This window comes from Bradyrhizobium sp. AUGA SZCCT0222 (genome assembly GCF_018130205.1).
In the GTDB taxonomy this organism is placed as follows: Bacteria; Pseudomonadota; Alphaproteobacteria; order Rhizobiales; family Xanthobacteraceae; genus Bradyrhizobium.
In genome coordinates, this window is record NZ_JAFCLX010000009.1 from 57,672 (window position 1) to 173,014 (window position 115,343).

Consider the following 115,343-nt stretch of genomic DNA (forward strand, 5'->3'; position numbering starts at 1 on the left):
TTCAGCGAATTTTCGGCGAATTTACTTCAATGCAAACACTTGCGATTTATCGACGGCTGATAGTCAGGAGTAAACCTGCGGACATAACCGCAACAGGACCAAAAGAAACGACCGGGGTCGCGAGATGTTCTTTCTGCTTCGCATGGTGTTCTGGCTCGGACTGGTGCTCGTGCTGCTGCCCAGAGAAAAGACGCCTGAATCGGACAAGCTGCCGCAGATCGGCGCCTCCGAAGCCGTATCGGCCGCGACCGCGGCCGTCTCCGACATGGGGCAGTTCTGCAAGCGCCAGCCGGCGGCCTGTGAAGTCGGCGGCCAGGCCGCGACCGTGATCGGCCAGCGCGCGCAGGACGGCGCGCGCAAGCTGTATCAGATCATCACCGACAAGCCCGATAAGTCCGATAAGCCCGACAAGAAAGCCCCCGACCACACCGGCTCGATCGACGGCCCGGGCGGCGACGAAGCCACATTGGCGGCCACCGCGCCGCGCGATACGCTCACGCAAGAGGATCTCGCAGCCGAGTGGCGCGGCACGTCTGTGCATTGACGGAATAATGGCTGGAAAATAGGCCCGGAACCGGTTCCATTTTCGTCGCTTTCGCTCGACCCGCATCCTATATAGACGGTGGAGCAGGGTCTGATTGCATCAGACCCGGGCTCCAACCTTTTTAACGCGTTTTCTTGACGCGAACCGTTACCCACTTCGCTCGAAAACGCTATGCGCATGGAACACGGGCCACGATGACGATCGACGAGATCAGGGAAAATTTTGAGCTGCTGGACGAGTGGGACGACCGCTACCGGTACGTCATCGAACTCGGCCGCACGCTGGCGCCGATGCCGGAAGCCGAGCATTCAGCGGCCAACAAGGTCAACGGCTGCGCCAGCCAGGTCTGGCTCGCAAAGCAGCTCGACCGCAGCGGCGACAGCGAACCGCGCCTGAATTACCTCGGCGACAGCGATGCCCACATCGTACGCGGCCTGATCGCGATCCTGCTGACGCTCTATTCCGGGCACACGCCGCAGCAGATCCTGTCGATGGATGCGATTGCCCTGTTCGACGAACTCGGATTTCGCGAGCATCTGACGCCGCAGCGTTCCAACGGCCTGCGCTCGATGGTCGAGCGCATCCGCTCCGATGCGCGCGAGGCGCTTGCCACCGCTTCCTGACGCGTTTTCTTTACGCGAACCGGTATCCACTTCGCTCGAAAACGCTTTGCTATTTCCGCTTCCGCGCCTGCTGGCCGAGGCCCATCTTCTTGGCGAGCTGCGAACGGGCCACCGCATAATTCGGCGCGACCATCGGATAGTCGGGCGGAAGGCCCCATTTGTCGCGATATTGCTCCGGCGTCATGTTGTATTGCGTGCGCAAATGGCGCTTCAGCGACTTGAAGCGCTTGCCGTCCTCGAGACAGATCAGATACTCCGGGGTCATCGATTTCTTGACGGACACGGCCGGCTTTGCCGGTTCGAGCGCCGTCTCGATCCGGCCGGTCGATACCCGCAGCAGCGCGGCGTGAACCTGGCTGATCAGGTTCGGGATTTCAGAAGCCTGCGTCGGATTGTTGCTGAGATAGGCCGATACGATGTTGGCGGTCAGTTCGACGGGCGTCTTGCCGGCGGAATCGGTCATGGCTCAACCTTCCTGGGAATCGCAAACGCGATCCTGGGATCGCGAACGCGCGAGCGCGTAGGGTGCTGAAAGTATCCGGACGCGCCTATACGCAAAGGGAATTTATTACGACTTGGCGAATATGAACGAATTACCGGGAATCTGACAAGAACTACGGCGTTTTATTTTCACGCCGGCTTGCTGGCCAAGTATTGTGCCCTTCAGGGCCGCTGATCGAGGTGCGTACGCAGCTCGTCGATGGAAGCAAAGCGCATCATGCCCTCGGGCATCTGGGCCTCGATCGATCCGTCCGAATAGAGCGAATAGGCCATGCCGTCGACGACGCCCGATTTCAGCACCGTTACGGCCGGCTGTTGGTCATTACGCGGCGGGGCGCCGTTTGGTTCGTCGAATGCCGGGGGTGTCCGGGCCGCGCGACGCGGCGGCGGGGTCTCGCCAGGCCGCGATCGCTCCGGTTTCGGCCAGGCATCGTCGAACGATGGCGGTTGCGTTTCGGCGGGGACTGGCGGCGGCGGCGCGGCTAGCGGATTAGGGCGAAGATCCGGCGACAACAGATCCGGCGGCAGCGGCTCGCTGGTCCTCGCCTGCGCACGCTCGCGCTCCTTTCGCGACGTCGAGGAAAACAACAGATTGCGCTTTGGCTTGGGCGCAGCCTCGGCCGGCTCGGATTCCGTCGGCAGGTCGCCACGCGGGCGCTCGCGTGTGGCGGCCTCACCCTGCCATGGCGGCGGAGACGGCGACGCGGCAGCAGGTGCGGCGGGCTCGCCGCCGGCACTCTCGGCGGTCTCCAGCTTGAATGGAACAGCGCCGTCGCCTGAACCAGCCTCCGGTAACATACCCGGTGGAAGCACCGGCCGTACCACGGCCTCGCCGCGCGGCCGGGATACGCCAGCACCGAGCTGCCACGCGATGTTCTTCAGTTCCCGCACTGCCACCCCGAGCCCGAGCATGATCGTGCCCGTGCAAAACCCGGTCACGCCGGAGAGGATCAGCGTGTTGCCGGTGCTGAACTCGTTGATCGTGATTCCGTAGCCAATCGCCAGCAGGCCCGCCAAAACAAGGCCGGTTCCCGCGACCAACATGCCAACCATCATCGAACTAACCCCCCGGCTGCGCCCGAAATGCTCGCAAACCGCCTATGCCACGATACCGTCATAATGTGCGCATCGCCAACCAGCAATTCTGCACAGGGTTCCTCAAAAAACGGTTCCTCAAAAATCCCCTGAATAATCCCTTGGCAGCGGAAGCCTTCCCTCTGCAAAATTCAGGCGCCGATCGCGGCATTCAGCTGCCATTCAGACGCCTCCCGTATATCTACGGCCTACTAATTACCGCCAATTTGTTGCATTGCATCAGGGAATTAGACCACAATTCTCAATTACTTGAAAATGGAACTGCGCTATATGGATGCCGGGGAAAGAGGCTCAAAAGCGCAAACGCTGGGCCAAAGGGGACACCGGGTTAGCCAATAGCCATGTCAGCCATCACGACATCTGCCGTCGATACGCCCGAGCGGCGCTCGATGGAGCGGACTTGGGACGACCTAGCCATGGTCGTGCTGGCCGCTGTCACCCTGGTCGCAGGTTTGACCTTCCGTGATTACGGACTGGGCTGGGACGATTACACCCACGCCGAATATGCCGAGCTGTTGCTGCGCATGTACGGTTCCGGTTTCAAGGATGTCGGCGCGCTGTCGTTCGCCAATCTCTATATGTACGGCGGCGGCTTCGACATGGCGGCGGCACTGCTGCACAAGGTCATCCCGCTCGAACTGTTCGAAACGCGCCGCCTGCTCGGCGCCGTCGTCGGCGTCATCGGACTTGCCGTGACGTGGCGGCTCGCGCGGCGCGTCGGCGGTCCGCTGGCCGGGCTCGCGACGCTGTTGCTGCTGGCGCTGTGCCCGACCTTCTACGGCCACATGTTCATGAACCCGAAGGACGCGCCATTCGCGGTCTCGATGGTGATCCTGATCCTGGGTCTGGTCCGCCTCGCCGAGGAATATCCCTCGCCCTCGCCGCGAACCATCCTGATCGTCGGATTTGGTGCCGGCCTTGCCATCGGCTGCCGCATTCTCGGCGGGCTGGCGCTGGTCTACGCCATGGTCGGTTTCGTGCCCTTGCTGATCGAGGAATATCGTACGCAAGGCGCGCGCGAGGCCGCGCATCGCTTCGGCCATGTGGTTTACGTGCTGCTGCCGGGCCTCGTGTTCGGCTACCTGCTGATGGGCCTGGTATGGCCATGGGCGATCATGGAGCCGGACCATCCGTTCAAGGCGCTGACCTATTTCTCGCATTTCTTCGAAAAGCCCTGGAAGGAAATGTTCGACGGCGCGCTGGTGTCGGTGCCGGACATGCCGTGGTCGTATCTGCCGACGCTGTTCGCGCTGCAGCTCCCCGAAGTGCTGCTGGCGCTGTTGTTCGCCGGCATCATCGGCACCTTCATGTCGCTGTCGCGCACCGACGTGCCGGCCCGGCGCAAGACCATTATGTTGATGCTCACGATGGCGGCGACGCTGCCGCTGGTGATCGCGATGGTGAAGCGGCCCGCGCTCTACAACGGCATCCGGCATTTCGTGTTCGTGATCCCGCCAATGGCGGTGCTGGCCGGCGTCGCCTTCGGCCGGGGCATGACCTGGCTGAAGGAAAACCGCCGCAGCTGGCAACCCGCAGCCCTTGCGGCGTTTGCGTTCGGGCTGTTGCTGCCGCTCAGCGAAATGATCCGCCTGCATCCTTACGAATACACCCACTTCAACCACATCGCCGGCACGGTCCGCTCCGCCGACAATTTCTTCATGCTGGACTATTGGGGCCTGGCGCTGAAGCAGGCTTCCGACGGCCTGCGCGAGGAACTGGTCGAGCGACAGGAAGTCGCGCCGAGCGGGCGCAAGTGGAAGGTTGCGGTGTGCGGCCCGCAACGTCCGGCGCAAGTCGCGCTCGGTCCGGATTTCACCATCGGCTGGGACAGCAACGCCGCCGACTTCGCGATGACGCTGGGCGAATTCTATTGCAAGGGCCTCACCGCGCCGGTGATGGTGGAAATCAAGCGCGACGACGTCGTGTTCGCGCGCGTCTACGATATTCGCGGCCGCGCCATTTCCTCCCTGCTGGCCATTCCGGCGCCGTAGCCCTTATCACGAGCACAATGGCATAACAGCCAGCTCCTGGCCGCGCCTTGCTGTGGTGCGGGCGCAGGGCTAGGCTCGCCCGCGAAAACCAGCATTGCACGGGAGAAACCGGACATGTCGCCAGCCGAAGCTCGCCTCAAGGAAGTACCGTCCGGCATGACCGATGCCGAGTGGAACCAGCGCGTCGATCTCGCCGCCGCCTATCGGCTGGTCGCGCTCTATGGCTGGGACGATCTCGTCGACACCCACATTTCCGCACGGGTACCCGGACCGGAGCATCACTTCCTGATCAATCCTTACGGCCTGATGTTCGACGAGATCACCGCCTCGAGCCTGGTCAAGGTCGACCTCAACGGCAACCAGCTCACCCAGAGCGACTACAGCATCAACCCGGCCGGCTTCACCATCCATTCGGCGATCCACGAGGTCCGCGAGGACGCCGGCTGCGTGCTGCATCTGCACACGCCCGACGGCACGGCGGTGGCGAGCTGCATGGAAGGCCTGCTGCCGATGAACCAGACCGCGCAACTGGTCACCCATGACCTCGCCTATCACGACTACGAAGGCATCGCGCTGGACCATGACGAGCGTCCGCGGCTGCAAAAGGACCTCGGCAACAAGAACCACATGCTGCTGCGCAATCACGGCACGCTCACGGTCGGCCGCTCGGTCGCCTCCGCCTTCGAGCGCATGTACCATCTGGAGCGGGCCTGCACGATGCAGGTGCGCACCCGCATGCTCGGGCCATCAGCCTATCCGGTCGAACAGGCCGTGGTCTACAAGAACGCGCAACTGTTCAGCAATCCTGATCGTGCCGAAATGCGCTCGACCAACCTGGTGTGGCCACCGCTCCTGCGCAAGCTCGATCGCATCGACCCGAGCTACCGGACCTGACGCCCGCAAGCGGGCGAACAGTGCGAAAGGTTCAGCAACGTGACTATTCTGGTGACCGGCAGTTCCGGCCATCTCGGCGAGGCACTGGTCCGCACCCTGCATGCTGATCGGCGTGAAGTCCTCGGCATCGACGTTCTTCCCGGCGCGTTCACGCAGCTCGTGGGCACGATCACCGACCGCGACTTTGTGCGACAATGCATGAAGGGCGTCACGGCCGTGCTGCACACCGCGACGCTGCACAAGCCGCATGTGGCGACCCACAGCCGCCAGGACTTTGTCGACGTCAACGTCACGGGCACGCTCAATTTGCTCGAGGAAGCCGCCGCGGCCGGCGTCACGGCGTTCGTCTATACCAGCACCACGAGCGTGTTCGGTGACGCGCTGGTGCCGCCACCGGGCGAGCCGGCCGCCTGGGTGACGGAAGAAATCATCCCGGTGCCGAAAAACATCTACGGCGTCACCAAGGCGGCCGCCGAGGACCTGTGCCAGCTGTTTGCGCGCAACCATTCGCTCGGCGCAATCGTTCTGCGCACCTCGCGTTTCTTTCCCGAGGAAGACGACAACCGCGCCGTCCGCGAGGGCCATGCCGACGCCAACGTCAAGGCCAACGAACTTCTCCATCGCCGCGTCGATCTCGAGGACGTGGTCAGCGCGCATCTGCTGGCCATCCGCCACGCACCATCAGCAGGTTTCGCGAAATACATCATCAGTGCCACGACGCCGTTCTCGCGCGATGATGCCGCGGAATTGCGCAGCGATTTGCCGCTTGTGCTGCGCCGTTACGTGCCCGCCTTTGAGGCGGCATATGCACGCCGCGGCTGGACGATGGCTTCCGGCATCGACCGGGTTTACGTCAACGCCAGGGCGCGCGCCGAACTCGGCTGGCAACCGCGCCATGATTTCCGCACCCTGCTGGCGCGGCTGCGAACCGGTGACGACATCCGCAGCCCGCTCGCGCGTGAGGTCGGCAGCAAGGGCTATCACGACCTCGTCTTCCGCGACGGGCCATACCCGCTGGAGTAAGGGCCCGCGCCGGTATTCGCCCGGGTTAGCGGAATTGAAAATTCAGAAAATTGCGTGTACGTTGCCTCCAACGACCTCTGCACTACCGAATCAAAACGCCGCCCAATTCCGGGCGGCGTTTTTATTTTGGGGCGCCCGCCCTACGCGGCTTCCTATTCAAATTTCAAACAGCCAAGCATCGTGGTCGCAGACCTGCGATCTCGCGACGCGTTGCGCCCGAGCTTTGCCAGACATTCCTTGCCCCCAAATGTAGAGGGCGCAGGGAAGACCGGGTGCGCGCTGCACCCGCGGTCTCGCGTGCGGTTTGCACAAAACAAAATGCACACGAGCATACAGGGCAGCGGTGAACACCCGGCCTTCCCTGCGCAATGGCTTTACGGCTTATGCCGCGCTCTCCCCGGAGACGAGTTCTTGGTTGACTCCGTCGCTGCCGTTTCCGCTTGCGCTTCTCCGACAGCTTGACGCCGGCAACGGGCGCCAGGACCACACGGTTTTACCGTACGCCTGCCCACGCCGTCGTCAGACGTGAACCAGCGTCCACCGCAACCCGCCCAACGTCCGTGACGACGGCCGACGCCCTTCTGAGTAGGGCGGGATGGGCAAACATATGCACCTGATTTGCCATTCTGGTAAACAGAAATATTTTTTATTTCGGGGCTTGACATTACTTCCGAAAATCGGAAGGTGATTTGCCCGTCGGGTTGAATTTGCCGACGGGATCAAGGTTACCAAAGATAACGTTCTGTACGTTCGCGCTGGCAACAATCTTGGAAAGCACGACCGACATCAGAACTTCCGCCTCACCGGGCGTATCCGCCATCCATCGCCGATCGTGTTTGCGATCGTGGCGCGGGATCGAACAGCTCGTCAGGCTCATAACCTGAAGGTCATAGATTCAAGCCTGTCCCCGATCGAGGCTACTTCCCCGCCTCCGCGAACGCTGCCAGGATCCGAGCCCAGGAACGGATGCCCTTGTGAAAACTCTTGAGGTCGTACTTCTCGTTTGGCGAATGGATGTTGTCGTCGTCGAGGCCGAAGCCGACCAGCACGGTATCGAGGCCGAGCGTGCGCTTGAAGTCCGCGACGATCGGGATCGAGGCGCCGGAACCGATCAGCAGCGCTTCCTTGCCCCATTCGTCGGTCAGCGCGCGCTTGGCGGCCGCCAGCGGCTTCATGTTCCAGTCGAGCGCGATCGCCGGCGCGTTGGAGTGATCGATGAATTCGGCCGTGCAATCGCCCGGCAGCCGCGCCGTCACATAATCGCGGAAAGCCTTGCGGATCTTGTCCGGGTTCTGTCCCTCCACCAGGCGGAACGAGATCTTTGCGGAGGCCTCGGCTGCGATCACCGTCTTGGAGCCCTCGCCGGTGTAACCACCGACGATGCCGTTGATGTCGCAGGTCGGACGTGAGGACACCTGCTCGATCAGGAGGCGGTCCTTCTCGCCGGCCGGAATCGACAGCCCGATCGGCTTCAGGAATGATTCCGCCGTCAGGTTGAGATTTTTCCATTGCGCCAGGATATCCGGCGGCAGGTCCTTCACGCCGTCATAGAAGCCGGGAATGGTGATGCGGCCATTGTCGTCGAACAGGCCGCCGAGAATTTTGGTCAGCACCCGGATCGGATTCTGCGCACCGCCGCCGAAGATGCCGGAATGCAGGTCGCGGTTGGCGGCCTTGATCTTGACCTCGTCATAAACGAGCCCGCGCAATGACGTCGTGATCGCGGGCGTGTTCTGGTCCCACATGCCGGTGTCGCAGACCAGCGCGAAGTCCGCTTTCAGGTCAGCCTTGTTCTGTTCGAGGAACGGCACGAAGTTTTTCGAGCCGACCTCTTCCTCGCCCTCGATGACGATGGTGACGTCCACCGGCAGCGACCCGGTCACCGATTTCCAGGCGCGGCAGGCTTCGACGAAGGTCATCAGCTGTCCCTTGTCGTCCTCCGCACCACGCGCAACGATGATCTTGCGGCCGTCGGCATGATCGGTCACGACAGGCTCGAACGGGGGACGGTGCCACAGGTTCAAGGGGTCGACCGGCTGCACATCATAATGCCCGTAGAACAGCACGTGCGGCCGCCCGCCCTTGCTGCCATTCATCTTGGCGACGATCGCAGGATGCCCCGCCGTCGGCCGCACCTCCGCCGCAAAGCCGAGCGTCGCGATGTCCCTGGCCAGGTGATCGGCGGCCGCCCTGCAATCGCCGGCAAAGGCGGGATCGGCCGAGATCGACTTGATCCGCAGCAGCGCAAACAGCCGTTCGAGGCTGTTGTCGAAATCGGCATCGATGCGGTCGAGGACCGGCTGAAGCTGTGCGTTGGCCATCACGGTTTTCCCTTGGCTGTGGGCATTGTTGTTGCGTCGATTTGTAGCCCGCTTGTGGACTGGGGCAAAGTGGCGGCAGCGTCCGCATTGGCATTGGGCGAGTGCAGCATGTGCCAGACCAGCCCCGCCACCAGCAGTGCGGTCGAGACCAGGTTGTTCCCGTAAGCCTGCAGGTCGTTCGGAAAGATCGGCAGCGACAAGCACAACAGCAAGCCTGCGACGGCCAGAAGCGCCCAGGTGCCGGCCTTCACCGCAGGCCGCGGGTCATAAGCGGCGCGATGGATCAGCACCGTGATCGGGAAGAACAGCCACATGAAATAATACTGACGGGCGAGCGGTGAGGCGACCGTCATCAGGCAGAACAGGATACCGAGTTCCTCGGCGTCGGACCGTTCCGTCCGGCGCGACGCCGGCGGCATCACCGCGATGTAACCGATCCCGATCGCCAGCGAGACCGCCAGCACCATCCAGTTCGCCGTCTTGAAGTCGAGATTGGCGACATTCATGGTGCGCACCGGCTTGGCCGGATCTTCCTGATTGTAGTTCACCGGCCGCGTCAGGCGGTGCGTCACCGCGATGATGGACTGATTGACCCACGACCAGTTCTGCTCGTCGCGCTGGCCGAACCCCTTTTCCGAGGTCGATCCCACCATGCCCTGATACCAGGTCTTCAATTCGGCGGCGTTGTGCTCGAAGCCGCGGAACGGCGCCGGCAGCATGAACAGAAACACGATCAGGAAGACCAGCATGCTCGCGGCAGCCGCCCACTGCCTGCGCCAGACCAGATAGGGGAACACCGCCACCGGAAATACCTTGATCGCGGTGGCGAGCGCAAACATGCTTCCCGCCATCCAGCCGCGCTGATCGCGCAGCAGCCAGAATCCGTACAGCATCAATGCCAGCAGCACGAGGTTGGGCTGTCCGAGATCGAACATGTCGAACACGAAGGTGACCGTGACGATGCCCGGCAGCGCTTCCAGCCAAGGACCGGGCTTTTGACCCGACCCCGCCATCGCGTGCGAATACTGCGCCGTCATCCACCACGCGACGATGTTGAGGAACGACAGGCACAGATAAAATGGGATCTTGCCGAAATAGCTCGGAATCGCCAGCAGCAACGCCGACAGCGGCGGATAGATGAAGTCGAGGGTCCCTCGCGTCACCCGCAGGTAAAGATCGCCACCGTGAAGCACTTGCTGGCCGGCCCAATACCAGAGCGCATAGTCCTTCGTTTTGCCGTTCCCCCAGATTTCGGGAACCAGAACGTCTGCGGTCAACGCGATGCAGACAACGATAAAGAGGACATCCAGCGGACGTCGCAAAGATGGCCATCTAAGCACGGGGATTACTCACTTTCACGGTGGGTGATGGTGCACGGCGGCTGCAGGCAGAAGCAACCGGGTTCACGTGCGGATCAGTCGATGCGAGGCTTACTTGCACAATCTGGGACGTCAGTTCGGGATAATCATGGCTCTTGCTTACCCCTGATCTCGAAAATCCTGGTAAGCAGACCCTTGTTCAGTGTGGCATGGGCGATGGCCGTGAAATCGGGTTTTTGGGCGATGATCTCAGCGACCTCTGAACCCCTCAGAATCGCAAAGGCGGGCGGCTTCAGGTTGGCTATGTCCGTCAGCCCTACCATGCGAATAGGTGCGGCAACATACGCCAGCGTGTTCAAATCGGCACTGGTGGTGACATAGAGCGTAGCCTGCATCGTCTCCCTGACCGCGGCTATCGTCTGCGCCGACGACTTCGACTGACTAAACGCGATCGGAGCAGCCGGGATAACAATCCAGCCGAGAACGATCAAGGCAGTTGATACCCCGGTTACAACCGTGTTGCTGACGGCAATGAGCCAGGGTCGTGTAGCCCACCACCGGTCGAACAGGACTCCTCCCACTACAGCGAGTGCCAAATTAGCAGGCATCGCATAGCGCGTCGCTACACCCCCGGGCCAGATCAGCAGCAGCATGGACGCGACCGTCGCATAAAGCACGGCAGCTAGCATGAGATCGCGCTCTCGACCGAAAGCGTTCCGTGCGAGGGCGACGATTGCCGGAAACAGCAACACCGAGCCTGGCAACCATTCCACCAGGAAAAGGCTTAAGGCAAAATCCAGGTGATCCCTCACCCATTGCATCAGCGTCATTCCCTCGGACAAACGCGAATGGACGATCCAGCCTTTTACGTCGCTCGGAATCATGACCATCCAATACCAGGCCACAACGGTCAGCCCGGCCATTGCGTTGGCGAGGACAAAACCCGGAAGATCGTTCCAACGCCGCTTCACCAGCAGGTACGCAACGACGCCCAGTGCAAAATAGGCAATGGGCTGGGGACCCTTGGCGAGGCCCGCCGCCGCCAGCAGAACACCGATTGCGACCCACCGGAAAATTGACGTGTATCCGCTGGAGAGGCCCTTCCACCACAAGAAGAAACCTCCGAACAGCAGCACCGACAAGGTCACGTCAGGCTCGGCGGTGACAAACTTCTGACTGACCATCGGACACGCAAACCAGCAGAGCGCGCCAAATACCGCAGGCGCCTTGCGGGTGTGCGGCAACACCAGATGGAAGACCATCAACCCGCCGGCGAGCAGAAACAGCAAATGCGGTATGCGGGCCGACCAAACCGAAACGCCACCCGAGAGCTTTCCGATTGCTGCGGCAATCCACGACAGCAGAACCGGACGCTCGACATACCGAAAGCCATACAGATGCGGAGAAAGCCACTGCCCGTCCTCGACAGCGCCGCGCGCCAGTCCGATGACTGTTCCCTCTTCGAAATGGGTGCCCCGTAGCGAGACCGCAGGAAAGGCCATGAGCGCCCAAAGCAACACGACCCAAACCCAGCCAGGAATATCGGCGCCGCGGACACGCGCGACCTGACGCAAGAACCACGTCCATACGTATTCCGTGACGGCCGTCGAGCCGTCAGCCTGGTGCGCCTTTCGCTCCATCCAGTCCCCTAACCGGCAATCAATCGCGTCGCCGAAGCCATCAAATCCGGCGGCCGTCCAATGCTTCGGCGCTTCGTGAGGCCCCAAAAAAATCTAGCGCCGCAGCAATCCGCCAAGTGCGCCGCGCACGATTGAGCGGCCGATCGAACTGCCGAGCGAACCGCCGACCGATTTGCCGAGATCGGCGACAACACCGCCGATCACCTTGTTGGTGACGGAACGCGTGACATCCCGCGCAATGACCTGGCCGGTCGACAGCCGGCCGCGCTTGTTGTTGGTGCCGAAGATGGTGCCGACGATCCCCCCGATCTGTCCGAGGATGCCGCCGCCACCACCGCCATCATCTGATCCATCCGCCGGCGCAGCCGTTCCCGCCACGCGCTTCAGCAGCATCTCATAGGCGGAGTCCGCATCGACTGCGGTGTCGTATTTGCCCTTCACCGGGCTCTTGTTCATGAGCGCCTTGCGTTCCTCCGGCGTGATCGGCCCGATCCGTCCCGTCGGCGGCCGGATCATCACCCGCTCGACCATCGTCGGCGTGCCACCGCCTTCGAGGAACGACACCAGCGCCTCACCCTTGGCGAGCTCCATGATCACCCGTGCGGTGTCGAGCTTCGGATTGGGCCGGAACGTCTGCGCCGCCGCCGCCACCGCCTTCTGGTCGCGCGGCGTGAACGCGCGCAGCGCATGCTGGACGCGGTTGCCCAACTGGGCGAGCACCTTGTCCGGCACGTCGATCGGATTTTGCGTGACGAAATAAACACCGACGCCCTTGGAGCGGATCAGTCGCACCACTTGCTCGATCTTGTCCATCAGCGCCTTCGGCGCATCGGTGAACAACAGATGCGCCTCGTCGAAGAAGAACACCAGTTTTGGCTTCGGCAGGTCGCCGGCCTCAGGTAATTCCTCGAATAGTTCCGACAGCATCCACAACAGGAAGGTCGAGTAGAGTCGCGGGCTCTGCATCAGCTTGTCCGCGACGAGGATATTGACCATGCCGCGGCCGTCGCTGTCGGTCTTCATGAAATCCTTCAGCGTCAGCGCCGGTTCGCCGAAGAATTTCGCTGCGCCCTGGTTCTCCAGCACCAGCAGCTGGCGCTGAATCGTGCCAACCGTCGCCTTTGAGACATTGCCGAAGCCCTGCGCGGCCTTGCGGATCGGCGCCAGCGGGTCTTCTTCCGCATCGGGACCCTTCTTGCCGCCAGCCGGTACGATGGCATCGAGCAGCGCGCGGAGATCCTTCATATCGATCAGCGTCAGTCCGTTCTCATCCGCGACACGGAACGCAACATTGAGGACGCCCTCCTGGACGTCGTTCAAATCGAGCATCCGGGACAGCAGCAACGGTCCCATTTCCGTGACGGTGGCCCGGACCGGATGGCCCTGCTCGCCAAACACGTCCCAGAATACGGTCGAGAACTGATCGGGCTGGAAGTTGAGCCCCATCTCGCCCGCGCGCTTGAGGATGAGGTCCTTTGCTTCGCCGACTTCGGAGATCCCGGACAGGTCGCCCTTGATATCGGCTGCGAAAACCGGAACACCGGCGCGGGCAAACCCTTCCGCCATCACCTGCAGCGACACGGTCTTGCCGGTTCCGGTCGCGCCGGTGACGAGGCCGTGCCGATTGGCGAGCGCGAGCGTCAGCCACGCTGTCTGCTCGCCCTTGCCGATGAAAATCTTCTCATTGGTATCGGCTGTCTTGTTGTCGGGGGTCGCCATCACATCGCCTCTTCGCGCGCATCGGGAAAGCTTGGTCGCCAAGCAGCGCCATCATATCGCATCCTGCCGGTCGATTGAAACCGTCCATGGACAAGGACATAGCCCGGGCCTTGCACACCCTGTCTCATACTTTTCTCTAACTCCGGTGGAAATACGAGGGCCGCAGTGCGGTAACATGGCGTGAATCCCGCATTCACTCTTGCATTGCTGCAACACTCGACGAGCGATCTAGGATGAAATCGCCTTCGCGTGCGCGGATCGCTTGTATTTCAGGTCGCAGACGCTCAAGATAAATTCACAAGGTACGACCCGGTAACAAACCGGCTGAGGGCGGGGCAATATGGACGAATTGATTGGACAGCTGGCCAGCAAGGCCGGCATCGATAGCGTTGTCGCTGAAAAAACCATCGGCATCGTTCTTGGTTTCCTCCGTAACGAGGGGCCTTCCGACAAGGTTCAGGCTCTGATCGACCAAATTCCAGGCGCCGAGGCTGCGATCGCGGCCTCGAACAGCAACAGCGGCTTCTCCAGGTTGATGGGCGGCGGGCTGATGGCGCTCGGCACCAAGCTGATGGCGCTTGGTCTGGGCATGAACGAGATTCAGAACGTGGCGCGTGAACTTTTCAGGTTCGGCCGCGACAAAATCGGAGCGGACAAAATGGGCGAGATCATTTCGGGGACACCGGGGCTAAGCCAGTTCGCTTGAAACACCCCCCTTCGGCCGCGCACATTCTCTTGCATCGAGTATCATGACATATCCCCTCTCCGAGATCGAAGGCTTGACCGCCTACTCTGCCTCGAAACTCAAATCGCTTGGCATTCGCACGACCGAAGCGCTGCTTGAAGCCGCCCGCACCGTCAAAGGACGCAAGGCGCTCGCCGCGAAGACCGGGATCAGTGAACAGCAGCTGCTCGAATGGGCCAATTTCTCCGACTACATGCGGATTCCCGGGATGGGCAAGGCGAAGGTCGGGCTGGTGCGCGCTGCCGGCGTGCCGACGGTTCGCGAACTCGCGCTGCGTAACCCGGCACGGCTCGCCCAGAACATGAAAGACGTGAATACCAGGCGCAAGCTGGTCCGCGTCATGCCCTCGGAGAAATCGGTCGAGCAACTGATCGCCCAGGCGCGCAAGCTTCAGCCGAAAATCAGCTACTAAAAGTCGGCCAGCCGACATACGCTGGCGGGGTCTCGCGTCTTGACTCACTGGCGCGGACCGCGCAAAGCGACCGCATGATCGTAAGCATGTCCAGACCCGCCACCGCGGCCGGCCCGGCCGGTCATTTTGACCTGCCGGCGCTGTTGTCACGGCCCTGCCCGGCCGTGATGGGCGTGCTGAACGTAACCCCCGACTCATTTTCCGATGGCGGACAGTTCGCTGCCCCCGAAAGCGCGCTTGCGCAGGCCCGCCGGATGGTCGCCGAGGGTGCTGACATCATCGACATCGGTGCGGAATCGACCCGACCCTATGGATCAGAGCCGATCTCGGCAGAAGAAGAGTTGAAGCGGTTGCAACCGGTGCTACCGGAGGTTGTTTCACTTGGGATTCCCGTCTCGATCGACAGCATGAAGTCGGCCGTCGTCGCCTGGGCGCTCGACCATGGCGCCGTCATCGCCAACGATGTCTGGGGGCTGCAGCGCGATGCCGGCATGGCCGGCCTGATCGCGGCACGCCAAGTGCCCGTCATCATCATGCACAACCGCGACAGCGCCGATCCCGCGATCGACATCATGAAGGATATCGCTGCATTCTTCGCGCGATCGCTCGACGTCGCCGCGAAGGCCGGTATTTCGCCCGGCCAGATCGTGCTCGACCCCGGCATCGGCTTTGGCAAGACGCCGGAACAGAGCATGACGGCCCTGGCGCGGCTGCATGAGCTGCAATCCTTCGGCCTGCCGCTGCTGGTCGGGGCCTCGCGCAAGCGCTTCATTAGTGTCGTGACGCCGTCGGAACCGCATCAGCGCCTTGGCGGGTCGATCGCCGCCCATCTGATTGCGGCCAAGGGCGGCGCGCGCATCATCCGCGCCCATGACGTTGTGGAAACCGTTCAAGCGCTGCGCGTCGCAGCCGCCATTGGGGAACTGCAGAGATGACCGATACGATCTTCATCACCGGCGTCGTCATCCATGCCCGCCATGGCGTGATGGAACACGAAACCGAAGTCGGCCAGCGCTTCGTGATCGATCTCGAGCTCTCCGTCGACCTGTCGGAATCCTCGCGCACCGACCGCCTGTCCGACACCGTGTCCTATTCCAACGTGGTCGCGACCGCGACGGCGGCGTTCAAGAACACCAATTACAAACTGCTGGAACGTGCGGCCGGCGCCGTGGCCGATGCCATCCTGGTCGCGTTTCCGCGCATCAACGCGGTCGAGGTCACCGTCCACAAGCCGCACGCGCCGATCGCCGCGATCTTTGACGATGTCGGCGTGGTCTTGATGCGCACAAGGCAGTCGCCCTGACATGGCGGACGTGCTGATCGCGCTCGGCGGCAATGTCGGCGACGTACGCGCGACGTTCCGCAAAGCCATCTCCAACATCTGCGGCATGACGCAGGCGGCATTGCTGGCGCGTTCGTCGGATTACACCACGCCGCCCTGGGGCAATGAAGCGCAGGCGCCCTTCATCAACGCCTGCATCGAAATCGACACCAGCCTCGATCCGCATGCGCTGCTGTTCACGCTGCACAAGATCGAGAAAAAATTCGGCCGCGACCGCGCTACCGAGCAGCATTGGGGCCCGCGCACCCTCGACCTCGACCTGATCGCCTATGACGACGTCAAGATCGACAAGCCGGAGTTGACACTGCCGCATGCCCGGCTGTTCGAGCGCGCCTTCGTGCTGGTGCCGCTCGCCGAGATCGTGCCCGACCGCCTCATTGCGGGACGCAGCGTCAGGGACGCGCTGGCGGCGGTTTCGACCGCCGGTATTTTGCGGCTACCCGACCTCGACCAGCCCTGACCGGGCCCCGGGTGGCCTAAAACAACCGTTTGGCTTGGCGGCCGCCCCGTGGCAATTTCCGGCCAAATCAAGAGGCGACCAAGGAACGACTGTCCGGATGACGACCACCACCAATGAGTTGCGATTAGCCGCGGATTTTGCCCCCGCGAACTACGAAGACTGGCGCAAGCTGGTCGACGGGGTGCTGAAAGGCGCGCCGTTCGAAAAACTGGTCGGCAAGACATCCGATGGATTGAAGATCGATCCGATCTACCCGCGCGCGCAAGGCGCCGCCCCGGTCGCCGGCCGCCCTGCGGCCACGCCCTGGCAGATCATGCAGCGGGCCGATCATCCCGACGCCAAAGCGGCCAACGCGCAGGCGCTGCATGACCTCGAAAATGGCGCGACCGGGCTCACCCTCGTGTTCGCCGGCGCCAATGGCGCCTACGGCTTCGGGCTGGATCCCTCGCCGGAAGCGGTGGCGCAAATCCTCGATGGCATCTATCTCGATGCCGGCATCGGCATCGAACTTCAGATCGGTCCGCAGTCGCGGATGGCGGCCATCCATGTCGCGGAATATATCAAGGGCAAGGGGCTCGATCCTGCGGCCTGCGATATCCGTTTCGGGCTCGACCCGCTCGGGGCCGGCGCGGTGTGGGGATCCAGCCCCTATAGCTGGTCCGAGATCGTGCCCGCGGTCACCAGCGCCGTCAAAGGCCTTGCCGCGCTCGGCTTCAAAGGTCCGCTCGCGGCCGCCGACGGGCGCGTGATCCACGATGCCGGCGGATCGGAAGTCCAGGAGCTGGCGTTTGTGCTCGCCGCAGGCGTCGCCTATCTGCGCGCGATCGAAACGGCCGGCATCTCGCTCGAAGACGCGCAGGGCATGGTCTATGCGCGGCTTTCCGCCGACGCCGACCAGTTCCTGACGCTGGCGAAATTCCGCGCGCTGCGGCTGTTGTGGGCGCGGGTCGAGCAGGCCTGTGGCCTCGTGCCCAAACCGCTGTTTGTCGCGGCCGATACCGCTTGGCGCATGCTGACGCAGCGCGACCCTTACGTGAACATGCTGCGCGCGACGATGGCGACCTTCTCCGCCGGCCTCGGCGGCGCCAACGCCATCACCGTGCTGCCGCATACGCTGGCGCTGGGCTTGCCCGATCCGTTCGCGCGCCGCGCTGCGCGCAACACGCAGTTGGTGCTGCTGGAAGAATCCAACCTCGCCAAAGTGTCCGATCCCGCCGCCGGCTCCGGCGGCATCGAGACGCTGACAAAACAGCTTTGCGAAGCCGCGTGGTCGCTGTTTCAGGAGATCGAAAAGGCCGGCGGCCTGTTCGCCGCGCTCGAACAGAACCTGATCCAGCGCAAGGTCGCTGCAACGCGAGCCGTGCGCGAGACCAACATCGCCAGGCGCCGCGACGTGCTGACCGGCGCCAGCGAATTTCCGAACCTGCACGAGGCCGAGATCGCGGTGCTGGACGCAAAACCGATTGCGCTGGCGCCCTATGGCGAAGCCAGGTTCAAGTTCGACGCGCTGCCGCCGATGCGGCTGGCCGCGCCGTTCGAAGCGTTGCGCGACAAATCGGACGCGAAGCTCAAGAGCGCGGGCGCACGGCCCAAGATATTCCTCGCAAATCTCGGCACCCCGGCCGATTTCACCGCGCGCGCCACCTTCGCAAAAAGCTTCTTCGAGACCGGCGGCATCGAGGCCATCGATACGCAGGGCTTTGCCGATCCGGTGGCGCTTGCCGCCGCATTCAAGGCCTCCGGCGCCGACGTGGCGTGCCTTTGCTCCTCCGACAAGGCCTATGCCGCCCACGCGATAGCGGCCGCGCAGGCCCTTCAAGCCGCTGATGCAAAGCATATCTATCTGGCAGGCCGGCCGGGCGAGCAGGAAGCAGCACTACGGGCCGCCGGCGTCGGTGACTTCATTTTTGCCGGCGGCGATGCGCTCGCCATTTTGCAGAGCGCCTGGAAGCAGACGGAGTGAGCATGACATCGGAGAGAAAGGCGGTTCTGACCGGCGGCTGCCAGTGTGGCGCCGTTCGTTTCGCGGCATATGCGGGCCCGGTGAAGATAGGCTTGTGCCACTGCCGCATGTGCCAGAAAGCGGTCGGCGGCCCCTTCATTTCGCTCGCCGAAGTCAAGCACGAGGATTTTGCGTGGACCCGCGGCAAACCGGCGACCTTTCGCTCGTCGACGATCGCCGAGCGCGACTTCTGCGCCGCGTGTGGGACGCCGCTCAGCTATCGCGTGATCGACGGCACCATCATCGAGCTTACCACCGGCAGTTTCGACCGGCCGGACCTCGTGGTTCCGACCTACGCCTCGGGAACCGAGTCCCATTTGGCCTGGGTCGGCAGGATCGGCGATTTGCCTGGCAGGAGCACGCTTGAGGGTACTGGTAGCGAAAAGCTTAGCCGTATCGTCAGCCACCAGCATCCGGACCATGATTGAGGACAGGCCGCGACCCGAATGGCACAGACACCTTCAGCAGGCGATATGGCTGGTCAGGATGAGCTGCCGCAACTCGAAGCTGAGCGCGATCGACTGCTCTCGATGATCGCTTATCATAACGGACCATTCTATCCGATGCGGTCGGCACGCTGGCTGCGGCCGGCATCGCCGGAGGACCAGGCGCCGGCATGGCTTGCGGTAACCGGGATTGCCATCGTTTGCGGCATCGCAATTTTGATCGTGGCAGGGTTTTTCGCCGGCCAGGTTCCGGCTTCCACCGTCCTTTTCGTGGTAGTGGGTTTACCGCTATTGGCGTACATTTTTTCGCGAAGAGTAACGTTGTTCGGTATTACGTTTCGAGCAGGAGAAGTGCTTGCGCTCAGTTCAGAGCAGATCGCAGGCGAGCCTGAGACTCTGAAGCGTCTCGCGGACTGCGAGGCACGGATAGCGAAATTGAAGGAAGGCCGCTCATCATGAGCAGAATACCCGATTTCACCGCTGTGAAGTTCGAGCCGGTCGACGCGCCGGCACCGACTGCCGGCGCCGAGCCTTGGCTGACGCCCGAGGGCATCCTCGTCAAGCCCGGCTACAGCGAGGCTGATCTCGAAGGCATCGACTTCCTCGAGACCTGGCCCGGCATTGCGCCCTATCTGCGCGGCCCCTACCCGACCATGTATGTCAACCAACCCTGGACGATCAGGCAATATGCCGGCTTCTCCACGGCGGAAGATTCCAACGCGTTCTACCGCCGCAACCTCGCGGCCGGACAAAAGGGCCTTTCGGTCGCATTCGATCTGGCGACGCACCGCGGCTATGACTCCGATCATCCGCGCGTCTCCGGCGACGTCGGCATGGCCGGCGTGGCGATCGATTCCATCTATGACATGCGCACGCTGTTTGCCGGCATCCCGCTCGACCAGATGAGCGTGTCGATGACGATGAACGGCGCGGTGCTGCCGATCCTGGCGCTGTTCGTTGCCGCCGCCGAGGAACAGGGCGTACCGCCGGAGAAACTGTCGGGCACCATTCAGAATGACATTCTGAAAGAGTTCATGGTGCGCAACACCTACATCTATCCGCCTACCCCCTCGATGCGGATCATCTCCGACATCTTTGCCTACACCTCGCAGAAGATGCCGAAGTACAACTCCATTTCGATCTCCGGCTATCACATGCAGGAAGCCGGCGCGACACAGGACCTCGAGCTCGCCTATACGCTGGCCGACGGCGTCGAATATCTGCGCGCCGGATTGGCGGCGGGCCTCGACGTCGACCGCTTTGCGCCGCGGCTGTCGTTCTTCTGGGCCATCGGCATGAATTTTTTCATGGAGGTCGCAAAAATGCGCGCGGCGCGGCTGCTGTGGGCCAAGCTGCTGACGCAGTTCAATCCGAAGGACCCGCGTTCGCTGTCGCTGCGCACCCATTGCCAGACTTCGGGCTGGTCGCTGACCGCGCAGGACGTCTTCAATAATGTGATGCGCACCACCATCGAGGCGATGGCGGCGACGCAAGGCCACACCCAATCGCTGCACACCAACGCGCTCGACGAAGCCTTGGCGCTGCCGACCGATTTCTCGGCGCGCATCGCCCGCAACACGCAATTGTTCCTGCAACAGGAAAGCGGCACCAACCGCATCATCGATCCCTGGGGCGGCTCTTATTACGTCGAGCGGCTGACCCGCGATCTCGCCGCCAAGGCCTGGGGCCATATCCAGGAGGTCGAGGCGCTCGGCGGCATGGCGAAGGCGATCGAGGCGGGTGTGCCGAAGCTAAGAATCGAGGAAGCCTCGGCCAAGACACAGGCACGGATCGATGCCGGACGGCAGGCCGTGATCGGCGTCAACAAGTTCAAGCCGGTCAACGAGGCCGCCATCGACGTGCTGAAGGTGGAGAATTCCACCGTGCGTCGGCTGCAGATCGACAAGCTGTCGCGGCTGCGCTCCGAGCGCAGTCAGAAGGACGTCGACCAGGCGCTGGCGGCGCTGACGCGCAGCGCAGGCGAAGGCAACGGCAACCTTTTGGCGCTCGCCATCGACGCGGCGCGCGCGAAAGCCACGGTCGGCGAAATCTCGGACGCGATGGAGAAGGTGTTCGGACGGCATCGCGCGGAAATCAAATCCATCACCGGCGTCTACAAGCGGGAGGCGTCCACCATGTCCAACCGGGTCGAAAAAGTGCAGGCGCTGATCGATGCGTTCGAGGATGCCGAGGGCCGCCGCCCCCGTATCCTGGTCGCCAAGATCGGCCAGGACGGCCACGACCGCGGCCAGAAGGTCATCGCGTCAGCCTTTGCCGATGTCGGCTTCGACGTCGATATCGGACCGCTGTTCGCCACCGCCGACGAGGCGGCGCGGCAGGCGGTCGAGAACGACGTGCATATCCTCGGCGTCTCGTCGCTGGCGGCCGCCCACCTCACCGCGGTGCCGGAACTGAAGGCCGCGCTGAAGAAGCAGGGCCGCGAGGACATCATGATCATCATCGGCGGCGTGGTGCCGCCGCAGGATTACGAGGCGCTCTACAAAGCCGGTGCGGAAGCGATCTTCCCGCCGGGCACCGTGATTGCCGACGCCGCCGAAGAGCTGATCCACAAGCTCAATGCAAGGCTGGGGCATAGCGAGGCGGCGGAGTAGCCTCACCCAGCGCGGCGCTCCAATGCCCGCTGCAGCGAATGCGTCCAGTCCGGTATCCAGGACTGGAACAGCGTCCGCCAGCGATCGGCATCGTCAGGCGCGGTGTCGAGCGCGACATCCCATTCAATAAAGGTCCGGTCGCCCTCGACGATTCGCATCAGGTGCATGGTGCCCGCATAGCGCGTCGGGCCTGGTGCGTCCGGCAGAAGATCTGGTGGAAACGGCAACGGTTCGATGCCGGCATAGGTCAGGATGTGCTGCGCGTCGGAATGACGAGCCAGGCGCTGCCGGATCCAAGTGCCGAGATAGCAGAAGCGCCTGACGGCGCCGACTTCGTCGCCGCCCTTGTCGTCCTCGATGACGCTTTCGCTTACGCCATCGATATAGGCCGGATAATTGTTGAAATCGCGGATCAGCGACCACACGGTAGCAAGCGGATAATCCAGCACGGTGCTGTAATAGGCTGTCGTCATGTTACCTCCGCAGTCGATCGCGGCTGTCCAGCGACGCCGCGCGTGGATACCTATCCGTGCTGCCCTGATCGCCGCCACCCGATTTCCGGATGTGTCGTGATGTCCCACCGGCGATCATCCCGCATCATCGCGTAACGCCTTGCGAGCGCAGCGCAAAGCCGCCTAGAATGCTGCATCACAAGAGCGCCCGCTGTCAGGGACGCCGCAGGGAGGATTACATGACCAAAATTACGCGCCGCGCATTTGCGGCTTCAACCGCCGCAGCAGCGGCCGTCGCGGGTTTTGGATTCAAACCGGCGTTGGCGCAGGCTTACCCGGCACGGCCGGTGACCGTGATCGTGCCATGGGGCGCCGGCGGCGGCACCGATGCAACCGCGCGTATCGTGGCGGCACTTTTGGAGAAGGACCTCGGCCAGCCCTTCAACGTGGTCAATCGCACCGGCGGCTCCGGCGTGGTCGGCCATTCCGCAATCGCAACCGCGCCGCCCGACGGCTACACCATCGGCATGCTGACGGTGGAAATCTCGATGATGCACTGGCAGGGACTCACCGAACTGGCGCCAAAGAGCTACACGCCGCTGGCCCTGATGAACGAGGACCCGCCCGGCATCCAGGTCCCTTCAGCGTCGCCCTACAAGACCGTGAAGGAGCTCGCCGACGCCATCAAGGCAGCGCCTGTCGGCAAGTTCAAAGCCTCGGGCACCGGCCAGGGCGGCATTTGGCATCTGGCGCTGGTCGGCTGGATGCAGGCGCTCGGACTTCCTGCAAATCAGGTGGCCTGGGTACCGTCGAACGGTGCGGCGCCCGCGATGCAGGATCTCGCGGCGGGCGGTCTCGACCTGACCACCTGCTCGGTGCCGGAAGCCCGCGCGATCATCGAAGCCGGCAAGGCGCGCAGCCTTGCCATCATGGCGCCCAAGCGCAACCCGTCTTTCCCTGACGTACCGACGCTGAAGGAGTCAATGGGGATCGACTATGCGACGGGGGCGTGGCGCGGCATTGCGGGTCCGAAGGGCCTGCCCGCGGACGTCGCGACCAAGCTCACGGCTTCGCTGAAGAAGGTCTACGACTCCAAGGACTTCAAGGACTTCATGAGCAATCGCGGTTTCGGAACGGTGTGGGGCGACGCGACGGAATTCGCGGCATTCATGGACAAGGGCGACGCCCAAATGGGCGAGGCGATGAAGGCTGCCGGCCTCTCCAAGGCCTGATCGGTCCCGCCGGTTCACTTGCTCGGAAATACGTGGGGCTCGTTGATGCGTCTTCCCGATCAAGTCACGGGATTGTTTCTTGTTGGCCTCGGAGCGGCGGCTGCCTATGGCGGCTGGCTGCTGCCGCCCGTGCCCGGTCAGCCGGTGGGCCCCAATATCTTTCCGCTGGTGATCGGATCGGGTCTCGCGCTTTGCGGGCTCGCGATCGCGCTCGGCATCGGCCGCACCTTCGAAGAGGAAGAAGAGATTGTTCCGCTCGAGGCCGGTCAAGCGCGGCCGCCCACCGGCAAGCTTTACGGCCTGCGCGCACTGTTGCCGCCGGCATTGCTGTTGTTCTACGTGGCGGCTGCAGACCGATTGGGTTTCATCATCACGGCCGCGCTGATCGTGTTCGTGACGTCGAGCGCGCTCGGCGCGCGCTGGAAGCTTTCGCTGCCGCTCGCGGTAATGGCACCGATTGTCATCCATCTGATTTTCAGCAAGCTACTGCGCGTGCCGCTCCCGGCCGGGCTGTTGCCGATGCCGTGGTGACCCATGCTTAACACCCTCATTGAAGCGTTCGCGCTCATTTCCACCTGGGAAGTCATCATCGCGATGCTGGCGGCATCGGTCTATGGCCTCGTCATCGGGTCGCTACCCGGCCTGTCCGCGACGATGGCGACCGCCCTGCTGGTCCCGGTTACATTCTATTTGTCGCCGATCGCCGCGATTGCGACCATCGTGGCGGCGTCCACGATGGCGATCTTCTCCGGCGACATCCCTGGCGCGTTGCTTCGCATTCCGGGTACCCCCGCCTCGGCAGCTTACGCGGACGAAGCCTATGCCATGACCCGCAAGGGAGAAGCCGAACTGGCGCTTGGCGCCGGCGTATGGTTCTCCGCTGTTGGCGGTATCGCGGGCACGCTCTCGCTGATGATCCTCGCACCGCCGCTTGCCGAGATCGCGCTGTCGTTCTCGACCTTCGAATACTTCTGGCTCGCGTTCCTGGGCCTGATGTGCGCGACGCTGGTCGCGCGCTCTTCGCCCGTGAAGGCGATCGCGGGCATGTTCATCGGTCTGCTTGTCGCCTGCATCGGGATCGAAAATCCCGGCGGCGTGCCTCGCTTCACGTTTGGAATGACCGATCTGTTCGGCGGCATCGAGCCGATCCCGGCACTGGTTGGCGTATTTGCCGTGGCGCAAGTCATGCGTGCAATGCTGACGCCGGAACCGCCACCAATCCCAAAGCGCAAGTTCGGAAGCATCATGGCGGGCCAGTGGAGGCTTACCAAGAAGTATCGCTGGCAGATGACACGCGGGAACATCATCGGCATCATCATTGGGGTGCTGCCGGGCGCCGGTGCCGACATGGCCGCGTGGGTCAGCTACGCGATGTCCAAGCGCTTCTCGAAGGAACCCGAGAAGTTCGGAACCGGCCACGTTGAGGGCCTGGTCGAAGCCGGCGCCAGCAACAACGCCAGCATCGCGTCGGGTTGGGTGCCGTCGCTGCTGTTCGGCATTCCCGGCGACACCATCGCGGCCATCGCCATCGGCGTGCTCTACATGAAGGGATTGAACCCCGGCCCGACGCTGTTCACTGAGAAGGCGTCGAGCATGTATGCGATTTATCTCATGTTCATCATCGCCAACATCATCATGATTCCGCTGGGCATCGTCATGATCCGTCTGGCGAGTTACGTGTTGCGCGCGCCCCGTTCCTCCGTCATGCCCTTCATCATGCTGTGCTGCGCGGTCGGTTCGTTCGCCATCGGCAACAACATGTTCGGCGTCGTGACCGTCGCGGCATTCGGAATCATTGGTTACGTCATGGAAGCCAACGGTTATCCGGTCGCCGCCATGGTGCTCGGTATCGTGATGGGCACTATGATCGAGCAGAGTTTCGTGACTTCGCTGATCAAGTCCGACGGCAGCGTGTTGCCGTTCTTCGAGCGACCGATTTCCGCGATCCTCGCCGCCCTGGCGATCGGCGCATTGATTTGGCCGGTGCTGGTCTGGGGGTGGCGACGGCTCAAGGCGGCTTCGCCCGCCGCCGCGCCCCGCTGACACGCCACACGATCCCCTCGCCTGCACCGCGCAGCCGTTGTAAACCAAGGCATGAACCGGCCGATTGCTCCCCCCGATATCGACAAGCTCGCCAAGGATCTGCGTTTGGGTCACCGCGCCGCGCTGGCGCGCGCGATCACCCTGATCGAGAGCCGCCGTAGCGACCATCAGGCCGCCGCGCGCGATCTGGTGCAGGCGCTGCTGCCCGACACCGGCAAGGCCGTGCGTGTCGGCATCACCGGCTCGCCCGGGGTTGGCAAGTCAACCACGATCGATGCGCTCGGCATGTTCCTGATCGAGGGCGGCCACAAGGTCGCGGTGCTGGCGGTGGACCCGTCCTCGGCACGCACCGGCGGCTCCATCCTCGGCGACAAGACGCGGATGGCGCGATTGTCAGCCTCCGACAACGCCTTCATCCGGCCCTCGCCTGCATCAGGCACGCTCGGCGGCGTCGCCGCGAAAACCCGCGAGGCGATGTTGTTGTGCGAAGCCGCCGGCTTCGACGTGGTGCTGGTGGAGACGGTCGGCATCGGCCAGTCCGAGACCGCGGTCTGCGACATGACCGATTTCTTCCTGGCCTTGATGCTGCCCGGCGCCGGCGACGAATTGCAGGGCATCAAGAAGGGGTTGGTCGAACTCGCCGACATGATCGCGGTCAACAAGGCCGATGGCGACAATATCAAGCGCGCCAATCTTGCCGCCGCAGAATATCGCGGCGCGCTGCATATTCTAACGCCCCGTTCGGAGCACTGGCATCCGCCGGTGCTGACCTACTCGGCGCTGACCGGCACCGGCATGGACACGCTGTGGCAGAAGATTCTGGATCACCGCACCGCCATGAATGCCTCGGGTGAATTCGCAGGCCGACGGCGCGAGCAGCAGGTGAAATGGATGTGGTCGATGCTGGAGCAGCGGATGATGGCGCGGCTGCGCGCCGACCCCGCGATTCGCGCCCGGGTGAAAAAGACCGAGGCCGAAGTCGCCGACGGGCGCATCACGCCGGCGGTTGCAGCCGAACAGATCGCGGAGATGCTGCGGTGAGCGACAGGCTTCGCATTCTCGTAACCGGCTTCGGTCCGTTTCCGGGCGCGCCGTATAATCCGACGCAGGCGCTGGTCGAGCGGCTGATGCGGCTGCGCCGTCCGGCCTTTGCCGACGTGGATATCTCGAGCCACATCTTTCCCGTGACCTACAAGGCGGTCGACCTCGAATTGCCGCAAGCACTCGCAAAACACCGGCCGCAGGCAATACTGATGTTCGGGCTGGCGGGCCGCACCGCGCATGTCAGGATCGAGACCCGTGCACGCAACGCCGTCACTCTGCTGTGGCCCGATGCGGCGCAAACCCGCGTCCGCAAGGGATCGATCGGGCTCGGCCCGGACGCGATGCGGTTCGGTCCGCATACGCTGCGGCTGCTGCACGCCGCGCTGGCGACAGGCATCGACGCGCGGCCGTCGCGCGATGCCGGGAGTTATCTTTGCAATTATTTGAGCTGGCGCGCGATCGAGGCGGTTCAGGCCAGCGACCAGCTTCAACTGGCTTCGTTTGTCCACATCCCGCCGCTCGCGCGCGGCAATGCGCCACGGCGCATGGGTTATGCGCGCATCACGCTGGAAGACCTCGTCGATGCCGGCGAGGCGATGCTGCTGGAAACGGTGGTGCTGGCGCGGCAGGCCACACGCGCCTCCACCCGCGATTAACCCTACCCCCAACAATCGCTCTGTTCCGCCCTCGCGTTCACCATGCGGTGGACCGTTTTCGCGCTATTTTTGCCGAGCGAATGCGATTGTCCGCATTGCGCGAGGTATCAAATCATGGACGCAAAACGCCGCCAGTTCATGGGCTTTTCCGCCGCCGGCATTGCCGGCGCGTTGGCGATGTCGCCGGACGCTGCGCGCGCGGCGCCGCCGGCCTCGACGTTCGGGCGCGACGCCACGCAATATGGCGTGCGTCCCGGCAGTCCGGACGATCAAACCAAGGCGTTGCAGCGCGCGATCGATGAAGCCGCGCGGGCGCAGGTGCCGCTGTCGCTGCCGCCGGGCGTCTACCGCACCGGGCTGCTCCGCCTGCAAAACGGCTCGCAACTGGTCGGCGTGCGCGGCGCGACCAAATTCGTCTTCAGTGGCGGCGCATCGATGCTGCAGAGCGAGGGGGCCGCCGGCATCGGTCTGTCAGGCATCACGTTCGACGGCGGCGCCATTCCGCTGCCGACACGGCGCGGTCTGGTCCATTGCGCGGGTGGGCGCGACGTCCGCATCACCGACTGCGAAATCACCGCCAGCGGCGGCAACGGCATTTGGCTCGAACAGGTCTCCGGCGACATCAGCGGCAACATCTTCACCAAGATCGCGACCACGGCGGTGGTATCGTTCGATGCAAAGGGCCTGATCGTCTCGCGCAACACCATCATCGACACCAACGACAACGGCATCGAGATCTTGCGGACCGCGATCGGAGATGACGGCACGCTGGTCGTGGACAACCGTATCGAGGACATCAAGGCCGGTCCCGGCGGCTCCGGCCAGTACGGCAACGCCATCAACGCCTTTCGCGCCGGCAACGTAATCGTGCGCGGCAACCGCATCCGCAATTGCGACTATTCGGCGGTGCGCGGCAATTCGGCGTCCAACATCCAGATCTCAGGCAACAGCGTCAGCGACGTCCGCGAAGTCGCGCTGTATTCGGAATTCTCGTTCGAAGGTGCCGTGATCGCCAACAACACCGTCGATGGCGCCGCAGTCGGCGTCTCCGTCTGCAATTTCAACGAGGGCGGCCGCATCGCGGTCGTGCAGGGCAACGTCATCCGCAATTTGTTGCCGAAGCGGCCGGTCGGCACCATTCCGGACGATGACGCCGGCGTCGGCATTTATGTCGAGGCGGACAGTTCCGTGACCGGCAATGTGATCGAGAACGCGCCCTCCTTCGGGATCGTGGCCGGCTGGGGCAAATATCTCCGCGACATCGCCATCACAGGCAATGTGATCCGCAAGGCCTTTGTCGGTGTCGGCGTATCGGTGGTGCCGGGCGCAGGCACGGCGCTGGTCAACAACAACATGATTTCGGAAACCCCGCGCGGCGCCGTGGTCGGCCTCGACCACGCCCGCGCCATCACGACCGACCTGTCCGCCGAAGGCGCCCAGCGTTACGCCCAGGTGGTGATCGGAACCAATGCAGTGCGGCGATAGCGCATGATCCGGAAAAGTGGCGTCCGGTTTTCCCTCGCGACAAACGCGGAACGCGTTTGCGCGGAGATCATGCCAGGATAGGCTGCCCTACAACGCGTTGCGCAGCAGCGGATAACGTTCCTGCATCACGTTGAGATCGGGCGACGGCAAGGCGGGATCGTCCAGCGCCGGCGCGTCGGGCACCGAGGGCGCTTCGGCCGAATCGGCGAGTACGCTTTCCAGCGCGATCAGGACGCCGCCCGGGACATCGCGGGGTGGCAATTCGGCTGCGATTCGCTGCGGCCGCGGCGCTGGCGGAAGCCGATCGCGCAGCAGCCCGTGTTGGCGACGTCCAAGCCAGGATAGATCGACAGCGGTGTTATCGAGCGAGGCCTCGCGCGTCTCCAGCTTGCGCCAGAGTTCGACCGCTTCCTTGGCTTCCCGGATATTTTCGAGAAATGCGTCTTCGGTATGAAAGCGCCGCCAGCGCCCGGTCTCGAACAGTTCGGTGAGGTAATCCAGCCGCTGCTCCGCAAGATTGCACCAGCGCGCAACGATATCGCGGCCACGTGCCACGTCTGCATGATGTGTCATAAAACTGCCCGTAAGGAGAAGAACGGACGCAGACGCAACAGAGGCGAATCAACTGGACGTGGTGGGGACTATTCTGTGGAAAACTTCCTGCTTGTCCAGTACGTGACATTACGGGACGCCTCCCAGTGCAAGAAACCCGCATGAATGCAGGGTTACTCGCGCTATCGACGGTCAAGCCGTTCAACGGCATGGCCGCGTTGCGCGGACCTCGCGGTGATTTCACGGACGGCAACGCGGTTCGATCAGCGCACGCACGCCCGGAAGCCTGAGCCTGCTTGATCCGTCTTGATGGCAGAACGGCGCTCGCCTGCATCCGTGGGGGCGAGGCTCTCGCTCGGAAACGGGGTGCTGAAAAGAAAAGACCCGTCCGGGGGGACAACCGGACGGGTCAAGCCATATGGGCGCTTGGGGTGGATGGGCGCTCGCGCCGAATACAGCCGATGGGGAGGGATAACCGCTCCCACATTCATTAGTCGCAGCAGCTTCGCGGGACGTTCAAAAGGCCGATCGATTTTTTTAACTTTTATTCGGGGCGAGCCGGCCGGAAATCACCGCGTAGCGGGGCGATTGACGTTGTTTGCGGCCGATTTTTCGGACGCCATCGACGGCGCCGAGTCGTTCATCGCTCTGCTCACGGAAGCGTTATCGGCGGGAGCCGGTGGCTTTTGAGATCCCGGAGCTCCCGAAACCGCAGCGAGCGGTACGGCGGGCGCGGCCGTCGAGGCGGTGACGGCTGCGAACGCATCGACCTCGCCGGCCCCGAACATATCGTCACGGCCGGGCGCGCCAAGGTCGCGGGCGGTCTTCGTCAGGATTGCGCGTAGATCGTTCGGCTTCAACGCAGGATTGCGCTCCAGCATCAGGGCGGCAACGCCGCTGACAAAGGCGGCGGAAAACGAGGTACCCGAGGTGATCTGGTATTTATCGTCCGGCGCCGGCAGGAAAATATCCGCGCCGGGCGCTGCGATGGCGATATGGACACCGCGGTTCGATGCCGCAAACAGCTTTGCCTGCGAGTCGGTTCCGCTCACCGCAATGACGTTCGGATTGGCGGCGGGATAAAGCGCCGGCGATTTGGCGCCGGCATTGCCCGCGGCGGCCACCATCAGGATCCCCCTGGAAGCGGTTGCCGCAACACCCCGCTCGATCAAGGGATCCTTCGGTCCTGCAAAACTCATGTTGATGATCTGCGCACCGTGCTCGGCCGCATAGTCCAGCCCCTTGAGGATCACATAGGAGGTGCTTTCCGCGCCATTTGCGCCGCTGCCGAACGCACGGATCGCCAATAGCCGCGCCTCCGGCGCGCTTCCCATCAGCTTGCCATGCGCCACGATCGCGCCGGCAATGCCGGTGCCGTGGACATGCGGGCCTTCCTTGCTGCCGAGCGCATCGAAGCTGTCGGCAACCGAATTGACGAGTTCGGGATGTTTGACGTCAACGCCTGAATCGATCACCGCGATGGTGACGTTCATGCCGCGGACCAACTTGTGCGCCTGTGGCAACCGAAGCTGGGCGACCGCGTATTGCGCGGCGTCGCCCTCGCTCATCGAGCGCTTCTGATCCTGCAGCATATAGCGGAAATTGAGCTGCACCGACTTCACGCCGCCGGCGCTGTCAGCGGCGAACTCACGGCGGACGACGTCCACCGGCCGCTGATCGATGATCCGGAACAGGCCGATGGTGCCGCCGATCAGCGGAAATTCCTGCGAAGAGAGCCGCTCGAGGCCGTGACGCCGGGCCAGTTCATCGGCCTGCGCCGGCGATAACGCGCTGTCGATCTCGGCCACCAATTCGTTCGGGATCGCGCGCGTGTCGATCGCGGCCGCCTGCGGCGGCGCGTTGTTGCGCGGAGCGTTGTTGCCGTTCTTGGCCGAACCGCCGTTGCCGCCGCCATCGACCGAGAGGATCGGGCGGTCGAAACATTCGCCGTCAGGGCCGCGATTGGCGTATTGGCAGACCGGATAGAGGTTGGGCGAGAAACGCAGCGGAAGCGTCGGATCCACACCGACACGGGAGATCTCGGGACGCCCGTTCGGTATCCGCCCCACCAACGTCGTATCGCCGCCTCCACCTCCGCCGTGCGTGGTCGGCGGAACGCGCGCGATGACCCCGGGACCGGGCCGGGTCGTGATGACAGGCCGGTTCGTCGTGATGACGGGCCGGTTCGTGATGACGGGGCGGCCCGTGATGACCGGATTGACCCGCGCCCCGACGGTGGGATTGACCCGCGAGGTCACGGTCGGATTGATTGTCGGCACCCGGGAATTGAGGTTCAGGCTCGGGGTGCGCATGATGGCTTGCGCGTCGGCCACCGAACCGCCGAACAGCACAAGCGGCAACGCCACCGCCGACAATGCCAATGCCGCGCGCTGCGCCTTTATCCGCCAATTCACGCCAATATCGACCATGGGACCTCGGCTTGGTCAGGCGACCGACGCCTTACGGCGTCGGCACCGCAAGATTGACGATCTTCTCACCTTGCAACTTGCTCATCAGGTTCGTGACTTCATCCTTGCCCAGCGCGCGGTTGCCAAACTGCAGCCGGAACATGCCGCCCTTGGCGCCATCGACGATCAAGGCCTGATAATTTTCGAGCAGCGTATTGATGTCGGACATGCGCGCGTCCGGGTTAAACCGCACCAGCGCGCGCGGCGGCACCGCAGCACCGAGTTCGCGGGTAAGGGGCGCCGCCGTCTGGTTGAGGCTCAGCGAAGCGGTCTGGAATGAGGCGGTCTGATTCTTCACCAGCACCGCGCCAATCACTCCGGCCTGCAGCAGCAGCGCAACCGCGCCGAGGCTCGCCGACCAGGCCAGCGTCCGCGGCGAAAGCCGGGTGAAGAATTCCGCGACCCGCGCCGAGAGACTGGTCGACAGCGACGGCTTGCGCTCGGGCTCGCCGTCGATCGCCGCGAACAGCTTCTGCATGGCGCGCGCCGACGGCGCTCCCAGGCTCTCGTTGAGATGAATGGTCTCGGCGTATTCTTCCTGGATGACGGCATATTGCTTGGCCAACGCGGGATCGCCGGCGAGCGCCTCATCGACGCGACGAGCGTCGCGCGCGTTCAGCGTGCCGGCCGCATGGAATGGCAGCAGCATCTCGATTTCGCCGGGCTCTTGGTCCGGCATTTTCTTGCTCATCGCCATCATGGCCAACCTCGCTCAATGCCGGCTGCCTTCAGCAGTTCGGCTAATTTCTTGCGCGCATAAAACAAACGCGTCTTGACGGTGTTTTCGGGAATTCCGACGATTTCGGCCACCTCTTCCACGGACTTCTCGTGGTAGTAGACGAGATCGACGATCTCCCGATGCTCAGGCGAAAGTGATGTCAGGCACTTGCGCAACGCGTCACTGGTATCTTTCTTCTGAACCACCACTTCCGGATCATCGGACGTATCCTCGATCGCGTTCGCGGTCTCATCGTCCAGTCCAACATCCTTCCGGCGCCTAAGTGCCGACAGGGCCTTGAACCGCGTAATCGCCAGCAGCCAGGTGGTAACGGCGGATCGGCCTTCGAACTTGCCAGCCTGACGCCACACATCGAGAAACACCTCACTGATGAGGTCTTCCGCAACCTGTTCGTCCCTTACGAGCCGAAGCCCGAAACGGAACACCCTGACATGGTGCCTTCCGTAAAGCACCTGCATGGCGAGCCGGTCGCCTTGAGCGATCCGAGCGATCAGAATTTCGTCTGAAGCCGCCTGTGTCGCACTCAATTGCCGTCTCGCAAGGTTGGTCGGGGGGAGATGGCGGAGGGTTCGATTGCCGAGGCAAGATTCTTCACATTACGGCAATGAACCCATTGCATGTGTGATCTACCCCACATAGGCGCACCGGCCGCCAAAGGCGCCAGCGAGAACGAACAAAGCCCCAATTTCGGTATCATAATACGGAGTTACTTTCCTAGAGAGCGCGCGATCCGGTGCGACCATACCAAGGGTTAGTCCACAAGGCAGCATCTGCTTACAGCTTGGGCTGCCACGCAACAGTTCCGGCAGTTAAATCGGCCGAATTTCCGTTGCGAAACAGGATACTGGCAGTGTTTTAACGGACCAGATTCGGTTCCAAAAGATACCAAACCTAAAGGCTTTCCCACTTAGATTTTTGCCGAGTTCCACCAACGGCGAGTCCATGGGCACCGCGGCCTCCTCATTCGTGAATCCGGCCGATCTGGACGGCGTCGGTCCTCAGCCGGCGGCGAAGGCGCTTGCCCGGCGCGCCAAGCAGCGCCGCCAGATCCTGATCCTGATCGGGGTCAGCTACATCATCGACGCCGGGGTCCTGCTGCTTTATGCGCAGGCCGGCTCGATACCGCCCATGATCGCCCCGGCCTATGCGGCTTCCGGCCTGACGCTGGTGATTTTCAGCCTCATCCTTTCCGAGTTCGGGTTCAACGAGCGCTTCAGGGATCATTATCTGGTCGCCCCGCAGGCGACCATCTGCATGCTGATTGCGCTGGCGTTCACCTATATCGCGCCGGAAGTCGGCGGGATGTTCCTCTGCACCCTGTTCATCGTGTTCAGCTTCAGTTCGCTGCGCTCGATCCCTGCGCAGACCATGATGATCTGGACGGCGATGACGATCGGCCTGGCCGGGCTGTTCCTGTTGACCGACAGACCGATCTCGCTGCCGCATGGCAGCCACCTCGAGCGCTTTGCCACCCTTTTGGTGTTCGTCCTGACCATCGGACGCTGCATGTTCTTAGGCATCTTCTCCAGCTCGCTGAAGCAATCGCTCTATCAGAGCGGGCAGAAACTCAAGGAAGCCTACAAGCGGATCGAGGAGCTTGCCGAACTCGACGAACTCACGGGATCGTATAACCGCCGCTGCATCATGCGGATGCTGGATGAAGAGATCGTCCGCGCCGGCCGCAATGACGCGCCCTGCTCGATTGCATTGATCGATCTCGACTGGTTCAAGCGCATCAACGACGCCTTTGGTCATCCGACCGGCGACGAGGTGCTGCGGACTTTCGCCATCACCATGTTCGCCAACATCCGCGGCATCGACCGCTTCGGCCGCTACGGCGGCGAGGAATTCCTGCTGGTGCTGCCCGGCATGAGCACGGACCACGCCGTGCGTGCGCTCGACCGGCTGCGCGGGATCATTGCAGAGCTCGACTGGAGCGCATTCTCGCCCGACATGAGCGTGACCATTTCCGGAGGCGTCGCGACGCTGAAGCCGGAGGAAACCCCGGACATATTCCTCGCCCGCGCCGACAGCGCGCTTTACGCAGCCAAGGCACAGGGACGCAACCGCATCGCCAGCGCCTGAACCGACCATTTCAGTGTTCCGGCGACGAGAATCCGTCGTCGGCTTTTGCTCCAGGATAGAGTCACATGAGTTCGAAGTCCGCTATCGCCCCCATGAACCTGCTCGACGAACTGCAGACCACGCTCGCGCACGGGACGGTCGCCCGCCGGGTCGAGACCTTGCGCCGGGTGACCGACCTCTTCATCAACGGCGCGGTGGATTATTCGGATGAACAGGTCGGCCTGTTCGATGATGTCTTCCAATGCCTGATCGTCCACATCGAAACGTCAGCCAAGACATTGCTGGCCAACCGTCTCGCGCCGATCGACACCGCACCGCCGCTGACGATCCGGGCACTGGCATTCGACGACGTGATCGAGGTCGCCGGGCCCGTGCTGTCGCAATCGGCACGGCTCGACGACAAGACCCTGATCGAGAATGCGCGCAGCAAGAGCCAGGCCCATTTGATGGCGATCTCGACGCGAAAAGTGTTGAGCGGCGCGGTCACCGACGTGCTGGTCCAGCGCGGCAACGATGAGGTGATCCAGAGCACCGTCAACAATCCGGGCGCCGAATTCACCGAGCGCGGCTTCACGCGGCTGGTCAACCGCGCCGAGGGAGACGACAACCTCGCGACCTGCACCGGCCTGCGTCCGACGATTCCGCGACATCTGTATTTGAAGCTGCTGGCCAAGGCGTCCGACGCGGTCCGGCAGCGGCTGGAGGCGGCCAACCCGCAGCTGGCGGCGCAGGTGCCGAACGCGGTCAAGGAGGCGACGCGGCGCGCGCGCTCCGCACCGTCGGCGATCACCAGGAACACCGAGATTGCCCACGCGCTGGTCAAATCGCTTCACCAGGACGGCCGGCTCGACGAATTCCAGGTGGCGTCATTTGCCCAGGCCGGCAAATTCGACGAAGCCAACGCCTCCATCGCAGCGCTGGCCAATGTGCCGGTGGCAATCGCCGAGAACATGATGATCGAAAGCCGCGCCGAAGGCGTGATGATCCTGGCGAAAGTGGCGGGCCTGTCATGGTCTACTGTCCGGGCGATCATCGACATGCGCGACGAGTTGACGGGCGGGGAGCCGACCGACATATCGGCGTGCAAGGATACCTATGAGCGGCTGCGGCCATCGACCGCCCAGCAGGTGCTGCGCTTCCATCGCATGCAGCAAAACGCGCCCGCGAAGTGAGCCACAAGGTTCGCGTCGTCCCGGCTCGAGGCCGGGACGACAAAATAATCAGAACCTGAGCAGTTTCGATCCGGCGAGCGCGCCGATCGCCGTGACCAACGCGGTCGAGAGCGTGTACCAGGTCGCCACGAACAGCGGTGAATCATCGGTGCAATGCGACGCGTAGAGCGTCGCCGCCAACCCCGCCGACAACATTCCGGCGATGGCGCCGGCCAGAGCGGGCCGCGCCGGCGCGCCGTGACGCAGGCCGATCAGCGCGCCTGCCAGGATCGGCAATGACAGCAGCGGGATCGCCGTCATGCACATCCGCGAATTGTTGCCCATCAGCCGCGTCATCATTGGCAGCCGCTGCGGCATCATCATCTCGCCGCCAATGCCTGCGGTCAGAAGCCCGGCCGGGATCAACAGCACCCAGCCGAAGCCACGCAGTGACGCTTCCGGCCGCGACAGATGCAGGCTGACGGCAATGGCCGCGATCGCCAGTGCCAGCGTCACAGCGAATTTCAGGTCGAAGAACGGATTGCGCATCGCGGTCATCACGTCGGGCCGGATGCCAAGCTCGGTGAAGAACATCAAAAGCGAGACGGGAGCCGCCGCCATCAGCGCCAGCATCAGCGCAAAGCCGACCGGCCGCGCGCGGTGCGCGTTGTCGGCAGCCAGGGTTTTGATGAGCTGATCGGTATCCATTCTCATTGTTCCGGTAACTTCGCCGTCAGGCTGGTCAAGCCCCGATGCAGCGCGACCCGCACCGCGCCCTCGCTCATCGCCAGTTTGGCCGCGGTATCCTTGATCGAAGCACTCTCGACGGCGATCGACTGCAGGACGTCGCGCTGGCGCGCCGGCAGCGACTGCAACTGAGCGGCGACCTCGCCCGCCGACGCCGTCTCAACCGGGGCCTCGCCCGGGAGCACCTCGGCGAAATCGTCGATGTTGACGAACACCCGCCGGCCCCGGCGCCGCAGCGCATCGATCAGCTTGTTCCGGGCGATCGCAAACAGCCATGGGGCAAACGGGGCGCTGACGTCCCAGGTGTGCCGCTTCAAATGCACCGCCAGCAAAATGTCCTGCACGATGTCCTCGGACTGATCGACCGGTTGCCCTGCACGCGTGAGCCCGCGGCGCGCCGCGGCCCGGAGCACCGGCGTGACGGCCTTGAGCAGGCGATGATACGCCGTACTGTCGCCTGAAATGGCCGACCGCATCAGGCCGGTCCATTCGTCCTCACGTTCGCGCACGCGCGCTCCCACCTTGCAATTCGGTCGCTTTTTCAATTTGTTACGTCAGGGCGCTCTGATCACAAAGTCGTGATCAAGCCCCCCGATGTTTCTCATCGCGCAGCTCGTCCGGGAATCGGGACGGCAGGTTCCTTGCCGGCTGGCTCATACCAGATCAACTGCGTACCGAAGAATACGACGAGCCTATTCGGCTGATGCAACGCAGCTGCCCTGCTTTTGCCCGGTCTTGCCCAAAGATTCCCTTTTTTTGCCCCGCTGTGGACACGGGGCGGGGTCTCATTTCGGTTCGGGGGCGGGCAAATGGGGAGATTGCCACATGATTGTCAAAGCCAGCGGGCGCTCGGCATTGATATTAGCAACGGGGCTCTTCGTATGTTTCGCGGGGCCATCGCCAGGAATGGCAGCCGGTTCTGATCGCGCGGCCGCCACGTCGAAATCGGAAAGCGCGACGTCGGGAAAGTCCGTCCGCCAGAGCACGCGCCACTGGAAGCGCTACACGCGTCGATCGGGCAAAGTCGCGTCGAAACCTGCCGAGACCAGGAAAGCGGTTGAGGTCGCCGACGCCTCGGCCGGCGGCGCGCTCGCGATCCCGGCGTCAGTCGCCAACGCCAATGCGCAACTGGCATCCGCCGATGCCGCCCCTGGCAGCGCCCAGGCGATGACGGTAAAGGCCAATATCCTGCTGGCGTCAGCCGACAAGCCGGGGGAAGCGCAGTCCACCACCGATGCCGTGGTCTCATCTGATCAGCTCAACGATGTCGATCGGGCCCTGCAGCAGAACCCGGCCACGCAGACCGTCGCGATGGCCGCGGCAAAACCCGCCCCCGCGGCGCCGATTCTGGCTTCCAGCCATGACAGTTCGACCTGGGATCAGACCTCGTTGATCGGAAAAATCTTCATCGCCTTTGGCGCGTTGCTGACGATGGCCTCGGCGGCGCGCATGTTCATGGCGTAGGTATCGGGCACCGGACGCGCCGAAATGCGTCCGGGCCGCCTCTTCAGCCCACTTGAAGCCCAGCCTACTTGAAGCCCAGCCTACTTGAAGCCCTGGCCGCCAGCGGGCACATTGCCCGCCAAATCAGGCACCGGGGTGAACCATGGCTACGTTCGAACACATCATTGTCGAAAGCAAAGGCGCGGTTGGCATTATCACGCTGAACCGCCCGAAAATGCTCAACGCGCTGTCGTTCGGCGTGTTTCGCGAGATCGCCGCCGCCGTCGATGACCTCGAAGCCGACGACGCGATCGGATGCATCCTGGTCACCGGCAGCGAAAAGGCCTTTGCGGCCGGCGCCGACATCAAGGAGATGCAACCAAAAACCTTCATCGACATGTTCTCCAGCGATTTCGCCGCCATCGGTGGCGACCGCATCGCCACCTGCCGCAAGCCGACGATCGCCGCCGTCAGCGGCTATGCGCTCGGCGGCGGCTGCGAACTTGCGATGATGTGCGACATCATCATTGCCTCCGACACCGCCAAATTCGGCCAGCCGGAAATCACGCTCGGCACCATCCCCGGCATCGGCGGGACCCAGCGGCTGACGCGCGCGATCGGCAAATCCAAAGCGATGGATCTCTGTCTCACGGGACGGATGATGGACGCCGCGGAAGCCGAGCGTTCGGGCCTGGTCAGCCGCGTCGTGCCGGCTTCCAGCCTGATGGACGAAGCACTGGCCGCGGCGGAAAAGATCGCCTCGATGTCGCGCCCGGCCGCCGCGATGGCCAAGGAAGCCATCAACCGGGCGTTCGAGACGCCGCTGTCGGAAGGCATGAATGTCGAGCGCAATCTGTTCCACTCGACGTTTGCGCTGGAAGACCGCTCCGAGGGCATGGCGGCATTCATCGAGAAGCGCAAGCCGGTGAACAAGAACCGGTAAGAGCGCGAGGTCTCTCCTATGTCGTCCCGGCCTTGAGCCGGGACCCATAACCACCGGCGGCTGTTGTTTTGCGCGCTAGTCGTTATCTTCCTTTTCCAGCAAAGCTGGCCGCGGCGTATGGGTCCCGGCGTTCGCCGGGACGACGCTGAGATTAGTCACCGTGGCTCCTTGCCAGCGCCGCATTCACCAGCGCGCGATAGGCCCGCTCGACAAATGTCGTCGGGCGGTCGAGGCCTAGCCGAGCCAGGCATTCGAGACGCGCGATGTCGGGCGGCTGCGTCATTCCCTGCCACAACAGCCCCGGCAACCGAAGCGGCCTGCGCTGGGCATCTCGCAGCAATTGCAAGGCCGGGATCAGCCGCTGTTCGGTCTCGGTGAAATCGCTGCCGAACGGGAACGACGGCAGCAGGCCCGCCTCGCGCGCGGGCTTTAGCGCTGCCGCGATCGCTTCCGGAAAATTCCGGCGATGCGCGCGCGGAATTTCAAAATCCTTCGGCAGCTTGCCGGCATCCTTGGCGACCTTTGCGAGTTCGCCCTGGAAGCGCGAGTCGGTTATCGAAAGCATCGCCGCGATGGTTTCGGCGTCGGATTTTCCCCTGACATCGGCGACGCCATATTCGGTGACGAAGACGTCGCGCAGATGCCGCGGAATGGTCTGATGGCCGTAGTTCCAAAGGATGTTGGATTGCGCCTTCGCTCCGGCCTGCCGGGTCGACTCCAAAGCCAGGACGGATCGCGCACCCTGCAGCGCGAATGCCTGTGCCACGAAATTATACTGGCCACCGACGCCGCTCACGACCTGACCGTTTTCGAGGCCGTCGGAGATCGCAGCGCCCATCAAGGTCGCCATCATCGCATTGTTGACGAAACGGGCGTCGACGCGCGCGCGGCGTTTTGCATCCTCGTCGCCATAAAGCTGGTTGGTGAACGACACCGGCATCATCTGGATGCGCGCGATCTGTTCCGCCGGCATTTCGCGCAGCGTGCGATAAAACGCTTTCGGACCCAGGAAAAACGCGCCGTGCAGCGTCACGCCATCGACTTCGCGCTTGAGGATGCCGGCGTCGATCAGGCCGAGAAACGCCTCGAACAGCATTTCGCTGACGCCGTACAGCCCCTTCTCGAACGGTCCGGCCTGCGGCACCGCTTGGTCCGGCGCGAGCCGCTTCATGACCGCCTGGAATTGTGCATTGTCGCGGTGACGAACGATCAGGCCCTGCGCCAGCGCGTCGCCGACCTGCCCGATGCCGATCTGTAGCGTGCCGCCATCGGGCACGAGACCCGCGGCATGCAGGCCGATGGCGTATTTGGTGTCGCTGATCGGCTCGGCCGGCGGCGCGAACAGCGGAAAGTCCGTCTCGGGGCTGTCGAGCACCGCGCTGAATTCATTGCCCGCGAGATCGCCGGCGCCGGGCATGAACGGCAGTTCGGAATTGACCTGGCCCACCAGCCTGAACGACGCCCGGCCCTCGGCGCGGGCGCGCAAAATGTCGAGCGTGGTGTCGGTGTTGCAGCTCAGGCTATAGCGCGCGACGCCCCCCTCCACGCGCTTCGCCACCAATTGGGTGACGACATTGAGCCCGCGCGCCAGCAGATAGGACGCGGCATGCGTGTAGTTTGCCGAAATGTAATGCTGCTGCGGATACGGCACGTGCAGCCACTTTCCGGCGAGGAAGAAAAATTCAATCACCTGGATGTTGGGCGGCAGCGCGCCCGCATGCAGCGCGGCGGCGTAGGTCAAATCGGGATAGCCGCCGAACAGCCGGTCGATGACAGGACCGATGAAGCGCTTTTCAAGCAGGCTGCCCGGCTTCGGCTTTTCCAGTGTCAACGCGGAAAACAAGGTCAGGTTGATCGAGCGATCGGTCGCGGCGCGCGCATAGAGCGCATTGATGATGTGGTTGGCCTTGCCGAGCCCAAGCGGCAATCCGACGACGAGGTTGGTTCCGACATCGCGGATGATGTCTTCCGCGATCGCTTCGGGGTCGGAAAACAGTTTCGGCATCAAAATGCGGACCCGGCGTCATGAAACGCCGACCGCCCTGGAATGGACGCCGGCTGCTTCGAGCTATAACGCATTTGTTACCGAACTTCGTCTGTGACGAACCTGCAACAGCCAAGCGCCGAATTCCTGTGATGATGTCGCGCGACCGTTTGCCAGTGGCGGCACCGCCCCCTAAACAGGTAGATGTGACGAGGCCGTCGGCGGGGGCGGATGGACCTTAGGTAGTTGCGGGATCAAATGGTTGGGCGTGCCGCTAGAGTTGGCCACGTTGCAAGGCGCGTGCTTCGATCGGGCATTTGCCTTGGCGTCGTGATTTGCGTGGCGTTTGCCGCGGCAGGAGCCCAGGCCGAAAACCTCCCGGACGCGCTGGCCAAGGCCTATCAGACCAATCCGCAGCTCAACGCCGAACGCGCGCGCCAGCGTGCCACCGACGAAGGCGTGCCGCAGGCGCTGGCGGGGTACCGGCCGCAGATCGTCGCCAGCCTCACCGCCGGCCTGCAGGCGGTCCGCAACCTCCTGCCCGACAACACCGTGCAGTCGGCGAACCTGAAACCCTGGACCATCGGGGTGACGGTGACCCAGACGCTGTTCAACGGCTTCAAGACCGCCAACAGCGTCCGCGTCGCGGAACTGCAGGTATCGTCTGGCCGCGAGGCGCTGCGCAATGTCGGCCAGGGCGTGCTGCTCGATGCCGTCACCGTCTACACCAACGTGCTGGCCAATCAATCGCTGGTGTCAGCGCAGCGTTCCAACGTCGCGTTCCTGCGGGAAACGCTCGGCATCACCCAGAAGCGCCTCAATGCCGGTGACGTGACGCCGACCGACACAGCCCAGGCTGAAGCCCGCCTCAACCGCGGCCTCGCCGACCTCAACGCCGCCGAGGTTGCCTTGGCCATCAGCCAGGCCACCTATACCCAGGTGATCGGCAACGCGCCGACGCAGTTGAACCTCGCCGAAACCGTAGACCGCTATCTGCCCCGCAGCCGCGACGACGCCATCGGTCTCGCCTTCCGGGAGCATCCAGCCGTGATGGCGGCCGCCTTTGACGTCGACGTTGCCTCGACCAGCATTCGCGTCGCCGAAAGCAGCCTGCTGCCGACGATCACGATGCAAGGCAGCGTCAGCCGTAGCAAGCAGTCGGATCCCACGCTCGGCACCTTCGGGACTGACCAGGCTTCGGTGGCCGGCCAATTGACGCAACCGATCTACGATGGCGGCATGGCGGCCTCGCAGACCCGGCAGGCCAAGGAAATCTCAGCCCAGAGCCGGCTGGTGCTCGACCAGGTCCGCAACCAGGCGCGCACCGCAGCGGTCGGCGCCTGGGTTGCCAATGAAGGCGCCAAGGTCGCGGTGTCCGCTTCCGAATCCGAAGTGCGGGCTGCAACGGTCGCCTTGCAGGGCGTGCAGCGCGAGGCCGCGGGCGGTCAGCGCACCACCGTCGACGTGCTGAACTCGCAGCAGGATCTGATCCTGGCGAAGGCGCGCTTGATCGGCGCACAACGCGACCGCGTGATCGCCTCCTACACGCTGCTCAGCGCCATCGGCCGGCTCGACGTCAAGACGCTGGGGCTCAACACGCCGGATTATCTGCCTGAAGTGCATTACCATCAGGTGCGCGACGCCTGGCACGGCCTGCGCACGCCGTCGGGGCAATAATTCGCAACTTTGTCGCAGGTGTTAACTGCCCGCTGATCATGTCCGCGATTTTTCATCGCCGGGAATCTGCACTAGCTTAAAATTCGATCTGATTTGACTGTACCCGATTTTGATCGATCCATTTCTGCGAGGCCTCGTGATCTCAAACATACTGCGCTGGTCGGGCAAGACGCTGCTGGCGCTCCTGATATTGATCGTGATCGCGATAACAGCGTTCCGGATGGCGGCATCGATCCGCGAAACCCACACCCGCGCCGAACTGGCGCCGCCATCGGGCCGTCTGGTGCCGACCAGCTCCGGTGGTGTGTTCGTGCAGGAAAAAGGCCCGGCGGATGGAATTCCTGTCGTGCTGTTTCACGGCACGGCGGCGTGGAGCGAACTCTGGCGGCACACGACCGGCGTGCTCGCCGCCGCCGGCTTTCGCGTCATCGCCCTCGACCTGCCGCCGTTTGGGTTTTCGGATCGTCCGGGCAGCTATACAAGGAAGGATCAGGCTGCACGCATCAACGATGTTCTCGTCAATCTGAAAGCCAAGCCAGCAATTATCGTCGGCCATTCCTTTGGCGCCGGTGCAGCGACCGAACTGGTGATGCGCTATCCGGACCGGGCGCGGGGCCTCGTGCTGGTAGATGCGGCGCTCGGACTGACGGTAGCTCCTTCCGAGGCGCCATGGATCATTCAGCCAAAATGGATTCGCGAAATACTGGTATCACTGACCATCACCAATCCGGTGGCGACGAAGACGCTGCTCGAATCCCTGATCGAGAAAAAGGAACGCGCGCTGCCCGAATTCGTCGCGATCCTGCAGCGGCCGACGACGCAGCGCGACACCACCCCCGACATCGCCGACTGGCTATATTACTTCCTCGGCGCCGACCGCGACGCTATCAGTGCCGACCGCCGCGCCTATGCGCGGGTGAAACTCCCGGTCGCGATCCTGTGGGGAGACAAGGACAACACTACCCCGGTTGAGCAGGCGCTTGATCTGCGAACGCTGTTGCCGCCGGAAACCACCCTCACCTTGCTGCCCGGACTCGGTCACATTCCGCAAATCGAAGATCCCGCTTTGTTCAACGACGCCCTGCTCAAGGCGCTCGGAAAGCTCTAGACTTACGGACAGATTCGAGAAGGCCGGAGGGATCATGGATATCATCAGATTGTGCGCCTGGGGCTACGCCGCCCTGCTCGGCTTCGTGATCCTGACCGGATACATCCCGGCCTTCATCGACCAGAACGACATGATCTTCGGCCTGTTCCGCCGCACCTGGTATGCCGACGGGCTGCATCTGGTTTCCGCGCTGTGGGCACTCGCGGCAGCGTTGACCTCTCGCCGCGCCTCGGAACTGTTCTTCCAATTGTTCGGCGCATTCTACTTTGCCGACGGCTTGCTCGGCCTCTTCACCGGCTCGGGCTATCTCGACTTCGGCATCCTGATCAACGGCATCCGCGACTTGCCGCTGATGACGCGGGTGTTCACCAATGCGCCGCATCTCGCCCTCGGCGGTGTCGCAATCCTGATCGGCTATCTGCTGTCGCCGCGCACGCGGACCGCCGTTCATGCTTAAATGGCTGCGGCGCACTCTTGTCGTCATCGCAATCCTGATCGCGGTGTCGGTGCTTGGGCCGCTCGCCTATATCGAGGGCACGTGCCGCCCCTCTTCATCGGCTTCGGCGACACCTGCGCCGTCGGTGACGCTGCCTGCGATCAATGAGCCGCGTTACCAGCGCAAGCAGAACAATACCTTCTTCACCTTTCCCGAATGGTACATCGTCTATTCGTTCGAGGATTTCGGCCGCTTCCTCGATCGGTCCAGCGAAAGCCATTTCAACTATCTCGGACACATTTTCGGATTCTGGCGAAGCTTCTGCACCATCAATCAGGCGGTGCCGCCGACCGGTGAATCGCTCACCGAAGTCAAAACCATGATCTATGTGATCGGCGTCAGCTACTCGATCGAATACGCGGTCAAGGGATTTTACGAGAACACCATCGGCCGCGTGTTCGAATGGATCCGGGGCGAGGAACGAACCCCGCAAGACCTCTACGCGCGCAAGGTGATGCAGGACTATGCCGCGTTTCTCTACACCGTCCCCTGGTTCAAATTTCCGTTTCGCGAGAAGCTCGATGGCTTGACGGCGATCTCGGCGCGGACCGATAGCCCGCTGCGAACATGGGAACGGTATTTTTCGCTCAGCACCGAATACTATCTCAAGGTCGGTTATGCCGCGCTGATCCAGAAAGCGCTCGATGCCGGTGGCGACGACGAGCCGCGCGACATCATGTTCGCGGTCGCGACACTGCCGCCGGCGGTACTGGCGAAGGAGCCGCGCATAAAACCGATCCGCGCGCTGACGCCGCAATGGCAGCTGGTGCAGACGCCGCGCTACAAGGATTTCACCGAAATCCTGCAGAGCCTGCTGGATCAGGGATACGGCCTCGCCGAGATCGCCGGCAACCGTGAAATCCTGATCACCGTGATCGCGCCCGACGCCGCCAAGCTTGACGTCAAAGGAACCACGGAACTGTTTTCACTGGAGCTTGACGGCAAACCCGGCTTCCGCAGGGCCGGCCTGAAGGCTAGGATCGACCGTCTCGTCGATATCAACCGCGACCTCAAGGCCAGGGGCGTGAGCATCGAGCATTTCTATGATTACTGAAGCGCCACATCATCGCAGGCTGCGGCCACTACGCCGGATCGCGGGCGCTTTCGCGCTCGTGGTGTGCGGCTGGCTTGCGGTTGTGATCGCTTTGACGTTCGGATCGGCGCCGGGCAAGTCGATGGCTATCATCGCCCCGCCGGCGCAGGCGCTGGCCATTATCGCCAAAGCCAACGGACGCGTGCTTGCAGCCAACGACTATGTCACCTTCGCCCGCTCCGACGATGCCGGCTTCGTCGCCCGCCTCTATGCGGCAGGTGCGCTGTTGGTGCTGGACGCGGAGCAAGCCGGAGGCTGCAGCGGTCTGCCGCCCAAGCGCATCGCGGAGCTGTGACCCGCGGGTGTCATGACGCATACTTCTGATAGAACGTATTCGTGAACAATTCCGCCGGATCATACTTGCGCTTCGCCGCGAAGAAGTCGTTGATCTGTGGATAGGACCGCTGCAACTGATCCTTCGAATAATAGAGCTGGTAGGGCAGGAAAAACCGGCCCTTGTGCGCGATCGTGAGATCGATCAGCTCTTCGGTCGCCTTCTTCATCCGCTTGTTGCCTTCATCATCCGTGGTCTGGTTGATGTAGAGCACCAGCGAGAATGCCGGCTCCGGCGAATAGGTCAGGAAGTTGTCTTCCTGATGCACGATGCGCACCGAGGCATTCAGCAAATTGGTCTTGTTGTCGGTCAGCACCTTGCGCATGCCGTCGACAAAGGAGACGAACTGGCTGCGCGGGATGAAATATTCATGCAGGATGTCGGTGTCGTTGGGCAGCGCGTTGCGCAAATACGGCACGGAATCGTGCATCGGGTCGTTGCGGTTGACGAGACAGGCTTCCGCCGATCCGATCGCCTGCGCCCGCGTCACGGTGCAGGTTTCCATCCGGTGCTCGATGTGCTTCTCGGACAGCCACTTCATCTCCTGGAACAGCGGTCCCTGCTTGGACAGGTTGATCGTCAGCCGCCGCAGCTTGGTGCCCGAGACCTCGCCCAGCGGTTCGCGCTTGAAATCTGATCCGTCGACCTTGGTGTAGGTATAGAGCAGCAATTCCTGCAGGAAGCTGCTCGGCGCGGTCGAGAGATGGCCGTACATCAGGCCGATATTGGCATCCTTCTCAATCTCCTTGGCGAACAGCCCCGGAAACTCCTTGTAGTCCATGATGCGGCGTCCGGTCTGGTAGACCAGATTGTCGGCGATATCGAGTTCGGCCTCGACGATCACGCCGAACAGGCCGTAGCCGCCGACCACGAGGTTGAACAACTCCTTGTTCTCGGTTTCCGACACCGTGCGCAGCGTACCGTCCGCCAGCATTACGCGCATCGACTTGATCGATTTGCGGAGCGCGCCGGCCTGATGGTCCATGCCGTGGGCATTGACCGAGATCGAACCGCCGACGCTGAAAATATCGGTCGACTGCATGGCGCGCACCGCAAAGCGCGGGTGCAGCAGGTTCTGGATATCGTGCCAGGTCGCGCCCGGCTGCACGGTGATCGATCGCCGGCTCTCGTTGAGCACGATCTTGTTGAAGCCACGCATGTCCAGCACGATGCCGCCCTTGCGGAACGCCTGCCCGCCCATGCTGTGGCGTACGCCGGCGGTCGTGACCGAGAGCTTGTTATCGCGCGCAAACGTCAGCGTTTTGGTGATGTCGTCAACGCTGCGCACCTCGACCACGCCGTAGATTTCGGTCTTGTTGAGACAGCTGGCATCATTGATGCTGCCGCCGAGCTGCGACCATTTTACGTCTTTCAGCGGTGCAATCGCCTTGATCCGCTCCAGATCGATCTTGGCCTGCTCGCCACCCCCCACCGCCGGCCCGCAATCCTTTTCGCCGCTGGGATCGGCGGCAAGCGCCTGCAGTTTGCGGTAGCCGTAAACGCCAAACAGCACCACGACCACCGCGGCGACGGACGCCCCGGTTTTGAACTTCTGTGAAAATTTTCGCATGCATTGATTCCAGGTGATGTCCGATAGTCCCGGCAGGTGGATAATTAGTCAAATGGCGGGGCTTATGGTTCGATAAGGTGCTGATCTTACCGAACGATAATCCCGGATATTCGGATGAAGAACTGCCGCAATTCATCGAATGGGCCTCCGGCTACGAAGAGGGTACGGCGAGCCGCAATTTGGCGAAGCATCAGGCGTGGCTTGCCGCATTGCCCTGCCCGGTTCTGCGCCTCGACGGATCGCGGCCGTTGCCGGAGAAGTGCGCCACGCGATTGGCGGCCATATCAATCCCACGTAGCAATCGCCCTTCCCGCAACGCGCGCAGCTCTATAGTCTCGCACACGGCCGCGGCGAACAACGCCCGGCGCACTAAGTAGGGAAACGCTATCGAGATCGACCGGCCACGCGCCCCGTCGAGATGCAGACAATCAACAACACGAAACGCACAGGGAGAACGCCAATGCTGACGCGACGCAGTATGATGCTTGCCTCGATCGCCGCCGCAGTCACCATGAACAGCCGAACCGGCCTTGCCAAGGCAGCCCAGCCGGCGACGCCGGTGAATTTCGACATTCCTGCAGGCGCCTGCGATTGCCACACCCATATCCATACGGACCCTGCGAAATTCCCGTTCTTCGCCGGCCGCGTCTACACGCCGGAACTGGCCTCGCCGGAAGAGATGACCGCCTTGCACAAGGCGATCAAGATGGAACGCGTGGTGATCGTGACGCCGAGCATCTACGGACCCGACAACTCCGCCACCCTGTTCGGCATGGCCGCCCGCGGCGCGACCGCGCGCGGCGTCGCCGTGATCGACGACAAGACATCGGAAGCCGATCTCGACGCCATGGGCAAGGCGGGCATCCGCGGCATCCGGCTCAACCTCGCCACCGGCGGCGTCAATGATCCCACCGTCGGCCGGCCGCGGTTCTCCGCCGCCGTCGAGCGCATCAAGGCGCGCGGCTGGCATGTGCAGCTGTTCACGAGCCTGCCCATGATTACCGCGATCAAGGACCTTGTCCTGGCGTCGCCGGTGCCTGTGGTGTTCGACCATTTCGGCGGCGCGCAGGCTGCGCTCGGCGTCGGCCAGCCCGGCTTTGCCGATCTGGTGGAGCTGGTGAAGTCAGGCAAGGCCCATGTGAAGATCTCCGGCGCCTACCGCGCCTCGAAGGTCGGCCCCGACTATGCCGATTGCACCCCGCTGGCGCAGGCGCTGATCGCAGCCAATGCCGACCGCATCGTCTGGGGCACGGACTGGCCGCATCCGGACTCGGTGACGCCGGCCGGCAAACAAGTTACCGACGTGACGCCGCTGTTCCAGATCGACGACGGACGCCTGCTCAACCAGCTTCCGGTGTGGACACCGGATGCCGCCGTGCGCAAGAAGATCCTGGTCGACAATCCGGCCCGGCTGTACGGGTTCTAAGATCAGTTTCCCGGAGATCGCCGCCCGCTCCGTTTGCCGGAGCGGGTCGCGATCATAATTCCATAACCGCTCACTCTCCTCAACGCGCCCGGCGCGAGAATACCGAGATCAGTACCGGCAGCGTGATCAGGATGACGATCGGCGCCAACATCATGCCGGTGACGACCACCACCGCCAGCGGCTTTTGCACTTGTGAGCCGATCCCCGCCGACAGCGCCGCCGGCAGCAGCCCGACGCCGGCCACGACGCAGGTCATCAGCACCGGCCGCAATTGCAGTTCGCCGGTGCGGATCACGGCACGCATTCGCTCATAACCTTCATCGATCAATTGATTGTACTGCGACAGGATGATGATGCCGTCCATCACGGCGATGCCGAACAGCGCGATGAAGCCGATCGCCGCCGATACGCTGAACGGAATTCCCGAGATCAATAGCCCGAGCACGCCGCCGAAGATCGCCATCGGGATCACGCTCATCGCCAATAGCGTGTCGACCATCGAACCGAAATTGAAGAACAGCAGCACCGCGATCAGCGCCAGGCTGATCGGCACCACGATCGACAGCCGCTTGATGGCGTCCTGCAGATTGCCGAATTCGCCGACCCACTCGACCCGCGATCCCGGCGGCAGCTGGACCCGGCTTGCGACCTTGTCCTGCGCTTCCTGGATCGCGCTGCCGAGATCGCGCTCGCGGACCGAGAACTTGATCGGCAGATAGCGCTCCTGCCCTTCGCGGTAGATATAAGCGGCGCCCGAGATCAGGTTGATTGACGCGACCTCGCTGAGCGGGATCTGCGTGATCGCACCGCCCGGCCCGGCGACGCCGATCCGCAAATTATGGATCGCCTCGGCACTCTTGCGGTACTCCGGCGCCAGCCGCACGATGATCGGGAAATGCCGGTCGCTGCCGGGTTCATAGATGTCGCCGGCGCTGTCGCCTCCGACCGCGACCTTGATGGTGGCATTGATATCGCCCGGCGACAGGCCATAGCGCGCCGCCCGCGCGCGATCGACATCGATCTGGACGGTGGGCTGGCCGAGCGAGGTGAATACCGCAAGGTCCGTCACGCCCTGCACGGTGGCGAGGACGGATTTGATCTTGTTGGCGGTGTCGGTCAGCGCCTGCAGATCGTTGCCATACAGCTTGATCGAGTTCTCGCCCTTGACGCCCGAGACCGCCTCCGAGACGTTGTCCTGCAGATATTGCGAGAAGTTGAATTCGACGCCGGGGAATTTTTCCTGCAACTGCGCCAGCAATTGCGCGGTCAGTTCGTCCTTGTCATGGGTGTTGGGCCACTCGCTGGCCGGCTTCAATGGCGCGAAGAATTCGGCATTGAACAGGCCGGCGGCGTCGGTGCCGTCGTCGGGGCGGCCGTGCTGCGACACCACCGATTCCACTTCGGGACGGCTGCGGATCAGCCTGCGCATCTCGTTGACGTAGGTATTGCCTTCCTGCAGCGAGATGGTCGGCGGCAGCGTGGCTCTGATCCACAAATTGCCCTCTTCCAGCTTGGGCAGGAATTCCAGCCCGAGCAGCCGCGCGAACACGATGGTCGTGATCACGAGGACCGCAGCTCCGGCCATCACGATTCTGCGGTTGGCGACCGCCCATCGCAGCACCGGCAGATAGAGCCGGTCGAGCTGCCGCATGATCCAGGTTTCGGTGTGCTCCATATGCGAGGGCAGGATGATGGCACTCAGCGCCGGCGTGACGGTGAAGGTCGCCAGCAAGCCGCCGGCCAGCGCGTAGGCATAGGTCCGCGCCATCGGCCCGAAGATGTTGCCTTCGACGCCACTCAGCGTGAACAGCGGCAGGAAGGCGGCGATGATGATGGCGGCGGCGAAGAAGATCGAGCGCGACACGTCGGCGGAAGCGGACAGGATGGCGTGGCTCTTCATGCCCATCGTGGTGTCGAAGGAGATCTGACTGCGCTCGGCCTCCGACAACGCCGTGGTCTGCGACAGCCGGCGGAAGATCGCTTCCACCATGATCACGGTGGCGTCGACGATCAGTCCGAAATCGATCGCGCCGACCGAGAGCAGATTGGCGGATTCGCCGCGCAGCACCAGGATGATGACGGCGAAGAACAGCGCGAACGGGATCGTCGCACCGACGATCAGGGCGCTTCGGAGGTCGCCGAGGAACAGCCATTGCAGCAGCACGATCAGGATGATCCCGACCACCATGTTGTGCAGCACGGTGTGGGTGGTGATGTCGATCAGGTCCTTGCGGTCGTAGATCCGCTCGATCTTCACGCCGGGCGGCAGGATGCTGGAATTGTTGATGGACGCGACCAGCTGCTCGACGCGGGTGATGGTCGGCGCACTCTGTTCGCCGCGCCGCATCAGCACGATGCCCTGCACGATGTCGTCGTCCTGATCGAGGCCGGCGATGCCGAGCCGCGGCTTCTCGCCGATGGTGACATGCGCGATGTCGCTGACCAGCACCGGATTGCCGCCCGATTGCGACACCATGGTGTTGTTGAGGTCGTCGATCGAGCGGATCAGTCCGACGCCGCGCACCACGGCGGATTGCGCGCCGATATTGACGGTGTTGCCGCCGACATTGATGTTGGCGTTGCTGACGGCCTGCAGCACCTGCGGCAGTGTCAGGCCGTTGGCGACCAGTCTGTTGAAGTCGACCTGCAGCTCATAGGTCTTGGTCTTGCCGCCCCAGCCGGTGACGTCGACCACGCCGGGCACGGCGCGGAAGCGGCGCTGCAACACCCAATCCTGCAGCGTCTTGAGGTCGAGCACGCTGTAGTTCGGCGGCCCTTTCAGCCGGTAGCGATAGATTTCACCGATCGGGCTGAGCGGCGAAATGCCGGGCTGCACGTTGCCCGGCAACGGCGCGAGCTGTGACAGCCGGTTCAATACCTGCTGCAGCGCCTCTTCATAGGTGTAGTCGAAGGAGAACTGCAGTTTGACGTCGGACAGGCCGTACAGCGAGATGGTGCGGATGGTGCGCAGGTTCTTGATGCCGGCGACCTGGGTCTCGATCGGGATCGTGATGTAGCGCTCGATCTCCTCCGACGACAGGCCCGGACTTTGCGTCACGATGTCGACCATCGGCGGGGTCGGATCGGGATAGGCCTCGATGTTGAGCTGCCTGAACGCGATCAGGCCGCCGACCATCACCGCGACGAACATGCCGACCATCAAATAGCGGCGGCTGACGGCAAGGGCGACGAGGCGATCCATCCAGATCGAAGCTTTCAGTGAGTAGAGCGGGAGATCAGCTGCCGGACGCAGCCCGGTCGATGAACAGCGCGCCCTTTGTCACGATCAACTCGCCGGGCTTCAGATTGCCGACCACCTCGACCAGATCGCCATTGGCAAGGCCCGCCTTGATCTGGCGGAGTTCAATCGTGTGGTCGTCATGCACGACCCAGATCCGGACCTGATCCCCCTCGTAGATCAACGCCGTCTTCGGCACCCCGACCGCCGGATGATCGCTGGCCGAGTAGATCGTCACATTGGCGAACATTTCCGGCTTGAGCACGCCATTGGTGTTGTCGACGGTGGCGCGGACCAAGAGCCGGCGCGTCGCCGGATCGATCGCGGTGGAAACGTAATTGACGCGCGCCGACAGCGCCTGGCTCGGCAACGCCAGCACGTTGAACGCGACGTCCTGCCCGACCGCAACATTGGCGGCGTCGGTCTCGCGCACGAAGGCGACCATCCAGACGGTGGAGAGATCGCCGATGACATAGACCGGATCGCTGGCGCCGGAGTTCACATACTGGCCGGGGCCGATCTTGCGCTGGACCACGGTGCCGGCGATCGGCGCAAAGATGGTGGTTTCCGGATTGATGCGGCCCTTTTCCTGGAAGGTCGCGATGTCCTCGTCGGTGAGGCCGAGAATGCGCAGCTTGTTGCGCGCCGCTTCCATCGCCGTCTGCGAGGAGCGCATGTCGTTCTGCGCCTGGATCAGCGTCGCCTGGCTCTGCTGATAGTCCTTGAGCGGAACGGCCTTGCCTTCGAACAGATCCTTGGCGCGCTGGCCCTGCAGTTGCGCCAGGTCGAGCGCGGACTTTGCCTTGTTCATGGCGGTCATGGCGCCGATGAAATCGTTCTGCGCCTGAACGTTGTCGGCAGCCTCGATCACGAACAGCGGCTGACCCTTGACGACATTATCGCCGGGCCGGACCAGAAGCCGGGTGACCCTGCCGGCATAGGGCGAGAACACCGGGGTCGAGCGATCTTCATCGATCGCGATCTTGCCTTCGGTGACGTGCTCGGCACGGAAGCCACGCGTGGCAACAGGCTGGATGGTCAGGCTGGCCCATTCGGCCGGCGACAGCTTGTAGCGCTGCTGTCCTCCCTTGCGGGACTGACTGGACACTTCGGAATGCTTGGGCTGGGTCGCGCTGAACTGCAGGAATCCATAGACGCCCGCGCCTGCAAGCGCGAGCAAGGCTATCACCAGCGCCGGTCGCCGGCGGGTAAGTAGCTGAATTTGCTTAATTAATCCATTACGCATGCGGTCTGTTCAACTCAGCAATGGCGACAATTTGCCTCACCCGCTAATAGTGCCTAATCGGAGTTCCAAACAAGCTAAAAAACGAGCGCGGCCGTTAATTTTTGGAGAGGTCCGCATGAACGCCGGCTGAAAATACCTACTCGCGTGCCGGCCATTGCGGCAGGTGGCTGCCAAGCGGCATCGCCGGGCGGGCCCAGAACGCAGGGGTTTCCGACAACAGCGCCGAGTGCCGGACCGACCGCAGTGCACCAAAGCCGGAAGTCCCCTCCTCGATAAAAGGCATCACGGTTTCTCCCTTCAAATCCCCGGTCTTGAAGCCATCGGCGACGCGACCGAGATTCCACAGCCACCGGCCGGTCTGCGCCAGCGACACCCGAACGTGCCAGCTGCCGCCTTCGCGCGACTGCCGCGTCTTGGCCATCATGGCGCCGAACGCCATGAGGTAACCGGTGGCGTGGTCCAGCATCTGCGCCGGCAGTTCCTTGGGCCCGTCGACGCCGGCCGCCTGCCCTTCGGCATGGTTGAAGCCCGTGGACGTCTGCACCAGCGAGTCGAAACCGCGGCGCTCCGCCCAGGGACCGGCATGACCATAGGCCGACAGCGTCACATAGACGATCCCCGGACTAATACGGGCCGCCTCTTCCGGTGCGAAGCCGAGGCCGGCGATCGCGCGCGGCCGGTAGCCCTGCGAAATAATATCGGCCTGCGCCACCAGATCGCGGAACACCGCGCGGCCTTGTTCGCTCTTGAGTTCGACAAAGCTCGTCAGCTTGCCGCGCCCGGTATCGATCGTAAGCCAGGGAATCGCCGGCAGATTTGGACCTGAGATCAACAGCACGTCGGCGCCGTGGGCAGCGAGCGTGCGACCCGCGACGGGACCCGCGATCACGCGCGACAGATCGAGCACGCGAAGGCCGGCGAGCGGCCGATCGCCCTTCGGCCACGGTTTTGGCGCGGCGTCGCCGATCTTCTCGATTGTGATCAGCGGCAATCCGGCAAGCGCCCTGGCGTGCGGCGTTACCGACCATTCGTCGTATGAACGCATCATCGACACCACGCCGCCAGCGGCATAGGCCGCGGTCTCGAACGCCTCGCCATCCCATTGCATCAGCGCGGCCTGGACCTCGTCGCGCTCCGGCTTGCAGTTCAACACCTTGCAGACGGCGTCGCGGTGATGCGGGAAATTGGTATGCAGCCGCACGAAGCGCGCGTCGCCTGTTTTGTAGACGCCGGCGATCGCGTCCCAGGCCGGCGGCGGCGGCTTGTCGTCGACGCGCAGGTAACGCTCGGAGCGGCATTCGACCACGGCATGGCGCATGTCGACGGTAACGTCCTGCGATTGCCCGCTGCGCAATTTCCAGATTTTGGCGGCGGCGAGCCCCGTCGCGGCGACGCTCGCTTGTGCTGCGGCGGCGACCCGAAACGACGACGGCAGCTGCGGCTCTTCGCCGGTCAGCTTGATGGCGTCGAGCGCGGAAGCCTCGCCGCCGGCCGAGGTCCAGATATCGCCGAGAATTTCTTGCGGGCTTTGCATCGGCATGTCTCTTCCCTAGTCTTTCCTTGGCATCGCAACGTAGCCCGGATGGAGCGTAGCGCAATCCGGGTAGAGCGATCCGCTTGGCGAAATCCTCCCGGATTTCGCTGCGCTCCATCCGGGCTACGCCTTAACTGCACGAAGGAGTTGCAATGGCCGCCGTCGAACCCCTGACCGCCGGTGCGGTCCTGCTCGCAACCGCCGCCACCGATGCGGTCTATGTCATGTTCACCTCGGCCGTGGTGGCGCGCAAGCGCGTGCCGGCGGCGACCTGGAGCAGCATCTGGTATCTGCTCTCGTCGTATGCGGTCATCAGCTACACCGAGAACTGGGTCTATGTGGCGTTTGCCGCGGTCGGCTCCTGGGTCGGCGCCTATGCGACGATCACCTTCCTGCACCGGCCGCCTGGTGGGCCACCGGTCGGTGCGGCGCCGGAGTAACCTCCCCGTCGTCCCGGCTTGGTGCGTAATTGCGCACTCGTTCCGTGCGTCGTCCCGGCGAACTCAGATGCGCAATTGCGCATCGGGGGACCCATACCGCGTGATCTCTCGATAAGGCTCGGTAACAGAGACCGTTCGCAAAACTTCTCCCTGTCGTTATGGGTCCCGGCTCAAGGCCGGGACGACGGCGGTGTTTGTTGCTGCACCAACATCCAAAACACAACTTCGCATTCTCGCGACGCGTTGCGCCCGAGGTTTGCCAGAAACTTCCCGCCCTAAATACAGAGGGCGCAGGGAAGACCGGGTGCGCGCTGCACCCGCGGTCCCGTGTGCGGTTTGCACTAAAAATGCTGCACACGAGCATACAGGGCAGCGGAGAACACCCGGCCTTCCCTGCGCAATGGCTTTACGGCTTATGCCGTGATCTCCCCGGAGACGAGTTCTTGGTTGACTCCGTCACCGCCGGTTCAGCTCACGCTTAGCCGACGGCTTGACGCCAGCAACGGGCGCCAGGACCACACGGTTTTGCCGTACGCTCATCCACGCCCTCGTCGAGGCGTAAACCAGCGTCCATCGCAACCCGCCCAACGTCCGTGACGACGGCCGACGCCCTTCTGAGTAGGACGGGATGGCGATAGATGCGCACTGATTTGGGCCGGCCAGCAACAGAAATATTTTTGATTTGCAGAAATTCTCCACTTGACACGATTTCTGAAACTCAGAACTGATTTGCCCGTCGAGTTGATTTGTCGCACCTAACCGTCATTGCGAGCGCAGCGAAGCAATCCATGGAACGGCTTGGGGCAATATGGATTGCTTCGCTCCGCTCGCAATGACGAGGAGAGAGCGACATCCAAATCAAGCTTCGACGACGCCGAGAAGGGCCTGGACGCTGTGATGTATCGCGTCTTGCGTAAGGATCGCTTTGCCTGCCCTGCGGTTCTGCTACAGTGCCCGCGAGACAACAAAGGAAAAACAAAATGGATCTGGGCTTGAAGGGAAAAAACGCGGTCATACTTGGCGGCACGCGCGGCATTGGGCGGGCGATTGCCGACACGCTGGCCGGCGAAGGCGGCAATGTCGCGGTTTGCGCGCGTAACGCCGATCAGGTCGCAAGCGCCGTTGCAGAACTGAAGGCGCGCGGCGTCAAGGCCACCGGCGCTTCCGTCGATATCACCGACGCGGCGGCACTGAAATCATGGATCGGCGGCGCAGCTTCCGAACTCGGCGGCATCGACATGCTGTTCTCCAATGCCGGCGCCATGGCGCAAGGTGGCGATGTCGCATCCTGGGAGCAGAATTTCCGGCTCGACGTGCTGGGCGCCGTCAATGCGTTCGAAGCCGCGCGGCCGTTCCTCGAAGCGAGCGGCGAGAAGAGCGGCGACGCCGCCTTTGTGATCATTTCGTCGGTTTCGGCGGCACAGGCCGACAACGCCAGCTCCTACGGTCCGATCAAGGCGGCGCTGGTCCACATGGCCAAGGGCCTGGCGCGGCAATACGCCTCGAAGAAAATCCGCGTCAACGTGGTGTCGCCCGGCACGGTCTATTTCAAGGGCGGCGTCTGGAACATGATCGAGCAGAACATGCCGAAGCGCTATCAGGATGCGCTGACGCGCAACCCGACCGGCCGCATGGCGACGCCGCAGGAAATCGCCAACGCTGCCGTGTTCCTCGCAAGCCCGGTATCGTCATTCACGACGGGGTCTAACCTCATCGTCGACGGCGCGATCTCGAACCGGGTGAATTTCTGATACGTTACCCGCCGCCAGTTGCCGGGTGACTTGACGATTGACTCGGCGAGACTTGCTCTCCTGTGCGGAGCGCGTTATTTTGACGTCACTCAATCCTGAAAGGAGGGCCGCGCGATGATGACGTTCTTCCGGCACTATCGCCAGCGTGGCCCGGTCAACGCCCTGCAAATGCGTTTGCAGGGCTGACCAGAGACTTCTGAACTTCTTCCTGGTCTGCCCTTCGTGGCCATGCGGCGTTGCGCGCTATTGCGCTCCCGCCGCATTCTCATTCATCGCCGCGCTTCGACACCGACATCCGACGATGGCTGCGTGCCCCGGATATCGTGATCGCCGGCAAGACCAGAGAACGATCATGACGCTTATTACGATCCGCAATCTCGGCGTGACGCTGAGCGCGCCGCTGTTTTCCCGGCTGAACCTCGTCGTCAATCCCGGCGACCGGATCGGGCTGGTCGCCGCCAACGGTCGCGGAAAATCCACCCTGCTGCGCTGCATGGCCGGCACCATGGAAGCGAGCGAGGGCGAAATCACAAGGTCGCGCGGGCTGACGGTGGGCTGTGTCGAGCAGAACGTGCCGGAAGCTCTGATGGAGACCCCCCTCTATGAAGCCGTGCTCGAGGCGCTCTCGGCCGAACAACGCCACAGCGAACGCTGGCGGGTCGATGTTGCCCTGGAATCGCTTTGGGTGCCCGAGGCGTTGCGGCAGAGGCCGCTGAAACAGTTGAGCGGCGGCTGGCAGCGGCTTGCCATGCTTGCGCGCGTGCTGATGACGGAGGCCGACGTGCTGCTGCTCGACGAGCCGACCAACCATCTCGACCTCACCAGGATCAGCCAGCTTGAAAACTGGCTGAACGCACTGCCGCGCGAGATGCCCGTCGTCATATCCAGCCACGACCGCGCCTTTCTCGATGCGACCACGAACCGGACGCTGTTCCTGCGGCCGGAGCAGTCGCAGCTGTTTTCATTGCCCTATACGCGGGCACGCGCCGCACTCCGCGAAGTGGACGCTTCCGACGAGCGGCGCTACCAGCATGACCTCAAGACGGCCCAACAGCTGCGCCAGCAGGCTGCGAAGCTCAATAACATCGGCATCAATTCCGGCAGCGACCTGCTGTTGTCAAAGACCAGGCAGTTGAAGCAGCGGGCCGAAAAACTGGAAGATGCGGCAAAGCCCGGGCATCTCGAACGATCCGCAGGCACAATCAGGCTTGCCAATCGCGGAACCCACGCCAAGGTGATGGTGACGCTGGACGACGCCACGGTCGAGACGCCGGATGGCAGGCTGCTGTTTCGGACCGGCAAGCAGTTCATCTGCAAGGGAGACCGGATCGTGTTGCTGGGATTGAACGGGGCAGGCAAGACCCGCTTCGTCGCCATGCTGCGCGCGGCAATCGAAAATCGAGACGCGGTGCACGCCGGCATCAAGGCCACGCAGTCGCTCGTTCTCGGCTATTGCGATCAGGCTCTTGCCGGTCTTGCCGATGCCGACACTCCGACACACACGATCATCCGCCGCTTCGATGTCGGCGATCAGCGTGCGCGCACGTTGCTCGCAGGCGCCGGCCTCTCGATCGAGATGCAGGGACGTCCGATCGGCCTGCTTTCCGGCGGACAGAAGGCGCGTCTGGGCATGCTGTTGCTGCGGCTTGCCCAGCCAAACTTTTATCTGCTCGATGAACCCACCAATCATCTGGATATCGAGGGGCAGGAAGCACTGGAGGCTGAACTGATGGTTCATCAGGCAAGCTGCCTGTTGGTGTCACATGACCGCAACTTCGTGCGGACCGTGGGCAATCGTTTCTGGCTGATCGAAAAGAAGAAGCTGGTCGAACTGGAGGAACCGGAAGGGCTGTTTGCAGCGGTACGTGCAGGGAGTTAGCGCCGCGGCATAGCCCCGCGTGCTGTGTGACATGCGTCACGGTGGCGCCCCGGCACGCGTCGTATCCCTGTCATCAGGGATGGCGGGAATGGTCTCGCTGCAGGGAAAACGGGAGACGGCAATGACCAAGTCCAGGAATTCAGATCGCAACGACCAGTCGGCCCTGATCGACGACGCGCAGCTCGATATCGTGGTGGGCGGCGCGATGGACTCCAGGCTTGCGAAGATGCTTGCGGAGCGCGCCGTTGGCGGATGGATCATGCAGGACATCTGGACCCGGCCGACGCTCGGCACCTACCACTAACACTTCTCGATTTGCGCAAGATTTTGGTCTCGGCGGCGACGGGCCGCCATGTTCCACCGGTCACGAATGAGGCCGCCTCGCCTGGCGGCCTTTTTCACTAAAGCACGATGATTTTGAACCGAATCGGGACACGTCATCCTGAGGCGCGAGCGGAGCGAGCCTCGAAGGATGGGCCACGGGCGCTTCTCATCCTTCGAGGCGCGCAAGAGCGCGCACCTCAGGATGACGCGATAGGATGCGAGTGGGCCGCTTCAACCTAAACTGATCATGGTCTAGCGCTTCCGACTCAGGCCCTCGAACTTGTCCGCCTTGTCGCCGAGTTCGCGAAGCGGGACCTGCTGGCGCGAAGGCCCCACCACCATCACCAGCGACTTCGCCTGCCGCAGCGCCGGGAACAGCAGATCGCTGCCCGGAAGCGAGCCATCGAAGCTCGGCGTGCCGGCTTCCTCGTTCACAAGCGTCCGTCCCTGCAGTTTCGCGGTGACGCTCCCGGCGATCAGCGACGCCGACATCGCCTGGCGCGGCTTCACGCCGTTGCCGGTCTCGTTGATGAAGACCTTCACGACGCCCTGGCCCGGTTTGCAACGGAACGTGATCGGCGTGTCTTCGGCGTTGTCTGTGCCGTAGGACAGCATGGATTGGCCATCCACGGTCCGGAGCCGCCATGTTCGCTTGTCAGCGGGCTGGGCATACGCGGCCAAGGTGGTGGCGATCAGAACCAGCATGGCCGGCGCGGCCAATCGAGCCATCATGAAACCCCCATTCGGCCTTTTCGCAGGCGGCGTGTGGTCAACGCCTTATCGCAGGCGGCTGACCAGCGCAATCAGCTCGCCTTGCCGGTGGGTCTCGGTCTTGCGGAAGATTGCCTTCAGATGCGACCGCGCGGTTTCATGCGCTATTGCCATTTCCTGCGCGACTTCTTCCAGCGACTTGCCGCCGGCCAGACACAGGGTAATGCGCGCCTCCGATGGCGTCAGGTGGAAGGCCTGGCGCAGCATCGCCAACTGTTCGGCCTCGCCTTCATCGAAGCCGGAGAGGATGAGAATGGCGCGGGCCCCGAGAAACGGACTGCGCGCCGCGCCGTCGACCGGCAGCACACGGACGACGATCGGCGGCTTGCCGGCGCGGCGGACCACGATGGGCGCGACGCCGAGCGCATCGACGTCGGAGGCGGTTCTCAGCCGATCGAGGAAATTATTGAAGGTCGCTTGGGCCCGCCTGTCTGATATGACGAGGCGCTGCCCGATGATCCTTATATCGCCGCCAAGGGCGGCTTCCGCAGACGGATTGATGTCGATGACCGATCCGAACCGGTCGAGCGCGATCGCGGCGCGCTTGATGAAGGCCAGTGCATTGGTGATGCCGGACAGCACGCCCCTACCTACCGCGGTGGAAAGCGTGGCGGTCTCGGTCAATCGCTGGGACAGGGCGGCAAGCGCCGCCTTTTCGGATTCTTCAAAAGCTCCCTCACCGATCGTGCGTTGGATGGAAAAACCCCACAACGCGGAGCCTGCAAAAAATCCCACGGCCGCGAACCAGCGCAGCCCGAAATTGTTCGCATGCGCGTAAAGCGGATCACGAAGCATTTCGGTTTCGGAGCTGAAGATGTCCTGGTCGCTGACGATCTGACGGCCCGCGAGCAACAGCGGCACGGCGCGCGCCGCGCGGATGTCGTTTTCGTGGAAGCGATTGTCGAAATAGGATTTGAAAAATTCCCGCCCGGACTCCGTCATCGGCACGTCGGGCGTCCGGACGTCGCTTTGCAGCAGGCATGCCGACGCTGAGTTGCTGGCGCTGCAAATGTCCTGCATCAAGGCAGGCCACATCGCAGGATCGATCACTGCATCGCCCAGCCGGTTGCTGATCGACTGCAACCGGCCAACGTCCACCTTCGTCCCCATTGGTCAGCCTATGCCACTTCCGCCACGTGCTTCGAAACCGGCGTGCAAGACGAGTTCCACCGACCCGATTCTGCGCTGCTGCAGGTTCCGACAAGGACCCCTCCAACGCCACCCCCATTTGGGTGAGACCGGCAGGTAACGTTACCAGCGCTTCTGCAGCAGGTCGGCCAATTTTGACTCGAAGCATCGCATCGCGTCGGCTAAAATTAAGGTCACCGGGGGCTAGAGGATTCTTAAACAATCAATTTTGTTCTTCCCGGGCGGCCGCTGGATTCATCTCCAGCGGCCATTTTATTTTTGCGGCATGCCGTTTTAAGGCGTGCCTTTTTAAGGCGTGCCTTTTTAAGGGTGTCATGGCTCCGCACCTCAATGAAAATCCCGCGACGGTGGCAGGATGCGGACGTTGCGCGGATGGCGGATCTTTTGCGCCGATGTCTCGGGGTGGTCGCGGCGGTCGTCGTTGAGCGGCTCGATCAGCGCAGGGCCCGCCGGCACCGGATGCTTGCGGCTGAGTGCATCGTTGGCCAGACCGATCAGATCGTGCGAGCGGTCGAACAGCCGCTGCGCGACCAGATGCGTCACGTGTTCCGGACTGCTCTGGATGTAGCCCTCGACCAGGATCAGGCGCGCGCCCATCACTTCCTTGCGGTACTTTTCCATCACCGCCGGCCACACCACGATGTTGGCGATCCCGGTTTCATCCTCCAGCGTCATGAAGACGACGCCCTTGGCGCTGCCCGGACGCTGCCGCACCAGCACCACGCCGGCGCAGCGGACATGACGCCGGTCGTTGCGATGCGCGATATGTTCGCAAGGCACGATGCGCTCCTTTGAAAACTTCGCGCGCAAAAATTCCATCGGATGGCCCTTCAGCGACAGCCGGATGGTCTGGTAGTCGGCGACCACCTGCTCCGGCAGCGGCATGTCAGGCAGCGGTTTGGCGTTTTCGTCGGGCTGCTCGCGCGCCACCGCTATCTCGAACAGCGGCAGCGGCACATCGTCCGGCAGCCGGCGCACCGCCCACAGCGCGGCGCGGCGATCGAGCCCGATGGAGCGGAACGCATCGGCATCCGCCAGCAGGATCAGCGCGCGTTTTGGCAGTGCCGTGTCGCGGGCGAACTCCTCCAGCGAGGTGAAAGGGCGGCGCGCGCGGGCGGCGATGATGCGGTCGGCCCAGTCGTCGGTCCCACCGTCATTCCGGGGCGCTGCGATAGCAGCGAACCCGGAATCTCGAGGTTCCGGGTTCACGCTTCGCGTGCCCCGGAACGACAGCTGAGAGGCCTTCAACCCCTCCTCATCCGGATCGGCCCATTTGAAACCATCGATCTGCCTGAACCCGAGCCGCACGGCGCAATATTTTCCTTCGCCCTCTTCCAGCGTGTTCTGCGCAAAGCTGTGCGACACGTCGATCCCGCGCACCTCGACGCCGTTCTTGCGGGCGTCGCCGACGATCTGCGCAGGCGCGTAAAAGCCCATCGGCTGCGAGTTCAAGAGCCCGCAGCAGAACGCGTCGGGATGGTAATGCTTGAGCCATGACGAGACATAGACGAGCTGCGCAAAACTCGCGGCATGGCTTTCCGGAAAACCGTAAGAGCCAAAACCCTTGATCTGGTTGAAGCAATTATTGGCGAATTCGGGATCGTAGCCGCGGCGGATCATGTTGCCGACCATCTTGGCTTCGAACTTGCCGATGGTTCCGAGATTGCGGAACGTTGCCATGGCGCGGCGCAATCCGTTGGCTTCCTCGGAGGTAAATTCCGCCGCCTCGATCGCGATACGCATCGCCTGTTCCTGGAACAAGGGTACGCCCAATGTTTTATGCAGGACGTTGCGCAACTCATCCTTGTTGCCGCCCTTCGGATAGGGATATTCGATATCCTCAGGCCGCATTTTGCGGCGCTTGAGATAGGGATGCACCATGTCGCCCTGGATCGGGCCGGGCCGCACGATCGCGACCTCGATGACGAGATCGTAGAAGGTCCGCGGCTTCAGGCGCGGCAGCATGTTCATCTGCGCGCGGCTTTCGACCTGGAACACGCCGAGCGATTCACCCCTCTGCAGCATTTGATAAACTTCGTCGTCGTCCTCCGATTTGATATCGGCCAGCTCGTATCGCTCACCCTTGTGATCCGCGATGAGATCAAAGCATTTGCGGATGCAGGTCAGCATGCCCAGCGCCAGCACGTCGACCTTCATCATGTGCAGCGCGTCGACGTCGTCCTTGTCCCATTCGATGAAGGTGCGGTCGTCCATCGCAGCGTTGCCGATCGGCACGTAAGTATCGAGCCGATCCTGCGTCAGCACATAGCCGCCGACATGCTGCGACAAATGCCGGGGGAATTCGATCAGTTCGGCAGCAAGCGCCACCGCGAGCTCGATCATCGTATTTTTGGGGTCGAGCCCGGCCTGCCGGACCTGCATCTCGTTGAGGCCCTTGCCCCAGCTGCCCCACACCGTATCGGCCAGAGCCGCGGTGACGTCCTCCGTCAGCCCCAGCGCCTTGCCGACATCGCGGATCGCGCTGCGCGGCCGGTAATGGATGACGGTGGCAATGATCGCGGCGCGGTGGCGGCCGTAGCGCCGGTAGACATATTGCATCACCTCTTCGCGCCGCGAGTGCTCGAAGTCGACGTCGATGTCGGGCGGCTCCAGCCGTTCCTTGGAAATGAACCGCTCGAACAGCAAATCGACCTTGGTCGGATCGACCGAGGTGATCCCAAGCACATAGCAGACCGCCGAATTCGCCGCCGATCCCCGGCCCTGACAAAGGATGTTCTGGCTGCGCGCATAATGGACGATGTCGTGCACGGTGAGGAAATAATGCGCGTAGTTGAGCTCGGCGATCAGCGCCAGCTCCTTGCGCAAGGTGGCGCGAAGCGTGTCATCGATCTCTTCACCAAAATAACGGTCGACACCCTGCCATGTCAGGTCTTCCAGATGCTGCTGCGCGGTCTTGCCCGGCGGCACCGGCTCGTCCGGATATTGGTATTTGAGCTGGTCGAGCGAGAAATTGATGCGGCCGGCAAAGCGCATGGTTTCCGCGATCGCGTCCGGCAGATCGCGAAACAGCCGCGCCATTTCATGCGGCGGCTTGAGATAGCGTTCCGCATTGGCCTCGAGCCGCTTGCCGACGGCATCAATGGTCGTCTTCTCGCGGATGCAGGTCAGCACGTCCTGCAGCGGGCGGCGGGCGGCATCGTGGTACAGCACCTCGTTGGTCGCCAGCAGCGGCACCTTTGATGTCAGCGATACCAGATGCAGCCGCGCCAGCCGGCGGCGGTCGTCGCCACGGTACAGGAGGCTTGCGGCCAGCCACACGCCATCGGCGCGGCTATCCTTCAGGCGGTCCAGGATTTTCAAGGTGCCGGCCGAATCGAAACGATGCGGCAGCGTCAGCACCAAGAGCTGGCCCTCGGAAAATTCCAGGAGGTCATCCAGTTTCAGATGACACTCGCCCTTGGCGATCCGCTCGGCATCGCCGCCGCGTTTGCCGCGGGTAAGCAGTTGGCATAGCCGGCCATAGGCAGCACGGTCGCACGGATAAACAAAAATATTCGGCGTGCCGTCCATGAAGACGAGGCGCGAACCGATCAGAAGCTTTGGCTTGTGTAGAAGTTCCGGGTTGTCGAGCTCCTTCCAGGCGCGCACCACGCCGGCCAGCGTGTTGTGATCGGCGATCCCGATCACGGGAATACCAAGCCGGCTCGCCTCCTGCACATAGGCGCGCGGATCGGATCCGCCGCGCAGGAAGGAGAAGTTCGTGGTGATGCCGATCTCGGCATAGGCAGGTGCTGGCGCACCGGGGTTATTCATGCGAACAGCCCGTGCACGAACCATTTCGGCAGCACAGGCTCGCCCTCCGCATCGCTTTTGAGTTCGCCCTCATAAAGCCCATCGCGAAAAATCCAGAACCGCAGCCCTTCCGCGTCCTCGATGCGGAAATAATCCCGCGTCAGCGCCTCGCCATTCTGCTTCCACCATTCCATCGCGATGCGTTCGGGGCCTTCCACCCGCACCACCGCATGGGTGACGCGCCGCCAGGTAAATTGATGCGGCGGCCCGTCGGGCACGGATGCAAACGGCACGTTGATGGGCTCAGGTCTTTCGAACAGCCGCAGCGGCCGCAATGGCGGCTCGCTTTCGATCCGCTCCGGCCAGGCGGCTTGCGTCGCGGCCGCCAGATGATGCTGCGCTGATACCGACAGCACCGCGCGTTCCGGGATATGGGTGTCCTGCGGCAGATGCACGACGACCCGCTTTCCCCCGATCCGCGCCGCGATGCGGTCGATCAGGGCGGCCAGTTCGTCATTGTCATGGACATTGGCGTCGAGATCGCGCTGCTGCTGCACCACGATTTCGGTGCGGCTGGCGGACAGGCGTATCAGGTCAAAGCCGAAGCCGGGATCGAGCGGATCGCTCAAGGCATCGAGCCGCTCGCGAAACAGCCGGTCGATCACCTCAGGCCTGGTCACCGGACGGCCGGTATCGACCGTAATGTTGCGCACCGCGCCGTCGGTGCGGAAGAAACTCGCCTCCAACCGCCGCGCGCCCTTGCCTTGCTTGTCCATCGCGGTGACCAGCATGCCTGCGAGCGAGGACAGGTTGATCGCGATCACGGTGTCGGTCGCGACAGGTTCGGGAAAGCGTTTTTCGACGATGTAATCCGGCAAGGGTTTTCGCGGGCTGATCGGCGCATCGCCCTGCCCCAGCGCATGTTCGAGCAAAGTCGTGAAGCCGGCGCCAAATCGCGCCGTGATCTCGTGGCGCCCGCGCGCGGCGACGTCGCCAATGGTTTTCAGCCCGGCGCGGCGCAGGCCGCTGGTGATGGCGGCATCGGCGCCGAGCGCCGAGACCGGCAGCGGAGCGACGGCGTCGGCCTCCCCCCCATCGGCAATGATTTTCCCTGACGCATGGCGCGTCATCGTACGGGCGCAGATCGAGGTGCCGGCGATATCAGCGCTGACGACAAAACCCCTGCGGGTCAGCGCGCCGCACAGGGTCTGCAGCAGCACGCGCTCGCCGCCGAACAGATGGGCGCAGCCGGTGATGTCGAGATACAGCCCGTGCGGGGGATCAAGCGCCACCAGCGGCGTGAAGCGATCGCACCAGTCGGCGATATCGCCAAGCGTCTTGGCGTCCGAAACCGGATCGGCATCGAACACCGTCAATTCCGGACAGATCGCCCGGGCATTGGCGAGCGGCAGGCCGATCTCGAGGCCGGAGCGCGCCGCGAGATCGTCGAGCGCATAGATCTGCAGCGCGTTGTTTTGCTTGGCGACGACGACGGTGGGGGCTGGCACCTCTCCCGCTCGCGGGGACACACGAACAGCATGACTCGCGGAGACACCCCCGCCCCGACCCTCCCCCGCAAGCGGGAGAGGGGGCGGCGCAGCATCCGCGTGGTGAAAATTATTTTCAACTCGCGCGACGCTGCCCTGCGTAAGCTGGCGCTTGATGCGGTCGATGGGCAGGCGTGGCAGCCACAGGCTGAGGATTCGCCGCCGGTTCGCTGAAAAGGCACTCATCACATTTCCATTCCATGATCCACCGCCCAACCGGGCCATGACGGTTACGAACGAGCTCGGCGTCGAACACCGGCGCGCCCCACGCATGCCAGGGTGCTGATGGCGGCGAATGCGCCGCGCGCACGATCCATCTTGTCTCCGCGGTCGAGGGCTGCGGCGTCGCCGCGAGCCGCAGCAGCAATGCGGTGACGCCGGAGGCCTGCGCTGCCAAAGTCAGTTTGCGGCTGGCGACGAGATCGAGCTGGCGCGGCTCGCCCCAGACTTCCAGCACCACGGCGCCCAGCGCATCGCAGGCCAGCGCGTCGGCGGCGGTCCGCAACGCGGCGTCGGCATCGGCGGCGCGCACGGTTACCAGCAGCCGCGGATCGAGGCCGAGTTCGGCGAGCCCGCTCATCGACAGCGCGCCGGATTCGATTTCCGAAAAATCCTGCCGAACCCAGACCAGCGGCCGGCGCGATGTCACCCGTCCCGCAAGGCCCGCGATGAATCCCGTCGCCGCCGCACCCTGATGTCCTTCGGCAAAGACTTCATGCACCGCGGCGCGGGCAAGGCCGCCGCACAGCGTCGCATCGGCCTCGGCATGGCCGAGCGCCACTTTGTGAAGCGCGTGCGTATCCGCGCCCGCCTCGATGCGCTCGATGCGGCCGCGCAAACGCGCAAGCGTGCTCATGCGCGCGCCGGTCATGCGCCGCTCCTTGGAAATTGTGGGCCATTGCTGGTTTTGAAATGAACCCGCTGCTGGCTCATTTGTTCATGATATGTTCTAATATAAAGCTAACAGGCCCGGCAGAGTCAATCGGGATTACTACTGGGGCGATTCATAAGCGGAATCAAAGGGATTCAAGGATGGACGTGCAACGCAAGCTGGAAATCCTGGCCGATGCCGCCAAATACGACGCTTCCTGCGCCTCCAGCGGCACCGAGAAGCGGGATTCCCGCGACGGCAAGGGCCTCGGCTCGACCGCGCCCGGCATGGGCATCTGCCATTCCTACGCGCCGGACGGCCGCTGCATCTCGCTACTCAAAGTCCTGCTCACCAATGCCTGCAATTACGATTGCCTTTATTGCGTCAACCGCACTTCTTCGAACGTTCCGCGGGCACGCTTCACCGTCGACGAGGTCGTGAAGCTGACGATCGACTTCTATCGCCGCAATTACATCGAAGGCCTGTTTCTCTCCTCCGGCATCATCCGCAGTGCCGACTACACCATGGAGCAAGTGGTGTCGGTCGCGCGAAAACTGCGCGAGGAGCATCACTTCCGCGGCTACATCCATCTGAAAACCATTCCGGAAGCCGATGATGCGCTGATCACCGAGGCCGGCAGATATGCCGACCGGCTCAGCATCAACATCGAAGTGCCTGAGGAAGCCAGCCTCGCTAAACTCGCGCCGGAAAAGGACGTGCGCGCGATCCGCCGCACCATGGGCCGATTGCGGCTCAAGCTCGATGAAGCGCAGGACAACAATAACAACAACAAGACCGTAACAAAGGCAAAGCCGCCGCGCTTCGCTCCGGCCGGCCAGAGCACGCAGATGATCATCGGTGCGGATGCGGCCGACGACAAAACCATTCTCCATACCAGCGCCAATCTCTATGGCTCCTACAAACTCAAGCGCGTCTATTATTCCGCCTTCAGCCCGATCCCGGATGCCAGCCGCGCGTTGCCGCTATCGGCTCCTCCGCTGGTCCGCGAGCACCGGCTTTATCAGGCCGACTGGCTGATGCGGTTTTATGGCTTCGACGTCGGCGAGATCGTCGACGAGAGCGCCGGCATGCTGTCGCTCGATATTGATCCGAAACTTGCCTGGGCACTGCGGCACCGCGACCGGTTTCCGCTCGATGTGAACCGGGCCAGCCGCGAGGACCTGCTGCGCGTGCCGGGCTTCGGCCGCAAGGCCGTCGATCGCATCATCGCCTCGCGCCGCGTCACATCGATCCGTGCGGCCGATCTCGCCCGGCTGCACATCCCGAGGAATAAGGCGCTGCCGTTCATCGTTCTCAGCGATCACCGCCCCTCACCGCATCTGCTCGACGGAGCGAAGCTGGCGGAACGATTCAGGCCGAAGGCGACGCAATTGGGGTTTGGGTTTTAGCCACAACCGTCATTGCGAGGAGCGAACGCGACGAAGCAATCCATATCTCGGCAAGCGGAGACGTGGATTGCTTCGCTTCGCTCGCAATGACGAGGAGGAGAGATATGCACACCATCACCCTCGACAGCGAAACCGATTTTGACGGCTGGCGCAAAGCGGCACGGACGCTGGTGCTGAATGACGTGAGCCCGGCCGACGTGACATGGCGGGTGCAAGGCGACGCGCCTGAATTGTTTGAATCGACCACCCCACTGCCCGACCCGCCAAATGCGACTTTCAACGTCCCGGCCAAATTCGTCGAGCTGGTGAAAGCCGCGATCCTGCATCGCAATAGCGAACGCTTTGCTATCCTCTATCGCCTGCTGTGGCGGCTACGCGGCAACCACGACCTGCTTGTCGTTGCGACCGATCCTGACGTGGCTGAGGTCGCGGCGATGGCAAAGGCCGTGCACCGCGACGAGCACAAGATGCACGCTTTTGTGCGCTTCCGTGAAATCGGGCGCGAGCAGAAATCGCATTTCGTCGCCTGGTTCGAGCCGGAGCATCATATCGTGGAGCTGGCCGCGCCGTTCTTCGCCCGGCGCTTTGCCGACATGCCCTGGTCGATCCTGACGCCTGACGTCTGCGCGCATTGGGATGGCCATGCCGTTTCGATCACGCCGGGGGTAGCCAAGGCCGAGGCGCCGACCGAGGATCGGCTGGAGGAAACCTGGCGGCGTTACTACGCCAGCATCTTCAATCCCGCCCGGCTGAAGGTGAAGGCCATGCAGACCGAAATGCCGAAGCGATATTGGCGGAACCTGCCGGAGGCCTCGTTGATTAAGCCTCTGATCGAGAGTGCCGAACGCACTGCCTGCGCGATGATCGCGCATGCGGCAACCGAACCGCATAAATCGCAGAAGCGGCAGAAACCGCCGATGAAACGCAAACAGGCAGCCGACGACATCGAAACCCTGCGGGAAGAAGCCGCGGATTGCCGCGCCTGCCCGCTCTGGAAGGACGCCACCCAGACCGTGTTCGGCGAAGGCCCACAGAATGCCCAGGTCATGCTGGTCGGCGAACAGCCCGGCGACAAGGAAGACCTCGCGGGCAAGCCGTTCGTCGGACCGGCCGGCCAAATGCTGGATCGTGCACTGGATGAGGCCGGCATCGACCGTTCAAAAGTCTACGTCACCAATGCCGTGAAGCATTTCAAGTTTGTGCCGCGCGGGAAAATCCGCCTGCACCAGAAGCCGAACACAGCTGAGATCAAGGCTTGCCGGCAATGGTACGAACGCGAACGCGCCGCCATCAAGCCTGTCTTGGTTGTGGCGATGGGTGCTACCGCAGCGCAGAGCGTGTTCGGCAAAACCACGCCTGTTAACAAAAGCCGCGGACGCCTGATTGATCTCGAGGACGGCGCGACGGCTCTTGTCACCGTGCATCCGTCCTATTTGCTGCGGCTGCCGGACGCCGACGCCAAGGCGCGGGAATATCAGCGCTTCGTGGCCGATCTCAAAATCGCGGCAGCCTTGCTGCGAAAATCGGCGCACGCTGCCTGAGTTTTCGCGCATCCCAAAGCGAAGTGGATACCGGTTCGCGTCAAGAAAACGCGTCAAACCAAGATCTATAGCCAGTTCCGATTCAATCGGAACTGGCTATAGGGGAACCGTAAATTCCCGTTACCGTCCCCTCGAAAACTGACAAATAGATGTACAACCTTCAATTGATTGATGATACTATCTCATTCTCTTGGGGAGGGGTTGGGACGTCCTGTTCACGCCATGACGTTCCCATGGGGTCGGCGCGCTGTGCGGTTTCCTCTAGCCCCGGTGCCGTGCAGCGCGCGACCTGTCTTTGCCATCATCTTGGCCATCATCCCTTACGGCGATCGACCCTTGCTTGCGGCTTCTCGTCTTGAGCATTGCCCGGCAGGCACGGCAACGCCAAACTGGCGTCGTGCAGATTCAAGCCGCGAATAAATCTGACATCCCCGCCATCATACGCATCGAACGCGTGGAAGGTTATATGCGTCTGGTCGGCCGATGGGACGCCGAACAACACGCCGCTGAAATCGAAAACCCGTCTTCCCGATACCTGATCGCGTGCGGTGGAACGGAGATTGCCGGATTTGCCATTTTACAAGGCATCGGAAGCGCCAACCAATGCGTTCGGCTCAGGCGCATCGCGGTTGGAACCCCCGGCTGCGGCGTCGGATCGGGCCTGCTGCGATCGCGGTCCTGCAGATCTGCTTCGAAGATCTGGCGGCGCATCGCGTCGAACTCTTTGTATTCGTTGAGAATGAACGGGCCTACCGGACTTACCTCAAAACCGGGTTCGTCGAGGAAGGCGTGGTTCGCGATCTGCACCGGGACCCCGACGGAGCCTTCCGGTCGATGCGCCTGATGTCCATGCTCCGGGGGGAATGGGTGGCGCGCCCCTGACATACCGGCACGCACGCGTGGACGCCGCCCCTGTCATCTAACCTTCAACTCCATCGGTCAAAAGATTAACCGCCGTTAGTATTTCAGGGGGTTTGCCATGACTGATATGACACTCAATTCATCGATGGGAGCACCGATCCAGCCGGCTTCCAGGCCCAATCTCGACAAGGGGTTCAACCCGCTCACGATGATCCTGTTCTTCGGCATTCTCGCGGCCGGGTTCCTGTTCGTGATGTACAGCATCTATGTCGACGTCGAAGCCACCGGCGCCAAGGTGACGACCTACCTGCCCTATATCCTGCTGCTGGTCGCGCTCGTGATCGCGCTCGGTTTTGAGTTCGTCAACGGCTTCCACGACACCGCCAATGCGGTCGCGACCGTGATCTACACCCACTCGCTGCCGGCCGAATTCGCCGTGATGTGGTCGGGCTTCTTCAACTTCCTCGGCGTGCTGCTGTCCTCGGGCGCGGTGGCGTTCGGCATCGTTTCGCTGCTGCCGGTCGAGCTGATCCTCCAGGTCGGGAGCGGCGCCGGCTTTGCGATGGTTTTCGCGCTGCTGATCGCCGCGATCGTTTGGAACCTCGGCACCTGGTGGCTGGGCCTGCCGGCTTCCTCTTCGCACACCCTGATCGGCTCGATCATCGGCGTCGGCATCGCCAACGCTGTCATGCGCGGCCGCGACGGCACCTCGGGCGTCGACTGGACCAAGGCGACCGAAATCGGCTACGCGTTGCTGCTGTCGCCGCTGTTCGGCTTCTGCATGGCGGCCATCCTGCTGCTGGTCCTGAAGTTTGTCGTGCGCAACCCGGCGCTGTACGCAGCGCCGGAAGCCAACAAGCCGCCGCCGCTGTGGATCCGCAGCATCCTGATCGCCACCTGCACCGGCGTCAGCTTCGCGCATGGTTCGAACGACGGCCAGAAGGGCATGGGCCTGATCATGCTGATCCTGATCGGCACCGTGCCGACCGCCTACGCGCTGAACCGCGCGCTGCCGGAATCGCAGATCGCCCAGTTCCAGAAGACCTCCGAGGCGGCCTCCAAGGTGGTCGCCGCCAAGGGCGCCGGCCACAGCATCATCGGCGACCCCCGCCCGGCGGTGACGCAGTATGTCGCCGCGCGCAAGATCAGCGAAGGCACCTATCCGTCGCTGGCCGTGCTGGTGAAGGACGTCGGCGACCAAGTGCAGAAATACGGCTCGCTGAACAAGGTACCGGCCGAAGCCGTCGGCAACACCCGTAACGACATGTACCTGACCTCGGAAGCGATCCGCTTCCTGATGAAGGACAAGGAAAACGAACTGAACAAGGAAGAGGTCGAGACCCTCAAGGCCTACAAGGGCTCGCTCGACAGCGCCACCAAGTTCATCCCGACCTGGGTGAAGATCGCGGTGGCGATAGCGCTCGGCCTCGGCACCATGATCGGCTGGAAGCGCATCGTCATCACCGTCGGCGAGAAGATCGGCAAGACGCACCTGACCTACGCGCAGGGCGCCTCCGCCGAGCTCGTTGCCGCCGGCACCATCGGCGCCGCCGACATCTTCGGCCTGCCGGTCTCGACCACCCACGTGTTGTCATCTGGTGTCGCCGGAACGATGGCGGCCAACGGCTCCGGCCTGCAGCTAGCCACCATCCGCAACCTGCTGATGGCCTGGGTGCTGACGCTGCCCTGCGCGATCATGCTGTCGGCCAGCCTCTACGTGATGTTCTCGTACGTGTTCTGACGAGAGACCGCGGCGATCTCTTCCGCTGCAACGCAACAGAATGGCCCGCGCCACCGCGCGGGCCTTTTCACGTATGAGCCAAGCGCCGACTGAATCGCCCTGCGACTAAACCAACACGAAAGGAAATTCGGGCATGATCGGCTCTTGAAGTAGAACCGAAGCTCGCGATTCATACGCATCATTTGTTACGCGAACCGGTATCCGCTTCGTCCCAAACGCCCTCGATCATTTCGTAAAAACAAAACGCCTGCATGGACATGCAGGCGTTCTCTCAAGTTGCCGTGGAGGTTCAAGTGGATGCGCTCCGCCGTCACGCCGGCAGCCCGGTGCGGCCATCAAGACCGCAAGTGTCGGTCCAGAAAGTTGCAGGCGGCGTTACGCATCTCCTGGCTGAAGACGTGGCCTCCGGGCCAAACCTCCAGCTCAAGCGCGCCTTCAGGAAACGAATGGCGGACGGAGTCAAAAAGCTCCTGGGCACCTGCCGACCATTTGTCGGCGTCAGTCGCCTGAATACGGAGTGCGCGGGGAGCAACCAAACGGGCCACGTCCTCGACGTCGCCATGTTGCAGGATTCCGGGAACACAAAACTCCATCTGCACGCCAGCTTCTCGGACCAGTGACCGCTCGTAGTTCACACACCCGCAATTGGAGACGGACGCGCGGATGCGGCTGTCGATCGCCGGGGCCCAGATCGCCATCCGGCCGCCGTAGGAATGACCGACAAATCCGATCCGTTTCGGATCGACCTCCGGCAGGCATTCCAGCACATCAATGGCCGCGCTGGCATCGTGGAGCACTTTTGCGAGCAGCGTTTCCCCGCGAACCAGGCGGCTTGCGAGTTCAAAATATTCCGCTTGTCCAGTCGGATAGCTCCAGTTTCGATCCTCAAATGCGAGGGCATCGGGCGCAATGACCACATATCCACGCGCCGCCAACTCGGGCGCGATGGCTTGTTGAGGGTCACCCGCGAGACCCACGACCTCGCTCTTGCCGAGGTCAAACTGACCCGCGTGCTGATGATGGCAAATCACGGCAGGGGCCGGAGCGTTCAGGGTCTTCGGCATCAACAGGAACGCCGAGACGCGTTCGTGCGGCTCCACGAAATAGTCTACGGCGCTCCGAACGTAGGTACCGCAGTCCACCGCATCCCGCAGCACCGGTTCCGGCGGGATGCTCGTGGGGAACGGTCCGAGCAGCGTCATGAGAACATGTCTGTCCATGACGGTCTCGCACCCTCACGCCGGCAGCGCGTTCTCCACCAGCTTGATCCAGTACGACGTGCCGTGGACGATCGCCTCGTCGTTGAAATTATATTCGGGGTGATGCAGGCCCGCGGTGTCGCCATTGCCGCAGAAGATGAACGCGCCCGGCCGCGCTTCCAGCATGTAGGAAAAGTCCTCCGCGCCCATCAACGGCGGGGTCTCGTGCACATTGGCCTCGCCGGCGATCTCCCTGGCGATCCGCGTGGCGAACTCGGTTTGCGAAGCATGGTTCACCGTGACGGGATAACCGCGCTTGTAGGTGAGGTCGATCTTGGCGCCGGTGATCTGCGCCACACCGGCAACCACCTCGGTCACCCGCTTTTCGACCAATGCACGAACTTCGGGAGTCAACGTCCTGATCGTGCCGCGTAATTCGGCCGTTTGCGGGATCACGTTGCGGGCGTTGCCGGCCTGGAATTCGCAGACGGAAATCACCGCCGACTCCAGCGGATCGATGCTGCGCGACACGATCGACTGCAGCGCGGTGACCACCTGTGCGCCAACCAGCACGGAATCGATGCAGATGTGCGGGCGCGCCGCGTGGCCGCCGAGCCCGGTGATCTTGATGTCGAGTTCATCGGTCGCCGCCATGATCGGACCGGTGCGAATGGCGAAGCTGCCGACCGGAATGCCCGGACCATTGTGCATGCCAAAGACCTGCTCGATGCCGAAACGGTCCATCAGGCCGTCCTTGATCATCGCGTCGGCGCCCGCGCCCCCCTCTTCGGCGGGCTGGAAGATCACGACCGCATCGCCGGCGAAATTGCGGGTCTCGGCGAGATAGCGGGCGGCCCCTAACAGCATCGCGGTGTGGCCGTCATGGCCGCAGGCATGCATCTTGCCGGGATTCCTGGAGGCATAAGGCAGGTTGGTCGCCTCCTCGATCGGCAGCGCGTCCATGTCGGCGCGCAGCCCGATCACCTTGATGTCGCCCTTGCCGGCCGGCTTCTTGCCCTTGATGACACCGACCACGCCGGTACGGCCAAGGCCGGTCGTGACCTCGTCGCAGCCGAATTCGCGCAAGCGATCCGCCACGAATGCCGCAGTGCGGTGCACATCATAGAGCAGTTCGGGGTGTTGATGGATATCGCGGCGCCAGGCCTGAATATCGGGTTGGAGGTCGGCGACACGGTTGACGATGGGCATTGCAAATTCTCTGCTTCCGGGTTGAACGCCTGCCCTGTCTAGCATGCAAGACGCACTCCACCCAGCACCCTGCCGCAGAGGCCCTATCCATCCGGGGCGCTTGCCAAGGGGGTCCCCCGGGCGGGCTTGCCCGCCTTAACGCTTTGCGCGTCGGCGGCCCTCAGGCCGGGCCGCCGTTCCTGCGGTGCAGGTTCGGAAACAGGAACACCAGAGGGAGTGCCAGCGGCCCAATGAACGCAGCAATCCACGCCCAAACCTTGAAGCTGCGTCCGCGGCGCTCGGCGAGCCGGCCGGCAAGATAGATCGAAACGACCGTTCCGATCATCAGCAATACGAAGGTCGAGTTGGCGCTCATTTGCAGGCCCCGATGCTGCCTTGCGGAAGGCATAGCACAAAGCTGGTCGCGCGGCGGCCAGCCGTCAAGCCGATCTCGTTGAAATGCCCGTGAACGGCCTCACGCCGCCAGCGTGTTCTCGACCAGCTTGATCCAGTATGAGGTGCCGAACACGAGCGCCTCGTCGTTGAAATTGTATTCGGGGTGATGCAGCCCCGCGCTGTCGCCGTTGCCGCAGAAGATCAGCGCACCCGGCCGCTGTTCCAGCATGAAGGCGAAATCCTCGCCGGCCATCAGCGGCGGCATCTCGTTCACATTGGCCTCGCCGGCAATTTCCCGGGCGGCCCGGACAGCGACGTCGGTCTGCGGGACATGGTTGACCGTCACCGGGTAGCCGCGGTTGTAGGTCAGGTCGATCTTCGCGCCGGTGATCTGCGCCACCCCGGCGACGACCTCGCGCACGCGCTTTTCCACCAGTTTCCGCACTTCGGCGTCCAGGGTCCGGACGGTACCTGCCAGTTCAGCGGTTTGCGGGATCACGTTGCGGGCATTGCCGGCGTGAAACTCGCAGATCGAAATGACCGCCGATTCCAGGGGATCGACGCTGCGCGACACGATCGACTGCAGCGCATTGATCAGCTGCGCGCCGACCAGCACGGAGTCGATGCATTTGTGCGGACGCGCGGCATGCCCGCCGCGCCCCTCGATCCGGATGGCGACGGCATCACCTCCGGCCATGATCGGACCGGGGCGAATGGCGAAGCTGCCGACCGGAATGCCCGGACCATTGTGCATGCCGTAAACCTGCTCGATGCCGAAACGGTCCATCAGCCCGTCCTCGATCATGGCAACAGCCCCCGCGCCGCCCTCTTCGGCCGGCTGGAAGATCACCACCGCATCGCCTGCGAAATTGCGCGTCTCGGCAAGATAGCGCGCCGCCCCGAGCAGCATGGCGGTGTGGCCATCATGGCCGCAGGCGTGCATCAGGCCCGGGTTCTTCGAAGCATAAGGCAGGTTGGTCGCTTCCTCGATCGGCAGCGCATCCATGTCGGCGCGCAGCCCGATCACCTTCACCTCGCCCGTGCCGGCGGGCCTGTTGCCCTTGATGACGCCGACCACGCCGGTGCGGCCAAGACCGGTGACCACCTCGTCGCAGCCGAATTCCCGCAGCCGGTCCGCCACCAGCGCCGCCGTGCGGTGCACCTCGTACAACAACTCGGGGTGTTGATGGATATCGCGGCGCCAAGCCTGGATATCGGGTTGCAGATCGGCGACGCGGTTGACAATGGGCATGGAACTGATCGTTTTCTGGTTGAACGTTTGTGCCTCTGTAGCATGCAAGACGCGAACCACCCAAACATCCGCCGGGCAAACTGCCGTTGCCAGCCCGACCTGAACTCGCTAAGCTGCCGACGACGGCATGATTGGCCGTAGTAACGGCAGGTTTGGCCGTACCTCATGAGCAGGGTAGCTCTCGACCGGCAACGGGCGGGAGCTTTTTGTTTTTTGGACGGATGCAATGGACGCAGGCAGCTGGCGAGTAGGCGTTTTGTTTTCCGAAACCGGCGTTACCGCTGCGATCGAGAGAACGCAGCGCGCGGCGACCCTGCTGGCGATCCAGCAGATCAATGCCGCCGGCGGCGTGCGCGGCAAGCCGATCGAACCGATTTGCTACGACCCCGGCTCGGTCCCGCATCAATACCGCGAGCTGGCCGTCAGGCTGTGCGATGAAGATCACGTCCGTATGATCTTCGGCTGCCACATGTCCAGTACGCGCAAAGCGGCGCTTCCCATCATTGAAGCGCGCGGCGCCCTGCTGTTCTATCCCACGCTGTATGAAGGCTTCGAATATTCGCGCAATTGCATTTACACCGGCGCCTCTCCCAACCAGAACTCGGTCCAGCTCGTCGACTATCTCACCAACAATTACGGCCGCCGGGTCTTCCTGGTAGGCTCGAACTACGTTTACCCTTACGAATCAAATCGCATTATCGCCGATCTGTTTCTTCAGGCCGGCGGCGAGGTCCTCGACGAGCTTTACGTGCCGCTGGAATTGACTCCGCTTCATATCGAAAAGATCATCCAGCGCGTCAAAGCCAGCAAGCCGGATGTCATCTATTCGACCATCGTCGGCGCCGGCATCATTCCGTGCTTCAACGCACTGGTTCAGTCCGGCCTCGACATGTCCAAGACGCCGGTCGCAAGCCTGTCCACCAGCGAGGCCGATCTCGTCCAAATGGCGCCGGAGGTGATCCGCGGGCATATCACCGCCGCGCCGTTCTTCTCGACGCTCGGCAATGCGCAGGCGCAGGCATTCGTCCGGGCCTACCGCGAGGCTTGCGGACCGGATACGCCGGTGACCGCGCCGGCGGAAGCCGCGTATTTTCAGGTCTTCCTCTATGCCGCCGCGCTGGAACGAGCGGGCAGCGATCGCTACAGCGAACTGCTGCCGGCGCTCTATGAGGTGGAATTCGAGGCGCCGCAGGGAAATGTGAAGATCGAACGGCGCAACAACCATACGCATTTGTGGCCCCGCGTCGCCAAGGTCAATGCGCGAGGCGAATATGAAATCGTGCACGAACCCACGGCCCGGGTTCAGCCTGATCCCTTCATGCTGGAGCATCGGCTGGGTTCATCCGAGCCCGTGCCGCAGCCCGTGCGAATGTAGCGGAGAGCCGTTCAAGTGTCCGTCGCGCTATTGAAAGACCTGCGGGACCTCAACGTTCTCGTCATCCACCCTTTGGACGCTGAGGGAGAGTTTCTGGTCGATCATCTGCGGCGGATCGGATGCACGGTGAATTGCCGCTGGCCCGTCCCCACCGAACTGCCTGCGCATACGGATGTGCTGTTTCTTTCGATCGACGACGAGACGCGTCCCGAAACCGAACGGCTGCTCAAATCCATCGCCCAGCCGGCGCCGACCATCCTGGCGATCGTCTCTTACGAAAATCCGTCGACATTGCAGATCGTTCTCGAAAGCGGGGCGCTGGCCGTCATCGAGCGGCCGCTGAAACCGTTCGGGCTGCTGACGAACCTGGCGATCGCGCGAAATCTCTGGCTGCAGCAACAGGCGCTCAGCAAGCAAGCGCGCAAGTACAAGCGCCGGCTGCTTGGCGATCAAAGAATGGCGAAGGCAAAAGCGATCCTGATGTCGAGCAGCAGGCTCAGCGAGGCTGAAGCCTATCACGAGATACGAAATCGAGCGATGGCGAGCCGCGTTCCGGTGGACGAGGTTGCCAATCTGATCATCAGGTCGGAAGATATGTTACGCAGCAGAGCGCAAGCAGATTAGGCTTGCAAATGAACGCGAGAGCAGATTAGCATATTGACGTTGATAGTGCCCCTCATGGGCGCCGTCAGGACGTCCCCTCACAACGAGGCCACGTCTTGACGTAGCGGCGGAATGTTCTCCGAACCGCAGGTGGCAGAGTTGCCCGCAGACCGTTGACCCGGTCCTGCGGGTTTTTTGTTGCCGGCTGACAGAGACGTCAGCGTCTTTCCAAACCAGTCATCACGCTGAGTCATTTCAGCAGTGCCCGAAGCTTCGCACAAACCAGGGGAACAAGATGTCCTTCAACAGACGTGACTTTTTAAAGACGGCGGCGATCACCTCGGCCGCGGTCGCATCGCCTTCTGTGATCAGCCAGGCCTTTGCAGCCGACCCGATCAAGGTGGGCGCGCTCTACTCGCAGACCGGCGGCCTGTCGATCGTTGAAAAGCTGCTGGCGAGCGCGGTGCAGATGGCCGTATCCGAGATCAATGCGGCAGGCGGCGTCCTCGGCCGGAAGGTCGAAGTCATCGTCGAGGACGGCGCGTCCGATCCAAAAACCTTCAACGAAAAAGCTTCCAAGCTCGTCATTCAGGATCGCGTGGCAACCGTGTTCGGATGCCACACCTCGGCCAGCCGCAAGGCGGTGCTGCCGATCTTCGAACGGCGAAACGCCATGCTGTTCTACCAGACCCACTACGAGGGGTTCGAGTGTTCACGCAACGTCGTCTATTCCGGCGCGGTACCGAACCAGCAGCTCGGCAAGTATATTCCGTGGATCGCCAAGACGCTCGGCAAGAAGAAGTTCTTCATCGTCGGATCGGACTACGTCTATCCGCGCGAGATGGCCAAAGTCAGCAAGAAGCTGATCGAGGCCGCCGGCGCGCAATGGACCGGCGACGAATATCTCGAACTCGGCCATTCCGAATGGGCGAGCATGGTCAAGAAGATCAAGGATTCGGGCGCCGACGTCGTTCTTTCCAACGTGGTCGGCGATTCCATCATCGCCTTCTACCGGGAGTTCAAGAATCAAGGTCTCTCGCAGGCGACGATCCCGATCTGCGCGACCGTCACTTCCGAAATCGAGATCGCGGCGATGGGCCCCGAATACGCCGCCGGCAGCTACACGTCGTTCCCCTATTTCATGTCGATCGACACGCCGGCCAACAAGAAGTTCATCGAAGACTTCAGGAAGTTCACCAAGGATCCGAAAGCGGTGACCTACCACTCGCTGGAGGCGGCCTATTTCCAGGTCTTCCTCTGGAAGCAGGCGATCGAGAAGTCGGGACAGGTTACCGCGGACGGCATTCGCGATGGCATCCGCGGCCAGACCTACGACGCGCCGGGCGGCAAGGTCAAAATCGACGCCGACAATCTGCATTGCTGGCTGACGCCGCGGGTCGGCCAGTGGCAGCCGGACGGCCAAAGCAAGGTGGTCGACGCCTGGCCGGAGCCGATCAAGCCGCTCGCCTATTCGGCCTATGGTGAAACGGAAAGCGATCTGTTCTGCACGGCGAAGGGGCTGGAAACCGCCAAGCTGAAATAAGAAGCTGGAAGCCCGGCCACATCGAAAAGACATTCCAGCCGGGGCGCACCTCGCACCCCAACGCGCCCTGGCTGGAAGATGTTCGGTGCACGGTCCGGCTCCTTCGAAAGTAGACACGACATGATCGACACGATGTTTATCGGCCTGAGCCTGAGCTCGATCCTGCTGCTGGTGGCGCTCGGACTTGCGATCACCTATGGCGCGATGGGGGTCATCAACATGGCCCATGGCGAGATGGTGATGCTCGGCGCCTACACCGCCGTGCTGTCGCGCATCTGGCTGGACGCCAACATCGTGATGGCAATTCCGATCGCCTTCGTCGTCACCGCGATCGTCGGCCTGGTCATCGAGCGCGTCATCGTCCGCCGGCTCTATGGCAGGCTGCTGGATACGTTGCTGGCCACATGGGGCGTCGCCATCCTGATACAGCAGGCGATCAGGCTTGAATTCGGCCTGTCGTTCTTCGGCATTCACGTCGAGGGCCTGGGGCCCGGTCTTCAGAACGTGCCGGTGCCGGCCGTCCTGCAGGGCACGTTTCATCTGGCTGGTGTGGAAATCAACACCTATCGCGCCTTCATCATTGTCGTCACCGCCGCCCTTGCGGCCGTGACCTGGTTTTTGTTGCAGCGGACCTCGATCGGAATGCAGGTCCGCGCCATCATCCGGAACCCGAAAATGGCGGCGGCCTGCGGCGTCGACGTCGCGCGCGTCAACGCCCTCACCTTCGCCTTTGGCTCGGGCCTCGCCGGAATAGCCGGCGTCATGATGTCGGGTTTCAAGACGGTATTCCCCGACATGGGCACGCCCATGGTGGTCGATGGATTCCTGGTCGTCGTGGTCGGCGGTGTCGGAAGCCTGCTGGGATCGGTGCTGTCAGCCGGACTGCTCGGCGAGATCAACAGCGTGGTGGCCGCGCTCAAGAACGACACGATCGCCCGTGCCGTCATATTCGGCGTCGTCATTCTCATCATTGTCGTGAAGCCCAAGGGCCTTTTCTCGTTCAGGGGCCGCTAGAGTCATGGCATCGAGGCAAAGATACGATTTTCTGCTCTACGGGCTCTTCGTCGCCGCCATTCTGCTGGCGCCGCTGATGCTGGACGAGTTCTGGCTGAACAGGATCGCAAAATACCTGGTGTTCGGCATGCTCGGCGTCGCCGTCGCGCTGTCCTGGGGATACGCCGGCATCCTCAATCTGGGTCAGGGACTGTTTTTTGGCGCCGGCGCCTACATGCTGGCAATGTCACTGAAGCTTGCTAGTCCGACCAGTCTGCAACAGGGATCCGACACGCCGGTCCCCGACTTCATGCTGTGGAACGCCGAGCCCGGCGCGCTGACGCAACTATGCTGCATCAACAAGGGCTCTTTCATATGGCTTCCGTTTCAAAGCCAATGGTTTGGCGTGGCCATGGGCATCGTGTTGCCGGTGGCGATTGCCACCATCACCGGAATGATCGTGTTCCGTAACCGGATTTCCGGCGTCTTCGTTTCGATCATCACCCTGGCGCTGGTGTTGCTGGTGCGCCTGCTCGTCATCGATGCGCAGCCGCTGACCAACGGCTTCAACGGGCTCACCGACCTCGCCTGGCTGACGATCGGGGCGTTTCAGTTCGACCCCTACAGCCGTGCGACGTACTACCTGGTCGCCATCGCGCTGTCGCTGGTTCTCGTCGGTGCGCGACTTCTGGTCAGCACGCGGGCCGGCCTCATCCTTCAGGCGACGCGGGATGACGAGACCCGCGCGCGCTATCTCGGGCTGGACGTTCCGAGCTACCAGATTTTCTTTTTCGTGGTGTCGGCGGCGATCTGTGGCTTCGCGGGAATGCTCTACGTGATGGTCTCGGAGTTCGCCTCCCCCACATTCATGGACCTGTCGTTTTCGATCACGATGGTGGTGTGGGCTGCGGTGGGCGGACGATCCTCGATCCTCGGGGCCTGCGTTGGCGCCATCCTCATCAACATGATCGAGGCCAAGGTCAGCGAGACCAAGGCTTTGGTGGAGGTCTGGAAAGCCGTGGTCGGGCTGATCTTCGTCCTCGTGGTGCTGTATCTGCCGCGGGGCCTTGGCGGATTTGCACACGATCTTCTCGACCGCTGGCGGGCGCCTGCCACGGAGGCGGCCTCCGATGAAGGGCTGGTGGCGGAAAGCCGCGACGCCCTTGCAGAGCGCGGGTGAGCGCCATGACAGCCACCGCGCTCACGATCGACGGGCTTGAAGTCAGCTTCGGCAGCGTCAAAGCCGTCAACAACGTCACCATGACGATTGCCGAGGGAGAACTGCGCGTACTGCTCGGCGCCAACGGCGCCGGCAAGACAACGCTGATGGATCTGATTTCCGGCCGCACGCACAGCACCAGCGGACACATCCACCTTTACGACACCGAAATCACCAACTGGCAGGAGCACCGGATTGCCCGGGCCGGGATCGGCAGGAAATTCCAGATTCCCAGCGTATTCCGCGAACTCACCGTCCGCCAGAATTTCGAGGTCGCCTCTTGCCGCAATCCCTCGGTGTTCGCAAACCTCGGATTCGGCTTTTCCAGGCAAGCTCTCGCACGAATCGAAGAGGTGCTCGCCATTGTCGATCTCCGGGACAAGGCCGACGTGACGGCCGCTTATCTGAGCCACGGCCAAACCCAATGGCTCGAGCTCGGCCTGCTGATGCTTCAGGACCCGAAAGTCATCCTGCTCGATGAACCGACTGCGGGCATGACGGCGGCCGAAACCAAAAAGACCGCAACCATCATCAACAGCATGCGCGGGCGGCACACCCTGCTCGTCGTCGAACACGACATGGCGTTCGTGCGCGAGATCGCCGAACGCATCACCGTGCTGCATCTCGGCGAGGTGCTGGCAGAAGGCGACATTGCATCGATTGAAACCAATGAGGCCGTCAGGCGGGCGTATTTGGGATCGCGGAGTATCTCCTGATGCTGAGCCTGTCGAACATTCACAGCTTCTACGGACGCAGCCACGTTCTGCATGACGTCACGCTCAGCTTCGACAAGGGGCGGATCACCACGGTGCTCGGCCGCAACGGCGTTGGCAAAACGACGCTGCTGAAAACCCTGATGGGCATGACCGACAAGACCGCGGGAAAGATCGAACTCGACGGAACGAACATCACCCATGAGCCGACCTTCCGCCGCGCCCGCGCCGGCCTCGCCTATGTGCCGCAGGGCCGGGAAATCATTCCGGACTTCACCATTCGCGAAAACATCCTGCTCGGAACGTTCGCCAGGACCGACGGCAAACGCGTCATTCCCCCGCTGGTCGGCGAGCTGTTTCCGTATCTGCTGCAGAACATGGACCGGCTGGGCGGCGTGCTGTCCGGCGGACAGCAGCAGCAACTGGCCATCGCCCGGGCGCTGGCCTCGGAACCGGATGTGCTGCTGCTTGACGAGCCCAATGAGGGAATCCAGCCGTCGATCGTCGAGGAAATCGAGCAGACGATTATTCGCCTCAATCGCGAGATCGGCCTCACCATCGTGCTGGTCGAACAAAACATCGAATTCGTCCGCCGCGCCTCGCACCAGTTCGCGATGATGGAAAAGGGACGTGTGGTGGCGGAGGGGCCGGTATCGCAGCTCACGGAAGAGCTTGTGCACCTGAGAATGGCGATTTGAATCTTAGAACTTTCGGTATCCGCCGTGGCGGCGTGACAGAGGTAAGGCAATGGCATCAGAGCGTTTCAAGGCGGCATCCATCCAGTTCGAGCCGACGATGTTTGAAAAGGAGCGCAACATCCAGCGCTTGCTGGAGATGACGAGCGAAGCCGCGGCGGCAGGCGCGCGCCTGATCGTCACCCCCGAAATGGGCACCACCGGCTATTGCTGGTATGACAGGGCGGAAGTGAAGCCTTTCGTGGAAACCGTACCCGGTCCGACCACCGACGTATTTCATTCGCTTGCAAAGCAATTCGGCTGCTACATCGTCGTTGGCATGCCCGAGGTCGACGCCTCCACGGACCTTTACTACAACACGGCAGTCCTGATCGGGCCGTCCGGCGTTGTCGGCAAGCACCGCAAGTCCCATCCCTATATTTCCGAACCGAAATGGGCCGCGTCGGGAGACATCGCCCATATCGTGTTCGAGACCGAGATCGGACGCATTGCGCTACTGGTCTGCATGGACCTGCATTTCTTCGAGACCGCGCGGCTGGAAGCACTGGCTGGGGCAGATGTGATCTGCCACATCAGCAACTGGTTGCAGGAACGGGCGCCGGCGCCGTACTGGATCAACCGCGCGTTCGAAAATGGCTGCTACGTCATCGAGAGCAACCGCTGGGGCCTCGAGCGCACGGTGCAGTTCAGCGGTGGAAGCTGCATCATCGAACCGGACGGCAATGTTCAGGCGGTGCTGGATAGCGGTGACGGTATCGTGCATGGCGAGATCGATCTCGCCAGGGCGCGCCGGCGGGAGGTGTTGTCGGAGCCGATCTTCGAGGACCGTCGTCCCGAGCTTTATGCCAACCTGATGACGAACAGCTTCACCTGGAATCCGCGCGACTTCTTCAAGCTCTATGGCTACCAGCCGCTGCCTCCCGGGCAATTGTCGCGCGCCGCCGTCGTGCAATTTACGCCAACTGACGATGTCGAACAGAATCTCGCGCGCATTGAGGTCTTGGCCAAGGAGGCCGTTGCTCAGGAAAAGCCTGACCTCATTGTATTCCCCGAACTATCGATGACCGGGATCGGCGCACCCGGTGGCCGCGCGCTTGACATCAAGGATCAGGCGGTCACGCGTCTTGTCCGCCTGGCGGCACGGTTGCGGGTACACATTATCGCCGGTTTCGCGGAGCGGGCCGCTGAAGGGCTATTCAACACCGCCGTTCTGGCCGGCCCCGAAGGGCTGGTCGGCAGCTACCGCAAGATTCATCTGAACGCGCGCGACAAGGTCTGGGCCAGCGCCGGTTCGGACTGGAAAGTGTTCGACCTTCCAATCGGAAGGGTCGGCCTGCTGATCGGGCACGACGCCCTCTTCCCCGAGGCGGTGCGTTCGCTCTCGCTGCTCGGCTGCGACCTCGTCGCTTGCCCGGCCGCCATTGCCGGACAATTTACCGGAGCGCACGAGGGGACCAGCATACGCCACAACTACCCGATCCCGACCGGCGCCGATCCCCACCATTGGCACGCCTTTCGCGTGCGCGGCGGCGAAAGCAACGTCTATTTTGCATTTGCGAACGTCTACGATCCTGATCGCGGCTACCTGGGAAAAAGCGCGGTATTCGGCCCGGATGCGTTTGCATTTCCACGCCAGGAGTCTGCCATCCTCGACGATGAGGGATTTGCAGCGGCAAGCGTCGATACGACGAACCTCGATACGCCCTACCCGACGAACATCGTTCGCCGAAAGGATCTCGTGATGATGCGCCTGCCGCACCATTATCCCGCTCTGGTGAAATGGCATCAATAGAGCGGCGGAAATTGCCCGCTGCCGAAACGAAAGGGTTCGCTTTTGCCCGGATTCGTTTATTGATCGTCCGCGACGGTACCGCCGTTCACTGGACGTGACGCGCGGCCAATCCTGCAGATCGAATTCGACCCCGGCATCGTATGCCTCAGGGGTCGCGCGGTAACAATGATGAAGCGGCTTGAAGGTGATTTCGACTATATCGTCGTCGGCGCAGGCACGGCCGGCTGCATCATGGCCAACCGGCTGTCGGCCAATCCCAGCAATCGCGTGCTGATCCTGGAGGCCGGCGGCAACGACAACTGGATCTGGTTTCACATCCCGGTCGGCTACCTCTTCGCGATCGGCAATCCCCGCTCCGACTGGATGTTCAAGACCGAGCCGGAGCCCGGCCTCAACGGCCGCGCGCTGGCCTATCCCCGCGGCAAGGTGATCGGCGGCTCGTCGGCGATCAACGCCATGATCTCGATGCGGGGCCAGGCCGCCGATTACGATCACTGGCGCCAGCTCGGCCTCACCGGCTGGGGCTATGACGACGTGCTGCCGCACTTCCTGGCGCTCGAAGATCATTTCCTCGGCAAGAGCGAACATCATGGCGCGGGCGGCGGCTGGCGCATCGAAGCGCCCCGGCTGTCCTGGGCAGTGCTGGATGCCGTCGGCGACGCCGCCGCGCAGATGGGCATCCGCCGCATCGCCGATTTCAACACCGGCGATAATGAAGGCATCAGCTATTTCCACGTCAACCAGAAGCGCGGCCGCCGCTGGTCGTCCGCGCGGGGCTTCCTCAAGCCGGTGCTGAACCGCCAGAATCTGCGGCTGGAAAAGAACGTGCTGGTGGACCGGCTGATTGTCGAGAACGGCCGCGCCGTCGGCGTACGTTTCATGCAGGGCAACGAGATCGTCGAGGCCCGCACCAAGGGCGAAGTCATTCTCTGCGCAGGCTCGATCGGATCGACGCAGGTGCTGCACCGTTCCGGCATTGGTCCGGCCGACTGGCTGTCGCCGCTTGGCATCGATGTCACGCTCGATCGCCAGGGCGTGGGCCGCAACCTTCAGGACCATCTGCAGCAGCGCGCGATCTACAAGGTCGAGGGCGTGCGCACCCTGAACGAGACCTATTACAATCTGTTCCGGCGCGGCCTGATGGGGTTCGACTACGCGTTCCGCCGCCGCGGTCCGCTGACCATGGCGCCGTCGCAACTCGGCATCTTCACGCGCTCCGATCCGCATCGCGAGCGCGCCAACATCCAGTTCCACGTGCAGCCGCTGTCGCTCGATAAATTCGGCGATCCCCTGCACCGTTTCCCCGCCATCACGGTCAGCGCCTGCAATCTGCGGCCGACCTCGCGCGGCACCGTGCGCATCCGAACCGCAGAGGCCGACAAGGCGCCCGCGATCGCGCCGAACTATCTATCGACCGATGAGGATCGTCAGGTCGCCGCCGACGCCATCCGCACCACGCGGCGGCTGATGAAGCAACAGGCGCTGGCGCGGTTTCGTCCCGAAGAATATCTGCCCGGCCCCAGCGTCGGCGACGACGATGCGGCGTTGGCGAAAGCCGCCGGCGATATCGGCACCACGATCTTTCACCCCGTCGGCACCGCGAAGATGGGATCGGCTTCCGATGCCACTTCCGTCGTCGACGAGCGCCTGCGCTTTCACGGCATTGCCGCCTTGCGCATCGCCGACGCCTCGGTGATGCCGACGATCACGTCAGGCAACACGAATACGCCGACGGCGATGATTGCGGAAAAGGGTGCGACAATGATTTTGGAGGATGCGCGCGCTTGACGGGCCCGGCTCGGATTTCGATCGGCGATATTGAGTCGCGCATCGCGCTGGCGCGATGGGGTGCGGAGGATCGAGGCAGGCCGCCTGCCCTGCTGCTGCACGGCACCGGCTTTGTCGCCGAGGTCTGGGACGACGTCGCCCGCGAACTCGCACAGGATTATACGGTCTATGCGCTCGACCGCCGCGGTCATGGCGACAGCCACAAGCCTGAGGCCAACCGCTATCACTTCCAGGATTTTGCTGAGGATGTGTGCCGGGTGATCGAGGCGCTCGATCTGACCGATATCTACGGCATCGGACACAGTGCGGGCGCGACCGATCTGTTATTGGCGGCGAAACTGATGCCTGCGCGCTTCGCACGATTGTTTGTGATGGAGCCGACGGTGATGGATCCGCGGGCGGCTCGACCTGATGGCTTGAGCGATTTCGGCAAAAGCGCGGTGCAGGGCGCGCTGCGCCGACAGGCTGAGTTCGAAAGTGCCGACGCCGCATTCGCGCGCTATCGCGCCGCGCCGGCCTTTGCAAAATGGACGGAGAATTCGCTGCGGGCTTACATCCGGCACGGCTTCGCGCAGCAAGACGATGGCCGGGTGCGGCTGCTTTGCACACCCGAGATTGAGTCAGCCGTGCTGCTTCCGATCCTGGAGGCGATGGAGCAGGTTTACGCGGGCGACGCGCGCGGCAATCCGTTCGGGTGGCTGTCCGAGATCGAATGTCCGGTGCGGGTGGCCGTCACCGAGCAATCCTGGTCCATCTACAGGGAGATGGCGTCACGCGCGCTCGCCCTGCTCCCCGCCGCGAGCCAATGGACGTTCGAAAACGCCGGTCACAGCGTCGCGCAGGAAGCGCCCCAACTCGTGCTCCGAGCGCTGAAGGCGTTCGAAGCACAAGCCGGGTAACGGATAGTCGCAACCTGTCGCTTGCCCGCTTCTATGTCTGCGGAGGGTAGCGGTCGAATAACGGCAATTCGTGCGCGCGCTCCATCCAGCTGACCCGCTCGGCGACCTGGACTTGCACCATGACCGGAACGGCATCGGGATCGTCATAGGTGCCGCTTTGCACGTCGATGATTCCGGGCAGCATGTTCGCATTGGTGTAGAACAGGCCGGTTCCGCAATTGGCGCAAAACTGCCGCCTTCCGTGTTCGGAAGACGCGTAGACCTTCGGCTCGCCCTGCGTCACCTTGACCGCGTCTTCGGCGTACATCGCCCAGCTTACCATCGGCGCGCCGGCGTGCCGCCGGCAATCCGCACAATGACACAACGCATGAAACATCAGGTCGCCTTCCACCTGGTAACGGATCGCGCCGCAATGACAGCCGCCGGTAATGCGCATCAGTCTTCTCCACGTGATTTGTCGGGATGAGAATACTATGGCGCGGATCAGCAGAAAACTGCGGCATAAACGCATGTACGCCGCGCGGAATTCAGAAGCGATCTTCCGCTTGCCCGATGGCGATTGCGTGCTGCGCTTTGGTGTTCCGTATTGGCGTTACGCCGACTTCCGCACGGCGTTGTCGACCAGCGTCTTGCCGAGCGACCAGATCGCGCCGGGCACCTTGTGGCTGGAGGCGATGACGCTGTCGAACGCCTTTTCGATCCAGCGGCAGTCTTCTTCAGTAATGACAAGAGGTGGCAGCAGCTTGATGGTGTGGCTACCATGACCGGAGACCTGGGTCAGGATCTTGTGATCCTTGAACAGCGGCACCGTGATGAGCTGGCAGAACAGGCCCTTGTTGGCGGTCTCGAGCACGTTCCAGGAAGCTTTCAACCGCAGCGATTTCGGCGGACCGAACTCGATGCCGATCATCAGCCCCTTGCCGCGCACTTCCTTCAGCAATTCGTAGCCGGGCACCATGCGCGTCAGCGCCAGCCGAAGTTCGGCGCCGCGCTTGGCGGCCTGCTCGACCAGCTTTTCCGCCTTCATCACTTCGAGCGTGGCGATACCGGCCGCCATCGCCAGATCGTTCTTTGCAAAGGTCGAGCCGTGCACGACCGCGCGGTCCATTTGATTGAAGATCTTGTCGAAGATGCTCTTGCGCGTCAGCAGCGCGCCGACCGGCACATGTCCGCCGGACAGCGCTTTTGCCAGCAGCACCATGTCGGGTTCGACGTTCCAGTGCTCGACCGCCAAGAACTTGCCTGTGCGGCCGATCCCGGTCTGGATTTCATCGGCAATGAACAGCGTGCCGTATTTGCGGCATAGCGCAAGAGCGCCCGGCAGAAACTCGTCGGTGGGCAGGTTGACGCCCTTGCCCTGGATCGGCTCGACGATGAAAGCGGCGACCTGACGCGACGACAGCGCCTGTTCGAGGGCGGCGAGATCGTTGAACGGGATCTGGGTGCATCCCGGCAACAGCGGCTCGAAGCCACTGCGGAAGTTCGAATCATCCATTAGCGACAAGGCGCCGTAGGACAATCCATGAAAGGAGTGCGAACAGGAGACGATGCCGGGCCGCCCGGTGGCGCCACGGGCGAATTTGATCGCGGCTTCGACGGTTTCGGCGCCGGAATTGGCGAAAAACACCTTGTCCAGATATGGCACATGTTCGAGCAGACGTTCCGCCAGCACCCCGGCCAGCGTCGAGACGTCGAGCTGCACCAGATTCGGAAAATCGGCGTCGAGCACGCTTTTCAACGCATGGCGCAACGCCGGATGGTTGCGGCCAATCGCAAAAACGCCAAATCCGCTCAGTAGGTCGAGATAACGGGCCCCGTCACGATCGAACAGGTATTGACCTTGACCCTTCTGAAAGCCGACATCATAGCCAATCGTCTTGAGCACGCGGACGAGCTGCTCGTTCAGATGGCGCGAATGCATGGAACTGCGCTGCGCCTGGCGCTCCACAAACATCTCGGAAACGTCTAGATTTGAACTTAGCATTCGCTACATACGTCGCTTGATGGCCATTTCGTCAACTGAAAACGCCCAATGCGGCGTTTTGACCCCTCTCGGATAATCTACATAAGCAGGTTTGAACCATGTTGCACTGCCCAAGAACTGTCGCGCGCAGAATAGTTTTTTCCGGATTCTTTTTTGCCACAGGTGTTACTTCCGCACTGGCCGCCGACCCCACAGGCGATTGGAAAGTGGCCGATGGCGTCGCCAACATTCGCGTAGCACAATGTAACGGCAACATGTGGGGTGCCGTCGCCTGGGAGAAGACGCCGGGTGGCCGCGATACGAATAATCCGGATGCCTCAAAGCAGAGCAGACCTACGCTGGGCATGCCGATCCTGATCAACATGAAGAAGAAACCCGGCGTCGATGCCTGGGAAGGCCAAGTCTACAACGCCAAGGACGGACAGTCTTACAGCTCGACCATCAAGCCGGTCGGAACCGACCAGTTGGAGATTCAAGGCTGCGTGCTCGGCTTCCTGTGCGGCGGCGAGACCTGGACCCGCGTCGGGCCGCCGATTCCCTCAAGCCCCAGCAACAGCATGGCCAAGGGCGCCGCGCCGAAAAATCCGGCAGGCGCACCGAAGGCTGGCGCCTCGGCGACGGCGCCGGGTCTGACGCCCGCGCCCGGCTCGCCGGCGGCAACCGCCGCGCCGAAGACCACCGGTGCGGTGAGCCAGGCGCCGGGTCAAAAGCCCGTCGCCGGCCAGAAACAGGCGGCCGCCGATCCCGTCGGCGATATCTGCCTACTCCCCGATATCGCGCGGTTTGCCCATTAGCGCAGGCTGAAACAGCAGCACCGCCGCCAGCGTGGTGATGAGCGACAGCGCCAGCAATTTACCCATGCTGGCGGTGCCGGGATGACTGGATAGCCACAGGCTTCCGAAAGCCGTGGCGGTCGTCAGCGCGCTGAAAAAGATGGCGCGCGTCAGGCTGGTCTGCAGCAGGTTCGTTCTGCCCGAGCGCCATGCCGTCACATAATAGATCTTGAAGGCGACGCCGATGCCGAGCATCAGCGGCCACGCGACGATGTTGGCGAAGTTGAGCGGCAGCCCGATCAGCACGCATATCTCCATCGTCACGGCGCCGGCCACCAGCAGCGGCACCAGCGTCAGCAACACGTCGGTGACCCGCCGCAACGCCAGCCAGAGCAGCAGGCTGATCACGATCAGCGCCCAGATGCCGGCGTGGATGAATGCCTTGACGACGGTATCGCCGGATTTGAGAATCGAGACCGGTCCGCCGATCGCAGTCGGCTCGGCGGCGAGAACCGCATCGGCAAACTTGCGCAGAACTTCATTGTCGTTCGGATCGCCCTTCGGCAGCGCCTCGACGCGCATCAGGCCTTCCTTGGTCTTCCAGCTGCTCACGAGTTCGGGCGGCAAGGTCTTCAACGTGACCGGCTGGGCCTGCATCGTGTTCTTGAGCTGGTCGAAGGTTATCTTGAGGGGGATGACGAAAACACTCTGCGCCTTGTCGCGGACCGCCTGGGTTGATTCGGCCAGCTTCGCCAGCGCATCCGCCAACCGCCGTGCCGCGACCGCGCCCGGGCCTTTGCCGTCGCCGGCGGTCTTGCGCAGGTTGTCGACCGAGCTCTTGAGCGCCTCGACGTTCTCGGCATCGGTCGGCGCCGCATCGACGGAATCCGGATTGAGCGCCGGGCTCACCACCTTGGCGGCCTGCGCGATCAGCTTCAGCTTGGCCGGCTGATCCTCCGGCACGAAGCTGTCGAGCGACATCACGCGAAGCACTTCCGGCACCTTCTCCAGCTTCGCCTCGATCTTCTTGGCGTCGGCGTCCGAATTGGTCATCACGTTGATGGCGTTGGCGCCGGTGTTCGGATCCTTGCGCAGATCGAGGAAGGTCGCGATCGACTCCACCTGCGAGTTGCGCAGATTGATCGGATTGAAGTCGAACTTCATGAAATAGAGCAGCGGCAGACCGGCCAGCGCGACCAATATCGTGCCGGTGATGATGATGACGCGATGCCGCTCGAGAAAGTCATCGACCGGCGCCAGGAAGGCATAGCCGACCGGCTCGCTTTCGCCGGGCGGGTTGAGCAGCGTCAGCATCGCCGGCAACGTCGTGATGCTGGTGATGAACGCCACCAGCATGCCGGCACCGGCGATCTTGCCGAGTTCGGAAATGCCCTTGTAATCGGTCGGCAGGAAGCACAGGAAACCGGCGGCGGTCGCCATCGCCGCGAGCGACAGCGGGACCGCCGAGCGGCGGGCCGCGCTCTCCAGCGCGAGCACCAGGTCATCATTCTTGAAGCGCTCCGAACGGTAGCGGACACTGAACTGGATGCCGAAATCCACGCCGAGGCCGACGAACAGCACTGCGAACGCGACCGACAGCAGGTTGAGCGAACCCACCATCATCAGGCCGACCGCCGTGGTGATCGCAAGGCCGACGAACAGGTTCACGAACACGGCGAAGATGATCTTGCCTGAATGCAGCGCCATCCAGAGAATCACGAGCACGATCACGACGGTGCCGATGCCGTTGACGATCGCGCCGTCCTGGACGGTGGCGTATTCCTCATTGGCGATCGGAATCGGTCCGGTCAGCCGCACGCGCGCGCCATACTCGCCCGCGAAATTCAGCTCCTTGGCCGCTTGCCGGATCGCGTCGGTGGCTTCCTTGCCGGGCTCGAGCGCGTTGTAGTCGACCTTCGGCTTGAATTCGATGAAGGCGCGCTTGTCGGAATCGCCGAGCGGCTTGTCGCTGACAAGTTCGCGCCACGAGAACGTTGCCGTTCCCTTGCTCAGGATGTTCTCGACGGTCTGCGAGATCTGGTTGAAGGGCCGTTCCGTATTGTCGAGCTTGACCTGGCCGCGCTTGATGCCGGCAAGGCCGGTTTCCAGCGCGCCGGTCAGACCGCGGATCGACGGATCGCCGGCCATGATTTCGATCAGCGGGGCGGCGGCTTCGAGCTGGCCGGCGACCTTGCCGACCTCCTCCACGGGCAGGAACAACAGCCCGTTCTTCTCGAAGAACTCGCCGGAACCGAGCGGCTGCACCGATTCGAAATTCTTGGTGTCGCCCGCAAGCTTGTCGGCGAGCGCCTTGCCGGCGGCACTGGTGAGCTCGGGGGTCGGGCCCTCGACGACGGCCAATATCAGCTTTTCGCGATCGAACGCCTTCTCAAACTGGTTGTCGCGCTTGCGCCAGTCCAGGTCGGGCGAAATCAGCGTGTTGATGTCGGTATTGATGACGAAGTTGCGGGCCGCATAAAAGCCCGCGCCAATCGCGAGGAGCAGCGAAAAGACGACGATGAGGGTGGCAAACCGCGTGCACGTTCTAACAATTGAGACAACCAGGCTGGTCAGCACATCATTTCTTTCTAAGTCTTAATAGGGAGCTTGCCGAAAACGTGCGCTGTCTAGCGGAGTTCCCGGGGGCGATCTACATCGGGCGATCTATTGTTGTGGTTACTGTCAGATAGGCCCCGCGTAGAGAAGGCAAAACGGCCGAAATGGCATTGAGAAACCCCATATAGACGCCCAGTGCGGGCGAGAAAGTGACGAAACGGTGAGGAATCGGACGGAATTCAGGTATTAAGATACCTCAGTCGACCCCAAGCCGAACACGGCCTTTTGCGTACCGGCTTTTCTAGACGCTAATTTTTTGACACAAAGCCCTGTGCTTCCATGTGCTTGGGTGGATTACCCCCGGAACGGTGGTGCGGTTATTGCAGATTGTTCGGCCGGGCCCGGCAGGACTGACTGCACGAAGGCATTTCAATGAATTTGGTGCAACTTGCGTAATGAGCGTCCCATGGAAGTATATCTTGCGCAGCCCCGCGGATTTTGCGCGGGCGTCGTGCGTGCCATCGAGATCGTCGAGCGTGCACTACAGAAATACGGCCCGCCGGTCTATGTCCGTCACGAGATCGTGCATAACAAGTACGTGGTCGAAAGCCTGAAGAACAAGGGCGCGATCTTCGTCGAGGACCTGTCGGAAGTTCCCCCGCTCGCCGTTACCGTGTTCAGCGCCCATGGCGTGGCCCGCAGCGTCGAGGAAGAGGCTGCGGCCCGCGGCCTGCCCGTCCTCAATGCCACCTGCCCCCTCGTCACCAAGGTCCACAATCAGGGCAAACGGTATATGTCGAAGGGCCGGGCCCTGATTCTGATCGGCCATGCCGGCCACCCCGAGGTCGAGGGAACCATGGGTCAGGTTCCCGGAACGGTCCTTTTGGTCCAGAACGTCGATGACGTGGCCTCCCTGACCCTCCCAATCGACACCCCGGTGGCCTATATTACCCAGACCACCCTCAGCGTTGACGACACAAAGGACATAATTGCGGCCCTTCAGGCCCGTTTTACAGATATTCAAGGCCCCGACATCCGGGATATCTGCTATGCGACACAGAACCGCCAATCTGCGGTAAGGGACCTGAGCAAACTGGTTGACGTCATTTTGGTGGTGGGGGCCGCCAATAGTTCCAACTCAAACAGGCTTCGCGAAATCGGCACCGAGGTCGGGGTCGCGAGTTATCTCATTGCCGATGGCAGCGAGTTGAACCCTGATTGGCTTAAGGATGCGAAGGCCGTCGGCATCACGGCGGGCGCCTCGGCGCCCGAAGTTTTGGTCGACGACGTGATCGAGGCTTTGAGACGTATCGGACCCGTCAAGGTGTCGGTGCTTCCTGGGAGGGAAGAAAATATCGAATTCCGGCTTCCAGCCGAACTGACTGCGGGCTGATCCATTCACGAGTTACGACGACTAAGGTCCAGAAAGAAATCCTGTAATGGCAATACCGTTCTTCAAGGAGTTGCGTATCGGCGGCTATCTGGTCAAGCAGAAGCTGCTTGGCCGGAAGCGCTATCCGCTGGTGCTGATGCTCGAACCGTTGTTTCGCTGCAACCTCGCCTGCGTCGGCTGCGGCAAGATCGACTATCCCGATGCGATCCTCAATCGCCGCATGTCGGCGCAGGAGTGCTGGGACGCGGCCGATGAATGCGGCGCACCGATGGTGGCGATCCCGGGCGGCGAGCCCCTGATCCACAAAGAGATCGGCGAAATCGTGCGCGGCCTCGTGGCGCGCAAGAAGTTCGTCTCGCTCTGCACCAACGCGCTGCTGCTGGAAAAGAAGCTCGATCTGTTCGAGCCCTCGCCCTATTTGTTCTTCTCGGTGCATCTGGACGGCCTGAAGGATCACCACGACAAGGCGGTGTCGCAGAAGGGCGTGTTCGACCGCGCGGTTTCGGCGATCAAGGCTGCGAAGGCGCGCGGCTTTACCGTCAACGTCAACGCCACGATCTTCGACGGGCACGCGGCGGAAGAGATCGCCAAGTTCCTCGACTTCACCACCGAACTCGGTGTCGGTGTTTCGATGTCGCCGGGCTACGCCTATGAGCGTGCGCCGGACCAGGAGCACTTCCTCAACCGCACCAAGACCAAGAAGCTGTTCCGCGACGTCTTTGCCCTCGGCAAGGGCAAGAAGTGGAACTTCATGCATTCCGGCCTGTTCCTCGACTTCCTGGCGGGCAACCAGAGCTACGAATGCACCCCGTGGGGCATGCCGGCGCGCAACATTTTCGGCTGGCAGAAGCCCTGCTACCTGCTCGGCGAGGGCTACACCAAGACCTTCAAGGAATTGATGGAGACCACCGACTGGGAGACCTACGGCACCGGCAAGTACGAGAAGTGCGCCGACTGCATGGCGCATTGCGGCTATGAGCCAACCGCCGCCAATGCCGCGCTGGTCAATCCGCTGAAGGCGATGTGGGTGGCGCTGCGCGGTGTCCGGACATCAGGTCCGATGGCGCCGGAGATCAACCTCGATAACCAGCGCCCGGCGCAGTACATCTTCTCCTCGGAAGTGCAGAAGCGCCTGTCGGAGATCCGCAAGGACGAGGCGGCTGCCGCAGCCGCCAAGCAGCAGCAGAAAGCCTCCACGGCCGCCTGAAGCCTGCGAGACCGCAACGCGGCTTGCCCGCGTTGCTTGAAGGCGAGACTGAAAACAAAGAAGCACAAACAAAAATGCCGTCGCACATGCGACGGCATTTTTCGTTGCAGCGGACCAGAGCATTATCGGTTCTGATTTAATCAGAACCGAAGCTCTGGACTCTTGTTTTGACGCGTTTTCTTCACGCGAACCGGTATCCACTTCGCTCGAAAACGCTCTATTTCAGCGATCGTCAGGCGTTGGCCGCGGCCAGCCCCTCGCCGCCGGAGATGAAGCCGCGGCAGCCGCGCAGCGAACGCAGCGCACGATTGAAATCGATGCCCGTGGACACCAGCGCGCGCAACGTTCTCGGATTGCGCGCGACACCGCGCAGCACCTTGCGCAGGTCGATATCGCCGTTCGGCTTGATCGCGCTCTTGGCCAAAGCCGGCAGCGCACGGCTGGCGGGATCGGAGATGACGCGGAGTGCCGCGAACGGAATGCCCGCCTTGGCCGCATAGGCCGCCGCGATATGGCTTTCCATGTCGACCGCCGCAGCCCCCGTCTCCGAATGCAGCGCGGCCTTGCAGGCGGTCGCCGCAATTACCTGCTCCACTCCGGCCAGACCGCCGCGAATCACGCGCCGCCGCCGCAGCGCGGCGCTGGCAATCACTTCCTCGTTGAGCGCCAGACCGGCCAGAAAGCGGGTATCGCCGGCCAGAACCTCGGTCGCGACCACGACATCGCCCGCCTTCAGCGACGGATCGAGCCCGCCGGCGACGCCGAAAGAGATGACGCCCCTGAATGTCGATGAATCCAGTGTCGCGAGCAGCGCGCGCAATTGCTGTGGATCGCTACTGCTGCAGATCACGATCATGCCTGGACCGGCCGCGATGCGGGCCTCTTGTACCAAGCCTGTAACGATCAAAACCGGTCGCGGATCAATTTGATTGAGATCACCCGAATTGAGATCACTCGAATTGTCCACGATCGCGGCGGCCCCCGCCCCCAAAGTCACATCCCGACCCCTACCACCCTGCTGTTGGTGCTTCTCAAATTCCGATACCGCGCCATCGCCCAGAGCGGAAAGAACTTCGAGTAGCCATGATAACGCAAATAAAACACCCGCGGAAACCCCGTAGCCGTGTAGCGCGGCTCATCCCACAGCCCTTTTTCGGTCTGTGTGGTTTTTAGGTACTCCACACCGCGCGCAACTGCCGGGTTCCCGACCTCGCCCGCTGCCATCAGTCCAAGCAAGGCCCATGCCGTTTGCGAGGAGGTCGATGGTGCGGCCTCGAATCCCCTGTAGTCCAGCCGGTAGCTGACCGCATCCTCGCCCCAGCCGCCGTCCTGATTCTGAATCGATAGCAGCCAATCGACCGCCTTGCGAATCATTGGGTCCTGATGGTCGATACCTGCGACATTTAGCGCACAGAGCACCGACCAGGTGCCGTAGACGTAATTCAGCCCCCAGCGGCCGTACCACGAGCCTTCGGCAAGCTGGGTGCGGCGCAGATAGTCGACGCCGTCGGCAACAGCCTTGCTGGTTGCGGCGGTTTCGCCGAGTTGCGCCAGCATCGAGACGCAGCGCGCGGTGACGTCCTCGGTCGGCGGATCGAGCAGCGCGCCGTGGTCGGAGAACGGGATGTTGTTGAGATAATATTCGAGGTTGTTGACGTCGAAGGCGGCCCAGCCGCCGTCGCGGCTCTGCATGCCCTCGATCCACTCGCGGCCGCGCGCGATCGCGGTATCGTACTCGTTGCTTCCGGACTGCCTGCGCGCGCGGTCCATCGCCATGACAACGACGGCGGTGTCGTCGAGATCCGGATAGTAGGCGTTGTTGTACTGGAACGCCCAACCGCCCGGCCGCACGTCGGGACGCTTCACCGCCCAGTCGCCCTTGATGTCGAGAACCTGCTTCGGGACCAGCCAGTCCAGCGCCTGCTTGGTCTGCGGCAGCACTTCCGTGCCGCCCGCTTCGATCATTGCGTGGCAGGTCAGCCCGGTGTCCCACACCGGTGACACACATGGCTGGCAATAGGCTTCGTGTTCGCCGATCACGAGCAATCTATCGATACCCCGGCGCGTGACGGCGCGCGGCGGGTAATCCACCGGCTTGCCGAACGCCTCATACATCATCACGGTGTTGGCCATCGGCGGATAGATCGCGCCAAGACCATCCTCGCCGTTCAGCCGCTCTTCGATGAAGGCCACGGCCTCGTCGATCGCGCGGGCACGAAGCTTTTTGGGAAACAGCGGTTCGATCGTGCGCAGGACGACATCGAGCGAGCGGAACAGCATGAACCAGCCCCAGCTCTGATGCGGCGCCTTCGCCGTCATGCCCACCGACTTCGGATCCTGCAGGAACAATTCGTCGATGCCGACGCCTTTGGGATTCTTTGCCAGCGGCTTCAGCGCCGCCAGCACCATCAGCGGCACGATCGTGGTGCGCGCCCAGTAGGAGATCTTGTTGATATGGAACGGCGACCACATCGGCAGCAGCATGATCTCGATCGGCAGCACCGGTACCGCGCGCCAGGTCAGCACGCCGTAGAAAGCCAGCAGGAAGCGGGTGAACACGTTGACTTTGGCGGCCCCGCCGCGCGAACGGATCGCCTCGCGCGCCCGCACCATGTGCGGCGCATCGACGGAATCGCCGATCATCTTCAGCGCGAAGTAGGACTTCACGCTGGCGCTCATGTCGAACTGACCGTCATGCACCAGCGGCCAGCCGCCATAATTGCCTTGCGTGCGCCTGATATAGTTGGCGATCTTGGCTTCGAGTTCGCTATCGACGGGCTCGGCGAGATAGTGGCGCAGCAGCACATATTCCGACGGGATCGTGCTGTCGGCTTCCAGCTCGAATACCCAGTGCCCGTCGGATTGCCGATAGCCGAGCAGCGCCTGCGTCGCCGAGGAGATCGATTTCTCCAGGGCGACGGGATCGACTGCCGCGATGGGATCGGCGACAACGCTGTGATCGACGGAAGACATTTCGTCAGACATCCCTCTGTTCGCGATCGCGCACCGTAAAGCCGGTCACGCTCTCTTCCAGTCAGGCCATCATGCTCTGGCCAGAACCAGATCGGCCGCGCGGTCACCCGACCGCACCGATCCCTCGATGGTTGCCGGCAACCCCGTATCAGTCCAGTCCCCGGCGAGAAACAGGTTTTTGTAAGCGGTGACCGGGCCCGGCCGCAGCGCGTTCTGCTCCGGCGTCGCCTCGAATGTAGCACGGCGTTCGCGCACGATCTGCCAGGGCGGTAATTCGCCCTGCACGCCACCTGCTTTGCAGACGTCGCGCCAGATCGCCTGCGCGAGTTCTTCACGCGGCATATCGACCAAACGGTCGCCATTGCTGATGGTGACCGACAGGCGCTGCGGGAACGCAAACAGCCATTCCACCAATCCACCGACGACGCCAAGGATCGGCGCCGCATCCCTTGGCGGATCGAAGCGGAAATGCGCATTGACGATGGCACGAAATTTCGTCGGCGTTTTGAGACCCGGCAGCAACGACGCGGCGGGACGCGGCGGAACGGCGAGCACCACGACATCATCGGGCGCCAGCGAAATCGCGTCGTCGCCGAACTTCAGTTCGCCGACATGGCTAGCGTTCATCCCGAATTCACGCAGCTCATGCCCGAGCTGAACGCTGGCGCCCTTGTCCTGCAGCAGCTTGATCGCAGGTTCGATCAGCACCGAACTCAGCCCGTCGCGGGCGATCAGCGGCCGGCAGGCCTGGCCGCCGGCCAACAGCGTTTCACGGACGATCGCGCCGGCCAGCCCCGCCGAGCCCTCCGGCGGATCGACGTTGAGCGCGGCCAGCAGCAACGGCTGCACCAGCCGCTGGTACAGCGTGCCCTCGCAGGGGATCGCCTTGCCGACCAGTTTGTCCGTCCCTGCCCAGATCAGCGGCATCAGTGCGAGATAATCGCGCAAGGACGTGTCCGGCACCCGGCGCGCCTCGTCGAACACCCACAGCGGCAGCCGGCCATCGCCGAGATCGAGCTGCCAGCGCTGGCCGGTCGAGACGTCGCAGAAGGGAAACTGCGCGCGCTTCGGTCCGACCAGTCCCGCCTCGGTGCCGATCGAGCGCGCATAGGCCAGCGCATGGCTGTTGCCCGACAGCAGCAGGTGATTGCCATTGTCGATCATCAAATTGGTGGCGGCGTCGAAATAGGAGCGGCAACGACCGCCGGTCGTTTGCGTGGCCTCGTGGACGCACACCCTGTAATTGGCGTTCGCGAGCCGGACGGCGGCGGAGAGGCCGGAAATGCCGGCGCCGATGATGTGAGCGGTTTTTTGCATCAGATGATCGCGTAACGGAGAAGGATGCCGATCTTGGCCATCTTGGTGACGCGGACCGGCGCGCGCGGCGCGGCAAAGCCCCGTTCCAGCAACAGGTCGAGGATCGCGCTGTAATATTTCGACATGATCCGGGGCGCACGCACCTTGCGCCGCGAATTGCGCTTCATGATCTCGTCGGCTTTCTCGAAATACGCCTTGGCCCGTTCCGCCAGCGGCTGGCAAACTTTCGGCAAAGCGCGTTCGACGATCACCTTCTGCGGGTCGTTGCTCGTGATCCCGGCATGCAGCAGGGCTTCACGCGGCAGATACAGACGGCCGAGGGTGGCGTCTTCATCGATGTCGCGCAGTATGTTGGTCAGTTGCAGCGCGCGGCCAAGATGGTGCGCGAGTTCAACGCCGTCATTCTCCGGAAGGCCGAACACCCGTACCGACAAACGCCCGACGGCGCTCGCGACGCGGTCGCAATAAAGGTCGAGCGTTGCGAAATCCGGCGCACGGATGTCCTGCGGCACGTCCATTTCCATGCCGTCGACGACGGCCAGAAAATCCTCGCGCTTGAGGCCGAAGGTCCGCACCGGGGCGACGTAATCCTGCAGGCGTGCCGGCGGACGGCCCTGATAGAGCGCGTCGATATCGTCACGCCATTGCTGGAGGCCGGCGAGCCGCTCGGGCCGCGGTTCGTGGGAATCGGCGATGTCGTCGACCTGCCGGCAGAAACTGTAGATCAGGAACATCGCCTCGCGCTGGTCACGCGGCAGGATGCGCATCGCGGCATAGAACGAACTGCCCGACGCGGTGGTGCCGTAATTTGCGTCGGCCGCCGCCGTCTCTGATGTCATGCGCCGGCCGCCGGGTTCGACACGGGCCGCCGGCCCACCGTGCGGCGCGCGATCTCGCCGGCGACACCGCCGAGGCTTTGCGCCAGCAATTCGAGCGGACTGAGATGCACGCGCTCAGCGAGCGGATCGCGCACCTTCAGCATGCCTACGATCTTGTCGGCAAAGGCCTGGATCACCGAGATCTCGAGGCCGAGGCGGAAATCCTTCACTTCGGCCGCCAGCGATTTGCTTTCGTTGAGCACGGTCTCGGTCCGCACCGCGAGCGCCTGCAGGCACTTCAGCAAAGCGGGCGGTGACTTCGCCTCGCCCAGCATCTCGACCGTAGCACCGGCGGCTGCGAGCGCGTCGCGCGGCAGGTAGACACGGTTCAGGTCGCGAAAATCCTTGGCGCAATCCTGCAGGTGGTTATTGATCTGCAGGCCGGCGCACAGCGCATCGGAGGCGGCCCAGGTCGAGGTGCTCTCGCCGTGGACGTCGAGCATGAAGCGGCCGACCGGCATCGCCGAGTAGCGGCAATAATGGATCACGTCGTCCCAGTTCTCGTAACGCAGCTTGGTGACGTCCATCCGGAACGCAATCAGCACGTCGAGCGCGTGGCGCGGCGGCATCTCGCGCGCGGCGAGCGCACGGCGCAGGCTGACCGCCTCCTTCTGGGTGTCGCCCTTGCCGAGCAGCTCCGCTTCAAAGAGGTCGAGAAGCCTCAGCTTTTCGTCTGGCGGCAACGTCGCGTGATCGGCAATGTCGTCGGCCGTCCTGACAAAATTGTAGAAGCTGAGAATCAGCGCCCGGTGACGCGGATGAATGATCCACGACGCGACCGGAAAATTCTCGTCACGGTGGGTTTTTCCGGATCGCAGTTCGCTCGCACTGGTCATCAAAAGCTGGCTACATTGGTCCAAATGGCGGCACGCGCCGACATCAGGCGCGTGCGACGGATCGCGAGCCCCATATAGGGGAATACGCCGCCAAAACCAATGCTATCTGGGGCATCAAGCCCATGCCGCCGCTCCCGGCAAATACGCCGGAAACGGGCCTTGTACGACGGTTAACCGATGCGGACGGGGGTTATTGTCCGTGGCTTTTCAGCACCTGGTCGCAGGCCGCCGTGATCTTCGGACGATTTTGCTGCAGGCAGGCCAGGATGGTGAAATCGCCCTGATCGATCACCGCACGGCAAAAGCGCTGCACGTCACGGGAGCACGCCTTTTGCTCTTCCGGCGTTCCACTGCGCTGCTGGGCGAAGGCATCCGATGACACCGCGATCGACAATAAAGAGAGAGCCAGGAAAAGTTTACGCATCGTATTCCTTCATTTCGGCAGCAAGAAATCCTGTTCCCGAATCGTGTTTCAGCATCGCCGGGACGGATTTGTTTGAAGACGCCGCGTAGCGCAGCAATGAGCAAACGACAAGCACTGGTAAATGCGGCCAAATTTGCGACGGCGCCGCCAATCCATCAACCAATTGATATATAACGCCTATTTTCAACACATTTTTCTTCGCACTTGGCTGTTGCGGACAGGCCCCCGCAAAGCTAGATGCTGCCGACGAAGCTCGACGGATATTTCTTGATTCCAGTGCGTGAAAATGCCGCCTGTCGGGGCGCTATCGCTGCAGCTGGCATTTTGTCATTTGAACCTAACATATCGCGGGAACACTAAATCTTCGATGTGGGCGAGACGTGTCTTTGAAAGAACGTCTATTTTGATGGGAAAATCACAATGAAAATGTTTGGTTCCAGCCTGTTCGGTCAGGCTCTCACGGCCGTCGGCGTTGGCGCCGCGCTGATGTTGTCGGTCTCCGCAGGCTACACGCAGGCGGGAGGCCCGTTTGCCGGTTTTGACGGAAATTGGGCGGGCGCAGGCACGGTCGCGCTGTCCAACGGCACCACGGAAAACATCCGCTGCAAGGCCGACTACAAGGTCAACGCCAACGGGCTCGGCCTGAAGCAGAACCTGAACTGCGCCAGCGACAGCTACAAATTCGTTCTCTCCAGCGACGTCACCAGCCAGGGTGACCGTATCTCCGGCAACTGGAGCGAGAAGAGCCGCAACATCTTCGGCAATCTGCAGGGCACCGCGGGCGGCGGACAGATCGACGTGTTCGTCGAGGCGTCCGGATTTGCGGCCAATTTGAACTTGCGGACCAACGGCACCAAGCAGATCGTCCAGATCAGCTCCAAGGGCGAAATCCGCGGCGTCAACATCACGCTGACGAAGACCTGATCGAGCGGTTCTCTTTAGTATCAGAGCCAGGTTCTGTTGATTCAGAACCTGGCTCTTTTCGTGTCGACGGCTTCTTGAATTTGACGGCTTGACCCGCTGCTCTGCCGATCTGCTATTTTGCCGGCTTGGCGTGAGCGCCGGTGCCACGGATCTTTTCCGACAGGTTGATCAGGAACATCGACGTCGGCCGCAGGATGAAGAGATCCGCGACCAATGCTGCGACCATCGAGAACGCGCTGAGCCAGCCAAACAGGCGCAGCGACGGCAGGTCCGAAAACACCGTCACGACGAGGCCGCAGGCCAGCACCACCGTGGTCAGGATCAACGCCGGGCCGACCAGCACGGTGGCGCGTTCCACCGCCAGTTCCGGACTGATGCCGGGCTTCGACTCCAGCCGCAAGCGGTTCAGGAAGTGGATCGTCGCGCTGAGGCCGAGGCCGAACGACACCGTCAGCGCCACCACGCTGGCGAATTGCAGCCCCTCGTCCATCAGCCACAGCACCATGCCCGACGCCACCACCGGGAAGATGCCCGGCAGGATGCAGGAGAGCATCACCACGATCGAGCGGAACGCGAGGCCGATGAAGATCGCGACCAGCAGGAATTCGATCGTGAGGCCGTGGTTGAGCTTCTGGATCATGTTGGCGCTGTTGCGCGCGGCGATCGCCGACAGGCCCGTCACCGCGATCTCATAGCCGGGATGCTCGGCGCGCACCTTGTTGAGCGCCGCGTCGAGCTTGTCGACCACCGGCAGGATCTCGCTTGAATCGAGATCAGGCACGCGGCCCGACACCACCACGGCGTCCTGATCGGCCGAGATGAAGCGCCGCACCAGATGTTCGGGGATGACGCTGACATATTCCTTCAGCGTCCCGACATCGCTGCTGCCGGCCTTCTCGGAAAGCCAGCGGCGCAGCGTTTCCAGCGACCAGACATTGCCGACGCCGGCCGCGGTTTCCACCATCGAATGGACGTCGGCGATCGTCTTCAGGGTGTCCGGCGAGTAGAGCGAGGCGCCCTTGGGGAATTCGATCAGCACGTCGATCGGATTGGCGCCGGTGAGCTTGGCATCGAGCCGGCTCGACGCCGCCACCGCCTGGCGCTTGTCAGGCACCTGGTCGGCGAGCCGGTAGCGCGGCTCCAGCGTGGCGTAGATATAGCCGAGACCGGCAACCAGGATCACCGCCAGCAGGCTGAACAGCCCGGGGCGGCTCACCATGCGCACGGCGATCCAGTAACAGAAATTGCGCAGCGCCTGAACGCCGGCGTCGGCGCCCTGGAATTTCACCGCCATGATCTTTTCGTTGCGCACCAGAAGCACGCCGAAGGCGGGCACCAGCGACAGCACCGCGATCAGCGCGATGATGGTGGCGGCAAGGCCCGCCTCGCCGAACTTGCGGATCAATTCGGAGTCGGAGAATTGCAGCGCGATGAACGAGATGCCCGCGGTGCCGTGGGTGAGCACGCAGGCCGGCCCCACCACCAGCACGGCGTTCTTGAAGGCCGTGTATTTGTCCTGTCCCGCGATCAGCCGGTCGCGCGCCGCGAAGGTCAGCTGCATCGAATCGGAGAAGCTGATCACCATGATGAGCGGCGTCATCACGTTCAGGAACATGTTGAGATTGAATCCGGCCCAGCCGAGACCGCCGAGCGCGAGCAGGATCGCGATGATCGGCGGGAAGGCCGCGATGATCATGAACGATATCTTGCGGAAGAAGATGATCGCGATGATACAGCCGGCCAGGATGCCGAGGATATTGTAGGTCAACCCGTCGCGCTTGACCGCGTTGCGGATCTCGAGCTGCATGACCGGAACGCCGGACAGCTGCGCATTGAGCCCGCTGCCGGCGAGATCGTCGGCCATGATCTTGCGGATATCGGCGATCACCCTGGAGAGGTCTTTGCTGGCCACGATCGATGGTTCGAGCGACAGCACCATCAGCGCCAGCGTGCCGTCCTCGGACAACAATTTGCCGCGAATGATCTCGTTGGTCTTCACGGTCTCGACGAATTTGTCGTAGGCCGCGCCTTCCGGCAACTCGGAGGGGAACAGCGCCGCCGGCAGCTTGCCGCGCTCCGGCGCCTGACGCGCCGAAAACAGCGAGACCAGACCGCGTACGCCATCGACCAGTTGCAGGTCCGTGACCATGTCACGGATCTTTTCGAGATTGGGGCGCGCCAGCAGCGTCTTGCCTTCGACCACAACCAGCACGTCGAATTCGGTCGCCGGAAAGCGCTTTGTGACGGCTTCGTACTGCTTGTAGTCCTTGGAATCGGAGCGGAACAGCTGGCTCAGCGAATCATCGATTTTGATGCGCTGGATGCCGAAGATCGCCGCGATCATCAGGGCGGCCAGGATGAGGCAGGACAGGATGGGCGCCTTCATCGCGATGAGCCCCATGCGCTCCAGCCCGAAGGCGATGCTCTGCCCGGGCGGCGGCGGCTCCTCGATCTCCTCGACGTGGACCCGACTTTCGGTGTTCTTTTCGAGCATACCCTGTCCAGTTCTCACGTCGGCTTGAATTGTAGCTTGGGTTGCGGGCGCGGATGCGGCTCAGTCAGCCCCATATCTGATTGGCGCTGATTGGCGCTAGCCCTTGAAATCACGCGGTAAATTAACCGCCGCCGTTTTACAGGCCCGGACCGCATACGGCAAGCGCGCGGCGGGGGTCAAATCGCCGTGCAGATCACGAAAATCAGCGCTAAGTCTCTGATTTGTCACACTTGAACTAACCAGCCCCGATCCGCGCCGGCGCCGCGCCGCCGCTTTCATCTTTTAGTGCGACGCCCGTGACCTGCCGGGCCAGCCCCTCGCGCACCAGCCAGGCGATCTTGAAGGCGGCTTCATCGTAGCTCAGCCCCGCGCCGTGGATGTTGGAGACGCAGTTGCGCATCGCGTCGGTGAGGCCGATGCGCGGCGCAAAGGTCAGATAGGCCCCGAGGCTGTCCGGCGCCGACAGGCCCGGCCGCTCGCCGATCAGCATCAGGACCATCCGCGCACCGAGCATGGCGCCGATCTCGTCACCCAGCGCCACGCGCGCGCCGGAGGCGACCGCGGTACCGCCGGGCTGGATCCCGGCTTCCTTCAATCGCGGAACCAGATGGCGAACCAGTTCGACCGCATGGACATTGACCGCCGCCGGCGAGAGGCCGTCGCCGACCACGATGGCCAGCTGGCACGGGCCACCGCTTCGATCGGCCAGCGCGCGTTGCGAGGCCGGATCGAGCATGCGTCCGAGATCGGGTCGGCGCAGATAATCGCGCCGGTTGCGCGCCTGACTGGAAAGGAGAACCGGCGCCAGTCCAAGTAGACCGTTAAGACTGGCCAATCCCTCGACGAGACGCGACGTGTCGAAGGCGCCATGAACCGCATCGCGGGCCCGTGCGTGGTCGAGGGTGAAGGCGAGCAGCGCCTCGGTCGGCATGCTGGCGCCGGCCCGGCCAAGCCCGACGCGCGCCGGCGTCAACTCCCGCAGATCGCTCCGCGAACGGGACGGCGGCACCGGTGTTTTCATATCGGCGCCTGTTTTGTTTGACGCGTCTTCTACCGCGGATGAGTCTACGCAATCTGCGTAAACTTGATGGCTATGCGAACCGGTACCCACTTCGCTCGAAAACGCACTGGTTACTCGGCGGGGACCGAGGCTTCGCGCAGCCGGATCGAATAGTTCGATGCGCTCTGCTGGCCGCCGGAGGCTGCACGCGCGAACAAGATCAGATGATGCGCGATCATCGCCGAACCGATCAGGCCCTCGATGTCGCCCTGCCGCAGCCGCCGCAGCGCGAATTTCCAGAACGCCTTCCGGTAGTCGCCGAGCACCCCGACCTTCCAGAAGATATTGCGCAGCATGATCAGGCCGCGCCGGATATTGGCCCAGCTGCGCATCTCCGGGCTGACAGGCCTTTTGATACGGTTGGCGTAGGTGTATTCGCACTGGTACTGATAGCGCGCGAACAGCCGCGCGGGTTCATAGGCGAATTCCATGCATTTGCGCCATGAACTGACCACCTGGTCATAGGGCAGCAGGAAAGCGACATTGGAGTCGCGGCTTTCGTCTTCTTCAAGCAGCCGGCCTTCCTTTTGCAGGCGATCCCACAGCGGCGTCTTCGGCAGCGCCTGCAGCAGGTTGATCGTCAGCAGCGGAATCCGGGATTCATCGACAAAGGCCAGCAACGCGTCGGCGGTCTCGGGCTTGTCGGTATCGAGACCCATGATGATGCCGGAGACGACCTCCATGCCATAGGAATTGATGGTGTGGATGCCTTCCAGGATCGGGACCATCATGTTGTGGTCCTTGTGCATCGCCTTCAGCGCGTCGGGATCGGGAGTCTCGATGCCGCAGAACACGGTGACGAAGAAAGCCTCCTGCATCAGCTGGAGAATCTCCGGCCGCTTGGCGATGTTCAGCGTCGCCTCGCACGCGAGCCGCGTGATGTAGCCGGTTCGCTTCTGCCATTCGACAAGATGCGGCAGCAGGTCGAGCGCCGCCTTGCGGTTGCCGATGAAATTGTCATCGACGAAATAAACCGTGTCGGTCATTCCGCATTCGCGCAGCTTGTCGAGTTCGGCGATGATCTGCTGCGGTGATTTCAGGCGCGGATTGCGGCCATAGAGGCCGGGGATGTCGCAGAATTCGCACTGATAGGGACAGCCGCTCGAATACTGGATGCTGCCGAGGAGATATTTTCTGGTCTCGGCGAGTTCATAGGCCGGGATCGGAAATTCCGTCATCGCGAGGCGATCGGCGGTCTTCAGCACCACCTGCTGCTCAGGCCGTGACGGGTCGCGCGCCAGCCGCGCGATCAAATCATTGGTCGCGTCGCCGAGTTCGCCAACATGGAGATAATCGAACGAGGGATAGTAATCCGGGCAGGCGCTGACCGACGGCCCGCCGATCGCGACCGCAAGGTCGAACGCATGGGCACGGCGGCAGATGTCGTTCATCTGCTGGCGCTGGATGTGCATGCCGCTGACGAATACCGCTTCCGCCCATTCGAAATCTTCCCTTGTGGCGGGGCGGAGGTTTTCGTCGACGAAGCGGACCGGCCAGTTGGCCGGCAAATAGGCCGCGATCAGCAGCAACCCCTGCGGCGGCATGAAAGCCTGGACGCCGTCGGTTAAAGGATAGGCGTACTCGAACGTGCCAAAAGAAGACGTGTATCGCGGGAAGACACACAGGATGCGCCGTGCCGTCTCAATGCCTTCAGCTCTCATCAAATTTCCTCAGCCAAAGCCCTATCACAAATCTAAGCACGTCATTGAAGGGTGGGCCAGAAATTCTTCAAGATTGTGGCGGCCCCTTACAACCCGCTGGCGGCCCGATGGTTGCGTGACAGATTAGTCACCGGGCGCGCCCGGACGGTTCAAGCGATCAGACGTGACGCAAATTCGGGTAGCAGGCCCGCGTCGCCCGCAAGGCGGAAATCGGCGCCGGCAAGCCCGCTGCGCAGCAACCAGTCGTCGAATTCGGGCGCCCGCTTCAGTCCGAACAGGTCCCGTACGTAGAGGGCGTCGTGAAATGAGGTGGACTGATAGTTCAGCATCACGTCATCCGCGCCCGGGACCCCCATGATGAAAGTAACGCCGGCGGCCGCCAGCAGCGTCAGCAGATTGTCCATGTCGTCCTGATCGGCCTCGGCATGGTTGGTGTAGCAGACGTCGACGCCAAGCGGCAGGCCGAGCAGCTTGCCGCAGAAATGGTCCTCCAGCCCGGCGCGGATGATCTCCTTGCCGTCATACAGGTATTCCGGGCCGATAAAGCCGACCACGCTGTTGACCAGCAAGGGATCGAAGGCACGCGCCACCGCATAGGCCCGCGCTTCCAGCGTCTGCTGATCGACATTGTGATGGGCGCCAGCCGACAGCGCCGAGCCCTGCCCGGTCTCGAAATACATCACATTGTCACCGACGGTACCGCGGCGGAGCGATAACCCGGCCTGCCACGCTTCCCGCAACAGCGCCAGATCGACGCCAAAGCTGCGGTTGGCGGCCTCAGTCCCTGCAATCGACTGGAATACGAGATCGACGGGCGCGCCCTGCCCGATCAGCCCGAGCGTGGTGGTGACATGGGTGAGCACGCAGCCCTGGGTCGGGATCTGCAGCCGCGCGATGACGCCGTCGAGCAGGCGCACGAGTTCGCCGATCACAGCCGGATCGTCGCTCGCCGGGTTGATGCCGATACAGGCATCGCCCGATCCGAGCAGGATGCCGTCGAGGATCGAGGCGGTAATGCCCCTGGCGTCGTCAAAGGGATGGTTGGGCTGCAGGCGGACGCTCATCCGGCCCTTCAGGCCGATGGTGTTGCGAAACGCCGTCGTGACGGCGCATTTCTTCGCAACCAGGATCAGATCCTGGTTGCGCATCAATTTGGACACCGCGGCGGCCATTTCCGGCGTGATCCCGCGCGATATCTGCTTCAGCACCGCGCCGGTCGCCGCGTCCGAGAGCAGCCAGTCGCGAAACCCGCCCACCGTCAGCGACGAGATGGCGGCAAAGCCTGCCGCATCGTGGCTATCGACGATCAGCCGGGTGACCTCGTCGTCCTCGTAAGGCACCACCGTCTCGCTCAGGAACTGCTTGAGCGGGACATTCGCGAGCGCCATCCGCGCCGCAATCATCTGCTGGGCGCTGTCGGCTGCGACGCCGGCCAGGCGATCGCCGGAACGCGGCGGCGTCGCCTTGGCAAGCAGGTCGCGCAAATCGTCGAAGACGTAAGAGGTGGCATCGATGGCTTGGCGATAGACCATGCTGATTTCCAGGCCCCTGCTCTCGCTCCACGATCGTGGCCGCCGCCCGCCTGGAGCGTTTTCCAGCGAAGTGGACACCGGTTCGCGTCAAGAAAACGCGTCAAATCAAAAATCTAGAGCCATTTCCGCTCCGATTCCATCGGGCCGGAAAAGGCTCCTAGTACAGTGTACCGTAATAGCGGCCGAAAAAGCTAATCTCATAGGCGATCGCGGCGAACACAAACAGCTTATGGAATCTCGGATTGCGCGTTATCGCGGCTATCGCGCACAGCAGCACGAATACGCCGATCCGCGGCAGATATTCAGGTCCCAGGAAACGCAGATGTTGCTCGCCCTTTATCAAGGTATCGACCACATCGAGCAATTCTGTCAGGGCAATAAAGCCAAAGAACCAGCGGCGGCGGTCGAGAAAATAGTCCTGATAGCCCTCATAATCATCGAGATCCTGAGGGAAAAGCAGCGCGCTCAGGAAATAGTACATCGACGCGTATACGCAAACGAAGGCATACAGGCCAAACGTCCATTGCTGCACGAGGCTCAGCCGAAACTCCCACCACCAGAACGTGACCACGTTCAGGAGTGCCCAGGCGACCCAACCCAGATGAACAGACCAGATCGGGGTGCGGCCGGGATGCTGGATCAATGTCGCGACGCCGCTGATCAAGCGGGTGACGCTGAGCCCGAGAATGATGGCGACCAGCACGCGAACGTGAAGATAGAGATCGACATTGCCCGTCAGGGCAGCAGTTTGAGCCATAGGCCCTCGTCCTCTCTCACAATCGAACCCGCACGTGCAGCAGGCGTCCTGCGCACATGGTGATTCCAGACGATGGCCTCAGGGATTGCGCGTTCGCCCGCCCGGGCAAGACGTGCCGACCGTTCCGTCGCCGCGCTCGCTGTCTAGCTTGATTCGCGTTCGCCGTGTTTGCGGGTCACCCTGCGTGAGAATATTTCTGCTCGCTTGCGGCTGGTTGGAGCGCCCTCACTTCGGTTTGGCGGCTTGCCGCTACAGATGAGCGAGAGCCGCGAGCGGACTGGCGGCGACACGGCATTGCACGTTGAAACTGCATCTTCCCAAAAGATAACGCTCTGGTAAGAAATGTGCCTTCCGGTCGCAGTATAACACCTGAGTTCCCTGCGGCCACAGTCCAACCATTTGATTTCCTTATAAAATTATTCCAAAAGTTGCAGCCATGCAAAGCTCGCGTGTTAAGACAATCTCCATGAAAATTCTGCACAATTTGTAGCCGGCCGACGGTGCTCACCGGCCATTCTGGAGTGCCGCTATGGCTGACATCATGAAATCCACTGGCTCCACCTCTGTCCGCGGCATCGCGTCCAGACTTTCGCTCGCGACCAAGCTGTATTCGATCTTTGCGTTGTTTGCGGTCCTCATCGCCGCCATTACCGCGTTATCCGCCTACAACACCCGCCAGAACGCCGCCCTCACCGAGGCCGTGGCAACAGCGAGCCGCGCCGCGCAGAATGTCGAGCGGGTCAACTCGCTGGTCTATGCGGTGGTGATGGAATCGCGCGGCGTCTACATGTCGACGGAGCCCGCCGTCGTGAAGAGGTACGGCGACGGGCTGCTCAAATTCAACGAAAGCATTCTCGAAGTCGTGAGGAACTGGCAGGCGCTGGTACAGGCCGACGACGCCGAGCAATTCGCCACCTTCAAGAAGCGCATCGAACAATTCATCGACTTCCGCAAGGAACTGGTTCGGCGCGGCGTCGAAATCGGCGCCGCCGCTGGCCGCGAATGGGGCGACAATGACGCCAACCGCCAGGTGCGCTCGGCCCTGAACAAGGATCTCGAAGCGCTTTCCAAGGTCTATGCCGAGCGCAGCAAGAAGCTGGCGCAGCAGGCCGACGCCAACCATACGCTGGCCTTTGTGCTGACCGGTCTCGGCGTGCTGGCGATCATCGTGGTCGTGATCGGCGTGCTGATCATTTCCCGTTCGGTCGCGCGTCCGCTGTCCGTCATCACCGACACCATCAAGCGCGTCGCCGAGGGCGCCGAAGGCGTCGAGGTGCCGCACGCCAATCGCGGCGACGAGATCGGTGCGCTGGCGCGCGCCATCAAGATTTTCCAGGAGGCGATGGATCGCAACCGCAATTTGAACTCGCAGGTGGTGGAGGATTCCAGGGCCCGCGAACAACGCGCCAGGCAGATCGAAGCCTCGGTAGACGCCTTCCGCGAAGCGATCGGCGGCGTATTGCGCGCCGTCACCGACAACGCGACGTCGATGCGCGGCACCGCCGAAACCATCGCCAGCGTGGCGTCGGATGCCAGCGGACGCGCGGTTGCGGCGTCAGGCGCCACCGAGCAGGCTTCCAGCAACGTTTCCGCGGTCGCCAGCGCCGCCGAAGAACTGTCCGCTTCCGTCGAGGAGATCGGCCGCCAGGTTCGCCAGTCCGCCAGCGCGGTCGAACAGGCCGGCCTGCGCACGGAAAAATCCGTCACCGAGATCGAAGGGCTTGCCGCCGCAACGCAGCGCATCGACGGCGTGCTCAACCTGATCCAGGCGATCGCCGAGCAGACCAATCTGCTGGCGCTGAACGCGACGATCGAGGCCGCGCGCGCCGGTGACGCCGGCCGCGGCTTCGCCGTCGTCGCCCATGAGGTCAAGGCGCTGGCCGAGCAGACCGCCAAGGCGACCGCCGAGATCGGCCAGAACGTCGGCCTGATCCAGACCTCGACCAGGAACTCGGTCGATGCCGTCCGCGAAATCGGCAACGCGGTGCGCGAGATCAACGATGTGACGTCGGCGATTGCCGGCGCCATCGAGCAGCAGGATTTGGCGACCCGCGAAATCTCGCAGAACGCGCAACTGGCCGCGCAAGGCAACGGCACGCTGGTGGTCAATATCGGCTCGCTCAGCGACGCCATGGGCAAGACCAGCACAGCCGCGGCGTCGGTCCTTACTGCCTCCAGCGACCTGACGGCGACGGCAGAAACGCTGTCGCGCGAAGTCGAAACATTCTTCCGCAATCTGCGCACCGACCCGGTCGAGGATTTCAGGCGCACCGGCACCTAGTGCGGATGAAGTTATTCTGAAGCGATATCGGATTCCCAAATCGGCGGATATCTGATCCGCCGGGCCGGCAACGCCAAGGGGTATCAACCCCTCAACCATCCTTTTCGCGTGTGCGCATTAACCATTTGTTAACCATAATCTTGCGATTGTCCCGGCACGGCCCCAGCGCATTGGAGGAGAACAACCATGGCCCGGGAGAGCAGAGGCACCAACAGGCAGCCACACGCAATCCGTCGCCCTCACGTCTACAGCCTCGTCGTACCGCGGACGGACGGCGATGGCGACTCGGACTTCAGCTTCGAACTCGAAGAGGTCCTGTCAGTCCCGTCACCCACGGCCCTGCCGAAAGACGCCGATTCTCCAGACCATCTTCAAGCCCTTGAGCTGATCAGTGGCGCCGCCCAGGCCATGCAGATGGTGGAAAGCCACTCGCACAAGATCCAGGCCAAGGCGTTCGAACTGTTGCAGCACTCACGTTCGAAACGAATTGAGGCTTCACACCAGATTGCCAGCCTCCAGGAACGACTGATTGCAAGTGAGGCGAACGTAGAACAACTCACCAAACGACTGGCCGAAGCCGAAGCGCGCGCCAATACGGCCGAGCACTGGCTGCGTCGCTTCCACGACGCCATCAACACGGCCTTCGCCGACAAGCGCGCTTGCCAGCCCGACAAGGTCTCATCGGCTGCCTAGAACATTATCAGTTCTGATAGAATCAGCACCGAGCTCCAGTTTTTTGTTTTGACGCTTTTTCCACGCAGATGAGTCTACGCAATCTGCGTAAACTTGATTGCTGTGCGAACCGACACCGAGCAAGCGCCCGCGCGCGGACTGCCTTGTCCCTCAGCGAGATATGACCCCGGCCGCCAGGGGCTTGAAGCGATATATCAGGTACGGAGACTTGTTCTCGGCCTTGCCGCCGTGGAACATCGCGGCAGCGGAAACCTGCGACGCCGATACGTACATATGGCCGTCCGGCGAATATGAAATACCGTCGGGCCAGACCATCTCGGCGTCGCTGATGAGCGTGCGATATTTGCGATCCGGCGTGATGACACCGACAGATTTGGTCTCGACCGCCGTCAGATAGATGTTTCCCGCGAAGTCGATGGACAGCCCTCCGTTGTTCGGCTTGTCCGAGTAACGCTCCACCTTTGCGCCCAGTTGGGCATTCGAAAGGCTTTCATCGTTCAAATCGGCCACGCGGATCCGATACAGGCTGCGGCCGTTCAGCGGCGCGTAGTAGAGCCATTCGGCTTTGGCATCCATGGTGATGCCGTCGCAGCCGACCTTGATGATCACGGGCTTTCCGTCCTTGCCGGGAACGGTCAGGTCATTGCCGTCGACGGTGATCGGAATGTTCTCCGGGATCGTCGACTTGTCACCTTCAAGAACGCGCCGGGCGCGCCCGCTGTCTATGTCGATGACGATGATCGCTGCTTTCGAACCGTCACCGCCTGGCCCGATATCTTCGTCGGCAATGTAGAACTTGCGATTCTTGTGGTCGATGACGATGTCCTGCGGCTGCGACCCGGACCGCGTCACAGGCTCAGGCATGTAGTAGATGCGTTCAAGCCGGTTCGCATTTGTATTCCAGCCGACGAGTTTTGGCGTGATCTTGGTGCGGAAGCCCATATCGATCATCCAGACGATACCATTCTCGTCGGACCGCAACCCCAGGACATTGTCCAGATACTGATCGCTGCCTTTTCGCGGCGTATTCCATTCCGCGCTTGGGAACGGCTCGAAGGTCGTCGCCGATGTGAGCTTCGCCACGCGCACGTCAGGACTGTAAAAGGGATGATGACTGAAGATCACCTGGTTGTCGGGCGTGAATGCGATGTTGCCGACGGATTGCGGTAGCCTGGCAACTATCTCGGCGGTCACCGTGTTGGATGGTTGTTGCGAAAAAGCGGGCGTCGCCGCCGCCAGCGCGACAATGAGTGCGGGCACGTTGATGCGCATTTCAGTTTTCCTCGTTGAAGGGTTTCCAAATTTCGACGAATTTATTCCGTGCCCGTCGCGGTCGTCGCTCCACCGCGGGCTTTGGTCGCAATAAAACTGAACACGTGTCGTCCCAAGGCACTCATCGTGAGATGTCGCACATCGTCGATCGTGCGCGCGTCATGCCGATCGATCGAGTCCGCAAACAACGAGTGCCGAACT

97 protein-coding genes are annotated in these 115,343 nt (G+C 62.7%); 54 read left to right on the top strand and 43 right to left on the bottom strand.

Annotated elements, in window-relative coordinates; all coding sequences use genetic code 11:
- Nucleotides 1-124: 124 nt before the first annotated feature.
- Nucleotides 125-544, top strand: coding sequence for a DUF5330 domain-containing protein (locus tag JQ629_RS10290; RefSeq protein ID WP_212412553.1), 420 nt, complete (start codon nucleotides 125-127; stop codon nucleotides 542-544).
- Between the two features lie 194 nt (nucleotides 545-738).
- The gene (locus JQ629_RS10295) at nucleotides 739-1,167 is read left to right on the top strand and encodes a SufE family protein (protein ID WP_212033280.1); all 429 of its coding nucleotides are present in this window, start codon (nucleotides 739-741) and stop codon (nucleotides 1,165-1,167) included.
- Nucleotides 1,168-1,216: 49 nt separating this feature from the next.
- Here JQ629_RS10295 and JQ629_RS10300 read toward each other — a convergent pair whose 3' ends face one another.
- Together JQ629_RS10300 and JQ629_RS10305 are read right to left on the bottom strand one after the other, a co-directional pair.
- Nucleotides 1,217-1,630 carry a Ros/MucR family transcriptional regulator gene (locus JQ629_RS10300; RefSeq protein WP_212033281.1) on the bottom strand — a complete coding sequence of 138 codons (414 nt, stop codon included), beginning with the start codon at nucleotides 1,628-1,630 and terminating at the stop codon, nucleotides 1,217-1,219.
- Nucleotides 1,631-1,830: 200 nt separating this feature from the next.
- On the bottom strand, nucleotides 1,831-2,712 hold the full coding sequence (locus JQ629_RS10305; RefSeq protein ID WP_349631245.1) for a DUF308 domain-containing protein: 882 nt from the start codon (nucleotides 2,710-2,712) through the stop codon (nucleotides 1,831-1,833).
- Between the two features lie 392 nt (nucleotides 2,713-3,104).
- Between JQ629_RS10305 and JQ629_RS10310 the strand changes: the two genes are divergently transcribed.
- From JQ629_RS10310 to JQ629_RS10320, 3 genes are all read left to right on the top strand, one after another.
- Entirely contained in the window at nucleotides 3,105-4,754 is a 1,650-nt protein-coding gene (locus JQ629_RS10310) for a glycosyltransferase family 39 protein (RefSeq protein ID WP_212265409.1), read from the top strand.
- 114 nt (nucleotides 4,755-4,868) lie between these two features.
- A complete protein-coding gene (locus JQ629_RS10315; protein ID WP_212412556.1) occupies nucleotides 4,869-5,648 on the top strand; it encodes a class II aldolase/adducin family protein in 780 nt (259 codons plus the stop codon).
- Between the two features lie 39 nt (nucleotides 5,649-5,687).
- The gene (locus JQ629_RS10320) at nucleotides 5,688-6,671 is read left to right on the top strand and encodes an NAD-dependent epimerase/dehydratase family protein (RefSeq protein WP_212412557.1); all 984 of its coding nucleotides are present in this window, start codon (nucleotides 5,688-5,690) and stop codon (nucleotides 6,669-6,671) included.
- A 664-nt stretch (nucleotides 6,672-7,335) separates the two neighbouring features.
- Here the strand turns inward: JQ629_RS10320 and JQ629_RS10325 are convergent.
- The 5 genes from JQ629_RS10325 to JQ629_RS10345 form a co-directional block, all read right to left on the bottom strand.
- The gene (locus JQ629_RS10325; RefSeq protein WP_212412558.1) at nucleotides 7,336-7,548 is read right to left on the bottom strand and encodes a hypothetical protein; all 213 of its coding nucleotides are present in this window, start codon (nucleotides 7,546-7,548) and stop codon (nucleotides 7,336-7,338) included.
- 40 nt (nucleotides 7,549-7,588) lie between these two features.
- A complete protein-coding gene (locus JQ629_RS10330; protein WP_212412560.1) occupies nucleotides 7,589-8,992 on the bottom strand; it encodes a M20/M25/M40 family metallo-hydrolase in 1,404 nt (467 codons plus the stop codon).
- Entirely contained in the window at nucleotides 8,992-10,338 is a 1,347-nt protein-coding gene (locus JQ629_RS10335; RefSeq protein WP_212412659.1) for a glycosyltransferase family 87 protein, read from the bottom strand. Before JQ629_RS10335 ends, JQ629_RS10330 begins: the two co-directional genes overlap by 1 nt.
- A gap of 119 nt (nucleotides 10,339-10,457) precedes the next feature.
- Nucleotides 10,458-11,951, bottom strand: a complete 1,494-nt coding sequence (locus tag JQ629_RS10340) for an ArnT family glycosyltransferase (protein WP_212412561.1) — start codon at nucleotides 11,949-11,951, stop codon at nucleotides 10,458-10,460.
- A gap of 93 nt (nucleotides 11,952-12,044) precedes the next feature.
- Nucleotides 12,045-13,670, bottom strand: a complete 1,626-nt coding sequence (locus JQ629_RS10345) for a helicase HerA-like domain-containing protein (RefSeq protein WP_212412562.1) — start codon at nucleotides 13,668-13,670, stop codon at nucleotides 12,045-12,047.
- 340 nt (nucleotides 13,671-14,010) lie between these two features.
- Between JQ629_RS10345 and JQ629_RS10350 the strand changes: the two genes are divergently transcribed.
- The 9 genes from JQ629_RS10350 (at nucleotide 14,011) to scpA (ending at nucleotide 21,689) form a co-directional block, all read left to right on the top strand.
- A complete protein-coding gene (locus JQ629_RS10350) occupies nucleotides 14,011-14,376 on the top strand; it encodes a DUF2267 domain-containing protein (RefSeq protein ID WP_212265414.1) in 366 nt (121 codons plus the stop codon).
- 43 nt (nucleotides 14,377-14,419) lie between these two features.
- Nucleotides 14,420-14,827, top strand: a complete 408-nt coding sequence (locus JQ629_RS10355; protein ID WP_212385620.1) for a DUF4332 domain-containing protein — start codon at nucleotides 14,420-14,422, stop codon at nucleotides 14,825-14,827.
- A gap of 74 nt (nucleotides 14,828-14,901) precedes the next feature.
- The gene (gene folP, locus JQ629_RS10360; RefSeq protein WP_212412563.1) at nucleotides 14,902-15,762 is read left to right on the top strand and encodes a dihydropteroate synthase; all 861 of its coding nucleotides are present in this window, start codon (nucleotides 14,902-14,904) and stop codon (nucleotides 15,760-15,762) included.
- On the top strand, nucleotides 15,759-16,130 hold the full coding sequence (gene folB / locus JQ629_RS10365; protein WP_212265417.1) for a dihydroneopterin aldolase: 372 nt from the start codon (nucleotides 15,759-15,761) through the stop codon (nucleotides 16,128-16,130). Before folP ends, folB begins: the two co-directional genes overlap by 4 nt.
- A 1-nt stretch (nucleotide 16,131) precedes the next feature.
- Nucleotides 16,132-16,629: a 2-amino-4-hydroxy-6-hydroxymethyldihydropteridine diphosphokinase gene (gene folK, locus JQ629_RS10370; RefSeq protein ID WP_212412564.1), complete on the top strand. Its 498-nt coding sequence runs from the start codon at nucleotides 16,132-16,134 to the stop codon at nucleotides 16,627-16,629.
- Nucleotides 16,630-16,726: 97 nt separating this feature from the next.
- Complete coding sequence (locus JQ629_RS10375) at nucleotides 16,727-18,592, top strand: methylmalonyl-CoA mutase family protein (RefSeq protein WP_212412565.1); 1,866 nt, start codon at nucleotides 16,727-16,729, stop codon at nucleotides 18,590-18,592.
- Nucleotides 18,593-18,594: 2 nt separating this feature from the next.
- Nucleotides 18,595-19,059, top strand: a complete 465-nt coding sequence (locus JQ629_RS10380; RefSeq protein WP_212412566.1) for a GFA family protein — start codon at nucleotides 18,595-18,597, stop codon at nucleotides 19,057-19,059.
- A gap of 18 nt (nucleotides 19,060-19,077) precedes the next feature.
- Nucleotides 19,078-19,536: a hypothetical protein gene (locus tag JQ629_RS10385; protein WP_212412567.1), complete on the top strand. Its 459-nt coding sequence runs from the start codon at nucleotides 19,078-19,080 to the stop codon at nucleotides 19,534-19,536.
- Nucleotides 19,533-21,689 (top strand): methylmalonyl-CoA mutase, encoded by a 2,157-nt coding sequence (scpA, locus tag JQ629_RS10390; protein ID WP_212385630.1) that lies wholly within the window; start codon nucleotides 19,533-19,535, stop codon nucleotides 21,687-21,689. Before JQ629_RS10385 ends, scpA begins: the two co-directional genes overlap by 4 nt.
- Nucleotides 21,690-21,691: 2 nt before the next feature.
- Here the strand turns inward: scpA and JQ629_RS10395 are convergent, their stop codons facing one another.
- On the bottom strand, nucleotides 21,692-22,162 hold the full coding sequence (locus JQ629_RS10395) for an SRPBCC family protein (protein ID WP_212412568.1): 471 nt from the start codon (nucleotides 22,160-22,162) through the stop codon (nucleotides 21,692-21,694).
- A 218-nt stretch (nucleotides 22,163-22,380) separates the two neighbouring features.
- Here JQ629_RS10395 and JQ629_RS10400 point away from each other — a divergent pair, with 218 nt between their 5' ends.
- The 6 genes from JQ629_RS10400 to JQ629_RS10425 all read left to right on the top strand — a co-directional run bounded on the left by JQ629_RS10400 (nucleotide 22,381) and on the right by JQ629_RS10425 (nucleotide 28,601).
- A complete protein-coding gene (locus tag JQ629_RS10400; RefSeq protein ID WP_211995653.1) occupies nucleotides 22,381-23,373 on the top strand; it encodes a tripartite tricarboxylate transporter substrate binding protein in 993 nt (330 codons plus the stop codon).
- 45 nt (nucleotides 23,374-23,418) lie between these two features.
- The gene (locus JQ629_RS10405; protein WP_212412569.1) at nucleotides 23,419-23,904 is read left to right on the top strand and encodes a tripartite tricarboxylate transporter TctB family protein; all 486 of its coding nucleotides are present in this window, start codon (nucleotides 23,419-23,421) and stop codon (nucleotides 23,902-23,904) included.
- Between the two features lie 3 nt (nucleotides 23,905-23,907).
- Nucleotides 23,908-25,416, top strand: a complete 1,509-nt coding sequence (locus JQ629_RS10410; protein WP_212412570.1) for a tripartite tricarboxylate transporter permease — start codon at nucleotides 23,908-23,910, stop codon at nucleotides 25,414-25,416.
- A 51-nt stretch (nucleotides 25,417-25,467) separates the two neighbouring features.
- A complete protein-coding gene (meaB, locus tag JQ629_RS10415; protein ID WP_212412571.1) occupies nucleotides 25,468-26,457 on the top strand; it encodes a methylmalonyl Co-A mutase-associated GTPase MeaB in 990 nt (329 codons plus the stop codon).
- Nucleotides 26,454-27,116: a pyroglutamyl-peptidase I gene (locus tag JQ629_RS10420; protein WP_212412572.1), complete on the top strand. Its 663-nt coding sequence runs from the start codon at nucleotides 26,454-26,456 to the stop codon at nucleotides 27,114-27,116. Before meaB ends, JQ629_RS10420 begins: the two co-directional genes overlap by 4 nt.
- Before the next feature lie 114 nt (nucleotides 27,117-27,230).
- Nucleotides 27,231-28,601, top strand: a complete 1,371-nt coding sequence (locus JQ629_RS10425; protein WP_212412573.1) for a TIGR03808 family TAT-translocated repetitive protein — start codon at nucleotides 27,231-27,233, stop codon at nucleotides 28,599-28,601.
- Nucleotides 28,602-28,688: 87 nt separating this feature from the next.
- Here the strand turns inward: JQ629_RS10425 and JQ629_RS10430 are convergent, their stop codons facing one another.
- The 4 genes from JQ629_RS10430 to JQ629_RS10445 form a co-directional block, all read right to left on the bottom strand.
- Nucleotides 28,689-29,174: a TIGR03809 family protein gene (locus tag JQ629_RS10430; protein ID WP_212412574.1), complete on the bottom strand. Its 486-nt coding sequence runs from the start codon at nucleotides 29,172-29,174 to the stop codon at nucleotides 28,689-28,691.
- 548 nt (nucleotides 29,175-29,722) lie between these two features.
- Nucleotides 29,723-31,582 carry a S8 family serine peptidase gene (locus tag JQ629_RS10435; RefSeq protein ID WP_249134950.1) on the bottom strand — a complete coding sequence of 620 codons (1,860 nt, stop codon included), beginning with the start codon at nucleotides 31,580-31,582 and terminating at the stop codon, nucleotides 29,723-29,725.
- Nucleotides 31,583-31,613: 31 nt separating this feature from the next.
- On the bottom strand, nucleotides 31,614-32,321 hold the full coding sequence (locus JQ629_RS10440; RefSeq protein ID WP_212412575.1) for a hypothetical protein: 708 nt from the start codon (nucleotides 32,319-32,321) through the stop codon (nucleotides 31,614-31,616).
- Nucleotides 32,318-32,887, bottom strand: coding sequence for a sigma-70 family RNA polymerase sigma factor (locus JQ629_RS10445; protein WP_192737403.1), 570 nt, complete (start codon nucleotides 32,885-32,887; stop codon nucleotides 32,318-32,320). The genes JQ629_RS10440 and JQ629_RS10445 overlap by 4 nt, the downstream gene beginning before the upstream one ends.
- Before the next feature lie 415 nt (nucleotides 32,888-33,302).
- Here JQ629_RS10445 and JQ629_RS10450 point away from each other — a divergent pair, with 415 nt between their 5' ends.
- Both JQ629_RS10450 and JQ629_RS10455 read left to right on the top strand, forming a co-directional pair.
- Nucleotides 33,303-34,445 carry a GGDEF domain-containing protein gene (locus tag JQ629_RS10450; protein ID WP_212412576.1) on the top strand — a complete coding sequence of 381 codons (1,143 nt, stop codon included), beginning with the start codon at nucleotides 33,303-33,305 and terminating at the stop codon, nucleotides 34,443-34,445.
- Nucleotides 34,446-34,510: 65 nt separating this feature from the next.
- Complete coding sequence (locus tag JQ629_RS10455; RefSeq protein WP_212412577.1) at nucleotides 34,511-35,617, top strand: DUF2336 domain-containing protein; 1,107 nt, start codon at nucleotides 34,511-34,513, stop codon at nucleotides 35,615-35,617.
- Nucleotides 35,618-35,665: 48 nt separating this feature from the next.
- Here the strand turns inward: JQ629_RS10455 and JQ629_RS10460 are convergent, their stop codons facing one another.
- Together JQ629_RS10460 and JQ629_RS10465 are read right to left on the bottom strand one after the other, a co-directional pair.
- Nucleotides 35,666-36,304 (bottom strand): NrsF family protein, encoded by a 639-nt coding sequence (locus tag JQ629_RS10460; RefSeq protein ID WP_212412578.1) that lies wholly within the window; start codon nucleotides 36,302-36,304, stop codon nucleotides 35,666-35,668.
- 2 nt (nucleotides 36,305-36,306) lie between these two features.
- Complete coding sequence (locus tag JQ629_RS10465; RefSeq protein WP_212412579.1) at nucleotides 36,307-36,852, bottom strand: sigma-70 family RNA polymerase sigma factor; 546 nt, start codon at nucleotides 36,850-36,852, stop codon at nucleotides 36,307-36,309.
- Nucleotides 36,853-37,249: 397 nt separating this feature from the next.
- On the opposite strand from JQ629_RS10465, the gene JQ629_RS10470 reads away from it, so the two are divergent.
- Both JQ629_RS10470 and JQ629_RS10475 read left to right on the top strand, forming a co-directional pair.
- Nucleotides 37,250-37,807: a hypothetical protein gene (locus tag JQ629_RS10470; RefSeq protein ID WP_249134951.1), complete on the top strand. Its 558-nt coding sequence runs from the start codon at nucleotides 37,250-37,252 to the stop codon at nucleotides 37,805-37,807.
- Nucleotides 37,808-37,949: 142 nt separating this feature from the next.
- A complete protein-coding gene (locus JQ629_RS10475; RefSeq protein ID WP_192737398.1) occupies nucleotides 37,950-38,729 on the top strand; it encodes an enoyl-CoA hydratase in 780 nt (259 codons plus the stop codon).
- A 151-nt stretch (nucleotides 38,730-38,880) separates the two neighbouring features.
- Here JQ629_RS10475 and JQ629_RS10480 read toward each other — a convergent pair whose 3' ends face one another.
- The gene (locus JQ629_RS10480) at nucleotides 38,881-40,734 is read right to left on the bottom strand and encodes an acetyl-CoA hydrolase/transferase C-terminal domain-containing protein (protein WP_212412580.1); all 1,854 of its coding nucleotides are present in this window, start codon (nucleotides 40,732-40,734) and stop codon (nucleotides 38,881-38,883) included.
- Nucleotides 40,735-40,971: 237 nt separating this feature from the next.
- Here JQ629_RS10480 and JQ629_RS10485 point away from each other — a divergent pair, with 237 nt between their 5' ends.
- From JQ629_RS10485 to JQ629_RS10505, 5 genes are all read left to right on the top strand, one after another.
- Nucleotides 40,972-42,390 carry a TolC family outer membrane protein gene (locus tag JQ629_RS10485; RefSeq protein WP_212412581.1) on the top strand — a complete coding sequence of 473 codons (1,419 nt, stop codon included), beginning with the start codon at nucleotides 40,972-40,974 and terminating at the stop codon, nucleotides 42,388-42,390.
- Nucleotides 42,391-42,526: 136 nt separating this feature from the next.
- A complete protein-coding gene (locus JQ629_RS10490) occupies nucleotides 42,527-43,498 on the top strand; it encodes an alpha/beta fold hydrolase (protein WP_212385652.1) in 972 nt (323 codons plus the stop codon).
- Nucleotides 43,499-43,532: 34 nt separating this feature from the next.
- Nucleotides 43,533-43,955, top strand: a complete 423-nt coding sequence (locus JQ629_RS10495) for a hypothetical protein (RefSeq protein ID WP_249134952.1) — start codon at nucleotides 43,533-43,535, stop codon at nucleotides 43,953-43,955.
- The gene (locus tag JQ629_RS10500; protein ID WP_212412582.1) at nucleotides 43,948-45,048 is read left to right on the top strand and encodes a hypothetical protein; all 1,101 of its coding nucleotides are present in this window, start codon (nucleotides 43,948-43,950) and stop codon (nucleotides 45,046-45,048) included. The genes JQ629_RS10495 and JQ629_RS10500 overlap by 8 nt, the downstream gene beginning before the upstream one ends.
- Nucleotides 45,038-45,382: a hypothetical protein gene (locus JQ629_RS10505; RefSeq protein ID WP_212412583.1), complete on the top strand. Its 345-nt coding sequence runs from the start codon at nucleotides 45,038-45,040 to the stop codon at nucleotides 45,380-45,382. Before JQ629_RS10500 ends, JQ629_RS10505 begins: the two co-directional genes overlap by 11 nt.
- 10 nt (nucleotides 45,383-45,392) lie before the next feature.
- Here JQ629_RS10505 and JQ629_RS10510 read toward each other — a convergent pair whose 3' ends face one another.
- Nucleotides 45,393-46,991, bottom strand: a complete 1,599-nt coding sequence (locus JQ629_RS10510; RefSeq protein ID WP_212412584.1) for an FAD-binding oxidoreductase — start codon at nucleotides 46,989-46,991, stop codon at nucleotides 45,393-45,395.
- Nucleotides 46,992-47,451: 460 nt separating this feature from the next.
- Here JQ629_RS10510 and JQ629_RS10515 point away from each other — a divergent pair, with 460 nt between their 5' ends.
- Nucleotides 47,452-48,417 (top strand): amidohydrolase family protein, encoded by a 966-nt coding sequence (locus tag JQ629_RS10515; RefSeq protein WP_212412585.1) that lies wholly within the window; start codon nucleotides 47,452-47,454, stop codon nucleotides 48,415-48,417.
- A 79-nt stretch (nucleotides 48,418-48,496) separates the two neighbouring features.
- Here JQ629_RS10515 and JQ629_RS10520 read toward each other — a convergent pair whose 3' ends face one another.
- The 3 genes from JQ629_RS10520 to JQ629_RS10530 form a co-directional block, all read right to left on the bottom strand.
- Nucleotides 48,497-51,619, bottom strand: a complete 3,123-nt coding sequence (locus JQ629_RS10520) for an efflux RND transporter permease subunit (protein WP_212412586.1) — start codon at nucleotides 51,617-51,619, stop codon at nucleotides 48,497-48,499.
- 34 nt (nucleotides 51,620-51,653) lie between these two features.
- Nucleotides 51,654-52,901, bottom strand: coding sequence for an efflux RND transporter periplasmic adaptor subunit (locus JQ629_RS10525; protein WP_212412587.1), 1,248 nt, complete (start codon nucleotides 52,899-52,901; stop codon nucleotides 51,654-51,656).
- 136 nt (nucleotides 52,902-53,037) lie between these two features.
- Nucleotides 53,038-54,435 (bottom strand): CoA transferase, encoded by a 1,398-nt coding sequence (locus JQ629_RS10530; protein WP_212412663.1) that lies wholly within the window; start codon nucleotides 54,433-54,435, stop codon nucleotides 53,038-53,040.
- 152 nt (nucleotides 54,436-54,587) lie between these two features.
- Here JQ629_RS10530 and JQ629_RS10535 point away from each other — a divergent pair, with 152 nt between their 5' ends.
- From JQ629_RS10535 to JQ629_RS10550, 4 genes are all read left to right on the top strand, one after another.
- Entirely contained in the window at nucleotides 54,588-54,875 is a 288-nt protein-coding gene (locus JQ629_RS10535) for a hypothetical protein (RefSeq protein WP_192737386.1), read from the top strand.
- 980 nt (nucleotides 54,876-55,855) lie between these two features.
- Nucleotides 55,856-56,626 carry an SDR family NAD(P)-dependent oxidoreductase gene (locus JQ629_RS10540; protein WP_212412588.1) on the top strand — a complete coding sequence of 257 codons (771 nt, stop codon included), beginning with the start codon at nucleotides 55,856-55,858 and terminating at the stop codon, nucleotides 56,624-56,626.
- Nucleotides 56,627-56,978: 352 nt separating this feature from the next.
- On the top strand, nucleotides 56,979-58,505 hold the full coding sequence (locus JQ629_RS10545) for an ABC-F family ATP-binding cassette domain-containing protein (RefSeq protein WP_212412589.1): 1,527 nt from the start codon (nucleotides 56,979-56,981) through the stop codon (nucleotides 58,503-58,505).
- Between the two features lie 121 nt (nucleotides 58,506-58,626).
- Nucleotides 58,627-58,809, top strand: a complete 183-nt coding sequence (locus JQ629_RS10550) for a hypothetical protein (protein ID WP_212412590.1) — start codon at nucleotides 58,627-58,629, stop codon at nucleotides 58,807-58,809.
- 272 nt (nucleotides 58,810-59,081) lie between these two features.
- Here JQ629_RS10550 and JQ629_RS10555 read toward each other — a convergent pair whose 3' ends face one another.
- From JQ629_RS10555 to JQ629_RS10575, 5 genes are all read right to left on the bottom strand, one after another.
- Nucleotides 59,082-59,534 (bottom strand): hypothetical protein, encoded by a 453-nt coding sequence (locus JQ629_RS10555; protein ID WP_212412591.1) that lies wholly within the window; start codon nucleotides 59,532-59,534, stop codon nucleotides 59,082-59,084.
- 72 nt (nucleotides 59,535-59,606) lie between these two features.
- On the bottom strand, nucleotides 59,607-60,710 hold the full coding sequence (locus tag JQ629_RS10560) for a helix-turn-helix transcriptional regulator (RefSeq protein ID WP_212412592.1): 1,104 nt from the start codon (nucleotides 60,708-60,710) through the stop codon (nucleotides 59,607-59,609).
- Nucleotides 60,711-61,076: 366 nt separating this feature from the next.
- Nucleotides 61,077-64,523: an error-prone DNA polymerase gene (locus JQ629_RS10565; protein WP_212412593.1), complete on the bottom strand. Its 3,447-nt coding sequence runs from the start codon at nucleotides 64,521-64,523 to the stop codon at nucleotides 61,077-61,079.
- Nucleotides 64,520-66,235 carry a Y-family DNA polymerase gene (locus JQ629_RS10570; protein ID WP_502752748.1) on the bottom strand — a complete coding sequence of 572 codons (1,716 nt, stop codon included), beginning with the start codon at nucleotides 66,233-66,235 and terminating at the stop codon, nucleotides 64,520-64,522. The genes JQ629_RS10565 and JQ629_RS10570 overlap by 4 nt, the downstream gene beginning before the upstream one ends.
- The gene (locus JQ629_RS10575; protein ID WP_212412594.1) at nucleotides 66,126-66,920 is read right to left on the bottom strand and encodes an ImuA family protein; all 795 of its coding nucleotides are present in this window, start codon (nucleotides 66,918-66,920) and stop codon (nucleotides 66,126-66,128) included. Before JQ629_RS10575 ends, JQ629_RS10570 begins: the two co-directional genes overlap by 110 nt.
- A 161-nt stretch (nucleotides 66,921-67,081) precedes the next feature.
- Here JQ629_RS10575 and JQ629_RS10580 point away from each other — a divergent pair, with 161 nt between their 5' ends.
- From JQ629_RS10580 to JQ629_RS10595, 4 genes are all read left to right on the top strand, one after another.
- On the top strand, nucleotides 67,082-68,329 hold the full coding sequence (locus JQ629_RS10580) for a putative DNA modification/repair radical SAM protein (protein ID WP_212412595.1): 1,248 nt from the start codon (nucleotides 67,082-67,084) through the stop codon (nucleotides 68,327-68,329).
- Nucleotides 68,330-68,433: 104 nt separating this feature from the next.
- On the top strand, nucleotides 68,434-69,870 hold the full coding sequence (locus JQ629_RS10585; RefSeq protein ID WP_212412596.1) for a UdgX family uracil-DNA binding protein: 1,437 nt from the start codon (nucleotides 68,434-68,436) through the stop codon (nucleotides 69,868-69,870).
- A 603-nt stretch (nucleotides 69,871-70,473) separates the two neighbouring features.
- Entirely contained in the window at nucleotides 70,474-70,752 is a 279-nt protein-coding gene (locus JQ629_RS10590) for a GNAT family N-acetyltransferase (protein WP_212412597.1), read from the top strand.
- Nucleotides 70,753-70,849: 97 nt separating this feature from the next.
- Nucleotides 70,850-72,472 (top strand): inorganic phosphate transporter, encoded by a 1,623-nt coding sequence (locus JQ629_RS10595; RefSeq protein WP_212412598.1) that lies wholly within the window; start codon nucleotides 70,850-70,852, stop codon nucleotides 72,470-72,472.
- A gap of 335 nt (nucleotides 72,473-72,807) precedes the next feature.
- Here JQ629_RS10595 and JQ629_RS10600 read toward each other — a convergent pair whose 3' ends face one another.
- The 4 genes from JQ629_RS10600 to JQ629_RS10615 form a co-directional block, all read right to left on the bottom strand.
- Nucleotides 72,808-73,692 (bottom strand): dienelactone hydrolase family protein, encoded by an 885-nt coding sequence (locus JQ629_RS10600; RefSeq protein WP_212412599.1) that lies wholly within the window; start codon nucleotides 73,690-73,692, stop codon nucleotides 72,808-72,810.
- 15 nt (nucleotides 73,693-73,707) lie between these two features.
- Nucleotides 73,708-74,880, bottom strand: a complete 1,173-nt coding sequence (locus JQ629_RS10605) for a M20 aminoacylase family protein (RefSeq protein ID WP_212412600.1) — start codon at nucleotides 74,878-74,880, stop codon at nucleotides 73,708-73,710.
- A gap of 160 nt (nucleotides 74,881-75,040) precedes the next feature.
- Nucleotides 75,041-75,235: a hypothetical protein gene (locus tag JQ629_RS10610; RefSeq protein WP_212412601.1), complete on the bottom strand. Its 195-nt coding sequence runs from the start codon at nucleotides 75,233-75,235 to the stop codon at nucleotides 75,041-75,043.
- A 99-nt stretch (nucleotides 75,236-75,334) separates the two neighbouring features.
- The gene (locus tag JQ629_RS10615; protein ID WP_212412602.1) at nucleotides 75,335-76,507 is read right to left on the bottom strand and encodes a M20 aminoacylase family protein; all 1,173 of its coding nucleotides are present in this window, start codon (nucleotides 76,505-76,507) and stop codon (nucleotides 75,335-75,337) included.
- Between the two features lie 226 nt (nucleotides 76,508-76,733).
- On the opposite strand from JQ629_RS10615, the gene JQ629_RS10620 reads away from it, so the two are divergent.
- From JQ629_RS10620 to JQ629_RS10665, 10 genes are all read left to right on the top strand, one after another.
- Nucleotides 76,734-77,882, top strand: a complete 1,149-nt coding sequence (locus JQ629_RS10620; protein ID WP_212412603.1) for a transporter substrate-binding domain-containing protein — start codon at nucleotides 76,734-76,736, stop codon at nucleotides 77,880-77,882.
- A gap of 15 nt (nucleotides 77,883-77,897) precedes the next feature.
- The gene (locus JQ629_RS10625; RefSeq protein WP_212412604.1) at nucleotides 77,898-78,506 is read left to right on the top strand and encodes an ANTAR domain-containing response regulator; all 609 of its coding nucleotides are present in this window, start codon (nucleotides 77,898-77,900) and stop codon (nucleotides 78,504-78,506) included.
- A 274-nt stretch (nucleotides 78,507-78,780) separates the two neighbouring features.
- Entirely contained in the window at nucleotides 78,781-80,028 is a 1,248-nt protein-coding gene (locus tag JQ629_RS10630) for a transporter substrate-binding domain-containing protein (protein WP_212412605.1), read from the top strand.
- Nucleotides 80,029-80,148: 120 nt separating this feature from the next.
- Complete coding sequence (urtB, locus tag JQ629_RS10635; RefSeq protein ID WP_212412606.1) at nucleotides 80,149-81,042, top strand: urea ABC transporter permease subunit UrtB; 894 nt, start codon at nucleotides 80,149-80,151, stop codon at nucleotides 81,040-81,042.
- Between the two features lie 4 nt (nucleotides 81,043-81,046).
- Complete coding sequence (gene urtC, locus JQ629_RS10640; RefSeq protein ID WP_212412607.1) at nucleotides 81,047-82,201, top strand: urea ABC transporter permease subunit UrtC; 1,155 nt, start codon at nucleotides 81,047-81,049, stop codon at nucleotides 82,199-82,201.
- 5 nt (nucleotides 82,202-82,206) lie between these two features.
- A complete protein-coding gene (gene urtD / locus JQ629_RS10645; protein ID WP_212412608.1) occupies nucleotides 82,207-82,956 on the top strand; it encodes an urea ABC transporter ATP-binding protein UrtD in 750 nt (249 codons plus the stop codon).
- Nucleotides 82,956-83,651 carry an urea ABC transporter ATP-binding subunit UrtE gene (urtE, locus tag JQ629_RS10650; RefSeq protein ID WP_212412609.1) on the top strand — a complete coding sequence of 232 codons (696 nt, stop codon included), beginning with the start codon at nucleotides 82,956-82,958 and terminating at the stop codon, nucleotides 83,649-83,651. Before urtD ends, urtE begins: the two co-directional genes overlap by 1 nt.
- A 49-nt stretch (nucleotides 83,652-83,700) precedes the next feature.
- Nucleotides 83,701-85,440, top strand: coding sequence for a nitrilase-related carbon-nitrogen hydrolase (locus JQ629_RS10655; protein ID WP_212412610.1), 1,740 nt, complete (start codon nucleotides 83,701-83,703; stop codon nucleotides 85,438-85,440).
- Nucleotides 85,441-85,605: 165 nt separating this feature from the next.
- Nucleotides 85,606-87,228 (top strand): GMC family oxidoreductase, encoded by a 1,623-nt coding sequence (locus tag JQ629_RS10660; protein ID WP_212412611.1) that lies wholly within the window; start codon nucleotides 85,606-85,608, stop codon nucleotides 87,226-87,228.
- Nucleotides 87,225-88,127 carry an alpha/beta fold hydrolase gene (locus JQ629_RS10665; RefSeq protein WP_212412612.1) on the top strand — a complete coding sequence of 301 codons (903 nt, stop codon included), beginning with the start codon at nucleotides 87,225-87,227 and terminating at the stop codon, nucleotides 88,125-88,127. The genes JQ629_RS10660 and JQ629_RS10665 overlap by 4 nt, the downstream gene beginning before the upstream one ends.
- A gap of 31 nt (nucleotides 88,128-88,158) precedes the next feature.
- Here JQ629_RS10665 and JQ629_RS10670 read toward each other — a convergent pair whose 3' ends face one another.
- Nucleotides 88,159-88,563 (bottom strand): GFA family protein, encoded by a 405-nt coding sequence (locus JQ629_RS10670; protein WP_212412613.1) that lies wholly within the window; start codon nucleotides 88,561-88,563, stop codon nucleotides 88,159-88,161.
- A gap of 156 nt (nucleotides 88,564-88,719) precedes the next feature.
- Entirely contained in the window at nucleotides 88,720-90,111 is a 1,392-nt protein-coding gene (hpnO, locus tag JQ629_RS10675) for an aminobacteriohopanetriol synthase HpnO (RefSeq protein ID WP_212412614.1), read from the bottom strand.
- A 98-nt stretch (nucleotides 90,112-90,209) separates the two neighbouring features.
- Here hpnO and JQ629_RS10680 point away from each other — a divergent pair, with 98 nt between their 5' ends.
- Nucleotides 90,210-90,905, top strand: a complete 696-nt coding sequence (locus JQ629_RS10680; RefSeq protein WP_212412615.1) for a DUF2147 domain-containing protein — start codon at nucleotides 90,210-90,212, stop codon at nucleotides 90,903-90,905.
- On the opposite strand, the gene hpnN is transcribed toward JQ629_RS10680, so the two are convergent.
- Entirely contained in the window at nucleotides 90,873-93,461 is a 2,589-nt protein-coding gene (gene hpnN / locus JQ629_RS10685; RefSeq protein ID WP_212412616.1) for a hopanoid transporter HpnN, read from the bottom strand. The genes JQ629_RS10680 and hpnN overlap by 33 nt on opposite strands.
- A gap of 445 nt (nucleotides 93,462-93,906) precedes the next feature.
- On the opposite strand from hpnN, the gene ispH reads away from it, so the two are divergent.
- Both ispH and hpnH read left to right on the top strand, forming a co-directional pair.
- Complete coding sequence (gene ispH / locus JQ629_RS10690; protein WP_212265474.1) at nucleotides 93,907-94,833, top strand: 4-hydroxy-3-methylbut-2-enyl diphosphate reductase; 927 nt, start codon at nucleotides 93,907-93,909, stop codon at nucleotides 94,831-94,833.
- A 46-nt stretch (nucleotides 94,834-94,879) separates the two neighbouring features.
- Nucleotides 94,880-96,040, top strand: coding sequence for an adenosyl-hopene transferase HpnH (gene hpnH, locus JQ629_RS10695; protein WP_212412617.1), 1,161 nt, complete (start codon nucleotides 94,880-94,882; stop codon nucleotides 96,038-96,040).
- A gap of 232 nt (nucleotides 96,041-96,272) precedes the next feature.
- Here hpnH and JQ629_RS10700 read toward each other — a convergent pair whose 3' ends face one another.
- The 6 genes from JQ629_RS10700 to JQ629_RS10725 all read right to left on the bottom strand — a co-directional run bounded on the left by JQ629_RS10700 (nucleotide 96,273) and on the right by JQ629_RS10725 (nucleotide 102,468).
- On the bottom strand, nucleotides 96,273-97,007 hold the full coding sequence (locus JQ629_RS10700) for a phosphorylase (protein WP_349631247.1): 735 nt from the start codon (nucleotides 97,005-97,007) through the stop codon (nucleotides 96,273-96,275).
- Nucleotides 97,008-97,033: 26 nt separating this feature from the next.
- Nucleotides 97,034-99,013, bottom strand: a complete 1,980-nt coding sequence (gene shc, locus JQ629_RS10705; protein ID WP_212412618.1) for a squalene--hopene cyclase — start codon at nucleotides 99,011-99,013, stop codon at nucleotides 97,034-97,036.
- Between the two features lie 69 nt (nucleotides 99,014-99,082).
- A complete protein-coding gene (gene hpnE, locus JQ629_RS10710; RefSeq protein ID WP_212265477.1) occupies nucleotides 99,083-100,330 on the bottom strand; it encodes a hydroxysqualene dehydroxylase HpnE in 1,248 nt (415 codons plus the stop codon).
- A complete protein-coding gene (hpnD, locus tag JQ629_RS10715) occupies nucleotides 100,330-101,169 on the bottom strand; it encodes a presqualene diphosphate synthase HpnD (RefSeq protein WP_212412619.1) in 840 nt (279 codons plus the stop codon). The genes hpnE and hpnD overlap by 1 nt, the downstream gene beginning before the upstream one ends.
- A complete protein-coding gene (gene hpnC / locus JQ629_RS10720; protein ID WP_212412620.1) occupies nucleotides 101,166-102,044 on the bottom strand; it encodes a squalene synthase HpnC in 879 nt (292 codons plus the stop codon). Before hpnC ends, hpnD begins: the two co-directional genes overlap by 4 nt.
- Before the next feature lie 190 nt (nucleotides 102,045-102,234).
- Nucleotides 102,235-102,468 (bottom strand): hypothetical protein, encoded by a 234-nt coding sequence (locus JQ629_RS10725; RefSeq protein ID WP_212265480.1) that lies wholly within the window; start codon nucleotides 102,466-102,468, stop codon nucleotides 102,235-102,237.
- Between the two features lie 420 nt (nucleotides 102,469-102,888).
- Between JQ629_RS10725 and JQ629_RS10730 the strand changes: the two genes are divergently transcribed.
- Nucleotides 102,889-103,392, top strand: coding sequence for a hypothetical protein (locus tag JQ629_RS10730; protein WP_192737358.1), 504 nt, complete (start codon nucleotides 102,889-102,891; stop codon nucleotides 103,390-103,392).
- A gap of 112 nt (nucleotides 103,393-103,504) precedes the next feature.
- On the opposite strand, the gene JQ629_RS10735 is transcribed toward JQ629_RS10730, so the two are convergent.
- From JQ629_RS10735 to JQ629_RS10755, 5 genes are all read right to left on the bottom strand, one after another.
- Nucleotides 103,505-105,886: an efflux RND transporter permease subunit gene (locus tag JQ629_RS10735; protein WP_212412621.1), complete on the bottom strand. Its 2,382-nt coding sequence runs from the start codon at nucleotides 105,884-105,886 to the stop codon at nucleotides 103,505-103,507.
- 235 nt (nucleotides 105,887-106,121) lie between these two features.
- Nucleotides 106,122-106,907: an ethanolamine ammonia-lyase subunit EutC gene (eutC, locus tag JQ629_RS10740; RefSeq protein ID WP_212412622.1), complete on the bottom strand. Its 786-nt coding sequence runs from the start codon at nucleotides 106,905-106,907 to the stop codon at nucleotides 106,122-106,124.
- 110 nt (nucleotides 106,908-107,017) lie between these two features.
- Nucleotides 107,018-108,607, bottom strand: a complete 1,590-nt coding sequence (locus JQ629_RS10745) for a B12-binding domain-containing radical SAM protein (protein WP_212412623.1) — start codon at nucleotides 108,605-108,607, stop codon at nucleotides 107,018-107,020.
- A gap of 149 nt (nucleotides 108,608-108,756) precedes the next feature.
- Complete coding sequence (locus JQ629_RS10750) at nucleotides 108,757-110,139, bottom strand: ethanolamine ammonia-lyase subunit EutB (RefSeq protein WP_212412624.1); 1,383 nt, start codon at nucleotides 110,137-110,139, stop codon at nucleotides 108,757-108,759.
- Between the two features lie 157 nt (nucleotides 110,140-110,296).
- Complete coding sequence (locus tag JQ629_RS10755) at nucleotides 110,297-110,896, bottom strand: hypothetical protein (RefSeq protein WP_212412625.1); 600 nt, start codon at nucleotides 110,894-110,896, stop codon at nucleotides 110,297-110,299.
- A 529-nt stretch (nucleotides 110,897-111,425) separates the two neighbouring features.
- Between JQ629_RS10755 and JQ629_RS10760 the strand changes: the two genes are divergently transcribed.
- A complete protein-coding gene (locus tag JQ629_RS10760) occupies nucleotides 111,426-113,177 on the top strand; it encodes a methyl-accepting chemotaxis protein (protein WP_502752759.1) in 1,752 nt (583 codons plus the stop codon).
- A gap of 186 nt (nucleotides 113,178-113,363) precedes the next feature.
- Nucleotides 113,364-113,870: an ATP synthase subunit B family protein gene (locus tag JQ629_RS10765; RefSeq protein ID WP_212412626.1), complete on the top strand. Its 507-nt coding sequence runs from the start codon at nucleotides 113,364-113,366 to the stop codon at nucleotides 113,868-113,870.
- 150 nt (nucleotides 113,871-114,020) lie between these two features.
- On the opposite strand, the gene JQ629_RS10770 is transcribed toward JQ629_RS10765, so the two are convergent.
- Entirely contained in the window at nucleotides 114,021-115,142 is a 1,122-nt protein-coding gene (locus JQ629_RS10770) for an L-dopachrome tautomerase-related protein (protein ID WP_212412627.1), read from the bottom strand.
- Between the last annotated feature and the right edge of the window lie 201 nt (nucleotides 115,143-115,343).

Coding starts and splice junctions, on each gene's coding strand:
- JQ629_RS10290 (WP_212412553.1), top strand. CDS start 125: ATGTTCTTTCTGCTTCGCATGGTGTTCTGGCTCGGACTGGTGCTCGTG.
- JQ629_RS10295 (WP_212033280.1), top strand. CDS start 739: ATGACGATCGACGAGATCAGGGAAAATTTTGAGCTGCTGGACGAGTGG.
- JQ629_RS10300 (WP_212033281.1), bottom strand. CDS start 1,630: ATGACCGATTCCGCCGGCAAGACGCCCGTCGAACTGACCGCCAACATC.
- JQ629_RS10305 (WP_349631245.1), bottom strand. CDS start 2,712: ATGTTGGTCGCGGGAACCGGCCTTGTTTTGGCGGGCCTGCTGGCGATT.
- JQ629_RS10310 (WP_212265409.1), top strand. CDS start 3,105: ATGTCAGCCATCACGACATCTGCCGTCGATACGCCCGAGCGGCGCTCG.
- JQ629_RS10315 (WP_212412556.1), top strand. CDS start 4,869: ATGTCGCCAGCCGAAGCTCGCCTCAAGGAAGTACCGTCCGGCATGACC.
- JQ629_RS10325 (WP_212412558.1), bottom strand. CDS start 7,548: ATGAGCCTGACGAGCTGTTCGATCCCGCGCCACGATCGCAAACACGAT.
- JQ629_RS10330 (WP_212412560.1), bottom strand. CDS start 8,992: ATGGCCAACGCACAGCTTCAGCCGGTCCTCGACCGCATCGATGCCGAT.
- JQ629_RS10340 (WP_212412561.1), bottom strand. CDS start 11,951: ATGGAGCGAAAGGCGCACCAGGCTGACGGCTCGACGGCCGTCACGGAA.
- JQ629_RS10345 (WP_212412562.1), bottom strand. CDS start 13,670: ATGGCGACCCCCGACAACAAGACAGCCGATACCAATGAGAAGATTTTC.
- JQ629_RS10350 (WP_212265414.1), top strand. CDS start 14,011: ATGGACGAATTGATTGGACAGCTGGCCAGCAAGGCCGGCATCGATAGC.
- JQ629_RS10355 (WP_212385620.1), top strand. CDS start 14,420: ATGACATATCCCCTCTCCGAGATCGAAGGCTTGACCGCCTACTCTGCC.
- folP (WP_212412563.1), top strand. CDS start 14,902: ATGATCGTAAGCATGTCCAGACCCGCCACCGCGGCCGGCCCGGCCGGT.
- folB (WP_212265417.1), top strand. CDS start 15,759: ATGACCGATACGATCTTCATCACCGGCGTCGTCATCCATGCCCGCCAT.
- folK (WP_212412564.1), top strand. CDS start 16,132: ATGGCGGACGTGCTGATCGCGCTCGGCGGCAATGTCGGCGACGTACGC.
- JQ629_RS10375 (WP_212412565.1), top strand. CDS start 16,727: ATGACGACCACCACCAATGAGTTGCGATTAGCCGCGGATTTTGCCCCC.
- JQ629_RS10380 (WP_212412566.1), top strand. CDS start 18,595: ATGACATCGGAGAGAAAGGCGGTTCTGACCGGCGGCTGCCAGTGTGGC.
- JQ629_RS10385 (WP_212412567.1), top strand. CDS start 19,078: ATGGCACAGACACCTTCAGCAGGCGATATGGCTGGTCAGGATGAGCTG.
- scpA (WP_212385630.1), top strand. CDS start 19,533: ATGAGCAGAATACCCGATTTCACCGCTGTGAAGTTCGAGCCGGTCGAC.
- JQ629_RS10395 (WP_212412568.1), bottom strand. CDS start 22,162: ATGACGACAGCCTATTACAGCACCGTGCTGGATTATCCGCTTGCTACC.
- JQ629_RS10400 (WP_211995653.1), top strand. CDS start 22,381: ATGACCAAAATTACGCGCCGCGCATTTGCGGCTTCAACCGCCGCAGCA.
- JQ629_RS10405 (WP_212412569.1), top strand. CDS start 23,419: ATGCGTCTTCCCGATCAAGTCACGGGATTGTTTCTTGTTGGCCTCGGA.
- JQ629_RS10410 (WP_212412570.1), top strand. CDS start 23,908: ATGCTTAACACCCTCATTGAAGCGTTCGCGCTCATTTCCACCTGGGAA.
- meaB (WP_212412571.1), top strand. CDS start 25,468: ATGAACCGGCCGATTGCTCCCCCCGATATCGACAAGCTCGCCAAGGAT.
- JQ629_RS10425 (WP_212412573.1), top strand. CDS start 27,231: ATGGACGCAAAACGCCGCCAGTTCATGGGCTTTTCCGCCGCCGGCATT.
- JQ629_RS10430 (WP_212412574.1), bottom strand. CDS start 29,174: ATGACACATCATGCAGACGTGGCACGTGGCCGCGATATCGTTGCGCGC.
- JQ629_RS10435 (WP_249134950.1), bottom strand. CDS start 31,582: ATGGTCGATATTGGCGTGAATTGGCGGATAAAGGCGCAGCGCGCGGCA.
- JQ629_RS10440 (WP_212412575.1), bottom strand. CDS start 32,321: ATGATGGCGATGAGCAAGAAAATGCCGGACCAAGAGCCCGGCGAAATC.
- JQ629_RS10450 (WP_212412576.1), top strand. CDS start 33,303: ATGGGCACCGCGGCCTCCTCATTCGTGAATCCGGCCGATCTGGACGGC.
- JQ629_RS10455 (WP_212412577.1), top strand. CDS start 34,511: ATGAGTTCGAAGTCCGCTATCGCCCCCATGAACCTGCTCGACGAACTG.
- JQ629_RS10460 (WP_212412578.1), bottom strand. CDS start 36,304: ATGGATACCGATCAGCTCATCAAAACCCTGGCTGCCGACAACGCGCAC.
- JQ629_RS10470 (WP_249134951.1), top strand. CDS start 37,250: ATGGCAGCCGGTTCTGATCGCGCGGCCGCCACGTCGAAATCGGAAAGC.
- JQ629_RS10475 (WP_192737398.1), top strand. CDS start 37,950: ATGGCTACGTTCGAACACATCATTGTCGAAAGCAAAGGCGCGGTTGGC.
- JQ629_RS10480 (WP_212412580.1), bottom strand. CDS start 40,734: ATGCCGAAACTGTTTTCCGACCCCGAAGCGATCGCGGAAGACATCATC.
- JQ629_RS10485 (WP_212412581.1), top strand. CDS start 40,972: ATGGTTGGGCGTGCCGCTAGAGTTGGCCACGTTGCAAGGCGCGTGCTT.
- JQ629_RS10495 (WP_249134952.1), top strand. CDS start 43,533: ATGGATATCATCAGATTGTGCGCCTGGGGCTACGCCGCCCTGCTCGGC.
- JQ629_RS10500 (WP_212412582.1), top strand. CDS start 43,948: ATGCTTAAATGGCTGCGGCGCACTCTTGTCGTCATCGCAATCCTGATC.
- JQ629_RS10505 (WP_212412583.1), top strand. CDS start 45,038: ATGATTACTGAAGCGCCACATCATCGCAGGCTGCGGCCACTACGCCGG.
- JQ629_RS10510 (WP_212412584.1), bottom strand. CDS start 46,991: ATGCGAAAATTTTCACAGAAGTTCAAAACCGGGGCGTCCGTCGCCGCG.
- JQ629_RS10515 (WP_212412585.1), top strand. CDS start 47,452: ATGCTGACGCGACGCAGTATGATGCTTGCCTCGATCGCCGCCGCAGTC.
- JQ629_RS10520 (WP_212412586.1), bottom strand. CDS start 51,619: ATGGATCGCCTCGTCGCCCTTGCCGTCAGCCGCCGCTATTTGATGGTC.
- JQ629_RS10525 (WP_212412587.1), bottom strand. CDS start 52,901: ATGCGTAATGGATTAATTAAGCAAATTCAGCTACTTACCCGCCGGCGA.
- JQ629_RS10530 (WP_212412663.1), bottom strand. CDS start 54,435: ATGCAAAGCCCGCAAGAAATTCTCGGCGATATCTGGACCTCGGCCGGC.
- JQ629_RS10535 (WP_192737386.1), top strand. CDS start 54,588: ATGGCCGCCGTCGAACCCCTGACCGCCGGTGCGGTCCTGCTCGCAACC.
- JQ629_RS10540 (WP_212412588.1), top strand. CDS start 55,856: ATGGATCTGGGCTTGAAGGGAAAAAACGCGGTCATACTTGGCGGCACG.
- JQ629_RS10545 (WP_212412589.1), top strand. CDS start 56,979: ATGACGCTTATTACGATCCGCAATCTCGGCGTGACGCTGAGCGCGCCG.
- JQ629_RS10550 (WP_212412590.1), top strand. CDS start 58,627: ATGACCAAGTCCAGGAATTCAGATCGCAACGACCAGTCGGCCCTGATC.
- JQ629_RS10555 (WP_212412591.1), bottom strand. CDS start 59,534: ATGCTGGTTCTGATCGCCACCACCTTGGCCGCGTATGCCCAGCCCGCT.
- JQ629_RS10560 (WP_212412592.1), bottom strand. CDS start 60,710: ATGGGGACGAAGGTGGACGTTGGCCGGTTGCAGTCGATCAGCAACCGG.
- JQ629_RS10565 (WP_212412593.1), bottom strand. CDS start 64,523: ATGAATAACCCCGGTGCGCCAGCACCTGCCTATGCCGAGATCGGCATC.
- JQ629_RS10570 (WP_502752748.1), bottom strand. CDS start 66,235: ATGAGTGCCTTTTCAGCGAACCGGCGGCGAATCCTCAGCCTGTGGCTG.
- JQ629_RS10575 (WP_212412594.1), bottom strand. CDS start 66,920: ATGACCGGCGCGCGCATGAGCACGCTTGCGCGTTTGCGCGGCCGCATC.
- JQ629_RS10580 (WP_212412595.1), top strand. CDS start 67,082: ATGGACGTGCAACGCAAGCTGGAAATCCTGGCCGATGCCGCCAAATAC.
- JQ629_RS10585 (WP_212412596.1), top strand. CDS start 68,434: ATGCACACCATCACCCTCGACAGCGAAACCGATTTTGACGGCTGGCGC.
- JQ629_RS10590 (WP_212412597.1), top strand. CDS start 70,474: ATGCGTTCGGCTCAGGCGCATCGCGGTTGGAACCCCCGGCTGCGGCGT.
- JQ629_RS10595 (WP_212412598.1), top strand. CDS start 70,850: ATGACTGATATGACACTCAATTCATCGATGGGAGCACCGATCCAGCCG.
- JQ629_RS10600 (WP_212412599.1), bottom strand. CDS start 73,692: ATGGACAGACATGTTCTCATGACGCTGCTCGGACCGTTCCCCACGAGC.
- JQ629_RS10605 (WP_212412600.1), bottom strand. CDS start 74,880: ATGCCCATCGTCAACCGTGTCGCCGACCTCCAACCCGATATTCAGGCC.
- JQ629_RS10610 (WP_212412601.1), bottom strand. CDS start 75,235: ATGAGCGCCAACTCGACCTTCGTATTGCTGATGATCGGAACGGTCGTT.
- JQ629_RS10615 (WP_212412602.1), bottom strand. CDS start 76,507: ATGCCCATTGTCAACCGCGTCGCCGATCTGCAACCCGATATCCAGGCT.
- JQ629_RS10620 (WP_212412603.1), top strand. CDS start 76,734: ATGGACGCAGGCAGCTGGCGAGTAGGCGTTTTGTTTTCCGAAACCGGC.
- JQ629_RS10630 (WP_212412605.1), top strand. CDS start 78,781: ATGTCCTTCAACAGACGTGACTTTTTAAAGACGGCGGCGATCACCTCG.
- urtB (WP_212412606.1), top strand. CDS start 80,149: ATGATCGACACGATGTTTATCGGCCTGAGCCTGAGCTCGATCCTGCTG.
- urtC (WP_212412607.1), top strand. CDS start 81,047: ATGGCATCGAGGCAAAGATACGATTTTCTGCTCTACGGGCTCTTCGTC.
- urtD (WP_212412608.1), top strand. CDS start 82,207: ATGACAGCCACCGCGCTCACGATCGACGGGCTTGAAGTCAGCTTCGGC.
- urtE (WP_212412609.1), top strand. CDS start 82,956: ATGCTGAGCCTGTCGAACATTCACAGCTTCTACGGACGCAGCCACGTT.
- JQ629_RS10655 (WP_212412610.1), top strand. CDS start 83,701: ATGGCATCAGAGCGTTTCAAGGCGGCATCCATCCAGTTCGAGCCGACG.
- JQ629_RS10660 (WP_212412611.1), top strand. CDS start 85,606: ATGATGAAGCGGCTTGAAGGTGATTTCGACTATATCGTCGTCGGCGCA.
- JQ629_RS10670 (WP_212412613.1), bottom strand. CDS start 88,563: ATGCGCATTACCGGCGGCTGTCATTGCGGCGCGATCCGTTACCAGGTG.
- hpnO (WP_212412614.1), bottom strand. CDS start 90,111: ATGCTAAGTTCAAATCTAGACGTTTCCGAGATGTTTGTGGAGCGCCAG.
- JQ629_RS10680 (WP_212412615.1), top strand. CDS start 90,210: ATGTTGCACTGCCCAAGAACTGTCGCGCGCAGAATAGTTTTTTCCGGA.
- ispH (WP_212265474.1), top strand. CDS start 93,907: ATGGAAGTATATCTTGCGCAGCCCCGCGGATTTTGCGCGGGCGTCGTG.
- hpnH (WP_212412617.1), top strand. CDS start 94,880: ATGGCAATACCGTTCTTCAAGGAGTTGCGTATCGGCGGCTATCTGGTC.
- shc (WP_212412618.1), bottom strand. CDS start 99,013: ATGTCTTCCGTCGATCACAGCGTTGTCGCCGATCCCATCGCGGCAGTC.
- hpnE (WP_212265477.1), bottom strand. CDS start 100,330: ATGCAAAAAACCGCTCACATCATCGGCGCCGGCATTTCCGGCCTCTCC.
- hpnD (WP_212412619.1), bottom strand. CDS start 101,169: ATGACATCAGAGACGGCGGCGGCCGACGCAAATTACGGCACCACCGCG.
- hpnC (WP_212412620.1), bottom strand. CDS start 102,044: ATGACCAGTGCGAGCGAACTGCGATCCGGAAAAACCCACCGTGACGAG.
- JQ629_RS10725 (WP_212265480.1), bottom strand. CDS start 102,468: ATGCGTAAACTTTTCCTGGCTCTCTCTTTATTGTCGATCGCGGTGTCA.
- JQ629_RS10730 (WP_192737358.1), top strand. CDS start 102,889: ATGAAAATGTTTGGTTCCAGCCTGTTCGGTCAGGCTCTCACGGCCGTC.
- JQ629_RS10735 (WP_212412621.1), bottom strand. CDS start 105,886: ATGCTCGAAAAGAACACCGAAAGTCGGGTCCACGTCGAGGAGATCGAG.
- eutC (WP_212412622.1), bottom strand. CDS start 106,907: ATGAAAACACCGGTGCCGCCGTCCCGTTCGCGGAGCGATCTGCGGGAG.
- JQ629_RS10745 (WP_212412623.1), bottom strand. CDS start 108,607: ATGAGAGCTGAAGGCATTGAGACGGCACGGCGCATCCTGTGTGTCTTC.
- JQ629_RS10750 (WP_212412624.1), bottom strand. CDS start 110,139: ATGGTCTATCGCCAAGCCATCGATGCCACCTCTTACGTCTTCGACGAT.
- JQ629_RS10755 (WP_212412625.1), bottom strand. CDS start 110,896: ATGGCTCAAACTGCTGCCCTGACGGGCAATGTCGATCTCTATCTTCAC.
- JQ629_RS10760 (WP_502752759.1), top strand. CDS start 111,426: ATGGCTGACATCATGAAATCCACTGGCTCCACCTCTGTCCGCGGCATC.
- JQ629_RS10765 (WP_212412626.1), top strand. CDS start 113,364: ATGGCCCGGGAGAGCAGAGGCACCAACAGGCAGCCACACGCAATCCGT.
- JQ629_RS10770 (WP_212412627.1), bottom strand. CDS start 115,142: ATGCGCATCAACGTGCCCGCACTCATTGTCGCGCTGGCGGCGGCGACG.